A 114,890-nucleotide genomic window follows, 5' to 3' on the forward strand; every position below is an offset into this window, starting at 1 on the left:
CCCGTTCTGGTTCGGCTTCGTGGCGCTGATGGCGGGTACGGCAAGCCTGCTGAATGCAGCCATCGTGGTCCGGGTCGGCATGCGGCGCATCGTGACCTGGTCGCTTGCCGTGCAGATCCTGGCCTCTGCCGCCATGTTGTTCCTCAGCTCCAGCCCGCTGCCGGGCGGGCTTCTGTTCGGCCTGTTCATCGCCTGGCAGACCAGCGTGTTCTTCCTGGCGGGCACCACCCTTGGCAACTTGAATGCCATCGCGATGGAGCCGATGGGCCATATTGCCGGCATGGCGGCCTCGGTTATCGGCGCGATCTCCACCGTTTTGGCCGCCGCGATCGCCGCTCCTGTCGGACTGCTGTTTGACGGCTCCCTGCTGCCGCTGAGTGCAGGTCTGCTGACCATGGCTTCCCTCGCCTTTGTGCTGATGCTGCAAATGGCCAGAGCCGAGGCGCGCTTGCCTGCCGAATAACGGCCTTGCCGGTGCGCCTGCCTGATCCTAACCTCTCCAATCATTTGGGGAGGTTTTTTCATGGGCTACGATTATGATCTCGGCAGCTATTCCTGCCCGGTGACCACAACTTCACCAGAGGCGCAGCGCTGGTTCGACCGCGGCCTGGTCTGGACCTATGGCTACAATCACGAAGAAGCCATCGCCTGTTTTCAGCATGCGCTGGAGCATGATCAGAACTGCGCCATGGCCCATTGGGGTGCGGCCTATGCGGCTGGCCCGAACTACAACCTGCCCTGGGATCTTCGGGACGCCAAAAGCCGCGCCGAGGCGCTGGCAGCGGCCTTTGACGCAGCGCAGTCCGCACTGAAGTGCATCGACGGTTGCACCGAGACTGAACAACAGTTGATCCGCGCCATCCAGACCCGCTATCCGCAGCGCGAGCCGGTAGAGGACATGCACGCCTGGGACTACGATTTTGCCGGGGCCATGCGCGCAGCCTTTGCCGCCTGCCCGGATCACCTGGACCTGCGTACCGTCTATGCTGAGAGCCTGTTGAACCTGACTCCCTGGAAGATGTGGGACCTGAAGACCGGCCTGCCCGCCGAGGGCGCAGCCACGCAGGAAGCGCAAGAGGTGCTGGAATGGGTGATGGAGAATGACACGGGCGCCATGCAGCACCCCGGTCTGCTGCATCTTTATGTGCATCTGATGGAAATGTCGCCCACCCCAGAAAAGGCGCTGAAGGCTGCGGATGCCCTGCGCACGCTGGTGCCGGATGCTGGCCACCTGGTGCATATGCCGACACACATTGACGTGCTGTGCGGCGACTACCAAAACGTGGTGCATTGGAACCGGAAGGCGATCGAGGCGGACCTGAAGTTCTACGAACGCGAAGGCGCCTTTAACATCTACACCGGATACCGCCAGCACAATTACCATTTCGTTATCTACGGCGCGATGTTCCTGGGCCAGATCGAACCCGCGCTTGAGGCCAACCAGGGCATACTGGACACCACGCCGCCTGAAATGCTGCTGGTCGAAAGCCCGCCCATTGCGGACTTCTTTGAAAGCTATCTGGCGATGCATCCGCATATCCTGGTGCGCTTTGGCCGCTGGGAGGAGGCAATGGCGCTGGAACTGCCCGAAGATCAGCAGTTGTACTGCACCCTGACCGCAAACACCCACTATGCCCGGGCCATCGCTTATGCCGCGACGGGACGCGTGGCAGAGGCCGAGGCGGAAGAAAAGCTGTTCCTGGCTGCCAAGGCCCGGGTGCCGGACACGCGCCGGCTTCACAACAACAAGGTTGTGGAACTGCTTGAAATCGCAGCTGAAATGCTGCGCGGTGAGATCGAGTACCGCAAACAGAACTACGACGCGGCCTTTGCCCATCTGCGCCGCTCGGCGGAACTGGACGACAACCTGCCCTATGATGAGCCCTGGGGCTGGATGCAACCCACGCGCCACGCTTTGGGCGCGCTGCTGTTTGAGCAGGGCCATGCCGAAGAAGCCGAGGCCGTCTACCGCGCAGACCTGGGGCTGGACGACACCCTGTCGCGTGCCTCTGTGCATCCCGCCAATATCTGGAGCCTCAAAGGGCTGCACGATTGCTTGAAGGCCAGCGGTGAAACGATTGAAATCAGGCACATTGAACAGCAGCTGGACCGGGCGCTGGCACGCGCAGACCGGGCCGTGGGCGCGTCCTGTTTCTGCGCTCAAGCGGCGATGGCGCCGGATAGCTGCTGCGGCTGAGCAAATTTCTTGCGAATAAATTTGCCAAGGAAATTCGAATTTCCTTGGCGCTTATTACCCGGCCTTCGCCTTCTTCTTCTCGGCCACGACCTTCTCCGCCAGATCGCGGGCGATGGCAAAGGCGCCCTTGATCTTGTCGCTGTCCTTTTTCCAGTCGCGGCGCACGACGATCTTGTTGTCTTTCACTTTGGCCAGGCCGTTCTGACCTTGAATGAACTCCACCAGCCCCTGAGGCGAGGCGAATTTGTCGTTGTGGAACTGGATCGTGGCGCCCTTCGGCCCGCCGTCCATCTTGGCAATACCTGCACGTTTGCACATCGCCTTGATCCGAACGACCAGCATAAGCGTGTTCACTTCTTTGGGCAGCTTGCCGAAGCGGTCGATCAGTTCCGCCGCAAAGCCTTCCAGCTCCACCTTGGTCGAGAGCGACGACAAACGGCGGTAGAGGCCGAGGCGCACATCCAGATCCGGCACGTAATCCTCTGGGATCAGCACCGGAACACCCAGATTGATCTGCGGTGCCCATTGCTCATCGGCGTCCGACAGGCCTTCCATCTCGCCCGCCTTGATCTTGGCAATCGCCTCCTCCAGCATCGACTGGTAAAGCTCATAGCCCACGTCGCGCATCTGGCCGGACTGTTCCTCACCCAGAAGGTTGCCGGCGCCGCGGATATCAAGGTCTTGCGAGGCCAGGGTAAAGCCCGCACCCAGCGTATCCAGTGAACCGAGCACCCGCAGGCGTTTCTCTGCTGCGGGCGTCAGCCGCTGGCGCGGTTTGGTGGTGAGATAGGCATAAGCACGGGTCTTGGAACGGCCGACCCGGCCCCGGATCTGATAGAGCTGAGACAGGCCGAACATGTCGGCACGGTGCACAACCATCGTGTTGGCGGTCGGAATATCCAGCCCGCTTTCCACAATCGTGGTTGCCAGCAGCACGTCGTATTTGCCGTCATAAAACGCGTTCATCCGGTCGTCGAGCTCGCCCGCCGCCATCTGCCCGTGCGCCACCACGTAAGTGAGTTCCGGCAACTGCGCCTTGAGGAACTCTTCGACCTCCGGCAGATCGGTGATCCGCGGCACAACATAGAAGCTCTGACCGCCGCGATAGTGCTCGCGCAGCAGCGCCTCGCGGATGGTGACGCTGTCGAACTCGCTAACGTAGGTGCGGATCGCCAGGCGGTCCACCGGCGGCGTTCCGATGATCGACAGGTCCCGCACGCCGGTCAGGGACAGCTGCAAGGTCCGCGGGATCGGCGTGGCGGTAAGGGTCAGCACATGGATATCGCTGCGCAGCTGTTTCAGGCGTTCCTTGTGGGCGACGCCAAAGTGCTGCTCCTCGTCGATGATCAGCAGGCCGAGGTTCTGAAACTTGATGTTCTTGGCCAGAACAGCATGCGTTCCGACCACGATATCGACGGTGCCTTTTGCCAGCCCTTCGCGTGTCTGGCTTGCTTCCTTCGCACTAACAAAGCGTGACAACTGCCTGACTTGCAACGGGAAACCTCGGAAGCGTTCTGCAAAGGAAGCAGCGTGCTGTCGCGCCAGCAGCGTGGTGGGCGCCACCACCGCGACCTGCAGCCCCGACATCGCCGCCACGAAGGCTGCACGCATCGCCACCTCGGTCTTGCCAAAGCCCACGTCACCGCAAATCAGCCGGTCCATCGGCTGGCCCGAGTGCAGATCCTCCATCACGTCCTCGATGGCACGCAACTGGTCGTCGGTCTCCTGATAGGGGAAGCGGGCCGAGAATTCTTCCCAGGCGTGCGGCGGCGGGTCCATCACCGGCGCCTTGCGCAGCGCGCGTTCGGCCGCGATGCGGATCAGCTTGTCCGCCATCTCGCGGATGCGTTCCTTGAGCTTGGCCTTCTTGGCCTGCCAGGCACCGCCGCCAAGCCGGTCCAGCAGGCCTTCCTCGTGGCCGTATTTGGACAGCAGCTCGATGTTCTCGACCGGCAAGTACAGCTTGGCCTGCTCGGCGTATTCCAGCAGGATGCATTCATGCGCTGCACCCGCCACGGTCACCACTTCAAGCCCCTTGTAGCGGCCGATGCCGTGGTCCACATGCACCACCAGATCGCCGGGGGTGAGCGATTGGGTTTCGGTCAGGAAGTTTTCTGCCTTGCGGCGTTTCTTCGGCGCCCGGATCAGCCGGTCGCCCAGCACGTCCTGTTCCGAGATCACCGTCAGTCCGGGCGCTTCGAACCCGTGCTCCAGCGCCCAGACCGCCAGGTGCAGGCCGGACTTACCGATGCGGGTGCCGTCCATCACCGGGATCGCTTCGGCCAGGCCCTCGTCCTCGATTAGCCCGGACAGACGCTCCCGCGCACCCTCGGAGTAGGAGGCGACCAGAACCGGCCCCTCCTGCATCCGCGCTTTAATATGCGCAGCCAAAGAGCCGAAAAGGCTGACATTTTCCTGCTGCCGCTCAGGTGCAAAATTGCGCCCGATACGGCCGCCGGCATCCACGACGCCAGGGCCGGAGGCCTGCGGCAGCGGATGAAACTGCACCACACGCATTCCAGAAACCGCGGCCTCCCAGGCCGCATCATCCAGATACAGAAGCCCGGGCGGCGTGGGCTTGTAGACCGTATCAATCCGCCCCTTCTGCTCCATCGCGTGCTTGCGGGTCTGGTACTGGTCCTCGATGGTCTCCCAGCGCGCGAGCCGCGCCGGCGTCACTTGGTCATCCAGCGTCACAGACGCCTGCGGCAGGTAATCGAACAGGGTTTCCAGCTTCTCATGGAAAAACGGAAGCCAGTGCTCGATCCCCTGATGCTTGCGCCCTGCGCTGACCGCTTCATACAGCGGATCATCGGTCCCGGCGGCCCCGAATTCGATCCGGTAGTTCTGACGGAACCGGGTGATCGCCGCCTCATCCAGGATCACCTCAGAGACCGGCGCCAGTTCCACCACTTCCAGTTTTTCCGTAGTGCGCTGCGACACCGGGTCAAAGCGCCGCGCGCCGTCCAGAACATCGCCGAACAGGTCCAGCCGCACCGGGCCGCTTTCGCCCGGCGGGAAGATGTCGATGATGCCGCCGCGGATCGCGTAATCGCCCGGCTCCATCACCGTCGGGCTTTGGGTAAACCCCATGCGGACCAGAAAGTTGCGCAGCGCGTCTTCATCAATCCGCTGATCGACACGGGCGGTAAAGGCGGCCTCGCGCAGCACTTCGCGTGCCGGCACCCGCTGGCTGGCAGCGTTGAGCGTGGTCAGCAGCACGAACTGCTTGGGCATCTGATGCACCAGCGCCGCCAGGGCCGCCATCCGCGCGGCCGAGATATCGGCATTGGGCGACACCCGGTCGTACGGCAGGCAGTCCCAGCCCGGGAAGACAAACACCGGCATGTCCGGCGCGAAGAAGGCCAATGCCGCCCGCATCGCCTCCATCCGCTTGTCGTCGCGCGCCACATGCAGCACAGGCGCGCCGGAGGACTGCACCTCTTTCAGGATCAGCCGGGCGTCAAACCCTTCGGGCGCGCCGCCCATGGTGATTGCACGCTGTGCCATGCGTTATCCTCTTCAGAAATCCACCAGGGGTGCCAACTAGCCAGTTGCCCTGCCCGCCTGTCACAATGCTCCGATCGACAAGTTCTGATACATGCCCCAGAACGCGGTGACCAAAATCGATATCACACCAACAAACTGAACATACAGGCGGCAGAAGGCCAGCCGCTTGCGAAGGTCCTCTCCCGTGGACCCGTCCCGTGCGATCCGGCGGGCGGTGAAATAGCTGATCACCCCGACCACCGCCATCGGAAAGGCCAGCAGAAACACCGCCTGAGCGATTTCCAGCAGATAGACAAACCCCAGCATCGCCAGGCCGGTCAGCAGAAAACAGGACAGCGCCACCAGCCAGGGCCCGGACACCTCGGAGATATACATCAGCCGGTTCACGTTGACCCGGGCGATGTCTTCCAGATCCCGCTCCGCCTGGCCGCCCTTGCGCTGCGCCCGGTAGACCATGTCGTAGGGCACGCCCAGAATCCAATGGCTGGCCGAGGACCACAGCACTGCTAGCGAGATCCAGTACCACAGGTTGGAGAATGACCGCAGCTCAATCATCTCATAGATAATGTGAAGCAGATCCACGCCAGCCCCCATCTTTTGCCCGCTTGGCTCCGGGCCGGAAAGTCTTCAACCGGCCCTATATCAACCGGGAATCCCGCGCAGACAAGCCCCGCAAGGCACACAAGTTTTCCAACGCGGCGATTGTGCCTCTTGTTCCCGGGACAGCATCCATGCCACCCATGGGCCAGCCAAAACGAGAGACCGCCATGAAGCCCACAGTCGCGCCCTTCCCCGCCGCCCGCCTGCGCCGCACCCGTGCCACCCAGTCCATCCGTGTTCTGGTCCGGGAGAACACTCTGACCCCGTCCGACTTCATCTGGCCTGTGTTTGTCCGCGATGGAGAAGGCATGGAAGAGCCGGTCGCCTCCATGCCCGGCGTGATGCGCCGTTCGGTAGACAAGATCGCCGAAGCGGCGGTTGAAGCGCAGGCGCTCGGGATCCCGGCCATCTGCCTGTTTCCCTACACGGACGCTTCGCTCAAGACTGAGGACTGCGCCGAGGCCTGGAACCCGGACAACCTGACCAACCGCGCCATCCGCGCGATCAAGGATGCAGCCCCGGATATTGCGGTGATGACCGACGTGGCGCTGGACCCCTATAATATCAACGGCCACGACGGCTATGTGGTGGATGGCGAGATCGTCAACGACGCCACCGTCGAGGCGCTGGTCAAGATGACGCTCGCACAGGCCGAGGCCGGCGCCGACATCATTGGCCCGTCCGACATGATGGACGGCCGCATCGGCGCCATGCGCAGCGCGCTGGAAAAGGCGGGCCACCACAACGTGGCAATCCTCTCCTACGCGGCCAAATACGCCTCCGCCTACTACGGGCCGTTCCGCGATGCGGTCGGGGCCTCCGGGGCGCTGAAGGGCGACAAGAAGACCTATCAGATGGATCCGGCCAACAGCGACGAGGCGCTGCGGCTGATCGAGCGCGACCTGATGGAAGGCGCAGACATGGTGATGGTCAAACCCGGCATCGCTTATCTGGACATCTGCCACCGCGTGAAATCCGCCTTTGGCGTGCCGACCTTTGCCTATCAGGTCTCCGGCGAATACGCGATGATTCAGGCGGCGGCACAAAACGGCTGGATTGATGGCGAAAAGGTGATGATGGAAAGCCTGATGGCCTTCAAGCGGTCCGGCTGCAACGGCATCCTGACCTATTTCGCCCCGGCCGCGGCCAAGCTGCTGAACGGCTGACATCTGCGCCCGGCCAATTCAGCGGGAAGCCGCCAATAACCGCTTTGCAGTTGATGACAGGCAGCGGTTTTCCGCGTATACCTTAGCCCAGAGCCGGACCAAACCGGCCTTGCAGCAAATCATTACAGGCACCTGAGAAATGAGCAGTTTTTCCTCTTCCCGCATGACCCGCCGCGGCTTTGCCCTGGCCGCCCTGGCCGGTGCCGGAGTAACCGCCGCTTGCGGCAACGGCGTCGGCAACAGCAACGCCGCCACCATCGACGCCCGTGTCGACGCAACGCTGAACCAGATGTACAGCCAGTACCCTAACACCCGCACCTTGGCCGAAAAGGCAACCGGCATGCTGGTGATGCCGCTGGTGACTGAGGCCGGCTTTGTCTTTGGCGGCGCGTACGGGCGCGGCGCGCTGCGGATCAATGGCGTGACCGTCGATTACTATTCCACCGTCAAGGGCAACGCAGGGCTTCAGATCGGCGCCCAGCAATATGCCCATGTGCTGTTCTTCATGACCGAGGACGCGCTGGCCGGCTTCCGCCGCTCCTCCGGCTGGGCGGCAGGCGCCGATGTGGAATATGTGATCAAGGACGAAGGCAACTCGCTGACCGCCGACACAAATACCCTGACCTCGCCGGTGCTTGCCGCCGTTTTCGGGCAGGCCGGCCTGCGTGTGGGCGCCACCCTGGAAGGCACCAAATACACCCGCATCATCCCCTGACCGGGAACCGGCCGGAAAGGATCCGCTCCTTCATCTGGCCCCAAATATCCCCGCCGGAGGCATGGCCTTTCCACCCGGAAAGGCCATTTTCGTTTCAGCCATCCAGTTTGCGCAGCCGCTTGAACAGCGACGAGGTGTCCCAGCGCCCGCCGCCCATCTTCTGCACATCCTTGTAGAACTGATCGACCAGCGCAGTGACCGGCAGGCTGGCACCTGTTTCATCCGCGGCGTCCAGGCAGATGCCCAGATCCTTGCGCATCCAGTCCACCGCAAAGCCATGCTCGAAATGATCATCCAGCATGGTCTCATAGCGGTTGGCCATCTGCCAGCTGCCTGCCGCGCCCTGGCTGATCACCTCCACCACTGCACGCCCGTCCAGCCCGGCCTTCTCGGCGAAATGCAGCGCCTCGCTCAGACCCTGCACCAGACCGGCAATGGCAATCTGGTTGCACATCTTGGTCATCTGCCCGGCACCGCTTTCGCCAATCCGGCGGCAGATGCGGGCGTAGGCACCGATGACCGGCTCCGCCTTGGCATAGGCTTCTTCATCACCACCGCACATGACCGACAGAGCGCCGTTCTCCGCACCGGCCTGGCCGCCAGAGATCGGCGCATCCACAAAGGAGATCCCCTGCTCCTGCGCGGCCGCATAGAGTTCGCGCGTTACCTTGGCCGAAACCGTGGTGTGATCGACGAACACCGCGCCTTTGGCCATTCCGGCAAACGCGCCATCCGCGCCCAGGCAAACCGACCGCAGGTCGTCATCGTTACCGACACAGGCCATCACGAACTCCGCGCCCGAGGCTGCCGCCCGCGGGGTCGCCGCAAAATGGCCGCCATGCTCTTTAGCCCAGGCCTTGGCCTTGGCCTCAGTACGGTTATAGACGGTAACCTCATGGCCCGCGGCCTGCAGGTGCCCCGCCATCGGATAGCCCATGACGCCGAGCCCCAGAAACGCGATTTTTGCCATCTGCTTTTCCCCTGATCTGTCTTCGCATATGTTGGCGCCAACCCTAACACCACCGCCGCGGGGCGCAATCTGCCAGCCGGTGGAAATGACAAAAACCCAATGGGAAACAACCGCTGATGGGACACCTTTTCCGCTGGCTTCTGCGCATTGCTGCGGGGCTGATTCTGCTGAGCGTTCTGGCCTTTGCGCTGGTGTACTACCTCGCCTCGCAGTCATTGCCCGAATACAGCAAGGAGCTTGACCTGCCAGGCCTCTCCTCGCCCGTGGAAATTGTCCGCGACAACGCCAACGTGCCGCATATTTTCGGCAGCTACGGTGCCAGCGACGAGGATGTCTATTTCGGCCTAGGTTATGCCCATGCTCAGGACCGGCTGTGGCAGATGGCGGTGATGCGCCGCACGGCGCAAGGCCGCCTGTCGGAGATATTTGGTACCCGCACGGTGGAAACCGACACCTACCTGCGGCGCCTGGATATCTACCGCTTGGCTCAGCAATCGGTGCAAGTGCAATCGCCTGAGGCAATGGCTGCGCTCAATGCCTATGCCGCCGGCGTCAACGCCCGGCTGCTGGAGATCAACGAAGACGCGCTTGGCCGCGGCGCGCCGGAAATGTTCCTGTTCGGCATGCCGCTGCCGCCCTGGCAGCCCGCCGACAGCATCGCCATTATGAAGCTGATGGCGCTGCAGCTGTCCGGCCACATGCGGGAAGAGATCCTGCGCGCCCGCACCTCACTGGCGCTGAATGACCAAACCCGGATCAAGGATATCCTGCCGGATGCGCCGGGAACCGGCATCACCGCCCTGCCCGAATATGCCGAGCTTGTGCCCGGCGCCCGCCACTACGCCTCCGCGGAGAGCGCTGAGGAGGAAAGCCTGCTGTTTCCGGTCGCGCCGCGCGGTCTGGCCGGGGCCTCCAACGCCTGGGCCGCCGATCCCAGCCGCTCAGCCGCGGGCGGCACGCTTTTGGCCAATGACCCGCACCTGGGCCTCAGCGCCCCCGGCGTCTGGTACCTGGCGCGGCTGGAGCTGGGCACCGGCGGCGTGATCGGCGGCACCATCCCCGGCATTCCGGCGGTCATTACGGGACGGTCGGACACCCTGGGCTGGGGTGTTACCTCCTCCTACCTGGACGACCAGGATCTGTTTATCGAAAGGCTGAACCCGGAAAACCGCCAGGAATATCTGAGCGTTGACGGCTATAAGGAGTTCGTCACCCGCCCCTCGATCATCAAGATTAAGGACGAAACCCCGGTCACCCTGACGCTGCGCTGGACCGACAACGGCCCGGTTCTGCCCGGTTCCATGTTCAAACTTGCAGAGATCACCCCGCCCGGCCACGTGGTGTCGCTCAGCTGGACCGTGCTCAGTCCAAACGACACCTCGATGAGCGCAGCCATCAACCTGATGCGCAGCACCTCAGTGCAAGAGGCTATCGACGCGGGCGAGGATTTCATCGCGCCGTCTCAGAACCTGACGCTGGCGGACCGGGAATCGATCGCGCTCAAGACCGTTGGCGCCTTCCCCGCACGCGACCCCGGACACCAGAGCAAAGGCCGGATGCCCAGCCAGGGCTGGCACCCGGAAAACCGCTGGCAGGGCCGTGCCCCCTATGCGGACAACCCGGAATTTATCCGCCCTGCCGGCGGCATCCTGGGCAACACCAACAACAAAATCCTGGACCGGCCCTTCCCGCAGCATGTCTCGTTCGACTGGGGCGACACCCAGCGCATCCACCGCTGGCAGAAGCTGATGCAGAACCGCGAGGTTCACACCCGAGACAGCTTCATCGAGGCGCAGCTGGACACCGTCTCCTACACCGCCCGCACCCTGCTGCCGCTGATCGGCGCCGACCTGTGGTTCACGGGGGAAGCCGCCCCCGCAGGCACCCGCGAGCGTCAGCGCCAGATCGCCCTGACCCTGCTGTCGGAGTGGAACGGCGAAATGAACGAGCATCTGCCGGAGCCGCTGATCTATGCCGCCTGGGTGCGGGCGCTGCAGGCCCGGCTGATCACCGATGAACTGGGGCCGGTGGCCAAGTCCTTCCGCCATGTGGAGCCGTTGTTCATCGAGCGTGTCTACCGTGATGTGGACGGTGCCTCCGCGTGGTGCGACGTCCGCCAAAGCGCACCAAAGGAAAGCTGCACCGACATGGCCCGGCTGGCGCTGGACGATGCGCTGATCTGGATCGAGGAACGCTATGGCAGCGCGCTGGAATCGCTGCGCTGGGGGGACGCCCACCAGGCCACGCAGGACCATGCCGTCCTCGGCAAGGTGCCTCTTCTGCGCTATTTCGTGAACATTCGCCAGTCCACCAGCGGCAGCGACAACACCCTCCAGCGCGGCAAAAGCTCCGGCAGGGATCCGCATCCGTTCCAGAACATCCACGCCGCCGGCTACCGCGGGGTCTATGATTTTGCCGACCCGGACAGCTCGGTCTTCATTGTGTCCACCGGCCAGTCCGGCCACCCGCTATCGCGCTACTACGACGACATGGCACAGCTGTGGCGCCGCGGTGAATATATCCCGATGTCACTGGACGAGGAGCTCGCCCGCGCGGCTGCGGTTGGCATCACCCGGATCACCCCGCGGTAACCAGAACGGAGCATAAAAAACGGGCGCTGCGGCGCCCGTTTCCTTTTCTGCTTCGAGGTTCGTTTTAAAGCCTGTCGAACTTGGCCTTCTGGCGGTCCGTCCACAACACGGTGATGTCAAACCCGGTCTCGGTCTGCTCCTCCTGCTGCACCAGGTCCTCCTTGAACAGCCAGGCGCGCTGCTTGCCCTGTGCAAAGGTCAGGGTCAGGATCTCCTCGTGGCGGACGCCCTGCAGCTTTTCGGCAATGTCGGCCAAGAGGCCATCCAAACCCTCACCCGTCAGAGCCGAAATCGCATGAATGCCATCCTCACGCTCCGCACGCTGGCGGCGGGCTTCAGCTTCTTCTTCCGGCAGCTGGTCGAGCTTGTTCCAGACCTCAATCCGGGCGCGGTTTTCATCCACTCCCAGCGACGCCAGGATCGCCTCGACGTCTTCCGCCTGCTGCTTGCTGTCCTCGTGGCTGATGTCGCGCACGTGCAGGATCACATCCGCCGCCAGAACCTCTTCCAGGGTGGCGCGGAAAGCGGCAACCAGTTCCGTCGGCAGGTTCGAGATGAAGCCCACCGTGTCGGACAGGATCACCTCCGGCCCGTCCGGGATCTGCACCCGCCGCATGGTCGGGTCCAGGGTGGCAAAGAGCATGTCCTTGGCCATCACTTCAGCCCCCGTCAGGCGGTTGAACAGCGTCGACTTGCCGGCATTGGTATACCCCACCAGCGCCACAATCGGGTACGGCACCTTGGCGCGCGAGGCGCGGTGCAGTGTCCGGGTCTTCACCACCTTGTCGAGCTGCCGGCGCAGCCGCACCAGCTGGTCGTCGATGGCACGACGGTCCGCCTCGATCTGGGTTTCGCCGGGTCCGCCGACAAACCCCAGCCCGCCGCGCTGGCGTTCCAGGTGGGTCCAGGCCCTGACCAGCCGCGTCCGCTGATAGCTGAGCGCCGCCATTTCGACCTGCAGCACGCCTTCACGGGTTGCCGCGCGGTCCGAGAAGATCTCCAGGATCAGCCCGGTCCGGTCCAGAATCTTGACCTTCCAGGCCTTTTCCAGATTGCGCTGCTGCACAGGCGAAACCGGCCCGTCGATCAGGACCAGCTCAATTTCATTTGCCTTCAGGACGCCCCCCAGCTCCTCGATCTTGCCGGAGCCGAACAGCATTCCCGGATGCGCCTTGGGCAAGCGCACGACGTTGGAGCCGATCACATCTAGATCGGGCAAGGCCGCTGCCAGCGCAACGGCCTCCTCAAGCGCGGGAGCTGCGTCGCGGCGCCCGCTGTCGGATTTGATTTCCGGATGCAGCACCCAGGCGCGGGTGCGCTTCCTCTCATGCTCCATCAATTGGAGTCTTCACCCTCATAGAGACTGATCGGCTGGGCCGGCATGATGGTCGAAATCGCGTGTTTATAGACCAGCTGCGACTGTCCGTCGCGGCGCAGCAGCACGCAGAAATTGTCGAACCAGGTGATAACACCCTGCAGCTTGACCCCGTTGATCAGAAAGATTGTAACCGGAACCTTGGTTTTGCGAACGTAATTCAGGAAGGCATCCTGAAGATTCTGTCTGTCCGAAGCCATTTTTTATTATCTCGCCTTTGTTCTTGCCACGCGCTGCGGACCAGCACGCACGGTAAAAATCACTATGACCGGAGAAAATACAAGTTTCTACCCGAAAAACACGTCTCGCTTCCCAGCCGTTGTCAGCTGCGCCACAGATTTGGTGAAAGCAGCGCAATAAAGGCCAGTGTCTCCAGCCTCCCCAGCACCATCGCGATGCACAGGATCAGTTTTGCCGGTGTTGTCAGCAGGCTCAGCACAATCGGTTCGCTGGCGGCACTTTCTGTCAGCGGTCCAGTGGTCGCAAGCGAGGCAATCGCCAGCACGATCGACTGCTCGAAATCGTTGCCGACTGCGGCCAAGGCGGTGCTGATCAGGGCCAGGGACAAGGCAAACAGCATAAAAAACACCCAAGCCACAAAGGCACCATTCTTCTGCAGCCGCTTGGTGCGGTCGCCTTCCCCACTGACGGAACTGGGATGCACCAGCCGCTCCATCTCGCGCAGTCCGTTGAGATAGAGCGCATAGACCCGCAGCAGCTTGACCCCGCCCGCCGTGGTGGCGACACCGCCGCCGAACACTGCCAGCCCCAGCAGGATCATGCCGGGAGTTTCCAGCCCCGACCAGGTCCGCGCGGCTTCCCAGTGCGCGCTTTCGAACCCGGTGGTCGACAGGAACGACATCACCGTGAACAGCGTCCCCCACAGCGCGTACAGCGCTTGCGGCAGGTCTTCGCCGGCATCCACTTCATAGGCCGCCACCCAATGGCGCAGGAACAACAGCAGCGGCACGCCGAATACGATCAGAAGCCCGGTGCGGAATTCCGGGTCCTTGTCCAGACGCCCCTGGCCGGCTGTCACCGTGTCGCTGGAAAAAGTCAGCCGGGACAGGGCAAAGAACATGAACAGAAACATTACCATCTCGCCGGCAATACCGCTGTGGGCGTTCTCCACCCCGCCGGTTGCGGAAATGCCCGATGTTGCCATCACCGACATGGCGTGGCTCAACCCGGCAAGCGCCTCCTCGCCGGTGATGATCAGCAGCATCCACAGCACCAATGTCAGCCCCGCATAAACCGGTGCCAGCGTGCTGGTGACCTGCACCAGCTGACGCCGCGGATCGGCCTTTTCCATATGCAGCGGTGACGCAGTGCCGCCGCCGGGCTCGCCCTTGGTCGTGACTTCAAACCCGCCGAGCGACATCGGCGCCAGCACCGCCGAGGCCGCAATCCACATCAGCAGCCCGCCCAGCCAGCCGACAATCGCCCGCCACAGATGCACGCTGGGCGGCAGCCGCGCGGGGTCGGCCCAGATATCGGCGCCAGTGGTGGTGATCGCGCTGACCATATCGAAGTAGGCGTTCAAATAATGGGCACTGACCAGCGCATCCTGAACCGGCACCGCAAGGAACAGAGGCAGCACGGCAAAGGTTGCCAGCAGCGATAGCAGCTGCCCGGGCATGCTGTAACGCGGCACCCGGTTGCCCATCGACAGGGCAATCAGCACCACCAGGATTATCCCGGCAAGCCCGGCATAGAAAAAACTGCGCGAGGTTTGGTGATCATCCAGCACCAGCGCATGCACGGCGGGCAGCCACATCGCCAGCGAAGCGGTGCCCCAGATCAGCAGGAACAGCGGCAGGCGCAGCACGCCGATGGGAGCTTGGACCGGACGGCGCATCCTAGAAGTAGTCGATCGACACCTGCAGCAGGCGTTCGACCTCCGGCACGTCATCCGCCATGGCAAAGAGCGCGATCACGTCGCCCTCCTCGATCCGCATCTCACCGGAGGGGCGCAGCATCTCGCCATTCTTCAGCACCCCGCCAACCAGAACGCCTTCGGGGAAGTCGGTGTCCCGGATCATCTGCCCGGTAATCGGCGAGGTCGACAGCACTTCGGCCTCGATCATCTCAGCCTCGGCATCGCCCAGCGAATAGACCTGCCGCACCCGGCCATAGCGGATGTGGCGCAGGATCGAGCTTACGGTGGTGGAGCGCGGGTTGATATAGGCGTCGATCCCAAGGTGCGGCAGCAGCGGCACCAGGGTCGGGTCGTTGATCAGCGCAATCGCCAGCGGACAGCCCTCGGCCTTGGCCCGCACGGCGGCCAGCATGTTGGTCTTGTCGTCATCCGTGACCGCCAACATCGCATCCGCCTTGTCGATGCCCGCCTCGATCATCAGCGCCCGGTCCAGCCCGTCGCCGTTCAGCACGATGGTGCGCTCAAGTTCCTCCGCCGCGCGTTCCGCGGACCTGCGGTCGCGTTCGATCACCTTGGCGCGGATCCGCGCGGTGCTGCTCTCCAGCGCCTTCGCGACCTCCAGCCCGACATTGCCGCCGCCAACCACGACCACACGGTCCTGGCGTTTTTCCTGTTTGCCGAACACCTCGATCGTGCGGGGCACGTCGTCCACGTGGCAGAACACATAGCAGCTGTCGCCCACGAACAGCTGATCGCCCGGCTCCGGCGCGAACAGGGTGCCGTCGCGGCGCACCCCCACCACAATCGCCCGCAGCGTCGAAAACAGGTCTGTCAGCTGCCGCAGCGGCGTGTTCACCACCGGGCAATCGGCGTCGATCTGGATGCCCAGAAGCTGCGCCATTCCGCCCATGAAGGTCTCAGTGTCAAAAGCCGCCGGTGCCGACAGCCGCTGCATCGCCGCCGCCGCCACTTCCCGCTCAGGGCTGATCACGACGTCAATCGGCAGATGCTCACGCTGGTAAAGGTCGGAATAGATCGCGGTCAGATAGCTTTTGGCCCGCAGGCGCGCGATCTTACGCTGAACCTTGAACACCGAATGCGCCACCTGGCAGGTCACCATGTTGACCTCGTCCGAATGGGTGGCGGCAATGATCATGTCAGCATCCCGCGCTCCGGCCCGCTCCAGCACGTCCGGGTAGGAGGCAAAGCCGTGTATCCCCTGCACGTCCAGCGTATCCGTGGCCCGCCGCACCAGCTCTGCGTTGTTGTCGACAACCGTCACATCATTGTGCTCGCCGGACAGGTGCCGGGCGATCTGCCAGCCGACCTGGCCAGCGCCGCAGATAATGACCTTCATACGCGTATCCCTTGGCGGAAATTCGGGCGGAGTTTCGCCCGATGTGAATGACAGAAGCCGCTTTCCCGGTCAATTTAATTGTAACTTCCTCTGATTGCAGCCATTCTTTCCCTATGCGAGGCGATCTCAAGATCCTGGCGGGCCTTGCCCTGCTGCTGAGCACGGCAGCCTGCGGGCCGGTGCCGGTCTACTACAAGCAAGGCGCGGAGGTGTCCCGTCTGCAAACCGACGAGCTCGTCTGCCAGACCCAGGCTTTGAAGGACGCACCGGTCGCCAACGAAATCCGCCAGCGTCCGCCTGTCTTCTACCCGGGCCGTAAGGTCTGTCATGGCGGCAATTGCTATTACTACCCCGGTTATTGGGCCGAAGGCGGGATCTACACGGTGGATGTGAACAAGCCGCTGCGCCAGCGGCTGGAAAGATCCTGCATGGCCGCCAAAGGCTATCAGCAGATCGCCCTGAAACGCTGCACACAGCGCAATGCGGCGGCAGTCCCGGGGCCGCGGCTGGCACCGTTGAGCGAAGCCGCATGCGCGCAGCGCAACCGAGATGGCAGTGTGGTTATCCGGCCCTACGGCTGAGCCCGGTTCTTCGGCTTAGGCTCTGGCCGGAGGCGGCCGGCGGGTTAACTTTGATTTGCACCGCCATATCAAGTAGGCTGTTTACCGGATTGTTTGTTGACCAGTATTTCCAAAGAGAAAGGTACCCCATGCGGATACATTTCCTGTTTGCCGCGCTGCCCTTGGCCGCTGTCACAGCAGCCTGCGAGCCGACAGCACCTATTGCCCCGCCTCCAACCTCTGCAACCGCTCCTGCACCGGCGCCCGCGACGTACAGCGCGCCTACGACATACCGCGCGCCCGCACCTGTACCGGCACCCGCTCCGGCACAAGCGCCCGCCCCGGCACCTGAACCGGTCGGACCGCCCGGCGGCGGCGGTGCTGGCGCTGGAGGCGGCGGCGGCTCTGGCGGCGGAGGAGGCGGCTCTGGCGGCGGCGGGGGCTGGGGTTAACCCGGAACACCGCCATGACAGCCTTGACTATCAGACCACTTACCCCGGCAGCCGCGGTTTTGGCTTGCGCGGCGCTGCTGCGCGCCGTGCCGACACAGGCTGCCTATGAAACCAGCGAGCGGGCTTCTGCGCCCGAAACTGCCATCGTGATCGGCATTCAGGACTATGACCACGTCACTGACCTGACCAACACCCGCAACGACGCCAAGGCGATGGCAGAAATGCTCAGGTCCTTTGGTTATACAGTCTTTGAAGGCTATGATCTGGACAAGCGCGGGTTTGAGGCGCTGCTGCGCCAGGCCGCCCTCAACATCCGCGACGGCAGCCAGGTGTTCTTCTACTACGCGGGCCACGGCATCCAGCTGGGACGGCGCAATTACCTGCTGACCAGCGATGCGGAACTGTCGGGCATTCACGACCTGCCCTTCCAATCGGTCACCCTGGACCGGGTATCTGCCATTCTCGGCGGCAAGGCGGGAAGCCAGATCCTGATGCTGGATTCCTGCCGCGACAACCCGGTGCCCGACGTCAAACTGAACGCCGAGGTCGGCGCTCAGCTTTATGAGGCGCGCGAAGGATTTGACGTGTTCCGCCCGCCGCTTAACACGCTGGTCGCCTTCTCCACCTCCCCCGGCGCCACCGCACTGGATGGCGAGCCGGGCGGCAACAGCCCCTACACGGCTTCGGTCGTGCGCCACTTCCCCGACCGCCCGGAGGAAGACGCGATGACGGTGCTCGCCGCGATCCGCGGCGATGTCTACAGCGCGACCGGCAACACTCAGGTGCCCTGGGAAAGCTCGACGCTGATGCAGAAGATCTACCTGCGCCCGGCGGAACGGTCGTTGAACGTCGCTATGGCGGAGCCTGAAGCGACACCGGCCAGCCTGGACCAGCTTCCGGATCAGCTTTCAGTGAAAATCCCGCTGGGCCGCTCGCTGGAACTCGCGCCGGAGATCAGCCCCTATGTCCGGTCCGGCACTACGGTGACGATTGTGGAATCCCCCTCCTCCGGCGTTACCTCGCTGCAATCTGGCGACGGAAGCGCGCTCAGCCTCAGCTATGCGCCCAAATTGGAGGAACTGAACGCGCGGCAAGACGGCGGCCAGGTGCGCAAGGACCGTATGGTTCTGCGGCTGGCCCAAGCTGACACGGTCCGCGACGTGACTGTGAACCTGGAGATGATTGCCCGCCAATGCGACCTGGAAGCCGGGGATCTGCTGGATTTGCAAGGGGTTGGCCTGTACCGCTACCCGAATGAGATTGATCTGAAAGCGGCAGAGGCCGCCTGCCGCGAGGCGCTGCAGGCCGCACCGGAACTCGGCCGCCTGCACTACCAGCTGGGCCGCGCGCTGCAGGGCCAGGGCCGCTTGATCGAAGCCTATGAAGCCTTTGAAAAGGCAGCAGAACTGAACCATGTCCGCGCCTACAACGCGGTGGCTTATTTGCATGTCACGCCGAATGTCGACCGCGAAACCGTTCCGATCCCCTACAACCCGGACAAGGCCTTTGCCCTGTGGGACAAGGGGATCGAGGCCGGCGATCCGTTCTCGATGCACGCCCGTGGCAAGCGGCTTTTGCGGAAAAGCAGCACGCCCGAGGAAAAGCAGCGCGGCTTCGATCTTCTCAGCCGCGCGGTGGAGCTGGGCCATACCTATTCGATGAATGAGCTGGGCGTGTTCTTCCTGTGGAGCGGCGATGAGCTGGCGCAGCCGGAACGCGGGCTGTCCTATCTGGAGGCCTCCGCGGGGCGCGGCGATATCTATGGCACCGCCAACCTTGGCTATGTCTACCGCGATGGCGGTGCGGGCAAGCCGGTCGACAAGGAAAAGGCCCGGGCCCTGTTTGCCGAAGCGGCGCAACTTGGCCACCCGCATGCCCCGGCAGAGATCGGACGAATGATCATGGGCGGCGACCTGCCCGGACGGGACGCGGCGGAGGCTTTGGAATGGTATGACATGGGCTTGTCCCGCGGCGATGCCTGGGGCGGCGCCAATGGCGCCTGGGTTGCCCTGAACCGGCTCTCTGACCGGGTTCCGGCCCACGCTGCCGCCGCACGGGCAGGCAAGGCGATGGCGCTGAACGACCCGGACGCCCGCGCCGCCGCGCGAGAGCTGCTATCCGGCATGCCTCAGCGCGACGTGGACGCGGGCACCCAGTATATCCTGCGCCAGCTAGGCTCTGGCACCACGGTCGACGGGCAGTTTGGCCCGGCGTCCCGCAAGCAGCTTGAAGACCAAGCGCGGGCGGCGGGCCTGCCCGCCATCGTTCCCGAAGATCCGATCAGCCGGCTGCAACTGGCCGCGCAGATCCATTTCGCGATGAACCCGATCCGCCAGGATTTGTTCTGACCCCGCCTGCGCCCGGTATTCCCGGGCGCAACGGCCGCCAGATCAGGCCTGCTCTTCTTCGGTTTCCACATGCGCCACCCGGGCGCCTGCCTTGTTGGATGTCACCACCCCCAGCGACTTCAGCTTGCGGTGCAGCGCCGAGCGCTCCATGCCGACAAAAGACGCGGTGCGGCTGATGTTGCCGCCAAAGCGGTTGATCTGGGTCAGCAGGTATTCCCTCTCGAACGCCTCCCGCGCCTCGCGCAGCGGCAGGGTTGCCAGCGCGCCGGACAGCACCACCCGGCCTTCCTCCTCGGTCTTTTCCTCCTCGCGCGGCAGATCCTTGGCCTCGATCGGGCCGCTGCCGTCGCCCAGGATCAGCACCCGCTCCACCAGGTTCTTGAGCTGGCGCACATTGCCCGGCCAGGGCATCGTCTGCATCAGCGCCACCGCCTCCTCGGTCAGCTCCCGAAGCGGCAGGCCCTGGGCCTCGTTGAACTGGGAGATAAAATAATTGGCCAGCAGCGGAATATCCTCGCGCCGGTCCGCCAGCGACGGCACCGCAACCGGAACCACGTTCAGACGGTGATACAGCTCTTGGCGGAAGGTGCCGCCCTCGATCTCCGCATCCAGATCCTTGTTGGTGGAGGACACAACCCGCAGGTCAACGCGGATCTTGTCCGATCCGCCCACCCGCTGGAACTGCTGGTCCACCAGCACCCGCAGGATCTTGGACTGGGTGCCCAGCGGCATATCCGCCACTTCGTCAAAGAACACCACGCCGCCATGCGCCTGCTCCAGCAGGCCCGGCTCGACCCCGCGCTCAGATGAACTCGCGGCCGAACAGCACGTCTTCCATTCGGTCCGGCTCAATGCTGGCGCAGTTCACGGTGATGAACGGCGCCGACGCACGGTTGGAGTTTGCGTGGATATAACGCGCCGCAATCTCCTTGCCGCTGCCGGCAGGGCCGGTCAGCATCACACGGCCGTTGGACTTGGTCACCTTGTCCAGCTGGCCGATCAGGGTACGGAAGGACGCGGAGGTGCCGATCATATCCGCCGGGCCGGTCTCCTTGCGCTTGAGATCGGAGTTTTCCCGGCGCAGGCGCGAGGTTTCCATCGCGCGGCGGATCACCACCATCAGCTGGTCGATGTTGAAGGGCTTCTCGATGAAGTCGTAGGCGCCCTGCTTGATCGCGGCGACGGCGATTTCGATGTTGCCGTGGCCGGAGATGATCACCACCGGAATGTCCGGCGTGTCGCGTTTGACGGTTTTCAGGATGTCGATGCCATCCATCTGGCTGTCCTTCAGCCAGATATCCAGGATCATCAGAGCAGGCTTGGCTTCCTCCAGCCGGGCCATGCATTCATCAGAACTGCCGGCTTTGCGGGTGGCATAGCCCTCGTCCTCCAGAATGTCCGAGATCAGCTCACGGATATCCCGCTCATCATCTACAATCAGAATGTCACTCATGTCAGACCTGCTTTCACTGTGCTCTTGTTAGGTGCCGCCGCTCTTTTGGCTGCGGCAGGCAGGCGGATCACCGCCATTGCGCCATTATGCGCGTGTCCCTCGAACACAGGGGCATCTTCCAGCGTCAGCGTGCCCCCGTGCTCTTCGATGATTTTCTTGACGATCGGCAGCCCCAGCCCGGTGCCCGCGTCCCGCGTGGTCACATAGGGCTCAAACAGCCGCGCCCTGTCTTCGGGCAGACCGATGCCATTGTCGGCTATGCGGACTTCATAGAAGCTGCCCGCCTTCTGGGCTGTCACCCGGATTTCCGGCACCAGGCCGTCCGGCGCCCCCTTGTTCTGCAGGCTTTCGATGGCTTCGCCTGCATTCTTGATCAGATTGGTCAGCGCCTGGCCAATCATCGTTGCATCCAGATCCGACGGCATCTGCTCCTCTGGCAGCTCCGCCGCAATGCGGACGCCCGGCTGCCCCTGCTGCTGCAGGATCACCGCGTCCCGAACCAGTTTGACCAAATCCTCCTCGCGCCGCTCCGGTTCCGGCATGCGGGCGAATTTCGAGAATTCATCGACGATCCGGCGCAGATCATTGGTCTGGCGCACGATTACGTCAGTCATAGACTGCAGCTGATCGCTGTTCTCCTCACCCAGCTTGGGCGCGAACTTGCGCTTGATCCGCTCCGCGCTCAGCTGGATCGGTGTCAGCGGGTTCTTGATCTCATGCGCAATTCTGCGGGCCACATCGCCCCAGGCCGCCATCCGCTGCGCGCTGACCAGATCGGTCACATCGTCAAAGGCCACGACATAGCCTTCCAGCCCGCCCTCACCAGAGCGGCGCGGCGACATCCTGACCAGCAGGTTTTCCAGCCGTCCCTGGCGGGTCACCTTGATTTCTTCCTGCACCACCTCGGCACCTGTGTGGATCAGCTCTGAAAACAGCGGACCAAACTCTGGCACCGACACGGCCAGTGCCAGCGACTGCTGGTCCTCCTGCCAGTCCAGCAGCCGCTCCGCAGAGCGGTTCACAAATGTCACCCGTCCGTCCTCGTCCAGGCCAACAACACCCGAGGTCACCGACGACAGTACCGAGTCAAACAGGCGGCGGCGGCGTTCGATCTGCCGGGTGTTGTCCAGCAGGCGGCCGTGCTGCGCCTTCAGCTCGCGGGTCATCTGGTTGAAATACTGGCCCAGCTGCGAAATCTCGTCGCCGCCGTCATCGACCGGCACCTGCACGTCCAGATTGCCGGCGCCCACCCGCTGCGCGGCAACTGTCAGCCGCCCGACAGGGCGCGAAAGCCGTTCGGCAAACCACATGCCCAGCCACATCGCCGCCAGGATCAGGATCACCGCAAACCCGATATACAGAAGTGCAAATTCAAACAGAACCCGGCCCCGCTCGCTTTCCAGCTGCTGATACAGATGTGCGGTTTCCTGGGTGTCGTCCAGCAGGTTCAGCAGCTCTCCGTCCACATCGCGGCTGATGTACAGGAACCTGTCCACAAAGGCGTTCAGCTGCACCAGGGCGCGAAACTCGCTGTTGTCCCAATCCTCGATCAGCAGCATGCCGTCCTGGCGGGCCGCCTCCAGCTGGCGGCTGTTGGGCTGCTCGAAATCGAATTCATAAGATCGCTCGCCGCGCGCCCGGATCTGCCCGCCGCTGTCGACGATATAGGCCTCGCGCAGGCCGCGCTGGATTTGCAGCTGGCCCTGCGCCAGAACCTGCCGCAGCTCAGCGTCGTTGATAAAGAAACTGCGCGCGCGGCTGTTATCCAGATAGCGCCCCAGGGCCTGGGCATCTTCGGTCAGATCGCCCTTCTGCTGCGCCTGGTAGGCTTCGGCGGCGGCCAGCGAGCTGCCGATCACCTGACGCACGCGCTGCGAGAACCACCCTTCAAGCCCGACATTCACGGTCAGAACCGCAAAGACGGCAACAATGACGGTCGGGATCAGAGCCAGAAAGCCAAAGGCGCCGATCAGGCGAAGATGCAGGCGGGAGCCGGCCGATTTCGACCGGCGCGCTGCAAACAGGCGCACGATCTGCGCCATCACCAGCGCCGCAATTGTCAGGATATAGACCAGGTCGGCGAGCAGGATCAGCCGCAGCGACCTGGAGGACGCCCCCTGCCCCAGCGGGCCGATAATCAGGAAAGTCGCCAAGGCAAGAACCGGCCCCAGCAAGACCAGGCCGATGGTGCCGATATTTCGGGCGCGGCGGGTTCGCCGCCACCGGTCAAAAGCCGCAAGTGGCCCGTATGCCGCCCTCAGATGTGACTTATACGCCACCCACTGCCCTCATTCTGATGTGCGACTCTTTGCGAGTCACCGCCATATCTCGTGGCCCTGCCTAGGAAATTCACGGCAAAGCCACATTTCTGTGGCGATATTACATCAGTTTGCGGCGGCGTGTCACCTCAATATCCAGATCGGTGATCTTCTTACGCAAGGTATTCCGGTTGATCCCCAGCAATTCGGCGCATTTCGCCTGATTGCCGCCGGTCGCCGCCAGCGCGATTTCTATCAAAGGCGTCTCCACTTCGCGCAGCAGCCGCATGTACAGGCCGGGCGGCGGCAGCATGTCGCCATGCAGGTCGAAATAGCGCTGCAAATGACGGCCGACGGATTCCGACAGTTTCTCATTGGAAAAGCCGGCGGTCGCAGGCTCCGGCCCGGTCTGCGGCCCCAAGACCGCGGCCGCATCGGCCTGGGCGATCTCCTCGCCGCGGGCGGTCAGCGCCAGGCGGCGCACCGCGTTTTCCAGCTGGCGCACATTTCCCGGCCAGGCGAAATGGCGTAGCACCTCGCGCGCGCCCTCGCTCAGCATCCGGTGCGGCGCGCCCTCGTTTTCGGCCCGGATCAGGAAATGCTCCGACAGCAGCGGGATATCCTCCACCCTCTCACGCAAGGCAGGGACATGCAGTGCGGTGCCGCAGATCCGGTAATACAGATCCTGGCGCAGCTCACCCGCTTCCATGGCTGCCTCCAGATCCTTCTGACTGGAGGCGATGAAGCGCGGCGCATGGTCACCAGGGCTGTCCATCATCCGCACCAGCCGCGCCTGCGCCTCTTCCGGCAGGTCGGCAAGCTCATCAATCACCAGCGTACCGCCCTTGGCCTGGGCCAGCAGACGCGCCGGGCCTTCCAGCTCAATCAGGCTGGCAGCATCCGCATGCACAAACGGCAGGGTCCGGCGGTCGGAGAAGTCGTGTATAGCTTGCGCAATCAGAGACTTGCCGGTTCCGCTTTCACCAGTGATCAAAAGCGGCAGATCGGTGTTCATCACCCTTGCAATCAGCCGGTACAGTGTTTGCATCACCTCGCTGCGGCCAATCAGCGGCAGCTCTTCCGGACGCTCCTGCGTCTCGCCTTTCACCGCCGCCGGCGCCACCCGCTTGGCCGACAGCGCCTTGGCGGTGCGCTTCATCAGCTCCGGCAGGTCAAAGGGTTTGGGCAGGTAATCATAGGCATCCGCCTCTTCCGCCTTGATCGCCGTCATGATGGTGTTCTGCGCCGAGATCACAATCACCGGCAGGCCGGGGCGGTCGGACTGGATCTTGGGCAGCATCTCCAGCCCGTTCCCGTCCGGCATCATCACATCCGAGATCACGACGTCGCCCTTGCCCTCGCCCACCCAGCGCATCAGCGTGGTCAGCGAGGAGGTCGCATGCACCTTGCAGCCTGCACGGGTCAGCGCCTGTGTCAGAACGGTGCGGATGGTGCGGTCGTCGTCAGCGACCAGAACGGTGCCGTCCATAAATCAGCTCTCCTGAGGTTTTGCGTCACGCGGCACGCGCGACAGCGAAAGCCGGAACACCGTGCGCCCGGGAACCGAGCTTACCGAGATCCAGCCATTATGCTCCGAGACGATCTTGCTCACCAAAGCAAGGCCCAGCCCGGTTCCATTCTCCCGGCCCGATACAAACGGGTCGAAAATGTCATCCCTGATATTGTCCGGCAGCCCTGGCCCGTCGTCTATGATCTCGATCTGCAGGGGCAGCAGCTTGCCGGTTCCGTCACTGCGGCGCAGCCGGAAGGAATGTTCATAGAAGGTGCGGATATGGATGTGCCCGCCTTTGGGATCCGCCGCTTCCGAGGCGTTCTTCAGCAGATTGAGCACCACCTGCAGCAGCTGGTCCGCATCGCCCCAGGCCAACGGCAGCGACGGGTCATAACCTTCGGTGATGGCCATATGGGCGCCGAACCCCAGCAGGGCAGAACGGCGCGCGCGGTCCAGCACGTCATGCAAGTTCACTGGCTTGAATTCTGGCTCGGTCAGGTTACCAAACTGCTCTACCTGCTCCAAAAGTTTCACGATGCGGCGGCTCTCGCTGACGATCAGATCCGTCAGCTCCAGGTCCTCCGCCCTCAGGTTCATGCTCAAAAGCTGCGCCGCCCCGGTAATACCCGCCAGCGGATTCTTGATCTCATGCGCCAGCATCTCCGCCATGCCGATGGCAGAGGCCGCGGCGGATTTGGCCGAATGGGTCTGGGTCATCCGCCCGGCCAGCTCCCGCGGGGTGACCATCAGCAGCATTACCCCATCCTGCCCCTGCAGCGAGGCGATCTGCACCCCGCATTGCAGCGGAGCCCGGCTGCCAGACCCCACGTCGATGTCATTCACGAACAGCGGCGTGCCCTGCACGCGGGCGCGGGCAAAGGCCTCCTCGATCGGCGCATCAATCGCCAGCGTATCCCAGACCGGCTGTCCCAGCAGCGCCTTGCGGGAGGTATTGAGGAACCCCTCGCCGGCCGCATTCACGTCCGCGATTTTGTCCCAGGCGTCGATCAGGAACGCGGGCACCGGCAAGGAGGCCCAGAGGGCGGCACTGTCCATCATGCGGCGGCCTCCGCATCTTGCGCGCTCAGCGCCTCCGGCAGCAGGGCCAGCACTTCTTGCGGGTTTTTCTCTGTGAGAACAGCACGGCGCTTTGCCGGGCCCGTCCCCGCCACATCCATGTACCAGCCCAGATGCTTGCGCGCGACGCGCACGCCCAGATCATGCCCATAGAAGGCGAGCATTGCCTTGTAATGCTCTGAAACCATTTCGATAAACGCATCGCCCTCCGGCACGTCCGGTGCCGGGGTGCCCCAGATGTGGTGCGCCACCTCTGCCAGCAGCCACGGCTTGCCTTCGGCCCCGCGCCCGATCATCACGCCGTCCGCACCAGACAGCTCCAGCGCCTGCCTGGCAGAGGCGGTGTCGACGATATCGCCATTGGCCAGCAGCGGCACATTCACCGCGTCCTTCACGGACCGGATCGCCGCCCAATCGGCGGAGCCTTTGTAGAACTGGCAACGGGTGCGGCCGTGGATTGTCACCATCTGCACCCCCGCTTCCGCCGCGCGGCGCGCCACATCCGGTGCGTTCAGGCAGTTGCCATCCCAGCCCAGCCGCGTCTTCAGCGTGACGGGCACATCCACCGCGCCGACAACCGCCTCGATCATCTTCAGCGCATGGTCCGGCGTTTTCAGCAGGGCTGAACCGGAATAGCCGTTTGTCACCTTCTTGGCCGGGCACCCCATGTTGATGTCGATGATCCGCGCACCCTGCCCTGCAACCTGCTTGGCAGCTTCGGCAATCCAGTATTCCTCACGCCCGGCCAGCTGCACCGCGGTGTTTTCCACATCGGCGCTCAGCTCGGCCCGCTCGCGCACGCCGGGCTTGGCCTGCACCATCTCCTGGCTGGCCACCATTTCGCTCACCATCAGCCCCACCCCGAAGGAGCGGACCAGATCCCGGAACGGACGGTCGGTGATTCCAGCCATCGGCGCCAATGCAATCGGCGGAGACATGGAGGTGGTTCCTAGCGTGAAGGACAACTGCCTAATCCTTGTGCAACTGAAGCGTATTTAGCCCAAGTCCCTGCTATGCAGCAATGAAACCGCCCTCTGCAAGGCACCGTCAACCACATTTTGCCTATTTTTTAGGCACATTCCGCCAGGTGATTGCCTATCCCTGCGCCACCTCATAAACAAAGACCGGATTTGCAACGAGGCCTTCATGACCACAGCCGCCCTGATCGTCGCCGCCGGACGCGGCACCCGCGCAGGCGGCGGAACGCCCAAACAATGGCGCCCGCTGAAGGGCCGCCGGGTGATCGACTGGACGCTGGACGCCTTTGATAAGGCAGGCGTCGGCCTCACGGTTCTTGTTCTCTCGGCAGATGACCATCAGGCCTGGGCGGAGTTCTCCGGCAAGCCCGGCCTGATCCTGACCGAGGGCGGCAGCGAACGCGCGGCCTCGGTCCTGAACGGGCTGAAGGCGCTGGAACAGCACGGCGTGACCAAGGTGCTTATCCATGACGCCGCCCGCCCCTGTGTCAGCACCGCTCTGATTCACCGCATTATCAATGCTCTGGACGAAGGTCCTGCAGCAGCTCCGGCGCTTGCCGTGACCGACGCGCTTTGGACTGGTGCAGAGGGCAGCGTGACCGGCACCCAGGACCGCAGCGGCCTGTTTGCGGCCCAAACACCGCAGGGGTTCCGCTATCAGGACATTCTGACGGCGCACCTCGCCCATCCGGGCGGAGCAGCTGACGACGTCGAGGTCGCCCGCGCCGCAGGCCTTGACGTCCGTATCATTCCGGGCCAGCCCGATAATATCAAAATCACGCGCCCCGAGGATTTTGCCCGGGCGGAACGCATTCTGGGAGCAGACATGGATATCAGGCTAGGCAATGGCTACGACGTGCACCGCTTCGGCCCCGGCGACAGTGTGATCCTCTGCGGTGTCGAAATCCCGCATGAAAAGACCCTGCAAGGCCACTCCGACGCCGACGTCGGCATGCACGCCGTCACCGACGCCATCTATGGCGCGCTGGCGCAGGGCGACATCGGCCAGCACTTCCCGCCCTCTGACCCGCAGTGGAAAGGCGCCGCGAGCGAAATCTTCCTGCGCCACGCCGCCAGTCTGGCCCGCGAGATGGGCTTCACCCTCGCCAACGTCGACTGCACCCTGGTCTGCGAATACCCCAAGGTCGGCCCGCACGCAGCCAAGATGCGCGAAGTCATGGCCGAGATCCTTGGCATCAGCACAGACCGCGTGTCGATCAAAGCCACCACCTCCGAACGCCTCGGCTTCACCGGCCGCGGTGAAGGCATCGCTGCGATTGCAACCGCAGCCCTGGTGAAGGCATGAAGACATCGCGCCTGGCCTTCCTGATCGGCACCGTCGGCGGCATCGGCTACCTGCGCCCGGCACCCGGCACCTGGGGGTCGCTTGCGGCACTTCCAATGGCCTATGCGCTGCACCAGCTGGGCGGGTTTCTCCTTCTGGCGCTGGCGACTGTGGTCTGCATGGTCGTGGGTGTCTGGGCGGCGGAAGCGATGACCCGCAACCGCGAGAACATGGACCCGTCGGAATTCGTCCTGGACGAGGTCGCGGGCCAGTTCACCGCGCTGTGGGCCGTGTCCTATCCGGCCTGGGCGCATGATATCGAGATCACCGCCCTCTGGCCGGGCTGGATCGCCGCCTTTGTGCTGTTCCGCCTGTTCGACGTCTGGAAGCCCGGCCCGGTCGGCTGGGCCGACCGGCAGAAGGGGGCAACCGGCGTGATGATGGACGACGTGATCGCAGGCATCATGGCCGCCATCGGCGTTGTTGCGCTGGCCTTCCTGTCCCACGGTGTTCTAGGGATGTAGTCATGGACACCGCCGAGCTCATCCGCCGCGCCACCGCCGCGGGCATCACCATCGCCACCGCCGAAAGTTGCACCGGCGGCATGATCGCTGCGGCGCTGACCGACATTCCCGGCTCCTCTGCCGTGGTGGACCGGGGCTTTGTCACCTATTCCAATAATGCCAAGATGCAGATGCTGGGCGTCAAAGCGGAGACGCTGGATGCGGTGGGCGCAGTGAGCGAAGAGGTCGCCGCAGAAATGGCCGCAGGCGCGGTGCGGAACGCGGGTGTCACCCTCGCTGTCTCCGTCACCGGCATCGCCGGCCCCGGCGGTTCGGAGTTCAAGCCCGAGGGCCGCGTCTGCTTCGGCCTCGCCCGCACCGGCAAGGACACCATCACAGAAACGGTGGAATTCGGTGCCATCGGCCGGGACAAGGTCCGCGCCGCCACCCGCGACCGCGCGCTGGAGATGCTCTCACAGGCCATTTCCCAAATCGAACGCGAAACGGGCAGCTGACCCGCTGAAGCGCCCATTTTTTCGGCATTTGCAAAAAAGCCCCGATTTTGGGCGCTATCGAACCCGCTGCCGCTTTTTTCTGCGCCCGACCTGCGCTTTCTCCTGACCTCACCGGTTTTTGAGGGGAAGGAACAATCGGATGAACGGAGCGGATACCGCATGGATCATAGTGGCCACGGCCCTGGTCCTCTTCATGACACTGCCAGGCTTGGCCCTGTTCTACGGCGGGCTTGTGCGTGCCCGTAATGTGCTCAGCGTCTTCATGCATTGCTACGCCATTGCCTGTTTGATGAGCGTTCTGTGGCTGGCTTTCGGCTACACCATCGCCTTCGGAAGCGGCACCAGCGGCCTGTGGGGCGGGCTCGACAAGATGTTCCTGAACGGCGTCACTGCCGACAGCCTGTCGGGCACCCTGCCCGAGGTTCTGTTCTTTGCCTTCCAGATGACATTCGCCATCATCACGCCCGCGCTGATCGTCGGAGCCTATGTGGAGCGGGTGGGTTTTGGCTTTGTCCTGGTGTTCTCCGGGCTCTGGATGCTGCTGTGCTACGCGCCCGTGGTGCATTGGATTTGGGGCGGCGGCTTCCTGGCTGACGGCGGTATCTTCGGCGACACTGGGGTCAAAGACTTTGCCGGCGGCATCGTGGTGCATGAAACCGCAGGCCTCGCAGCCTTGATCATCGCCTTCTTCCTGGGACCGCGCAAAAACCGCACCATCCCGCCGCACAACCCCGGCTATGTGATGATCGGTGCCGCAATGCTGTGGGTCGGCTGGTTCGGCTTCAACGGCGGCTCGCAGCTGGCGGCTGACGGCGGCGCGGCGATGGCGCTGACGGTCACCCACATTTCTGCCGCCACCGCCTCCCTCTCCTGGGCGCTGTGGGAGAAGATCAAATACGGCAAGGCCTCTCTTGTGGGCCTGGTGACCGGCACCATTGCAGGCCTCGCCTCAATCACCCCGGCCTCCGGCTTTGTCGGCCCGGTGGAAGCGCTAATCATCGGTGCCGTCGCCGGCGTGCTGTGCCAGGAAATGGTCAACCTTATCCGCAACAAGATGCAGATCGACGACACGCTGGACGTCTTTGCGGTGCATGGTGTAGGCGGCATCTTCGGCACCATCATGATCGCCGTCTTCGGCGCTGGCGCCTGGGCCGCGCAGCTGGGTGCCCTGGTCATCGTCGGCATCTTCACCGTGGTGGTGACCATCGTGCTGGTGAAAGTCTCCGCCGCGATCACATCCCTGCGCGTGGATCTTGAAAGCGAGACCAATGGCCTCGACCTGTCCGTTCACGGCGAGCGCGCATACGACATGAACAGCTGATCCCTGCTGAGGCAAATGCCACCACTCACCGCAGAGGGCGCAATTTTGGCGCCAGACGGGTCCCTTCAGGGACCCGTTTTTCGTTTCAAGCCAAAAGGTTCAGGACAGAGGCTCCAGCAGCCAGGCCTGCTCCAGCGCTTGGCACCGTTCGCCGATCCGGCCACCGGCGGCGCGCTCTTCGATCAGGGTGACTGAATAGCTGCCGCGATAGAGTTCTTCCACCGTTCTGCCAGGCACCGAAAACGGCGGCCCGTCCATCAGGGACTGGTCATAGTCGAAGCCGATCAGGAGCTGCCTGGCATTGCCTGTGATCCGGTTCAGATGTGCGGCGTATGCCTTTCGGTCTTCGGGTTTTACGACAACAAGCGCAGCACGGTCATAGACCGCGTCCACCGGTCCCAGATCTGCTGAAGTCAGGGTAAAAAAGTCCCCCGCATAAAGCGTCAGCTCTCCTGCCTGGTACCGTGTGAGAGCACCTGTCTGCACCACCTCCGGCTCCAGATCCTGGCGGGCGAACACTTCTTCCACCGCGCCCTGATTGAACTCGACGCCTGTAACACGCAGACCCTTGGAAACCAGCCAGTCCAGATCCAGCGCTTTCCCGCAGAGCGGCACAAAGACGGCCCCCCCGGCCTCCAGCCCGAGCCGGGAGAAGTGTTTGGTCAGCAATGTGTTGGGCGCTGCTTCGTGAAAGCCGATACGGTTTTCGCGCCAGCGCGCCTGCCAGAAATCCTGCTCCATTTTGGGTGTTCCTTCCGCCAAAAACCAAACGCCCCGCGGGGGTACCAATTGAAGCCAGCTTTAGGTCAACAAGTTTCAGGACCGCCGGGCTTTACCGGTACAGTTCCGCCGCGCGGCGTTCAAACGCGCGCACGATGCGCTGCATCGCCTCGTTGAACACCACGCCGATGATCCCCTGCAAAACCGCATTCTTGAACTCGAAATCAACGAAGAATGAGACGTCGCAAGTTCCGTCCTCGCGCGGCGCAAAGGACCAGTTCGACTTCATGTAGCGGAACGGGCCGTCCAGATACTCGGTATCGATCTTTTTCTCGCCAGGGTAAAGAGTTACCCGGCTGCCGAAGCGCTCGCGGAAGACTTTGAACGAGATCACCAGATCCGCCTCCATCACCTCCGCCTCGCCCATCGGCGCACGGCTGCGAATGCGGGCGGCGGCGCACCAGGGCAGGAACTTGGGATATTGCGCGACATCGGCCACCAGATCGTACATCTGCTGCGCCGTGTAAGGCATCTGGCGGGTTTCCGAGTGTGTGGGCATCTGTCCGCTGATTTTCTGCTACAATTACCGGGCGTCATGTCCTATGTACGCGCGGGAAATTCAAGGGGGCAGCCATGTCACAGCGTCCATATGTCATTGATGTGATGATCTCGGCCAAGGCGATTGCAGCACGGATCGAGGAGCTTTGCGCGGAAATTCAGCGTGAATTCGAGGGCACCGACAAGCTGGTCGTGGTCGGCCTCTTGCGCGGCAGTTTCGTGTTCATCGCCGATCTGGTGCGCGAGCTGGATCTGCCGATCGAGGTCGATTTCCTGGAGGCGTCGTCCTATGGCGATGCGATGGAAAGCAGCCGGGAAGTGCGTATTCTCAAAGACTTGCGCGGCGCCATTGAAGGTCGCGACGTGCTGGTGGTGGAAGACATCGTCGACACTGGCCACACGCTGAACCACGTCACCCATCTGCTGCAAAGCCGCAATCCCGCGCGTCTGAAATCCATTGCGCTGCTGGACAAGCCGTCGCGGCGCGAGGTGGATTTCCGCTCCGACTGGGTGGGATTTGAGATCCCGGACGAATTTGTCGTGGGTTACGGAATCGATTACGCGCAGCGCAACCGGAACCTGCCGCACATCGGCAAGGTGCGGTTCACCGGCGAGGGCTGATCGAGCCCGAAACCGGGGGTGCCATGCGTGCACCCCTTGTGCACCCCCTGTACACCGCCGGTGCGCCCTGCCGCAGACGGTTTGCAGAAATGCCACAGAAACCAAGAACCTGTACCCACCCGGAAACCGGCGCCAGTCCGCCGGTTTGGCCGCGCGGCTGGCACATTCCGGCGCAGCGGATTTGCCTTTTTTGTCCAGCACGCTCATCTGGTCTCCGAACGCAGAGATCACAGGAAATCCGCAGATGCACAAAAGTCTGATGCTGGCCGCAGCTGCCGCCGCGGGCTTTGCCCTCGCCCCCGCAGCCTCCTATGCCGGGCCGCCGAAATGGGCGCCGGGCCACAATAACAGCGCCGCCCACCATGCGCCTGGCCAAGTAAAGAAACGCCATTCCCACCACCGCTACATTCGCGGTGATGATTGGTCTTACGTGAAAGACTACCAGCGCTGGGGCCTGGAGCCGCCGCGCGACGGGCACCGCTATGTCCGCCAGGACAACCAGATCTTTGAGGTCGTCAAGGACACGCTTGCGATCATCGGCGCGGTGGCCGTAGTCGACGCGCTGACGAAGTGACGGTCAGCCCAGCAGGTTTCTGACCGTGTGCAGAAAGATCCCGGCGCCGGCCGGGATCGCCGCGTCCGGGAAATCATAGTCCGGGTTGTGCAGCTGCGGCTGGTTTTCTCCGGAACCGAGCCAGAACATCGCAGTCTTGGCGGTCTTGCCGAACTGGCCGAAGTCCTCGGACCAGCGCTGGGGCTGGTTTTGCATCCGCATTGGATAGCCCGCATCCGCTGCCGCTGCCCGCAGCAGCCCAACAGCTTCGGGGTCGTTGGTGCAGGCGTCAAACACGTCGTCGAATTCGATCGCGTGCCCCAGCCCCTCTGCCGCGCAGGACCGTTCCACCAATGCAGTGGCCGCGGTGATCAGCTGTTCCATGCGCGTATCGGTGACGGTGCGCAGGGTGGCCCAAACCTCTGCTTGGCCGGGCGCGATCCCGAATGTGGCCTCGCCCAGCCGGGCGTGGGTCAGCGTGACCAGGGCGAATTCCGGCCGCAGATCACCACCGCTGCCCAGAGCCACCAGACCCGGCAGCAATTGCGCGATGGCTCCGGCAGGCGACACGCCGTCCTGCGGCGCGGCGGCGTGGGAGGTTTTGCCGGTCAGCTTGATCCGCATCCCGCGGGAGGCGCAGTTGGCGGCGCCAGAACAAAGCGCCACCTGCCCCACCGGCAGCCCCGGCAGGTTGTGCAGCGAAAAAGCGTAGTCCGGTGCGATCTGTGAAAATGCGGGATCAGCGATCACGGCCGCCGCGCCCTTGCCGGTTTCCTCGGCGGGCTGGAACAGCAGCACGGCGCGGCCCTTTGCGGGGCGCTGTGCCGACAGGTCCTCCGCCAGGGCCGCAACCATCGTCATATGGCCGTCGTGGCCGCAGAGGTGCCCGCGGCCTGTGTGGGTGGAGCGGTAGGGCTGGTCTGAGAGTTCCTCGATCGGCAAGCCGTCCAGCTCGCAGCGGATCAGGACGGTGGGGCCTTCCACCCTGCCCTCAAAAACGGCAGCGACGCCGTGGCCGCCAAGACCGGTCAGCAGCTGGTCGCGCTGATGCTGGCGCAAGTAGCCCGCCACCATCGCGGCGGTCTTTTCTTCGGCGCCGGAAACTTCGGGGATCTGATGCAGGGCGTGGCGCAGCCGGGTGAGCTGCGCCAGACGCTCCGGCGTCATGCCAGGCCCAGCTTCTTGTTCCGCGCCTCGCGCAGTTGGGCAAAGTCATCGCCTGCGTGGTAGGAGGAGCGGGTCAGCGGCGTGGCCGAGACCATGAGGAAGCCCTTGCCATAGGCGGCTTTCTCGTAGGTCTTGAACTCCTCCGGCGTCACGAAGCGGTCCACCGCGTGGTGTTTGGGCGTCGGCTGCAGATACTGGCCGATGGTCAGGAAGTCGACGTCCGCGGCGCGCATGTCGTCCATCACCTGTTTCACCGCTTGTGCGTCCTCGCCCAGGCCGACCATGATGCCAGACTTGGTGAAGACGGATGGGTCCAGTTCCTTGACCCGCTGCAACAGGCGCAGGGAGTGGAAATAGCGCGCGCCCGGGCGGACCTCAGGATAGAGGCCCGGCACGGTTTCCAGGTTATGGTTGAAGACGTCGGGCTTGGCCTCGACCACCTTTTCCAGCGCGCTGTCATCGCATTTGATGAAATCGGGCGTCAGGATTTCGATGGTGGTCTTGGGGCTGCGGTGGCGCACCGCGCGGATGGTCTGGGCGAAATGCTCGGCGCCGCCGTCCTGCAGGTCGTCGCGGTCCACCGAGGTGATCACCACGTGGTTCAGACCCAGCTTTTCGACCGCATGGGCCACCCGGCCGGGCTCAAACGCGTCCAGCGCGTCGGGGCGTCCGGTGGCGATGTTGCAGAAGGTGCAGCCGCGGGTGCAGATCTCGCCCATGATCATCATGGTGGCGTGGCCCTGGCTCCAGCATTCGCCGACGTTGGGGCAGCCCGCCTCTTCGCAGACCGTGGTCAGCTTGTTGTCGCGCATAATCTTGTGCGTTTCGGCATAGCCCTTGCCGCCCGGCGCCTTGACCCGGATCCAGCTTGGCTTCTTGGGCTGAGCGTTATCGGGACGATGCGCCTTTTCGGGGTGGCGCTGCTCCGGGATCTTTAGGTCTCTCACGTGGGTTTCCCTTCCGGCCTCTGGCTTCTGAGCGGGTGTACCATAGCTGATGTGGCTTGGCACGGGCATATCGTCAACCCTGCCTTGCGGCCAGATCATGGCTGGGGTCACCTGATACACATGCCGTTTTCCTTTGCCAAAGCGCCGCATCGCCGCACATAGTCTAGCTGTACAGGGCAAACGCACGGTTAAATGGTACAGGGAGGACGTGATGGCCAAGGAGCTGGAGAAGTTCAAGGCGGAGCACAAGAAGCTGGCTGCGGGCACCAAGAAATTCACCACCGCTGAGGGCGACAAACTGAAGAAACGGATCGGGATTTCGCTGGGCAACGCCTGGGAGGGCGAGGATTATTTCCGCGAGAGCCTGGCCAAGGCGCGGGCCGACGGGGTGACTTCCGGCAAGATGGCGGATTTTCAGAAGAACAAGCATTTCAAGGACGGCATGACCACCTGGAACAAGGCAGTGGACATTCATCAGGGCGAGGTCGACGCGATGAAGGGCTTCTGCACGGAGGCCAAGGCGCATCTGGCCAAGATGAACAAACTGGCGGCGGATATCGAAAAGGACCTCAAAAAGCGGTCCAAGACCTCGGACTCCAAGAAGGACATAGAGGCGCTGCAGGGCGCGCTGGCCAAGGAGATTGCCGGGGTCAAGAAGGCCTCGGAATACGAGGGCAAGCTGAACGCCATGCAGAAGCTGTATGCGGCGAATTTCCAGAAGAACGTGGCAAAGATCATGAAGGAAACGCCGGACAGCCATGACAAGAAGAAGGACGCGACCGAGCTGCCGCAGCTGCTGGTGGACCGGAACCTCAAGAAATACACCAACCAGGTCGGCGCGCTGGTGAAGGCGATCAACGCCCATTGCGTGGCGGCGATCGACAAGGCGGGCCAGGATCTCAAGGCGGCGGCGCCGGATCTCAAGGCGGCAGCGGCGAAGTACAAGGATCTGAAGAAGATCAATGACCAGTACCAGACCGCCAAGAAGAAGTTCCCGGGCGCCATCGAGGATTCCAAGGACAAGAAGAAGCTGCTGGCGACGCTGAAGAAATTCAATGACCTCACTGCCGCGGCCGAGCGCAAGGTGCGCGGCACCACGGTGACGATCAAGAAAGCTGCGGCCTAGCGCCGCGCCCGCCGGCTGAAAGCGTGGATTGGCGGCAGGCACATGCCGCGATCCGCGCCTTGAAAGACGCATCTGCGCTGCTTGCCGCGGCGCAGAAATTTAACCTGCATCCTGGATTCATGGACGTGTTGATACCGGCTTAGAATCATTTTAAGTCTGCGCGCCGAACGAGCATGAACCTTCAGGAGATTCAGAGATGAAAGCTGGCGTTAAGCTGCCCGACGTGACCTTCCGCACCCGTGTCCGTGACGAGTCGATCGAGGGCCCGAACCCGTTCCGCTGGGAAGACAAGACCACCGCGGATTACTTTGCAGGCAAGCGCGTTGTGCTGTTCTCGCTGCCGGGCGCCTTCACCCCCACCTGCTCCACCTACCAGCTGCCGGGCTTTGAAAAAGGCTTTGCCGACTTCCAGGCCGAGGGCATCGACGCGATCTACTGCATGTCCGTGAACGACAGCTTTGTGATGAACGCATGGGCACGTGCCCAGGAGCTGGAAAACGTGGAAGTGATCCCCGACGGCTCCGGCGAGTTCACCCGCAAGATGGGCATGCTGGTCGCCAAGGACAACTTGGGCTTCGGCAACCGCTCCTGGCGCTATGCCGCCATCGTCAACAACGGCGTGGTTGAAGCATGGTTCGAAGAGCCGGGCCTGTCCGACAACCACGGCGAAGACCCCTATGGCGTCTCCTCCCCGGAGACCGTGCTGAAGCACCTGAAAGAAGCCAAGGCAGAAGTCGCCGCCTAAGGCTTAGCCACTTCAGGCAGTATTGCGGGTCCGCCAAGTGCGGGCCCGTTTTCATTTAGCGGGCAAAGGCCTGTCAGCCGATCAGCTCCGCTGCCTGAGCGCTGGTTTCGCCGTAGTAATCCGCCAGATGCTGCAGCGCGATACGCAGCACCACCTTGCCGGAGCGGGCCGGCCAGCCGAGGCTGCGCTCGGCGGTTTCCAGGCCTTCCAGGTGGCAGCAGCAGCGCAGGGCAATGTCGCCAAGGCCAGCCCCCAGTTTCTGCAACGCCTCCGTCATCCGCTGCTGCGCGGCGGCGCCGGCCTCGTGACTGTTGCTGCGCAGGGCCTGGCTGCCGGGCGTGAAATAAAGCTTCTCCTGCGTCAGGTGGCTGCTGATCTGCGCCAGCTCGAAATCTTCGCGCAGCCTCTTGCCCGCGCTCACCATCCCCGGAGAAAGAAACGGCTTGCCGTCCTTGTCCGACAGCCGCGCCAGCATCTCCAGCGGGGTTTCCGACGTGCCATAACGCGGTTTGCGGCCATAGCCGGACTTGCCGGCGCCGCCGGGGGCCTGGAACGGGGCCTGGGCCTCGGCAAACCCGCCCTCAAGCCGCGCCCGCGCCCGGTTTTCCTGATCGGCAATGATCCCTTTCAGGGCGTTTCGGCCGGCAGGCGTTATGGCATAGCGGCTGATCCGTCCCCTGCGGGAGCAGGAAATCCAGCCGGTGAGCGCCAGTGCCCCGGCCAGCGGCCTCGAAACGGCAACCTTCTGGCCATCGCTATGCTCGCCCTCGCGCACGACAACTGCCATTTCCATACCTTCCGCCGCTGCCAGAACCGCGCCGCCGCGGCTGAGCAGGGTCAGAACGCTGGCGGCTTCGCGCTCAAACCCGGCTGTCAGGCCGCGCGGCGCGGGCCTGTCCGCAGCCGCGCCGGGCTTGGCGGCGGCCTGAAAGCGCCCGGCAAGATAATTCAGAACCTCGTCAATCAGCGGGTCATCCCGCAGGGTTTCCACCCGGCGCACCTGCCGCAGAATGGTGGAAGGATGGCATCCCGCCTTGCGGGCCAGCTGCCGGATCGGGCGGCCCGCCTCCGTATGCTGAAGATAACGGCATGTCTCAAGCGGCACCCAGCCAGGAAAGGGTGCGTGCGGTACGTTTTGCATTTTCAGACCCCCGGTCGTCAATCGGGCCCGCCCGCCGGGCGCGCGCACTGCGCCCGGAGGCTCCTCCACGGTCACCCGACTGGTTTTGAAAAGAAATTCAGATCAGGCGCTATTGTTTCCAGAAAATGAATAATCATCACAAAACGGACCGTTCGCCGGTAGCACCCTCTCCGCAACACCACGATAGGTTGTGTTATAGCAGGTCCGGCACAGAGATTGGAAAGGAGAGGACACATGCAGGATGTATTCAGCCGGGTCACAATGCTCCGCCGCCCGCGGATCTTGTCACGGGCGGCCCGTCTGGGGGCCGGCAGCTATTGCCGCCAGCGCGACCTGCGGCGGGTTCTGGGCTATGGGAACCTGCCCAAGCCAGCCGCGGCGGTGATGCGGCTTCTGGAAATGGAAAGCGCCCTGAACGCGGCGCGCAAGGCCGGCGAAGCGGGGTATTCGATGATCCGCCATGTGGATGTTCTGATCGCGCTGGCGGGCGAAGCGGGCTATCTGCGCGCATCAGGGCGCTCGGGCGATGCAAAAACGGCGGCCCATACGGACCGCCGTTCCATTGCGGCAGAGAGCGCAGCCCCCTGCCCCTGAGACTGGCACCGGGCGTTTACATGAACGCGTCGGGCATCGAGGCTTTCTTCTCGGCGACGTATTCGTCCAGAGCCATTTTGATGGACGGATCCAGAGCCGGCTGCTCATAGGTGGCCAGCAGTTTCTCGACCCGGTTGGTTGCCAGCGCATAGGTGTCGCGGCTGCCTTCCTCTTCCCACTGCTCGAACGGCTTGTAGTCCAGCAGGTCGGACTTCCAGAAGGCCGATTTGAAGTTGGCCTGGGTGTGGGCACAGCCGAGGTAGTGGCCGCCGGGGCCGACTTCGCGGATGGCTTCCATCGCCTGGCCGTTTTCGTCAACCGAGATGCCCTTGGCAAGGCCGTGCAGCGTGCCCAACTGGTCGGCGTCCATCACGAACTTCTCAAAGTCCGCGACCAGACCGCCTTCGAGCCAGCCGCAGGAGTGCAGCATGAAGTTCACGCCGGACAGCAGGCCCATGTTGAGCGAGTTGGCGGTTTCATAGGCGGCCTGCGCATCCGGCAGCTTGGAGCCGCAGAAGGAGCCGGCCGAACGGAACGGCAGGTTCAGGCGGCGGGCCAGCTGGCCTGCGCCATAGGTGACCAGCGACGCCTCGGGGGTGCCGAAGGTCGGTGCGCCGGAGTTCATGTCGATCGAGGACACGAAGGCGCCGAAGATCGCAGGCGCGCCGGGGCGGACCAGCTGGCTGTAGGCAACGCCGGTCAGCACTTCGGCCAGAACCTGGGTCAGGGTGCCGGCCACCGACACCGGCGCCATGGCGCCGCCGACGATGAACGGCGAGATGATGCAGGCCTGCATGTTTTGCGCGTAGACTTCCAGCGAGCCCATCATCACGTCGTCGAAGGTCATCGGCGAGTTGATGTTGGTCAGCGAGGTCATCACGGTGTTGTTCTGCACGAACTCCTTGCCGAACAGGATGCCGGCCATGTCGACCGAGTCCTGGGCGCGGCTGGGTTCGGTGACGGAGCCCATGAACGGCTTGTCGCTGAGGGTCATGTGCGCCATCAGCATGTCCAGGTGGCGCTTGTTCACCGGGATGTCGGTGGGCTCGCAGACGGTGCCGCCGGAGTGGTGCAGCCACTTGGACATATAGGCCAGCTTCACGAACTTGTTGAAGTCGGCCATGGTCGCATAGCGGCGGCCGCCGTTGGCGTCGCGCACGAACGGCGGACCGTAGACCGGCGCCAGCACCAGGTTCTTGCCGCCGATGACCACCGATTTCTCGGGGTTGCGGGCATGCTGGGTGAATTCCGACGGAGCGGTTTCACACAGCTTGCGGGCCAGGCCGCGGGGGATGCGCACGCGCTCGCCCTGCACATCCGCGCCCGCCTCGCGCCAGCGCTCCAGCGCCGCCGGGTTGTCAACGAAATTGACGCCGACCTCTTCGAGGATGGTTTCCGCGTTGTACTCGATGATCTCCAGCGCTTCGTCGTTCAGGATTTCGAAGTTCGGGATATTGCGTTCGATGTACTTGGCCGTCTCGATTTTGACGCTGGTGCGTTCTGCGCGGCGGGCGGCGCCGCCGCCACCCCGGGCGCGCCGGCGCGGTGCTGCTTCTGTCATGGTTTATCCTCACCACAGGCATTTCATTGCGGAGGGTATTATAGCCACCGCGCGGCGCCGCGCCGCAGGATTACGGCCATTCAAGTTGAAAAGCGACATTGACGGGGCATTTTCCCCCGCAAGCGGTGGACTTTGGCATACCTTCTGCGGGCTCAGGGCGGCGGCACCGTGAAAAACCGGGCTGCGCGCGGGCCAAGCGCCAAACCCCCTTGCGGAAAATGCGTTCCTGCCCTATGGCGCGTGCATGACAGAGACATCCCATGACCGCCTTCTCATCATCGACTTTGGCAGCCAGGTCACGCAGCTGATTGCGCGCCGCCTGCGCGAGCTGAACGTCTATTGCGAAATCCACCCTTATCAGAATGTCACCATGGACTTCGTGCGCGAGCTGGCGCCGAAGGCGGTGATCTTCTCGGGCGGGCCGGACAGCGTGACCCGTGAGGGCTCCCCGCGTGTGCCGCAGGAGATCTTCGACTATGGCGTGCCGATCCTGGGCATCTGCTATGGCCAGCAGGTGATGATGCACCAGCTGGGCGGCCAGGTGGTCAGCGGCCACGGCACCGCCGAATTCGGCCGCGCCTATGTGACCCCGAGCCAGGAGCGCATCCCGCTGCTCAACGGCTGGTTCCTGGAAGAGCGCGAGCAGGTCTGGATGAGCCACGGCGACCATGTCTCTAAGATTGCGCCGGGCTTTGAGGTATATGGCACCTCCCCCAACGCGCCTTTTGCGATCACCGCGGACCTGGAGCGCAACTTCTTCGCCGTGCAGTTCCACCCCGAGGTGCACCACACCCCGAACGGCAAGACGCTGTATGAGAACTTTGTGAAGCTTGCAGGCTTCACCGGCGACTGGACCATGGGCGCCTACAAGGACGAGGCGATCCGCCAGATCCGCGAGCAGGTGGGCGACAAGAAGGTTATCTGCGGCCTGTCCGGCGGCGTGGACTCCTCGGTTGCGGCGGTGCTGATCCACGAGGCGATCGGCGACCAGCTGACCTGCGTCTTTGTCGACCACGGCCTGCTGCGCAAGAACGAAGCGGAAGAAGTCGTCAAGATGTTCCGCGACAACTACAACATCCAGCTGATCCATGCGGATGAGAGCGAGCTGTTCCTGGGCGAGCTGGAAGGCCAGTCGGACCCGGAAACCAAGCGCAAGATCATCGGCAAGCTGTTCATCGACGTGTTCCAGAAACACGCCGACACCATCGACGGCGCCGAGTTCCTGGCGCAGGGCACGCTCTACCCGGATGTGATTAAATCGGTCTCCTTCTCGGGCGGCCCTTCCGTCACCATCAAGTCGCACCACAACGTGGGCGGCCTGCCGGAAAAGATGGGCCTGAAACTGGTGGAGCCGCTGCGCGAGCTGTTCAAGGACGAGGTGCGCGCGCTCGGCCACGAGCTGGGCCTGCCCGCCAGCTTCATCGGCCGCCACCCCTTCCCGGGGCCGGGCCTTGCGATCCGCTGCCCGGGCGAGATCACCCGCGAGAAGCTGGACATCCTGCGCGAGGCGGATGCGGTCTATATCGACCAGATCCGCAAGCACGGCCTCTATGACGAGATCTGGCAGGCGTTTGTCGCGATCCTGCCGGTGCGCACCGTCGGCGTGATGGGCGACGGCCGCACCTATGATTACGCCTGCGCCCTGCGCGCAGTTACCTCGGTTGATGGCATGACTGCGGACTACTACCCGTTCACTCATGAGTTCCTGGGCGAAACCGCCACCCGGATCATCAATGAGGTGAAGGGCATCAACCGCTGCACCTATGACATCACCTCCAAGCCTCCGGGCACCATCGAGTGGGAATGACCTGCATTCAATAACCCCGGCCAAGCGGCCGGGGTTATTGTTTTTGTGCAGCCCGGCGAAAAAATAGGATAAAAAGTCGAAGCGGTTTTTCAACGCATTAACCAAACCGACAGGTGTTCATTGGATAATTTCCCTAACGCCCGCTGGTTTGGAGAATCCAATGATCATTTGCCACCCGCTGAAACTTATCTTCATCAAGACCAAGAAGGTTGGCGGCACGTCTTTTGAAATCGCCCTGTCCAGTTTCTGCAACGAAACCAGTGTCATCACACCGATTTCCCCCGACGACGAAGCGACCCGTGCAGAGTTGGGCTATCCGGGCGCGCAGAATCACAAGCAGCAGGTCTGGCCGGACGGCACGGAGACCGCCGCGAAATTCTACAACCACATCCCGGCGGCCGAAGCGAAAGCCATCATCCCGCAGGAGATCTGGGACAGCTACACCAAGGTCACCATCTGGCGGGATCCTTATGATGCCATCATCTCCCGCTATTACTGGGAAAAGGCTGACGCATCCGGCATTCCCTTCGGAAAGTTCGTGCGCGAATTCAAAGGCATGCTGACCGAGAACTGCCGTATCGCTCCGCTGGACGGGCCGGATGCGATGGACGTCTATCTGCGCTACGAGCACCTGGAGCAAGATATCGCCGCGCTTGGCGTCGATGGGCTGTGGGAGCGGTTCTCCAGCCTGCGTGCCAAGGGCGCCATCCGCCCGCGCAGCGGCACCGACCCGGAAACGCTTTATACGCGGCACCCGGGCGCGGCAGATATCGTCGCGGAACAATGCGCCGCCGAAATCCGCAAGTTCGGCTACAAACGCCCTGGCATGGTGCCGGCCGCGGCTGCGCGGGAAGCGGGCAATAAAAATGATTTCATCTTCACTCTGTCCGCCGGGCGGACCGGAACCGCATGGCTGGCGCAATTCCTGGGTGAAAACCTGCAGGTGCGCTCTGTCCATGAACCCTTGGGGGTCGAGGATTTCGGCTCGGCGATGCCGGAGATCCGGCATATGCGCCGGTTCAACACCTTCGGCATGGACGGTGTGACGCGGGACTTCTGGCGCAACAAGCTGGCCTCGCTCCAGGCGCCATATGCCGAATCCAATCACACCCTGGGCAAATGCGGTCTGATCGAGGCGCTGGCAGACAGCAGCATCTGCAACCGCACCACCGTGATCATCCTGCGCCGCGACCTGGCCAAGCAATGCGCCAGCTATGTCGGGCGCAATGATTTCCAGAACATCACCATTCCCTGGCAATGGTATCTCGACATGAACTATCGCAACGTGATGGTGAACCCGTCGAACCTCAGAAAGCTGGGGCAGATCGGCTGGGCCATCTGGTACGCGCTGGAGATGGAAGCGCGCTATGCCTATTACCAGCTCAAGTACGGCGACCGGATCAATTTCGTCGAGGCCCGGCTGGAAGAGGCGACCAAGCCGGACGGCGCCGCCAGGCTGCTGGCGGCTTTGGGCCACGACGGCGTGCCGGTCCTGCCGGAAAAGAAAAACGCCACCCTCAACCAGTCCGGGGTCAACGACGCGCTGACCGCCGAAATCCGCACCTTGCTGGGGCGGCTGAAGTTCGACGCCAAAGCTATCGCCACCGCCTATATCGATGCAGGCCGCACCCTGGACTCCTCCGCCCTGCACAGCGCCGCGGCCTGATTTCCGGGGCGCAGACAGCGCCCGTCCTGCCAGACTGACGGCCCGGCCCGGCTGCGCTTCTGCTGCGGCCGGGCTGTTGTTGTGCTTGACCGCCGGCCGGTATCCCTGTCTGTTCCCGCCAGAGCAAACAGAGAGGCGCCGGCATGGCAGAAGGTGAAGCACGGGCAGGACTGGCGGCCCTTTGGATGGTGGGTGCCATTGTCTCCTTTTCCGCCATGGCGATTGCCGGGCGCGAAGCCGGGCTGACGCTCGACACCTTCGAGATCATGACCTACCGCAGCATGGTGGGTCTGCTGATCGTGGCGGCAGTGCTGACGGCCACCGGGCGCTGGCATCAGGTGCAGCGGGACCGGCTGGGTGTGCATCTGCTGCGCAATGTCTTCCACTTCACCGGCCAGAACCTGTGGTTTCTGGCGGTGACGCTGGTGCCGCTGGCGCAGGTCTTTGCGCTGGAGTTCACCTCGCCCCTGTGGGTCATCATTCTGTCGCCGCTGCTGCTGGGTGAGGTGTTGAACCGGCGGCGGATGCTGGCGGTTGGCCTGGGCTTTGCCGGCATCCTGATCGTCGCCCGCCCCAGTCCGGACACGCTGAACCTCGGCTTGGGTGCAGCGGCCAGTTGCGCGATTTTCTTCGCGCTGACCGCGATTCTGACCAAACGGCTGACAAGGCATGAAAAAACCGCCTCGATACTGTTCTGGCTGACCGCGATGCAGCTGGCCATGGGGCTGCTGGCAGCGGGCTGGGACGGTGATATGGCGCTGCCGGATGCCTCTACCCTGCCCTGGCTGGTGCTGATCGGCATTGCCGGCCTCACGGCGCATTTCTGCCTGACCACGGCGCTGTCACTGGCGCCTGCCAGCGTGGTGGTGCCCGTCGATTTTGCCCGCCTGCCCGCCATCGCGATCCTGGGCATGGTGATTTACGGCGAAGCGCTGGATGCCTGGGTCCTGAGCGGCGCAGCGATCATCTGCATTGCCAATTATCTCAATATTGTTGCAGGAAACCCCGTCAGGTCCGCCCGGAATTGACGTTTCCGGCAAGTTGCCGCTTGGTTACGGTTGATCTGCGGATTTCAGCCCGCTTACCTTCCCGTAAAGCGGCCCGCACCGGCCGCAATTCAGGGAGGAACAATGAAACGCTATCTTGCAACCTCGGCGGCTTTGGCGCTGGTATCGGGCTCTGCCATGGCCAGCGGTCTGGACCGGACCGGGCAGCCGATCGGCCTTATTTTCGAAGAAGGCACCTACGCAGAATTCTCGTTCGCGACCACTTCAGTGGACCTGTCGGGCAATGACCGGACGACTTTGAATCCGCTCGGCTCTGCCACTGGCGACGTTGGCGAACGCTTCAACATGTTCGGCGCAGGGTACAAGCGGGACCTCAGCGAACAGCTGTCGTTTGCCGTGATCTTCGATCAGCCTTGGGGTGTGGACGTGAACTATCCCGTGGGCGGTTCTGTGCTGCTTGGCGGCACAACTGCACAGGCGGATTCCAACGCGATCACCGCCCTTTTGCGCTACAAGTTCAACGAGCGCTTCAGCGTTCACGGCGGCCTCCGCTATCAGGAAATCGACGGCCAGATCAACCTGGCAGGCGCCGCATACGGGGCCATCCCCGGCGGCACCTACAATGTGCGGGTGAATAAGGACGGCGCCTTTGGCTGGGTGGCCGGTGTTGCCTATGAGATCCCCGAGATCGCCCTGCGCGCGTCGCTGACCTACAGCTCAGAGATCGAGCATGATTTCGACGTGGACGAAACCTTTGCCGGTTTCCCGGCAGCAAACGCTTCGACCTCGACAACGACCAAGACACCGCAATCGGTGAACCTGGATTTCCAGACCGGTGTCGCCAAGGACACGCTGCTGTTCGGCGGCATCCGCTGGGCAGAACACAGTGTGACTGACCTCGCCCCCACGACGCTTGGCCGTGACCTGATCGACCTGGATGACTCCTTCACCTACACGCTGGGTGTTGGCCGCCGCTTCAACGAGCAATGGTCCGGTTCGCTGGCGCTGATTTACGCCGATGTGGACGGGGATGACCTGGTGTCGCCGCTGGCGCCGACCCACGGCTATGAAGCGATCCGCCTTGGCGTGCAGTACAAGCAGGATCAGATGACGATCTCTGCCGGCATCCGCTACACCCAGCTGGGCGATGCGGTCGCCTCTCCGGGCGGCAATCCGGTCACCAACTTCCGGGACAACGACGCTGTGAGCTTTGGCCTGAAGGTCGGCTACAACTTCTGATCCTCTGGAAGGCAGCCGAAACTGCAGGCAAGACATCGATCCCGCCCCTTTCCGGGCGGGGTTTTCTTTTGCCGCAAGAAACGGGTCGCCAGGCGCCCGCCTGCGCGTTAGCTGAGCTCTATGAGCCCGCAAAAGACCATATCCTCCCGTGCCTGGGCCGAGCTGATCCTGCTCGGCGTGATCTGGGGCGGATCGTTTTTGTCGATCCGCATCGCCCTGGATGAAATCCCCGTTGTCACCCTGGTTCTGCACCGCTGCGGCTGGGCGGCGCTGTTCCTGTGGGCCGTCGTGCTGCTGATGCGGCTGCCGGTGCCCAAGGACCCGCGGGTCTGGGGCGCCTTTCTGGTAATGGGGCTGCTCAATAACGTGATTCCCTTCGGGCTGATGGCCTGGGGGCAGCTGCACATCGAAACCGGCCTCACCTCGATCCTGAACGCGGCGACGGCGATTTTCGGGGTGATCGTGGCTGCCCTGGTCTTTGCCGATGAGCGGCTGACGGCGCGCAAGGCGCTGGGAGTGGGGCTTGGGTTCCTGGGTGTGGCCACGGCCATCGGGCTGGAGCAATTTGCCAGTTTCGACATCCGCAGCACCGCGCAGCTGGCGGTTCTGGCGGGCACGGTGTCCTATGCCTTTGCCAGCGCCTGGGCGCGGCTGCATCTGTCCGGCCTTCCGCCGCAAGTGGCCGCGGCGGGGATGCTGACCGGCTCCACCCTATGCCTGATTCCGGCCGCGCTGCTGATTGACGGTGCGCCTGTGCTGGCGCTGGAAACCGGCACTTGGATCTCCATCGCCTATTTCTCGCTGATCGCCACCGCCGGGGCCTATCTGCTCTACTACCGGGTGCTGGGGCTAGCAGGCAGCGGCAACCTGATGCTGGTCACGCTGATCATCCCGCCCGTCGCCATCGTGCTGGGCGCCTGGGTGCTGGGCGAGGCGCTGAAGCCGCAGGCCTATGCAGGCTTTGCGCTGCTGGCGGCCGGGCTTGTCATCCTGAACGGCAAGCCCCGGTTGCGGCGCAAGCGCGCACGGAATTGACCCAGCCCGCGCAGAGGATTAGCAAGGCCTGAAACCTTCAGGGACCGAATACCTAATGCTCTACTCTTCCGCACAGGACTGGCGCGATGCGCCGAACAAACGGGTGCTGTTCTTTGGCATGTCCGGGCTTGGCAAAACCTATGTCAGCAACGTTCTGCGCGGCGCGGGCAGCTGGTTCCACTACTCGGTCGATTACCGCATCGGCACCCGGTATATGGGCGAATACATCGCTGACAACGCCAAGGCCGAGGCGATGAAAGTGCCGTTCCTGCGCGAGCTGCTGCTGTCGGATTCGATCTTTATCGGCTCCAACATCACCTTTGAAAACCTGACGCCGGTCGCCGCCTATCTGGGCAAGCCCGGGGATGTGGCCAAGGGCGGGCTGCCCATCGCGGAATACAAGCGGCGGCAGGAGCAGTTCCGGGTTGCCGAGATCCGCGCGCTGCTGGACACCGAGTATTTCGAAGGCCGCGCGCAGCAGCTTTACGGCTATCCGCATTTTATCTGCGATACCGGCGGGTCGATTTGCGAATGGGCCGACGCAAACGACCCGAACGACCAGATCCTGTCCGAGCTTAGCAAGCACACGCTGATGGTCTGGATCAAGGGCGACGACGCCCATACCGAGGAGCTGGTGCGCCGGTTCGACCGCGCACCCAAGCCGATGTCCTATCAGCCGGAGTTCCTGGACCGGGTCTGGCAAGAATATCTCAAGGAAAATGGCATAGCTGAAGGGGATGTGGACCCCGACGCCTTTATCCGCTGGACCTATGCCCAGGCGCTGGCGCACCGCCAGCCGCGCTATCAGGCGATGGCGGATAATTGGGGCATTACCGTCACCGCCGACCAGATCTCAGCCGTAAAGGATGAGGCCGGTTTCGTGGATTTGATCGCCTCGGCTCTTGAGGCCCGCGGCTAAGCCGCTTATCTCTCAGCTTCCGCTATATCGCACAACCTTCCGCAAATCAGGACAGTGACATGCCCATCAAGATCCCCGCAGACCTCCCCGCCTATGACGTTCTGACGAACGAAGGCGTGATGGTCATGTCGCCGGATCAGGCGGCGCGCCAGGATATCCGGGCGCTGCGCATCGGGCTGTTGAACCTGATGCCCAAGAAAATCCAGACCGAGAACCAGTTCGCCCGGCTGATCGGCGCCACGCCGTTGCAGATCGAGCTGAGCCTGATCCGGATGACGGAGCATCAGACCAAGAACACCGCGGCTGAGCACATGGAGGAGTTCTACCACTCCTTTAAGGAGATCAAGCACGAGAAGTTCGACGGGCTGATCATCACCGGCGCACCGATCGAGCATCTAGAGTTTCCGGAGGTCACCTATTGGGACGAGATGCGCGAGGTGTTCGAATGGACCCAGACCAACGTGCATTCGACCTTTGGCGTCTGCTGGGGCGGCATGGCGATGATCAACCATTTCCATGGCGTCAAGAAGCACATGCTGGACCACAAGGCGTTCGGCTGCTTCCGGCATCAGAATCTGGCGCCGGCCTCACCGTACCTGCGCGGGTTCTCGGATGATTTCGTGATCCCTGTCAGCCGCTGGACAGAGATGAAGCAGGCAGAGATCGACGCGGCCCCGGGGCTGCGGACCCTGTTGGGCAGCGATCAGGTTGGCCCCTGCCTGGTTGAGGACAAGGCGCACCGCGCGCTCTATATCTTTAATCACTTCGAATATGACAGCGATACGCTGAAGCAGGAGTACGACCGCGACGTGGCCAATGGCACCCCGATCAACGTGCCGGACAACTATTATCCGAACGATGATCCGAGCCAGCAGCCGCAAAACCGCTGGCGCAGCCACGCGCATCTGCTGTACGGCAACTGGATCAATGAGATCTACCAGACCACGCCATATGAGCTGGATCAGATCGGCCGCTAGGATGCTGGTTTACCTGAGCCTTGCTGCCGCAACCGGCGCCGCGCTGACCGTGTGGCAGGCCGGGCGGCGCGAGGCGGCCGCTGAGGCCAGCCATCCGCCTCAGGGCCAGGTGCTGGTGGTCGGCCGCCACCGGGTGCATGTGGTGGAGATGGGCCAGCCCAAGGGCAGCGCGCCGGACCTGGTGCTGATCCACGGCTCCAGCGGCAATACCCGGGACATGACCTTCCGGCTGGCGCCGGCGCTGGCCCGGGATTTCCGTATCCTGGTCTTTGACCGGCCGGGCCTGGGCTATTCCGACCGCCTGAACGGCAGCGGCGCAACGATCCGCCAGCAGGCTGATGTTTTACGCCAGGCCGCGGCGCAGTTGGGCGCGCAAAAACCCGTTGTGCTGGGGCAAAGCTATGGCGGCGCGGTGGCGCTTGCCTGGGCCGTCGACCACCCAGAGGCGCTGGCGGCGCTGGTGTCTGTTGCCGGGGTTTCGCATCCTTGGGACACGCCGCTGGACACCTTTTACAAGGTGACGTCCTCCCGGATCGGCAGTGCGCTCGCCGTTCCGGCCCTCACCGCCTTTGTGTCCCGTGCCACCGTGATGGAGACACTGGACGCCGTCTTTGCGCCGCAGGCGGTGCCGGAAGGGTATGCCCAGCATTTCGGCATCGGCCTGACCTTGCGGCGCAAGTCCCTGCGAGCCAATGCCCGGCAGCGCGCCAACCTGCTGGCGGAAGTGAAAGCGTTGGCGCCGCAGTACAGCCGCATCGGGGTGCCGGTCGAAATCATCCATGGCACCGCGGATGACACTGTCAGCCCCAACATCCACGCGCGGCAGCTGGTGCGGGACGTCCCGAGTGCTGCCCTGACCCTGCTGGAGGGGATCGGCCACATGCCGCACCACGTGGCAACCGATGAGGTTGCCGCCGCGGTGCACCGCGCTGCCGACCGGGCACGTTTGCGTTAATGCGATTCACATTCCATACTCTCTCCCCATATAAGGGATTGAGGACAGAAGGGTTTTGCACATGACGCTGCCATTTGACGGGGCCATCAGCCGCTATTACCAGACCGGCGCGCCGGAGGAGGTCCGCAAGGCGATCCAGGATGCGGACAAGGACGATATCCTTAACCCCAGCTACCCCCACAAGGAGCGCATGGGGCGTAAAACCTATGAGAAGGAGCTGGAGGCGCTGCAGATCGAACTGGTCAAACTGCAGGCCTGGGTCAAAGCCAGCGGCGCCCGCATTGCCATCGTGCTGGAAGGGCGCGATGCGGCCGGCAAGGGCGGCACCATCAAGCGCTTCCGCGAAAACCTGAACCCGCGCGGCGCCCGGGTTGTGGCGCTGTCCAAACCCACCGCCGAAGAACAAAGCCAGTGGTATTTCCAGCGCTATATCGAACACCTGCCCTCGGGCGGCGAAATCGTGTTCTTTGACCGCAGCTGGTACAACCGCGGCGTGGTGGAAAAGGTGTTCGGCTTTTGCACCGATGATCAGCGCGAGCGGTTCTTTCACCAAGTGAAAGGGTTTGAGCAGGCGCTGGTGGACGACGGCGTGCTGCTGTTCAAGTTCTGGCTCAATGTCGGCCGGGCTGAGCAGCTGCGGCGGTTTCTGAAGCGGGAATCCGATCCGCTGAAGCAATGGAAGCTGAGCGCGATCGACGTCAAAGGGCTGGAGAAATGGGACGAATACACCGCCGCAATCTCCGAGACCCTGGAACGCAGCCATTGCCCTGAGGCCCCCTGGACCATCGTGCGCTCTGACGGCAAACGGCGGGCGCGGCTGGCGGCGATCCGAGCGGTGCTGACCGCCATCGACTATGACAACAAGGACGCCAAGGCCATCGGCGCCCTGGACACGGAAATTTGCGGAGGCCCGGACATCTGGGATGCCTAAACGCGGTTATCATCACGGCAACCTGCGCCAGGCGCTGGTCGAAGCCGCCCTGCAGCTGATCGAGGCCAAGGGCCCGACCGGCTTTACCCTGTCGGAAGCGGCCAAGACAGCAGGCGTCACACCGGCGGCGGTATACCGCCATTTCGAAGGGCGCGAAGACCTGATCGCCGAGGCCTCGCGCCAGGGCTACATCATGTTCGCCGATCTGATGCAGCATGCCTATGACAAGTATCAGCCGTCGGCGCTGGCGGCGTTCGAAGCCACTGGCCGCGCCTATCTGGCCTTTGCCCGGAAACACCCGGGCCACTACATCGCCATGTTCGAAAGCGGCATTTCCGTGAACCGCACGCCGGAGCTGGCCGACGCCGCCGCCCGTGCCCGGGCGATCCTGGAACGCGCCGCCGCGGACCTGAGCCAGCATATCCCGGCAGAGAAACGGCCGCCGGCCTCGATGTTCTCGGCGCATGTGCTGGCGATGAGCCACGGTGTGGTGGAGCTATATGCGCGCAATTCTCCCGGCGCCACCTCCCCCTTCCCGCCCGAGGATCTGCTGGAAAGCGGGATCGGCATCTATCTGCGCGGGCTGGGGCTGATTGAACCGGACAGCTAGAAGCGGCCGGCGGGCTGCGGTGCGCTCAGCTCGTCGCCGACATTGACCAGTTTCACTTCGCCGATGCCCTTGATGTCTTCGGGGCCGATGTCGGTCACGTGGAATTCCTCGGACAAGGCATCCTTCATTTCCTCCGGCGCGACGATTTTCATCGGATTGGCAAAGACTTGCAGGCGGGAGGCCAGGTTCACTGCCGGGCCGAACACGTCATAGACGTACTTTTGGATCCCCACCACAGAGCCGACGGCAGAGCCGGTGCCCAGCCCGATCCGCGCCTGCCACTTGTGCTGGTGGCTTTGGTTGCGCCGCTCCAGGTAGCGCAGGAAGCGGGTGGCGCAATGGGCCACGGCGGTGGCGTGTTCGGGCATCGGTTCCGGCATTCCGGCCACCGCCAGGTATGCGTCGCCAATGGTCTTGATCCGCTCGCAGCCATATTGCTCGACGATGCGGTCAAAGGCGGTGAATATGTCGTTCAGCTCCCCCAGCGTGACCGTCGGATCGGTGCGGGAGGCGAAATCGGTGAAGTTGACAAAATCCAGCATCACCACCGATACCTGCGGGTAAAGCTGCGGGGTGACGACGCCGAAGGTCTTGAACTCCTCGTAGACCTGGCGCGGCATCAGGTTCAGCAGGAGCCGCTCCACCCGCTCCTTCTCGCGCTCCAGCTCGCGGGTGTTACGCTCGACCATGGCGGAATAGCTGTCGATCATGCTTTCCAGCTCGCGGATGCGGGTGATGTTCTGGCATTCCACTACCAAAAGCGGCTCGTCCAAATGGCTGGCTTGCGAGATGTTGATGGCGAACACCAGGGTGCGGCGCTTGCGCTTGATCTTCAGCTCCGCCGAATAGCGCAGCCCCTCCTCGCACAGCGGCCCCAGATCCTCCCGGTTCAGCCCCTCAATCGCGTCAGTCAGCGACGCTTCCGGTCCCGGGGTGCTGAACCATTCCGCAAAGGGCTGATTATGAAAGACAAACCCAAGGTCCGAGGACCGCACGACCGCCACCCCCACACCGATTGCACGCAACAGTTGCTCGTTGATGGCGGCAATGCTCATGCCGCGTTCCGGGTGACGATGATGTTGCGCTTGGCCTCAATCGCGGCAAGCGTCGTGCGCACATCCGGCTCAGCGAGGCCATGCTGCTCCAGCGCCTCCTTGAGCAGGGCCGCCATTTCGTCGAAGTCCTCGTGGGTGATGCCGAGGGCCCTGTGCACCGCCTCCAGCCGCTCGTCGCTGAAGGAGGCCGGGCCGCCCAGGAGCGAGGAGATGAACTTGGTCTGGTGATCAATCAGCCGCGCCATATCGACGTCGGCGAAGTAATCGCCGATCTGATCGGAGTTGAGCGCCATCTCGTAGAATGTCATCACGACGCGGCTGATGGCACTGAACCCGCCGTATTTCTCGTAAATGGTTTGCGGCATGGCAGCTTTCCCCCATCAGGAAGCAGTGCCGCCGATGTTACGACAGTTTTGCGAAAAAGTTAACGCCCCTGGAACCTGACCGGGTCCCGGACCGGAAATCACCGCAGTTTGCCTTGGGCGCAGACCCTGCCCCGCCTCAGGCCGCGCTTTCGCCTGCGCCCTGGTCGGTGAAGGTCACCAGATCGGAAACGATGCCCTGCAGACCTTCGATCAGCTCAACCGTTGGCTGGGCTGTCAGCAACGGCGCCATTTCCTGGATCAGCGGCAGCGGCAAGTCCCACCAGCGCAGTTCCTGCAGCTTGCCGCAGACCGCGTCGTCGAACCGTTTGCGCACCAGCTGCGCAGGGTTGCCCGCCCAAACCTCGTAAGGGCCCACATCACTGGCGACAGTCGCGTTCGGGCTGATCACAGCCCCGTTGCCGATGGTCACGCCGGCGAGCACAGTGGTATTGGCGCCAATCCAGACGTCATTGCCGATGACAACATCGCCGGCCCCGTGCCGCGGGACGTGAACCCCGGCGCCGCCCAGTTCTTCGGTGAAAACCTCACCAAAGGGAAAAGCAGTGATCCGGTCCAGCATCGGCGAGGCATCCAGCAGGATCCGCACCCCCCTGCCAATGGAGCAATACGAGCCGATCGACACATCGGCCCCGCCGCCCTGCTCCTGGATGTCCAGATCCTCATAGCCGTGGGTGAAACGGCCGATTTCCAGCTGCCCATTGCCGATTGGGGCAGTCTTGAAGTTTCCCGGTGTTGCCATGCTCTGTCCTGCCTTCGCTATATGGTCACTCGAATTCGAGAACAAAGTAGAAAAACTTTCTAAAAAAAACCTGAAAGCGTCCCGTAAAAGAGGAGCGGTGCAGAGGAAGGGCTGCTCAGCCGCGCGCCCTTCCGTACCCATTCCGATGATGAATCAGCGCTTCAGTGCGACAACTTCCATACACATCCTGTATCTTTCGCTGATGCCGAAGCGGACTGGTTCCATTCCGACCTCCCTCAGCAAGGAATACAGACGGTGGCGTGAAAAGTTATGGAAATGCTCCATCTCACTCCAATACGGGTTTTGCTTTATGCCCGTCGCGTAATCCCAGCAGAAACTCTCGGAATTCGGCATCGAAATCAGCAGCGGCCCGCCCGGCTCCAGAAGATCCACCGCCGCCTTCAGGAACGGTTTTGGGAACGGCACATGCTCCAGCACGTCCATCATGCTGACGACAGAGCATTGCCTGCCGAGATCCAGCTGTTGAATGTCCTCGCAATACGCCTCGATCCCGATCTGCAAAAGCGCGTCAACATTTGGCTTGCGGAGGTCGACTCCAATGGGTTCAAAGCCGAATTCGCGGGCAGTGAACAGCAGCGAAGCATTGCCAAAGCCGATGTCCAGCCAAGGGCCGCTGGAGGCATAGGGCAGAACCTTCTCCACCATCTTAGCCGACACATGGCGGTTCTTTTCCATTTCATGGCCTACGGTCTTGTTTGGAGTCGTCTGTGCAAACAGGACGTCAAACGCCTCATCCGTGAAATAGCCGTTTGTGAAAACATGGGAGCAAGGCGCGCATTTGTTCCAAATGATTTCGGGCTTGAAAACAGGGTTGTATTTGGCCTCTCTGGAGCAATCGCCGCGGTAAATTTCCGAAAACTCAGTCGCTTCGCACAAGGGGCAGCTTGTAAAATCGTGCCGTTCCTTCAATCCCATAACTCCTGTCAAATTTATCAGGCGCCGCGCCAGCGGCACATGCGTGGAAATTGACGGGCAGAACTTAAGATTCGCCTAAAATCGAGCGGGAATACTGCATAGAAAAAGGGGCCGCCAAAAGGCAGCCCCTTCCAAAAAAGCGTGAAGCGAAAATCAGCGCTTGGAGAACTGGAACGAACGGCGGGCTTTGGCCTTACCGTATTTCTTACGTTCCACAACGCGGCTGTCGCGGGTCAGGAAGCCAGCAGCTTTCAGAGCGCCGCGCAGCGCGGGATCATAGAGCTGCAGCGCTTTGGAGATGCCGTGCTTGACCGCACCGGCCTGACCGGACAGGCCGCCGCCCTTGACGGTGGCGTAGACGTCGAACTCGCCTTCCACGCCGGCAACCTGGAACGGCTGGCGCAGGATCATCTGCAGCACCGGACGGGCGAAGTACTTGTTGATTTCCTTGCCGTTCACTTCGACCTTGCCGGAGCCCGGCTTGATCCAGACACGGGCAACAGCGTCTTTACGCTTGCCGGTGGCATAGGAGCGGCCCAGTTCGTCACGAACCGGCTCACGCGCGATGGTTTCCTCAGCCGCTGCTTCCACACCGGTTGCAGCTGCGAGCTCTTCGAGAGTGTTGATCTGATCAGCCATCGATATCAGCTCCGGGTGTTTTTCTTGTTCATGGATTTGACATCCAGAACTTCGGGGGCCTGGGCTTCATGCGGGTGCTCGGCACCGGCATAGATACGCAGGTTGGTCATCTGCTGGCGCGCCAGGCGGTTGCCCGGCAGCATGCGCTTGACGGCCTGGAACACGACGCGCTCCGGGTGTGCACCTTCCAGGATTTCCTGTTTGGTGCGCGACTTGATGCCGCCCGGGTGGCCGGTGTGCCAGTAGAATTTTTCGTCACGCTTTTTGCCGGTCATCTGCACCTTGTCGGCGTTGATGATGATGACGTTGTCGCCCATGTCCATATGCGGAGTGAACGAGGCTTTGTGCTTGCCACGCAGGCGCATGGCAACGATCGAGGCAAGACGGCCCAGAACAACGCCCTCGGCGTCGATCAGGATCCACTTCTTCTCGATATCTGCCGGAGTAGCAGAGAAGGTTTTCATGGCAGGTCAATCCTGTTTGTCGTGAAGGCAGAATCCCGGAACGGGTCCGCCTGAATGCGATGGACGGGGTTTACGGGGATCAGACTGCCGCGTCAACAGGGGCAAACAAGAATAAATCGTTGCAATACAACATCTTACAAAATAGGTACTATTTTACCCCACGATTTCAGACGCTGATCTGCTCCGGCGGGTTGTCCAGCAGGGCGCGCAGCCGCAGCATTGCCTCCTCGAACTGCTTCAGCGGCACATGGGCATTGATGGCAATGCGCACCGCATGCGGGGCGCGGCCGTCGCGCAGAGCAAATTCATCGGCGGACCGGATCTGCACTCCGTTTGCCTCTGCCGCGCGGGTAAAGGCCGCCGCCCGCCAGCCCGACGGCAGACGCAGCCACAGGAACGGCACATCCGGGTTCCAGGTGAGGTCAAAGCCGCCAAGCGCGTTGACCGCGACCCGCACATAGCGGGCCATCTCGGCGCGCACATTCTCCACCAGCCCCGGCAGCCGCGGGTCCGTCAGCAGGATGCGGACCAGATCGGCCAGCGGCTGCGACAGCCCGAAATAGCCGTATTCCGCCACCCGCCGCAGATCCGCCGCCCGCCCCTCCGGCGCCAGCGCAAAGCCGACGCGCAACGCGGGCGTCAGGATCTTGGAGATCGAGGACACATGCCAAGCGAGTTCCGGCGCCAGCGCCCGGTAGCTGGGCGCGCGGGACTCGCCCAGGCGGTAGCAGTCGTCCTCGACAATCTGCACCCCGTGGCGGCGGGCAATCCGGATGATGTCCTTGCGCCGCTCCAAGGGCGTGTAAAGCCCGGTGGGATTATGCACCTCAGGGCTGGTGCACAGAACCGTGGCGCCGGTTTTGCGGATGGCCAGTTCCATCGAATCCGGGCGGATGCCGTGTTCGTCCATGGCGACTTCGACCACCTGCGCCCGCAGCAGCTCCGCCGCGCGGCGGAACCCCGCATAGGTCAGGTCCTCGACCATGATCACCGGCTGCGGACCCTGAAGGATCGCCTGCAGCACCACCATCAGACCGTTCTGGCCGCCGTGTGTTAGTACAATGTCATTTTCGGTCACGGTTCCGACCGGCGATTGCCCCACCCAGGCGGCAGCGGCCTGGCGCACCGGCAGATAGGCGTCGCGGGTCGGATAATTCAGGAATTTGCGCGCGTCGCCTTCGGCCACCTTGTACAACGCCTCGCGCACCGCGGCCACCTGCCCCATATCGGCAATCCGCGGGCTGAACAGGCTGACATGGCCGGGATCGCGCGCCTCAGCCAAATGCAGCTGCCGCGACCATACGTCATCCGGCACCGGTTTCTTTTTTTCGGCTACAAAGGTGCCGCGCCCGACCTCTGCCTCCAGCACGCCCTCATCTGTCAGGATGCTGTAAGCCCGGGCAACGGTGCCGGGCGTGATGCTCAACTGGTACGCGAGATCGCGCACCGGCGGTAGCTTTGTACCGATTTTCAAACTGCCGGCGTCAATGGCGGACCGAATTGTGTCTGCCACCTTTTTGTACTTCGGACCCTTGGCCTCTCCCAGGCTCTGCGGCCAAATTGTACCCATTACAATCCATCCTTGGACAATACGCCTGCCCCTTTGTATCAGAACACCACGACAAATCAACAGGATTGTATCAACACAATACGAAGGAAGCCTCCCATGGCACAGCACACGCAAATGGCACAATCGAATATGTCCTTTCTGAACAGCCGCCCGGCCCTGCCGGTTCTGGCGCAGTGGGCCGTCCTGTTTGCCGTGCTGGTCACCAAGTGGAGCCTGCGCCACCGAACCCGGTGCCAGCTGAAACACCTGAGCGACGCGCAGCTGAAGGACATCGGGCTGAGCCGCGCCGACGCCCATTATGAAGCGACTCTTCCGTTCTGGCGCCCATGATCCCCTGGGCAATAGAACAACCTGACGGCCGGGGTTCGCCCCGGCCTTTTTTTTGCGCCCGTTTTCTTTCACCTGCCGCCGCCAGGCGGCCCCCCCCGCCCATGCGTTACCAGCCATGCGGAAATTAAAGGTTGAACGAATCTTTCATGGGTCCTACATGCCCCCTCACTTTCGGCACCGATCCCAACCCCGGACCCTTATCCGGGGGGGCGCTAAGGGCCGTCTGGATTGTCATCTGCTGGAACGAAGGGGAGCGCCATGAAAGACGCCAACCTCTTCCAACTGGGGATCGGTCTGGAGACAGGCGCCCATGAGGAAGATACCGCCCGCGGTGTAACTGCCGCGAATCTTGATGCTGTTGTGGATTCCGACCGCGAAGACCATTTCATCCGCAAGGATGGCAAGGTGTTTGCCGGCACGCATCTGATCATCGAAGTGATGAAGGGCACCGGCCTGGACTGCGAAGAGCGCATCCAGAACGCCTTCCGCAAATGTGTTGAGGTCTGCGGCGCCACCCTGCTGCACATCCACACCCACAAGTTCTCGCCCCAAGGCGTGTCCGGTGTTGCGGTGCTGGCGGAAAGCCACATCTCTGTCCACACCTGGCCGGAAATCGGCTACGGCGCCTTTGACGTGTTCATGTGCGGCGACGCCGAGCCGTGGAAAGCCGTCGGCGTGCTGAAAGAAGCGTTCAACACCGACATGGTGGAAGTGCGCGAACTGCTGCGCGGGGAGGAGCTGATCGCCAAAGAGGTGGCGGCATGAGCGATGCCGTCAAGAAGGAGTGGGTCACCGAGAGCCTGCACGCGCATTACGCCCAGCGTCTGCGTGTGGACGAGATGCTCTATGACAGCAACACCGAGCACCAGCGCCTGAAAGTGTTCCAGAACGGCCAGTTCGGCCGCATTCTGACGCTGGACGACGTGGTGCAGACCACCGAAGGCGACAACTTCATCTACCATGAGATGCTGACCCATGTGCCGATCCTGGCGCATGGCAACGCAAAGCGCGTGCTGATCATCGGCGGCGGCGACGGCGGCATGGCCCGCGAGGCGCTGCGCCACACCTCGGTAGAGCATGTCACCATGGTAGAGATCGACGGCGGCGTCGTGGATTTCTCGAAAGAGTATCTGCCGATGCTGAGCGACGGCGCCTTTGACGACCCGCGCCTCAATCTGGTGATCAACGACGGTGCGCTCTTCATGAAAGAGAACACCGAAAAGTTCGACGTGATCATCGTCGATTCGACCGACCCGATCGGCCCTGGTGAAGTGCTGTTCACCGACACCTTCTATGGCCACGCGGCGCGGTCGCTGACCGAGGACGGCATCATCGTCACCCAGAACGGCGTGCCGTTCATGCAGGGCGATGAGCTGACCGGCACCCTGCGGGCATTCCAGGCGCTGTTCGCTGACGCGTCCTGCTATCTGGCGACCGTGCCGACCTATGCCGGCGGGCCGATGGCGTTCGGCTGGGGCAGCCACTCGGACAAGGCCCGCAATGTAAGCCTGGAAGATCTGCAGGCACGCTTTGCCGCCGCCGGGATCGACACCGGGTACTACAATCCGGAGGTTCACAAGGCCGCATTTGCCTTGCCGAACTACGTGAAGAAGCTGTTCCCGTAAGCGGGAGGCATGAGGGGGCTCCGGCCCCCTTTTTCATGTCAGCGGCTGAGTTGGGTGATCGCGTTCAGCATCCTTGACGCAAGCATGAATGAAACCTGAACTAAGCCCGTTCCATTCAATTCGCCTGTCGCGCCAGCGGCAGGCACGCGTCCGCCCGCCCCACGGCGGGCGCGTTCCGCGCCCACCCAGGCGAACGCTTAATTTATTGATCCGGCCGAGGGGACGGCCCCGGCCCTAACGTTGCGCGCCGATCCCCCTTGGCCTGACTGCCAGTCTTTGCTAGGCGCGGCGGGAGCTTAATCACACGTGGCAGGCCAAATGCAGCGCGACCCCATCCTTGTTGTTGACCGCGAGACCGGCGAGACCTTTGAAGAGGTTGTGCTGGGCGAGAAATGGATCCGCTGGGCCTATCAGAACGCCAGCGCCAGACCGGTGGAGAAACTGCTGTTCCGCTCCACCCTTATCAGCCGGCTGATGGGCGCCTGGTTCGATTCTCGGATATCCAAGGGCAAGATCGCCAAGGTGATCGAGGATCTGTCAATCGACATGTCGGAGGCCACAGCAGCTGCGGACAGCTACAGCTGTTTCAACGACTTTTTCGTGCGCCACCTGAAGCCCGAAGCCCGCCCCTTCAGCGATGATCCGAAGGACATCGTTTCCCCCGCCGACGGCCGGGTGCTGGTGTTCCCTGAACTGGCTGAGGATGTCTTTGTTCCGGTCAAAGGCTACCCGATGTCGGTCCGCACCATGCTGCCCGGTATTGCAGAGCGCTTCATCGGCGGCGCGCTAGCCATCGTGCGGCTGTGCCCGGCGGACTATCACCGCTATCACTTCCCCGCCGCTGGCCGGATCACCGGCGCCCGGGACATACCCGGCGCGCTGCATTCGGTGAACCCGATTGCGCTGGGGGCCGGGCCGGACGTGTTCGGCGAGAACAAACGGACTTGGACGCTGATTGAGACCGAAACCCTGGGCACCTATTGCTTTGTCGAGGTGGGCGCCTTTGGCGTCGGCTCCATCGTCAACACCCGCACCGAAGGCACGGTGCGGAAGATGGACGAGAAGGGCTATTTCAAGTTCGGCGGCTCCACCGTGGTGGTGGTGTTCGAGCCGGGCAAAGTCCGGTTTGCGGATGACTTGGCAGCCAACAGCGCCAAAGGCCGGGAGACGCTGGTCAAGGTCGGCCAGCCGCTGGCCACCGCGCTTTAACGCTTGGGCGGGATCGAATAGGTCATGGAGGCGCGGGCGACCGGCTCCTCCATGCCTTCGGAGTACATCAGCACATCCGCCACCGCCAGAACCCGGCCCAGCTTCAGCAGCCGCGCCTCGGCAATCACATCCGCCCTGGCGACCGGCTTGCGCATGAAATCCAGCGAGCAATTGGTGGTCACCGCCAGCGCCTCGCGCCCCAGACGCGACAGGATCAGCGCGTAGATCGCGCAGTCGGCCAGCGCAAACATCGACGGGCCCGACACGGTGCCGCCGGGCCGCAGGTGCCGCTCCGCCGTCAGCAGCCGCATCCGCAGACCGTGTTCATCCATCGCGTCGATGGCAAAGTCGTCTTTCACCTGCGGAAAGATCTCATGCAGGTAGTCCGTCAGACCTGCGACATCAAATGCCAGTGCCATGCTTTTCCTTTCCCTTCGCGCTGACTAGAGTTGCCGCAAGCTTTGGGAGGAGAGCAAGATGGCAATTCTGGAACGTTGCGACACAGGGAATATTGCCCGGCTGACGATGAACACGCCGGAGAAGCTGAACGCCCTGTCGGACGAGATGCTGGCGGCGCTGCAGGAACAGATAGATGCCTTGCGCGAAGACAGCAGCATCAAGGTGGTGATCCTGTCCGGCGCGGGCAAAGGTTTTTGCGCAGGCCATGATATCAAGCAGATGACCGCAGGGCGCGCAGGCGAAGATGGCGGCAAGGCCTATTTCCAGGATCTGTTTGCCCGCTGCACCAGCGTGATGACGGGGCTGCAGTCCCTGCCCCAGCCGGTAATCGCCCAGGTCCATGGCATCGCCACGGCGGCGGGCTGCCAGCTGGTCGCGTCCTGCGATCTGGCGGTGGCGGCGGAGGGCACCAGATTTGGCGTCAACGGGGTGAACATCGGCCTCTTCTGCTCCACCCCGATGGTAGCGCTGTCGCGCAACATCCCGCGCAAGCAGGCGTTTGAGCTGCTGACTACAGGCGAGTTCATCGGCGCCGCCCGCGCGGTGGAGCTGGGGCTGGCCAACCGCACCGTGCCGCTGGAGGCGCTGGAGGCGGAAACCGCCAAGCTGGCCGAAACCATCGCTGCGAAACTGGGCGCGGCGGTGAAGATCGGCAAACAGGCGTTTTATGAGCAGCTGCAAATGCCGCTCGACCAGGCCTATGCCTATACCAGCGGGGTGATCGTCGAGAACCTGATGTACCGCGACACCATCGAAGGCATGGCCGCCTTTATCGAAAAACGCGCGCCTGACTGGCAGGAATAAGTTTTTCGGAAAATTTTCGGAGAGCTTTAAGCTTTGTTTACCAATCGAAACCTATTGTTTCCTCAAGACGCCAGCCAACTGCCTTTCAATTCGGGCGGAAAGATGGCAAAGATTGGGCAAGGCCGACGCACTGTCACTGGCCTGCACAATTTGGGCTGCTGCTGCGGAAGGGTCCCTCCAACCGGTTCTCTCTCACCGGTCAATCATTCCCGCGGCGGCGGCCCCAAATTACCCTGCCCCTGACGAACTGACACCCGGACGTCGCGCGTGCGCGGTTTCCGGCAGCTCTGCCGCAGCCCCACGCGCCCAAGCCGGTTGCACAGGCCCTCACCCTGCCCTATGTGGCGGGCATGACAGATCATTCGGCACAAACACTGCATATCGTGGGCGGCGGCATGGCCGGCTCGGAAGCGGCCTGGCAGGCGGCGAACATGGGCGTATCCGTGGTCATCCACGAAATGCGCCCCAAGGTGGAGACGTTTGCCCACCAGACCGGCAACCTGGGCGAGATGGTGTGTTCCAACTCCTTCCGTTCCGACGATGATGAGCAGAACGCGGTCGGCCTGCTGCACTGGGAAATGCGCCAGGCAAACGGGTTGATCATGACCACCGCCGATCAGCACCGCCTGCCCGCCGGCGGCGCCCTGGCCGTGGACCGCGAGCCCTTTGCCGAAACCGTGACCGCCAGGCTGAAGGCGCATCCGAATGTGTCGGTCTCTTACGAGGAGATCACCGAACTGCCCGCCGGCGGCCACTGGATCTTTGCCACCGGCCCGCTGACCTCGCCGGAGCTGGGCAAGGCGATTCAGGCTGAAACCGGCGCTGAGGCGCTGGCCTTCTTCGATGCCATCGCGCCGATCGTCTATGCCGAGTCGATCGACATGTCGAAGGCCTGGATGCAGTCGCGCTATGACAAGGGCGAAACCGAGGAGGAGCGCACCGCCTACCTCAACTGCCCGATGGACAAAGACCAGTACGAAGCCTTCATCGACGCGCTGCTGGCCGCCGACAAGACCGAATTCCACGAGGGCGAGACCGCTGGCTACTTCGACGGCTGCCTGCCGATCGAGGTGATGGCCGAACGCGGCCGCGAAACCCTGCGCCACGGGCCGATGAAGCCGGTGGGACTGACCAACCCGCATCAGCCGGACGTCAAAGCCCATGCCGTGGTGCAGCTGCGCCGCGACAACGCGCTGGGGACGCTGTTCAACATCGTCGGTTTCCAGACCAAGATGAAATACGGCGCCCAGACCGAAGTGTTCAAAATGATCCCGGGACTGGAGAACGCCAGTTTTGCCCGCCTCGGCGGCATCCACCGCAATACCTTCATCAATTCGCCCACCCTGCTGGACGCACAGATGCGGCTGAAGTCCAAGCCTAACATCCGATTTGCCGGCCAGATCACCGGCGTTGAGGGCTATGTCGAAAGCGCCGCCATGGGCCTGCTGGCCGGCCGCCTGGCCGCGGCAGAAATCCTCGGCCGGGACTTGCCCGAAGTGCCGCAGGACAGCGCTATGGGCGCGCTGATCCACCACATCACCGGCGGCGCCGAGGCCAAGACCTTCCAGCCGATGAACGTGAACTTTGGCTTGTTCCGCCCGGTGGACGGCCTGAAAGGCGGCCGCCGCGGCCGCAAGGACCGCTACAAGGCCTATACCGACCGCGCCAAGACCGTCTGGCAGGAGTGGCTCAGCAACTTTTCCTAGACGGAATACGGCCGCGGGGCCTAAACTTGCGGCATGAGCGAAAAGTTTCTGAACAAGGCCTATGACCTTGAAACACCGGAAGCGACCCTCAAGCACTACGACCAGTGGGCCGCTTCCTATGACGCAGAGATTGCCGAAAACGGGTATGCGACACCGGGGCGGATCGCCCAGGCATTGGCGAAATTCCAGAAAGACCTGAGCGAGCCTGTTCTGGATTTCGGCTGCGGCACCGGCCTGTCGGGCATGGCGCTGCGGCTGCAAGGCTTTGAAACCGTCGACGGAATGGAGCCTTCCGAGGAAATGCTCGCCCAGGCCCGCAGCAAAGGCGTTTACCGGAAGCTGACGCAGATTGATGTTTCCAACAAGAAGCCGATCCCGGAAGGCGCCTACCGCCTGATCACCGGCTGCGGTGTGCTGGGTACCGGCGCGGCTCCGCCCGTGGTGTTCGACATGATCATGCGCGCCTTGCCGCGCGGCGGGCTGTTTGCTTTCTCCTACAACGACCACGCGCTGGAGGACCCCGCCTATACCGGCAAGCTCAACGAATGGCTGGACTGTTCGGCGGCACGGCTGCTATTCCGGGAACATGGGGATCACCTCCCCGGAATAAACCTGAAGTCAACCGTTTATGTGATTGAGAAGGCGTGACATTCACCACCAGATTTGCGCCGTCGCCGACCGGACCGCTGCACTTGGGTCACGCCTATTCCGCGTTGCTGGCGTATGGCATGGCAACGGCTGAAGACGGCCGCTTCCTGCTGCGCATTGAGGATATCGACCAATCCCGCGCCCGGCCCGCCTGGGAGGCGCAGATCTATGACGACCTGCACTGGCTGGGCCTCATTTGGCCGCAGCCGGTGATGCGCCAATCAAAGCGGCTGCCCCGCTACCGCGCCGCACTGGACCGGCTGACCGCACTGGGGCTCACCTACCCCTGCTGCTGCAACCGCGCCGATATCGAGGCCGCGGCCGGAGCACCGCAGGAAGGCGTCCCGCAATTCGGCCCCGACGGGCGCATCTATCCCGGCACCTGCCGCCCCCGCCTGCCTGGCGAGGCCACGGAGCGCGACGTGATCCGTTTGAACATGGAAAAGGCCATCCAGACCGCAGAGCTGCGCAGCTTCACCGAGACCGGACCAGAATTTGCCGGAACGCACCAGCTCGACCCAGAACAACTGGTCTCAAGCGTTGGCGATATCATCCTGGTGCGCCGCAGCATGGGCAGCTCCTACCACCTGTCGGTGGTGATAGATGACGCGGATCAGGGTATCACCCATGCGGTGCGCGGCGCCGACCTGTTCGAAGCAACCCAGATCCATGTGCTGCTGCAATCGCTGCTGGGCCTGCCCACGCCTGTTTTTCACCACCACCGCCTGATCCGCGACGAACATGGCAAACGGCTCGCCAAACGCGACGACGCCCGCGCCATCTCCAAGTACCGCGCCGAGGGCGCCACCCCGCAGGACATCCGCGGCATGGTAGGCCTGCCGCCTTCCTCTTGCTGAAAATACCCCCGCCGCAGGCACGGCCCATCAGGGGCGTCTCCTTTGGTTGCGGTTCACTCCATCGGTTTCATCAGCTCGACCTCGCCCCCCTCCCGCAGCGCGGTATAGAAACAGGTCCGCCGGTTGGTGTGGCAAGCCGCCCCGGTCTGGCGCACCAGCGCAAGCAGGCAGTCGCGGTCGCAATCGACCCGCAGATCCACCAGTTCCTGCACATGGCCCGAGGTCTCCCCCTTGATCCAGAACGCCTGGCGCGAGCGCGACCAGTAGGTGACCCGGCGGGTTTCCAGCGTGCGCGCCACCGCGTCTGCATTCATCCAGGCCATCATCAGCACCTCGCCTGACGCCTCATCCTGCGCGATGCAGGGGATCAGGCCGGCATTATTGTAGGACAGGCTGGCGGGATCAAAGGACGCGGCAATAGACATGGATAAAAACCTTTTGCATCTGCTGTTCGGCTCCCTATGTATGGGGAACCACCAAGCAGGGAAAGCCCGGGAAAGCGATGTCTGGCGAATCCGATCTGATCAAGCTGTATTCTTCGCGCATTCTGGCGCTGGCGGCGGATATTCCGCATCTTGAGCGTCTGGAAACCCCGAACGCCACGGTCAAGAAACGCTCGCCGCTGTGCGGCTCCACCGTCACCGTAGACGTCACTGTAGACGACGGACAGATCGCGGATTTCGGCCAGGACGTAAAGGCTTGCGCGCTGGGACAGGCCGCCGCGGCTGTTGTCGGCGCCAATGTGATCGGCCGCTCGCTGGCCGAGGTCGAGACCGCCCGCGACCAGCTGAAGGCCATGCTGACCCAGGACGGCCCGGTGCCCGATGCCCCCTTCGACGGGCTGGAAGTGCTGCAGCCCGCGCGCGAGTTCAAGAACCGCCATGCCTCCATCATGCTGGCGCTGGAGGCCACCCTGGAAGCGATGCAGACCGCCGCCAAGGAGCAATGCGCCTGACGGCGGCTCTTTGCTTCACTGAGTGTCTTAGACAGCAGCCCCCGTAACAAGCCTTGCAGTATTGCAGGGGAGCGATTTTTTTGCCTTCGCCCTTCCAACAAAAAACCGCCGCGCATCCGGGCAGGATGGCGGCGGCAGTCATGCTCTGCGGTGCGGGACCCGGGCGGGCCAGGCTGGATCTTGAGGCAATCCATTGGGGGATCGGGACAGGCGGTTGATCCCTTGGGCAGTCCGGGACAGGAAAGGGCCGGCCCGGCACAGCAGAGGCATTCAGGAACGGGAACAGAGGGTCAGAACAGGCCCGGCAAATGCAGCGCCGCCACCAGCATTACCATCAGCGAGGCCGCGCCGATGGCGTCCTGCAGCAGGGTGGAATGGGCATTCTGAATCGTGGTTTTGATCTGTGCAATCATGGCTCGGGCCTCCTCCAGTCTGTCTTTTCGCTCTTTGGCAAATTTGTTGCCCCTTTGTTCTCATTTTTACCAGCACCTGTAAAGAACTTTTTGAGAACATTTGCGAACAGATTGGAACATCAGTCGAGAATACGCGCCTAAACGCGGGTTAACCCACTGTAATCAAACGGATCGCCTGATCTTGCTTCATCAGCCACAGAAGCACCCGCGCCGCCTTGCCGCGGGCGCTCTCCAGCTTGGGGTCTGTCGCCAGCAGCGCCCGCGCATCGCTTTGCGCCACCGCCATCAGCCCGGCCTGGCGCTCCAGGTCGGCAATCCGGAACCGCGGCAGCCCGGATTGCGCGGTGCCGATCATGTCGCCCGCGCCGCGCATCTGCAGGTCGGTTTCCGAGATCCGGAAGCCGTCCTCGGTCTCACGCAAAACCTCCAACCGCTTGCGCCCGCCTTCGGTCAGCGGCGGCTGGTACATCAGCAGGCAGGTCGACTCGGCGCTGCCGCGCCCAACCCGGCCGCGCAGCTGGTGCAGCTGCGCCAGGCCAAAGATCTCCGCCCGTTCAATCACCATGATAGAAGCATTGGGCACGTTTACCCCGACCTCGATCACCGTGGTGGCCACCAGAACCTTGGTCTTGCCCTCCTGGAACGCCGCCATCGCGGCATCCTTTTCCGCGGGCGGCATCTGGCCGTGGACCAGACCCGCGATCCCCTCACCCAAGACAGCGCGAAGATGCTTGAAACGCTCCTCCGCCGCGGTCAGGTCGCTCAGCTCCAACTCATCGACCAGCGGGCAGACCCAATAGCACTGCCGCCCCTCCGCGATGGCCTTGCGCAGGTGGTCGACCACCTCCTGCATCCGTTCGGTGCTGATGACCGCAGTCTTGACCGGTTTGCGCCCCGGCGGTTTCTCATCCAGCACCGAGACATCCATGTCGCCGTATTGCGCCAGCGCCAGCGAGCGCGGGATCGGTGTTGCAGTCATCACCAGCACATCGGCGCCCTTGCCCTTTTCTGCCAGCTCCATCCGCTGCCGCACCCCGAAGCGGTGCTGTTCATCGACAATCGCGAGCCGCAGGTCTCGGAATTCAACATCCTGCTGGAACACCGCATGGGTGCCGACCAGAACATGAATATCACCGCGCTTGAGCGCAGCCAGCTTGGCCTTTCGCTCAGCCCCCTTGTCGCGGCCTGTCAGGATCTCGATCACCACCCCCGCATCTTCCGCAAGCGGTCCGAGCCCCTCCATGTGCTGCTGTGCAAGAATGCCGGTCGGGGCCATCATCACCCCCTGCCCGCCCGCTTCAACTGCGACCAGCAAGGCCATGAAAGCAACCAGGGTTTTCCCTGCGCCCACATCGCCTTGCAGCAGCCGGTTCATGCGCTTGGGCGAGGCCATATCGGCGGAGATTTCCTCGATCGCCCGGGCCTGGGCGTTAGTGGGCTTATACGGCAGCGTCTTCAAAACACGCGACTGCAGGCGGCCGGTCGCATGGCTTTCGATGCCCCGGGCCTTGCGCTCAGTTTGCCGCGCCAGCGCCAGGGTCAGCTGATGCGAAAACAACTCATCATAGGCCAGACGCGCCCGGGCCGGCGCCTGCGGGCTCAGGTCATCCAGGCCTTGCGGCACGTGCGAGGATTGCAGCGCCTCGTGCCAGGCAGGCCAGTTCTCCTTCAGCATCTGCGCCGGGTCGATCCACTCATCCAGCTCAGGCATCCGCGACAGCGCGCTTTGCGCCGCCTTGTACATGGTTTTCTGCGTGACCCCGTGGGTGAGGCTGTAGACCGGCTCGTACTCCGGTATCTCATGCGCCTCTTCCACCGGCAGCATGTGATCGGGGTGGACCATCTGCGCGAGGCCGTCAAACAGCTCCAGCTTGCCCGAGACCACGCGGCGCGATCCCTCCGGCAGCTGCGCCTCCAGATAGCGGCTGCGGCCATGGAAAAAGACCAGCTGGAACTCGGTCTCCGCGTCCTCCACGTGGATACGATAGGCGCCGCCCTTGTTGCGCGCGGGCCGGTGGCGGCCAACGGTCACCTCAACCGTCACCGTTGCGGGCAAGTCCACACCGCGAATAGTCTCGCGCCGCCGGCGGTCGACCACAGAATAAGGCAGGGAAAACAACAGGTCGCGCGGTGTTTCTATATCAATCTGGAGAAGGTTCTGCGCGGTTTTCGGGCCGACACCCTGCAAGGTCTCGGCGCCCGCAAACAGCGGAAACAGGATCTCCGGACGCCCGCTCATGCCCCTGCGATCAGCTCCAGCCAGCCGTCTTCGTCCAGCGTCTGAATGCCCAGCTCTGCCGCCTTTTTGGCTTTGGAACCCGCGCCGGGGCCAGCCACCAGAATGTCAGTCTTCTTGGAAACGGAGCCGGAGACCTTGGCCCCCAGCGACTCGGCCCGTGCCTTGGCCTCGGCGCGTGTCATCTTCTCCAGCGTGCCGGTGAAGACGACGGTCTTGCCCGCAACCGGGCTGTCCGCGGCCGGCGCATCAGGCGGCACGATGGTCAGTTTCGCCACCAGCCGGTCGATGGCCGCGCGCTCCTCCGGGTTGGCAAAGGCATCGGACAGGGACAGGCCCAGCACCGCGCCGATCCCGTCGACGCCGATCAGGTCGGCCCAGGCAGCTGAAGCCTCGGCCGGGACTTCGCAGGCTGCAATGGCAGCGGCCCGGGTTTCCGAGATCCGGGGCCGACGGCCCTCATCAGAGGCAGCCTGGCGTTCAGACTCCTCGGCTTCATCGGCGGCCCGGTGCGCCAACGCAGCCGGGCGGGCCGCGTCGAGCGCAGCCGCCATACCCTGCCAGTCCCGGTAGTGCAGCGCTAGATCGCGGCCGGCTACCTCACCTGCATGGCGGATGCCGAGGGCAAAGATCAGCTTGGCCAGCGGGATCGTGCGCTTTTCCTCAATCGCGGTAAAGAGGTTGTCGGCGGATTTCTCCCCCCAGCCCTCGCGGTTCTTCAGCTGCTGCAGGCCAGAGCCGTAATTTTCTTGCAGATCAAAGATATCCGCGGGCTCCTTGATCCAGCCGTCGCTGTGGAACTGCTCCACTTGCTTGGCACCCAGCCCTTCGATGTCAAAGGCCGCGCGGGAGACGAAATGCTTGAGCTTTTCCACCGCTTGCGCGGGGCAGATCAGCCCCCCGGAACAGCGGCGCACAGCATCGCCTTCTTCCCGTTCCGCCGGGCTGCCGCATTCCGGGCAGGAGTGCGGGAACAGATAGGGTTCGGCCCCCTCGGGCCGCTTGGACAGATCCACATCCGCCACTTTTGGAATCACGTCGCCCGCGCGGTAGATCTGCACCCAGTCGCCGATGCGGATGTCTTTGCCGCCGCGGATCTCCTCCCCCTTGGAATCCCGGCCCTGGATGTAATCCTCGTTGTGCAGCGTGGCATTGGACACCACCACGCCGCCGACCGTCACCGGAGTGAGCCGCGCCACCGGGCTGAGCGCGCCAGTGCGCCCCACCTGGATGTCGATGGTCTCCAGCCGGGTCCAAGCGAGTTCGGCCGGGAATTTATGCGCAATTGCCCAGCGGGGCGTGGTGGAGCGGAACCCCAACCGCCCCTGCAGCGCCAGATCGTTGACCTTGTAGACCACCCCGTCGATGTCATAACCCAGCGTGGCGCGCTGTTCCTCAATGCTGCGGTAGTGGTCGATCATCTCCGCAACGCTGGTGCAGAGACGGGTCAGCGGGTTGGTCTGGAACCCAAGCGACTGCAGCCGCGCGATCGCGTCCATCTGCGTCTCCGCCAAAGGCGCGCTCAGCTCACCCCAGCTATAGGCAAAGAAACGCAAAGGCCGGGCGCGGGTGATTTCGGCGTCCAGCTGCCGCAACGAACCGGCGGCGGCATTGCGCGGGTTGGCAAAGATCTTGCCGCCGCGCTCCGCATGGCGGGCGTTCAGTGCTTCGAAATCTGCGTGGCTCATATAGACTTCGCCCCGCACCTCCAGCACCTCCGGCGCGCCGTCCAGCTGCTGCGGAATATCGGCGATGGTCAGTGCATTGGCGGTCACGTTTTCGCCCACACTGCCATCGCCGCGGGTGGCGGCCTGAACCAGTTTGCCATGCTCGTACCGCAGAGACAGCGACAGACCGTCGATCTTGGGTTCGGCTGTGTAGCCTAGCGCGGCCTCCCCGCCCAGGCCCAGGTATTTGCGGATGCTTCGGTCGAAATCGGTGACGTCCTCATCCTCGAAAGCATTGCCCAGCGACAGCATCCGCACCGCATGGGTGATCTTGCCAAATCCGGACGCCGCCGGCGCGCCGACCGCCTCCAGCAGGGAGGCTTCTTCGGCCAGTTCAGGAAAGGCCTCCGCCAGCGCGTTGTAGCGCCGTTTCAGCGAATTGTATTCGGCGTCGCTTATCTCCGGCGCATCGGCCTGATGATACGCCAAATCCGCCGCCCGCAGCTGTTCCTCCAGCGCAAGAAACTCTGCCCGGGCGTCTTCCGCCGTCAGGCCGGCCACGTCTTTTTCCGAATTCTCTGCCACGCGCGGTCCCTCTTCGTTCTCACCACTGGTGATAGGACGCCGCGCGCGCCGCGTCCAGCGCCTCTGTCAGGGAGCGATCACGCCGCTGGAAAAAATGAAAAGACCCGCCGCTTGGCAGGTCTTTGCAACCGGCGGCACGAGGTCAAGCGCCGCCCGGATCGTCACCCTTTCAGGCGCCGACCGCCATCCGCTGGCCGCCGGACATGTGATCTTCCTGCGGATCACGCAGCACATAGCCGCGGCCCCAGACGGTTTCGATGTAATTCTCGCCGCCCGTCGCATTGCTGAGTTTCTTGCGCAACTTGCAGATGAAAACGTCGATGATCTTCAGTTCCGGTTCATCCATACCGCCGTAAAGGTGGTTCAGGAACATTTCCTTGGTCAGCGTGGTGCCCTTGCGAAGGGACAGCAGTTCCAGCATCTGGTATTCCTTCCCGGTCAGATGCACCGCCTTGCCATCGGCCTCAACCGTCTTGGCATCCAGGTTGACCGAGATCTTGCCGGTCTTGATAATCGACTGCGAATGGCCTTTCGAGCGGCGGATGATCGCATGGATCCGTGCCACCAGTTCCTCACGGTGGAAGGGTTTGGTCAGATAGTCATCCGCACCAAAGCCGAACCCCTTGATTTTGTTGTCGGTGTCATCTGCCCCGGACAGGATCAGAATGGGTGTTTCGATGCGGGACATGCGCAGCTGGCGCAGCACCTCATGGCCGTTCATATCCGGCAGCCCCAGATCCAGCAGGATCAGGTCATAGTCGTAAAGCTTGGCCAGATCGATCCCTTCCTCGCCCAGATCCGTCGAATAGACGTTCAGGTTGGCGTGGGTCAGCATCAGCTCGATGCTTTTCGCTGTGGTCGGATCATCCTCAACCAAAAGAATGCGCATATTTTATTCTCCGCCTGTACACTGTTTCCCTCAGGTCCCGTTAACCTTGGTGGAAAAAAGTTAATGCCCCGTTACCATGATGGTTAATTTACGAATGCAACTCAAGGGCGGCTCATACTATTTTGCATCCGGGTTACGGAATTTCTTCAGCCTTGTGGTTTTCAGCGCTTCTTCACCATGGTCGGCCACGGCGGCGACCCAGCTGCGGAACTCCTCTTCGCTAAGGCCGTAACGGCGCATTGCTTCGGTCTGCGGCAGCAGCCCGTAGAGCACGCCGCGCACAACCGCAGCCTTGCGCGAGGCCACCCAGCGCTTGGTGGTTTCCGGCGGCAAATCCGCCCGGGTCATAATGGTTCCGTCCGGCAGGGTAACGGCCCGCGGGCCGTCGACTTTCTTCAAAAACATCCGTCTTCCCTTTGAAGATCGTTTTCGTTGGGGTCCGGCAGAAGAATTTCCGAACAGGCTTAACGGCGCGTGAACCACACCCCTTGAGAGTTGTTAGGATTTTCCTATATTCTGCGGCGCCTGCCCCCTTGCCTTCAGGAGCTGCCCCATGGCGCTGGACCACAACACCACCTTAAACTCGCTTGGCTTTGCCAAACCTCCCTCGGAAACCCGGGTGGTGGTGGCCATGTCCGGTGGCGTCGATAGCTCTGTTGTCGCTGCATACCTGGCCGATCAGGGCTATGACGTGGTCGGCGTGACGCTGCAGCTCTATGATCACGGCGCGGCTCTGGCCAAGAAAGGCGCGTGCTGCGCGGGAATTGATATTCATGACGCCCGCCGTGTGGCAGAGGAGCGCGGCTTCCCGCATTACGTCCTGGATTATGAGAACATTTTTAAAGATGCGGTGATTGACGAGTTCGCCGACAGCTATCTGGCGGGCGCAACGCCGGTGCCCTGCATCCGCTGCAACGAGCGGGTGAAGTTCAAGGACCTGCTGGAGACCGCCAAGGATCTGGAGGCCGACTGCATGGCCACCGGCCACTATATCCAGCGCAAGATGGGCGCAAACGGGCCGGAGCTGCACAGTGCCGAGGATGCCAATCGCGATCAGAGCTATTTCCTGTTCTCCACCACGCCGGAGCAGCTGGACTACCTGCGCTTCCCGCTGGGCCACTTGCCGTCCAAGGACGCAACACGCGAAATGGCGGCCCAGTACGGGCTGGCGGTGGCGGACAAGCCCGACAGCCAGGACATCTGTTTTGTGCCCGATGGCAACTATGCCTCGGTGATCGAGAAGCTGCGCCCGGGTGCAGCAGAGCCGGGCGAGATCGTGCATTCCGACGGCCGGGTTCTGGGCAGCCACGAAGGCGTGATTCACTACACCATCGGCCAGCGCCGCGGCCTTGGCATCGGCGGGCTGTCAGAGCCGCTGTATGTGGTGAAGCTGGATGTGGACAAGAAGCAGGTCGTCGTTGGCCCCAAGGAGCTGCTGGCGACCCGCACCATCCCGGTGCGCGAGATCAACTGGCTGGGTGATGAGCCCTTCACCAGCCGGGACGAATGGCATCTGAAGGTAAAGGTCCGCTCTACCCGCCCCCCGCGCGAGGCGATCATCAGGCCGCTCAGCGACACCACCGCGGAAGTGGAGCTGCTGACCCCGGAAGAGGGTGTCTCCCCCGGCCAGGCCTGCGTGTTCTACGCCAACGAGGGCAGCCGAATCTTCGGCGGCGGCTGGATCTGGCGCGGCTACTGAGGCGCGGCGCTCTGTCAAGGAAGGCACAGCCTCCGCGCGGCACGCGCGGCTTGTCCTTGACGCGCCACCTTCAAACCAAAATCGGATTGGCGCCTGAGGGCAGACCTGCCTTTAGGCGCTTCTCATAAAAATACTTTCCAAAACAGCGTCTTGCGCCCACCATTGGCGTTCGGCGGCACACGTGCGGCAAGGTCCGCGCGGGTGCGGCAGCGCCCGCGCCACCAGAAGCCGCGCGCCGGAGGCTCCAGCCTCCGGCGCGCTTGAGCCTTAACGCCCGGGCATACGGTCCAGAACCGCACGCGCTGCGCGCAGCCCGGGTTCTTCGCCGCTTTGGCCAAGGCGCTCCATGGTCAGTTCCATCGCGTCCAGCTGTGCGCTTGGGTTCACTGCCAGCGCGTTCAGCCGGGCGGCAATAGCCTCTGGCGTGCACTCCGGCCCCAGGCATTCCGGCACCACGCGGGTCTCGCTCACCAGGTTGACCAGCGTCACCGTGTCGATCAGCGCCATGCGCTTCATGATCTGCCAGGTCAGCCACTGAAACTTGTAGGCGATCACCATCGGGGTGCGGGCGGCCGCCAGCTCCAGCGACACGGTGCCTGAGGCGGCCAGCGCCAGATCCGCCGCGGCAAAGGCTGCGCGTTTGTGCGCCTTGGCGGTGGCTGCCTCAAACCGGTTCGGATCAATCAGCACCGTGCCCGCGGGCCAGTCTTTCAGCGCGTCCTGCACCAGTCCGGCCACCGGCGCGGCGGCTGGCACGACGATCCGGAACTCCGGATGCGCCGCGGTGAAGCGCTGCAGCGCGCCGCCGAAATCCGGCGCCAGCCGCGCAACTTCGGACCGCCGCGAGCCAGGCAACACCAGCACAAACGGCGACTCGCCCAGATCGAATTCTTCCCGGAATGCAGCGATCTCCGCACCGGTGGCCTGCGGTTCGGCAACCACCGGGTGGCCGACAAAATCGCAGTCCATGCCTGCGGCCTCCATATAAGGCGGCTCAAACGGCAACAGCGCCAGCACATGGTCGATCACTTCCGCCATCTTCCCGGCCCGCTTGGGCCGCCAGGCCCAGACCGAAGGCGCCACGTAATGCACGGTGCGGATGCGGCTTCGTTCCTTGACCAGCCGCGCCACGCGCAAACTGAAGTCCGGGCTGTCGATGGTGATCAGCACGTCCGGGCGGGTATCCAGCACGGCCTCCGCGGTTTCCCGGATCCGGCGCTTCAGGTGGCGGTACTTGGGCAGCACCTCCGCCAGCCCCATCACCGACAGCTCGTCCATTGGAAAGCGGGAGGACAACCCCTGCTCTGCCATCAGCGCGCCGCCGATGCCGTCGAAGCTCACCCCAGGTGCCAGCTGTTTCAGCCCCGCCATCAGCGCCCCGCCCAGCCGGTCGCCCGAAGGCTCGCCGGCCAGGATGAACACCCGCAGGCTCACGGCCGTCGCAGCCACAGAAACAGGCCCAGACGGTCGCAGGCCGCGATCACCGCGTCCTGGTCCAGAACGATCACGCCGCCCGCCTCCAGTACGATACCGGACAGCCCGGCCCTGGCCGCGGCTTCCACGGTTTCCACACCGATTGTGGGCAGGTCGGCCCGGCGGTCCTGCGCAGGCTTCGGTGCCTTGAACAGCAAACCGCCCTGCCCGTCCGGGCGCTGTGCCAGTGCTGCCAGCATCCAGTCGGTGCCAAAGACGTTTTCCACTGCTATCGCCTGCCGCTTGCGCACCGCGCAGGATTGGCCGATGTCGGCGGCCGACATGGCAGCGACGATCTGCGCGCCGCGCTCCGCATCCGCCTTGTCCAGCTCGCCGGGCTGCACCTTGGTCGGCACCCCTTCGGCCATCAGCAGATCCGGCGCGACCTCATGCGCGGCCCGCACGGCAAAGCCAGCCTGCTCGAAGATCCCGATGATCGCCCGCAAGGCGCCGTCATCGCCCGCGGCCAGCGCGCCTTGCAGCACCGGCACCAGCGGCAGGGTTGCCGCATCAATCGCCGAGGGGTCGATATTCGGCCGCTGCACCGCGCCTGCCATGCAGATCTCGGTCACCTCCGCGGCCTTCAACCGTTCGAGAAAGGACCCCAGCTGTTCGAACCGGAAGGTGATTTCGGGGTCGACCACATCCGGTTCCGACCCGGCCATCGCGCAGATCAGCGGGCGGCCCGGAGCACGGGCAGCCACTTCGGCCGGCAAGCCGCCGGTGCCTGCAATCAAAGCCAGCATGGCATCAGCCTCCCGGGGTCAGGAAGGATCGGTCGCTTTCACCGGTGATGAAGGCGACGATCTCCTGCACGTATTCGCTGTCGGTTTCATCCCCCAGCCGCTTGGCGCGCTCCTGGAAGGTGCCTTCGCCCTGGGCCAGCATCTGAAAGGCCGCGCGCAAGGCGGTGATGTCGCTGCGCGCCACGCCGCGGCGCTTGAGGCCAACCAGGTTGAGGCCGTCCAGCTCGCCGCGCTGCGCCTGCACCAGGCCATAGGGGATCACATCGTTGGTCACCATGGTGACCGCGCCGATGATGGCGCCCTTGCCGATCCGCACCCACTGGTGGATGCCCGACAAGCCTCCGATGATCACATCGTCTTCCAGCACGCAATGGCCCGCCACCGCGGCAGAGTTCACCACGATCACCCGGTCGCCAACCTGGGCGTCATGGGCGATATGGCAGCCCGCCATAAAGAGGCCGTCGTCGCCGATCTTGGTCAGCCCGCCGCCGCCCTCGGTGCCGGCATTCACCGTCACATGCTCGCGGATGCGGTTGCGCTTGCCGATCACGGTCCGGCACTTCTCGCCCTTGAACTTCAGATCCTGCGGGATCTCGCCCAGCACGGCAAAGGGGAAGACAACCGTCTCGTCCCCGATTTCGGTATCACCAGTGACGACAACGTGGGATTTCAGAACAACCCGGTCCCCCAGAACCGCCTCAGAGCCAACCACGCAGAACGGGCCAATCTCGCAGTCCTTTCCAAGTTTGGCGCCCTTTTCGATCACGGCACTGGAGTGAATCCGGCTCATGTTCATCCGTCCTTCTGCACGTCGACCATGGCCGAGAATTCGGCCTCTGCCGCCACTTCGCCATCGACGGTGGCACGGCCGGTGAATTTGAAGATCTTGCCGCCGGGTTTGCCGCGCAGGGTCTCCACATGCATTTCCAGAACATCGCCCGGCACCACCTTGCGGCGGAATTTGCACTTGTCGATGTTCATGAAGTAGATCAGCAGATTGGTGTCGACCATATCCATACCGACCCCCAGCATCACGCCTGCGGTCTGCGCCATCGCCTCGACGATGGTCACGCCCGGCATGATCGGGGTGCCCGGGAAATGGCCCTGGAAGTGCGGCTCGTTCATGGTGACATTCTTGATGCCGCGCGCCGATTTGTAGCTGTCGATATCGACCACCTTGTCGACCAGCAGGAACGGGTAGCGGTGCGGCAGGATCCGCTGGATCAGGTGAATGTCAGCGCTTTGCAGCTCGGTGGTCATGCTTGGTTTCCCATTTCTTCAAATGTGCTGCGCCGTCCCTAGCAAGCAGGCGGCGTTTGGGCAAGTTCGCCGGCTCAGCGATCGCCATCCTCTTGCGCGGCGCCGTCCCCCAGCACCGCGTCAACCCGGGCGATGGCCAGGCTGGTGATGTCGGCGGCATCCGCGCTCAGAAAGACCGAGGAATGATCAAGGATCGCGCCCGCGCCGGTTTCCCGCAGGATCTGCTGCAGCACCGGCAGCGAGGCGTTGATGAATTCGCGCCGGGCCTCTTCACCCATCTGGTTGATTTCGCGCAGCTTTTGCTCCTGACGGCGGCGGGTGTCCTGCACCTTCTGGTCAAAGGCATCGGCCAGAGCGCGGAACGCTTCCGGCTCCATCCCGCTGCGGCGCTCCGTCAGTTCCAGCTCTTCGCTGCGCAGTTCGGCCTCGATGCGGCGGTTTTCCGCGGTCAGCACCGCGCCCTCCGCCTCCATTTCCCGCTCAACCCGCTTGCCAAAGGCGCTTTCGGAGAACAGCCGCTCCGGCTGGATGGTGAGGATGCCGCTTTGCGGCAGCCCCAGCTGGTATCCGCGCCCCGAACCCGGCGCCGGCTGCACCGTGTCCTGCGCCAGAACGGAAGCAGGCCCGAAACAGGCCAGCGCCACGGCAAGACCGCGCGCCGCCCAACAGCCGGGAGCCTGCTGCCGCACCAGATCAGAACCTCGCCTGCAGGGTCAGGTCGAAGTTTTGTTCCTCGTCGAAGTCCTCTTTCTTGAGAGCTTTGGAGAAGTTGAACCGCAGCGGACCAAAGCCGGTGGTCCACAAGAGCGAGAACCCGACTACGTGACGGAAGGATTGTTCGTTCCCGACAATCCGGTCGGTCGCAAGGGTGTTCACATCCTGCAATCCCCACAGGCCGCCGACATCATAGAACAAAGCGCCGCGCAGCCCCAGTTCTTCCGGCAGGCCCAGGGGGAACTCCGCATCAAAGCGCGCAACCGCATAATAGTTGCCGCCAAGGAAGTCATTGTAGTTGCCGCCGTTCGGGTTGCCAGACCCCTGGTCCCGCGGTCCGATACCGCCGGGTTCAAAGCCCCGGATAACAGAGGGGGTCAGGACAAAACGGTCAATGGTGCGGCTGTTGCCGCCGCCTTCCCATTGGAACGCCCCTGCTTCCAGGGTCGCGCGCAGGGTGACCTCCTCATTCCAGATGCGGCGCTGCGCAACAAGCTTGGTGGTTGCCTTAATGTATTCGGAATCGCCGCCGAGCCCGGCGTAGTCGGCGCCGATTTCCACCAGGAAGCCGGCATTAGGATCAAGGCCGGTCAAACGGCTGTCATACCGGTAAGTGACCCCGACAGCACTGGCAGTCCGTTCACCCTGCGCAATTTCGCTTCGGATGACCGGACCCGCCAGATTCTGATTGGTGTCATCATCATCAAACTGCATCTCGTCCGCGTCCCAGGTGTAGCGGACCTGCAGCGACGAATCCTCGCCCGTGTTGAAGGTCAGTGCCGGGCGGAAGAAGACGCGTTTGGTTTTATACTCCGAGAAGCTGGAGTTGGTTTCGTTCAGACCAAGGTCCAGATCGAACTTCAGCTCCCGTCCCAGCAGGAACGGTTCGGTGAAGCCAAGGACATAGGAATCCAACTCCGTCGCCGTGGCGATATTGAACGACAGCCGCTGGCCGCGGCCCAGGAAGTTGTTTTCGCTCAGCCCAACACTGACACCGAAACCATCGGTGACCGAGTATGCCCCGCCGAGGTTCAATGAACCGGTCGGCTGCTCCTCGACGTCCACGTCGACAATGACCTGATCCGAAGAGCTGCCCTCGCGGGTTTCCACATCAGCGTTGGCGAAGAAGCCCAAGGCCCGGATCCGTTCGGCGCTGTTGCGGATCGAACGCGGGTTGAACGGGTCGCCTTCGACAGAGCGGAACTGCTGGCGGATCACCCGGTCCAGAGTGGTGGTGTTGCCCTCGATGTCGATCCGCTCGACAAACACCCGCGGACCGCGCGTCAGCACGAATTCGATATCCAGTGTCAGGTCCCGGTCGTTGCGGGTGACACGCGGCTCGACCCGCAGAAAGTCGATTTCGTTGCGGACGGCCAGCCCCTCCATCCGGTCAATCGCGTTCTCGACCAGCGTCGGGGAGTAGACCACTCCGGGGCGGATCTTCAGTGTGGAACTGAACAGGTCGGCGTCAGCTTCCGGCATTTCACTGGTCACAGAAATGTTGCCGAACCGGAACTGCTGGCCCTCGGTCACATCCACAACCAGGAAAACGGCGTCACGTTCCTGGGTGACTTCGGCATTGGCGCTGTTGACCCGGAAATCCACATAGCCGCGCGACAGGTAGAAGTCCCTCAGCACCTGCTTGTCGAATTCCAAGCGGTCTTCGATCAGGGTGTCCGAGCGGATGAAAGTGCGCAGCAGACCGGCCTGCTTGGTTTCCAGAACCCGCCGCAGGCGGCGGTCGGAATAGACCCGGTTGCCGGTGAATGACACGCGCTCAACTTCGATGGTGTCGCCTTCGGAAATCTCGAAGACCAGATCGACGCGATTGTTGGTGCGGCGGATGATACGCGGGGTCACACGGGAGGCCAGACGGCCCTGAACGCTGTAGGCTTCTGCAATCAGCCCAGCGTCGCGCTCAGCCTGCGTGGGGCTGAAGACCCGGCGCGGTGCGGACTCGATGATGTCGCTCAGCGCGTCGTCCTTGAGGCGGCGGTTGCCCTCGAAACTGATTTGATTGATGGTCGGGAACTCGGTGACCTTGATCACCAGGGTGTTGCCGCGCGGCACGATTTCGACTGTTTCAAATACGCCACTGTCAAGAATACGCTGATAGGCGTCGTTCAGCTCGCCCGCGCTGACCGTCTGGCCGCGTTCGATGCCGGTATAGGCGACGACAGTGGACGTCTGAATCCGCTGGTTGCCCTCAACCTGAACCGAGGTGAAGCGGTAGCTTTGCGCCTCCGCCGGCAGCGGCGACAACGCGTAACCCAGCGCAACTGCCAGAGAAATGGCAGAAACTTTACGGTACAATATATTGATGCCCGACTTGCGCTCACTACAGGACTTGCCTGTAACTTTCCCCCAAACCATTTTTTCTGAACCCGATTATTATAGCAGCTTTGGCAAGTGCGTACCGGGTTTGAAAGCGGTTGTCAAAACCATCAAAGCGCATTCTGGCAGCATCCGGCGCGACGGGCTTGCGCGCCGGTTGCGGGAATCACAAAGTAGCGAGCCAGGCACCTGCGGTCAGGGCGCCGAGAATGGCAAATCCGGTCAGCGCCCGGTCCCAGTTCAGCCGCATCAGCAGCCCGAGGCCGCGATAAGAGTGCGAGAGTGTCTGCATCGGTCATCCCCCTGTCCAAGTCCACCTGCCCGCGGTGCAGCGCTTTGGCAGCCGCCGCGGGTTGATGAAACGTTAACGGGGGAATGTGGCAGCAGTTGGGCGGCACCGTGGCCGCCCCTTGGCACTCCTGCCAGCCGGATCAGCAGAACAGGTCGTTGCCGATCGCGAACACCATCAGCGACAGCACGATGGCAATGCCGAGCGACATCAGCACCCGCACCGCCCGGTCGCTTGGCGGACGGCCCGCCACAGCCTCATAGGCGTAGAACATCAGGTGGCCGCCATCCAGCGCAGGCACCGGGAACAGGTTCAACAGCCCGACTGCAGTCGACAGCACAGCGATAAAGCGGATAAAGCTTTCCGCGCCCTGGCTGGCCATCGCGCCGGAGGTTTCGGCGATGCCGATCGGCCCCGACAGGTTGCAGGTGCTGATGGCGCCTGTGATCATGTGCTTCAGGCCTGACAGGGAAGTCTCGACCACTGCCCAGACCTGGTAGGCGCCCGCAGCCAGCGACTCGCCAAAACCGGCCGAGTCGGTCGCAGGCTCAAACGCCAGCCCGCCGATGATGCCGATCCGCCAGCGGGTGGTAAAGCCGCCGTCCGGCAGCGGCTCATCCGTGCGGCGGGGCGCCAGGGCCATTTCGACACTTTCGCCGCCGCGCAGCACATCCAGCACCAGAACCTTGCCGTCTGCGGCTTCGACGTGCTCCTTCAGCTGGTCGAAGGACACCAGCGGTTTGCCGTCTACCGCGACGATCAGGTCTTCCGGCTGCAGCCCGGCGTCCGATGCCGCGCTGCGCGGCACCACGCCGCGGACATAGGGCGGATACAGATACGGACCGCTAACTCTGAGCTCAGACCCGCCGCGGCGCACTTGGTACTCCAGCTGCTGCTGCTGCGGCAGTTCCTTGCGGAAATCTTCCCAGGCATCGGCATCCAGGTAGCTTGGCACCGCCAAGCCGCCTGCTGCAATTAGCTCATCCCCCTCTTGCAGCCCGCTTTCGACACCTGGCAGCGGCGCCATGTCCCCAACGGTCAGCGGATCACGCATCACCCCCTGCGACATGGCAACGGCGGCAAAGATGATTGCCGACATCACGAAGTTGAAGACGGGGCCGGCCGCGACGGTTGCCGAGCGGGCCCAAAGGGGCGCGCCATGCATGGTCCGGCGCAGGTGCTCCGGATCCTCCGCAGCCGCCTGCATAGCCTGCGCATCCTTGCCCGAGGCCGCATCGGCATCGCCAAGGAACTTCACGTAGCCGCCAAAGGGAAGCGCCGCGATCTGCCAGCGGGTGCCATGCTTGTCCACCCGGCTCCACAGCACCGGGCCGAAACCGATCGAGAACACTTCTGCGTGAATGCCCGACCAGCGGCCGACGATGTAGTGGCCGTATTCATGAACGGCCACAATCACCGACAGCGCGATGACAAAGCTGGCGATCGTATAAAGAAAACCGCCAAACTGCGGGACAAAAGCAAGAATGTCCAAAGATCTACCCTATGTGTTTTTCTGCGGCCCTGGCGGCCTCTTGACGTGCGAGATGGTCAACCCGGGTCACGTTATCAAGTGTCATTGCGGCATCGATGAGGCCGCGCTCCGCCGCAAACCGCTCCAGCACGGCCTCCGTCACCGCGGCCATTTCGGTAAAGCGGATGCGGCCGGCAATGAACTCATCCAGCGCCTGCTCCTTGGCCGCGTTGAACGCCGCGCCCATCATACCGCCCCGCTCCATCACCTCATAGGCCAGCCGCAGCGCCGGATAGCGGGCGGGGTCAGGAGCGCGGAAATTCAGCTGGCCGATCCGGGCCAGGTCCAGCCGCTCCACCGGGAGATGCTGGCGGTCCGGCCAATGCAGTGCATAGCCGATGGCGTGCCGCATGTCCGCCGCCCCCAGATGCGCCATCAGCGCCCCGTCATTGAAACCGACCAGAGCGTGAACCAGGGATTCGGGATGCACCAGCACCTCGATCTGATCCGGGCGCACACCGAAGTATTCCCGGGTTTCAATGACTTCCAGCGCCTTATTGAACATCGACGCGCTGTCGATGGTGATCCGCTGCCCCATGTCCCAGTTGGGGTGCGAGGACGCCTGCGCCAGGGTCGCTTTAGGCAGATCCTCCAGCGGCCAGTCGCGGAACGCCCCGCCTGAGGCGGTGATGACAATCCGCTCGACCGCTTCGATGTCCTCGCCGACCAGTCCCTGGAACACCGCCGAATGCTCGCTGTCCACCGGCAGCAGCCGGGCGCCATGCTTTTCCGCTGTCTCCAGCAGCAGCCGGCCTGCGCAGACCAGCAACTCCTTGTTGGCCAGCGCCAGGGTTGTGCCGTGCTTCAGCGCCTCCAGTCCCGGAGCCAGACCAGCCGCGCCGACGATGGCCGACATGATCCAGTCTGCCGGGCGCGCTGCGGCCTCGACCAAGGCCGCCTGCCCTGCGGCTGCCTCTACGCCGGACCCTTCCAGCGCCGCGCGCAAATCGGGCAGACGGTCTTCATAAGCGGTGACAGCCACCTCAGCCCGCAGCGCGATGGCGTCCTCCGCCAGCTGCGCGATATTGGCGCCGCCGGTCAGGGCCACGACGTCATAGGCTTCAGGCGCGCGCCGGATCAGGTCGATGGTGTTCTGCCCGATCGACCCGGTAGCGCCGAAAATCGAAACTTTCCGCATAGCTTTTCCTGCCTGGTTATCCCCAGATGGCGGTCACGGCCAGGAACATGGCCGCGGCGCCCAGCATCCCGTCGAAACGGTCGAACAGCCCGCCGTGCCCGGGGATCAGCGCGCTGGAATCCTTGACGCCCATCTTCCGCTTCAGCGCGCTTTCCGCAACATCGCCGGCCTGGCTGGCCATCGCCAGCAGCACTGACAGCACCACGATACCAAAGCCCAGTCCCATCTGCGCCGCAAACAGTGTGCCCACGAGGGCGGCGGCCAGCCAGCCGGCAGCTGTGCCGCTCCAGGTTTTCTTGGGGCTGACGCGCGGCCAGAACTTGGGCCCGCCAATAATCTTGCCCGCAAAATATCCGGCCACATCGGTCGCAACCACAATGCCGATCAGCCACAGCATCCACTCGACCCCCATCTGGCCGCGCAGCCAGATGAAGCCGAAGCCCGCAAACAGGACCCAGATCGCGCAGCCGGAGAAATAGTGGCGGTTGCGTTCGAACTGGCTGAAGCCGGCCGCAACCGGCGCAGCCAGCAATGGAACCACCCAGATCACCGGCAGCAGCGCCGCCAGCAGCACCGCAACGGCAGAGACTGCGCCCAGCTGCAGCGCAAGGCCGCCGCGTTCCGGCGCCAGCATCCGCACCAGTTCCCAGATCATGCCGCCGCAGCAGAGCGCGATCATTCCGTCAAAGACCAGCCCGCCGGCCCAAACGGCATAGCCGCCCGCAAGGACCATCACTATAGCCGACAGCACCCGCGGCAGCAGGTCGGCCCAGCGGCCCTTGGCAGCGCTCATGTCTTGACGGCCCCGAAGCGGCGGTCGCGGCGTCCATAGCTGCCGCACAGCCGCGCCAGTTCCTCAGCCGTGAAATCCGGCCACAGGGTGTCGATGAACTCGTACTCCGCATAGGCCGACTGCCACAGCAGGAAGTTCGAAATCCGCGCCTCGCCGCTGGTCCGGATCACCAGATCCGGGTCCGGCAGCACATGGGTGTCCAGATACCGCGGCAGGGTTTCCTCATCGACGTTTTCCGGGTCCAGGCGGCCCTCGGCCACGTCCCGCGCCAGCCGCTTGGTGGCCCGGGCCACCTCATCACGGCCGCCATAGTTCAGAGCGATGGTGAGCTGAGTGCCGCCGTTGCCTTCGGTCTTGCGCTCAAGCTTGTCCATCAGGTCAATCAGCTTGGCATCCAGCCGCACCCGGTCGCCAATAAAGCGCACCCGGACATTCTTTTCTGCCAAGGCATTCATTTCCTTGGAGATATAGCGGCGGAACAGGCTCATCAGACCGGCCACTTCGGTCTGTGTGCGTTTCCAGTTTTCGGTCGAGAAGGCAAAAATGGTCAGATATTCCACGCCCAGACTTGGGCAGCACTCGACAACTTCACGAACCCGGCGCGCGCCTGCATGGTGGCCAAACAGCCTCGGCCGCCCGCGGGCCTGCGCCCAGCGGCCATTGCCGTCCATGATGATGGCTACGTGGAGCGGGCCAGAGCGGACCGCCGGAGCTTCTCCGGCGGGGCTCATCTGCGGATTTGCATCTCCCGGCATAATGCGCCGTCAGACCTGCATAATCTCGGCTTGCTTGGTCTCAAGCGCCTCGTCCACATGTTTGATCATCTTGTCGGTCAGCTCTTGCACCTCAGCTTCCCAGAACTTCTGATCATCTTCCGACATGCCGTCGGCCTTGGCCTTCTTGATCTGGTCCATACCGTCGCGGCGGACGTTGCGGATCGACACGCGGGCGTGCTCGGCGTACTGGCCGGCAACCTTGCCCAGCTCGCGGCGGCGTTCCTCGTTCAGCTCCGGGATCGGCAGCATGATAATGGTGCCGTTCAGCTGCGGATTAATGCCCAGGCCGGATTCGCGGATCGCTTTTTCCACTTTGCCGACCAGGCCCTTGTCCCAAACATTGATGGTGACCATGCGCGGCTCAGGCACGTTGACGGTGCCGACCTGGTTGATCGGTGTCGGCGAGCCGTAGGCATCCACCATCACCGGCTCCAGCATCGAGGCCGAGGCGCGGCCGGTGCGCAGCGATGCAAATTCAGTGCGCAGGTTGGCCATGGCGCCGTCCATGCGGCGTTTCAGATCATCGGTATCCAGTTCAAAATCATCAGACATGCTGCTCTCTCCCCTTATCTGAGGCGGTCTTCCCTTGGCTCATAAGCCATTGGAAGGCTGATGTATAGCGATCATGCGGGGGAATTGCCGCCCCTCTTGAGCGATACGGTGCTCCGGCGCGCGCTCCCGCATCCTTGCAAATAGCCCGTCCGCAACGCTTTTCCTGCTATTGCTGCGGCCGGGCGGGACCAGATTGCGGGCTGCGGACGCCGGGCCCGGCCGGTCCCTGCCTGCGGCAGAAAGAACGCGGGCCGAAATTAAAGCCCGCGCTCGGATTCCCACAGTGTAAGAGGCGGTTAGCCCTGGACCTTCGTGTAGGTTCCCTGACCCGACAGGATACCGCGGAATCCGCCCGGCTCATCCAGCGGGAAGACGATCAGCGGCAGGTTGTTGTCGCGTGCCAGAGCAATGGCAGAGGCATCCATCACCTTCAGCCGCTTGGCGAAGACATCGTCATAGCTGATCTCGTCGTAGCGGACCGCGTCCGGGTGTTCCTTGGGGTCCTTGTCATAAACGCCGTCGACGCCGTTCTTGCCCATAAAGATCGCCTCGCACGCCATTTCATTGGCACGCAGCGTCGCAGCGGTGTCGGTAGTGAAGTAAGGGTTGCCGGTGCCGGCCGCAAAGATGCAGACCCGCTTCTTCTCCAGGTGGCGCACGGCACGGCGGCGGATGTAGGGTTCCGCCACCTCATCCATCCGGATAGCCGAGATCACCCGGGTAAAGACACCCATGCCTTCCAGTGCCGACTGCATCGCCAGCGCGTTCATCACCGTGGCCAGCATGCCCATGTAGTCGGCAGTGGTGCGCTCCATCCCCTGGGCCGAGCCGGACAGTCCGCGGAAGATGTTGCCGCCGCCGATCACCATGCAGATCTCGACGCCCATGTCGCGCACCGACTTCACCTCGCGGGCGATGCGCTGCACGGTCGGCGGATGAAGGCCGAACCCCTGGTCGCCCATCAATGCCTCGCCGGAAATTTTCAGCATGACGCGTTTATAGGCGGCGGCCGGATCCAGCTCCGGCTTGTCTTGCGGTTGAGGCATGTTGCGCTCCAGAAGATGTGAGGGTTAATTTGCGCGCAAAATGGAGTAAATCGCTGCGGGTTTCAATGCGCGCAGCGCGGTTTCCGCCGAGTTTTGCGGAACCGGCATCAAAGACGGATCGCAACCGCATGAACCTGCCCGACATCGACCCGGATCTGCCTGTGCTGATCGCAGGCCCCACCGCCTCCGGGAAGTCCGCCCTGGCGCTGGAGATTGCCACCCGTCAGGGCGGCATCATCGTTAACGCCGATGCCAGCCAGGTCTATGACTGCTGGCGGGTGATCACCGCCCGCCCCTCGCCAAAGGAGGAAGCCCAGGCGCCGCATGCGCTGTACGGCCATGTGGCGTATGACGCGGACTATTCGGCCGGCCACTGGCTGCGCGAGGTGCTGCCGCTGCTGGACGGCCCGGAGCGGCTGATTATCGTCGGCGGCACTGGCCTGTATTTCACGGCGCTGACCGAAGGCATGGCCGAGATCCCGCCCACACCGTCAGCGGTGCGGGCGTCGGGCGATGCCATGCCGCTGGAAGCGCTGAAGGCAAAGCTCGACCCCGAAACCGCCAGCCGCATTGATCTGCAAAACCGCGCCCGTGTTCAGCGCGCGTGGGAGGTGCTCAAGGCCACCGGACGCCCGCTGGCCAGCTGGCAGGACGACACCCCTGCCCCGGCGCTGCCGCTGTCCCGCTGCACCGCAATGGTGCTGAATTCGGACAAGGCGTGGCTTGAGGGCCGCATCCGCAAGCGGTTCGGCCTGATGCTGGATCACGGCGCGATGGCAGAGATTGAGGCGATGCAGGACCGATACGACCCCGCCCTGCCCTCCTGCAAGGCGATCGGGGTGCCGGAGCTGATGGGCTATGCCCGGGGGCAGCTCACCCTGGCGGAGGCCGAAGAGCGCGCCGCCATCGCCACCCGGCAGTTTGCCAAGCGCCAGCGCAGCTGGTTCCGCGCCCGGATGAAGGATTGGCGGCAGGTGGCGCTGCCGTAAACGGAGGGCGCCCAGCAGGCGGGTCAGTAAAATACCACTCAGTTTCCGCTTTTTCCGGCGGAAACTTGCCAGAATCAGCGTTTTCTGGCCTGTTGCGGCAATCTTTTTTACTGCCCAAGGCAACAGATGCCATTTGATCCAGATTTTTCCGGGGACATTCATACCGCCCCGCTTCTCAGCCTAAGCCCTGACGGCGCCTGGCAGACCTCGCTGTCGCACAGCCGCCGCGAACACCTGCTGATCTGGATCACCCGCGGACAGGGCCGCATGTGTCTCAATGGCGGGCAGCGCGGATTCGGGCCGCACAGCGCCATCTTCATCCCGGCGGGCACACTGTGGTCTGCAGAATTCTCCCGCCAGTGCCTGGGCCACGTTCTGACGATGACCGGTCCGCTGCTGCCGCCCTTTCCCGAAACGCCCTGCCACAGACGCTTCACCAGCCTCCAGGAGCAGACCCGGCTGACCACCCTGTTCGAGGCCATCAGCCGCGAGCAGGCCGCACAGGCACCGTTCTGGCGCCGCGCGGTGCAGGCGCAGTGCGAACTGGCCGCCATCACCCTGCGGCGCCAGCCGGACCCCGGCGCGCACTCCGCGCGCCAGACTGCGGCGCAGCGCCTTTGCCGGGCCTATTGCCAGCGCGTGGCCGGGCTGCAGGACCGGCAGGCCGCAATGGCGGATCATGCCGCAGCGCTGCAGGTGACGCCGACCCACCTGACGCGGGTCTGCAAGGCCGAAACCGGCAGGACCGCCGCCGCCCTGCTGACCGAACGCCAGCTTCATTCCGCACGCACTCTGCTGATCGCCTCCGACCTGGCCATTCGCGACATCGCCTCCCAGCTGGGCTTCGGCAGCGCCGCATATTTCACCAAATTCATCACGCAGCACACCGGCCAGTCCCCAAGCGCCCTGCGTAAACAAGCACGCGCGAAATCCCAATAGGTTGATCCGCTTGCAAATTCTCGCATGTTTGCCAGCTGGCGCCTGGTTTGGCCCCTATTACTGGGCAGTTTTGAACAGTATGCGGCCGTATGCCCTTTCCGTTTACAAAAACGACGCCGCAAATGTCGTATTTCTACCGTGAAACGACGAAACTGTGCATTGACGAAAGGGCATATCTCTGCCCGAATGCAGCTATGGGGAAACTTTAATCCGAAACGTGCTTCACAAACGCTCAGCCAGCCGCTGAGCCGATAGCCGTTTCGTAAGATAATACAAACAAACGCTACAACAGGGAGACCTAAATGACCAAAGACACCATCAACGGAGCCCCGGTGCACTGGGCAGCAAAAATGCATGCCAAGGAAGTTCTGGAGGGCAAGCTCGGCCGCCGCGAATTTCTGACCCGCACCACCGCCCTGGGTGTAACCGCAACTGCAGCCTATGGCATGATTGGCCTGGCCGCGCCGGCCAAGGCCGCTGAGGGCATGCAGGAAGGCGGCACCTTGCGCGTGCAGATGGAAGTCCGGCCGCTCAAGGACCCGCGCACCTACGACTGGTCGCAGATGGGCAACCTGACCCGCGGCACCCAGGAATACCTGGTGGAATACAACAATGACGGCTCCATCAGCCCGATGCTGCTGGAAAGCTGGGAAATCAACGAAGACGCCACCGTCTACACGCTGAATGTCCGCCAGGGCGTCAAGTGGAACAACGGCGACGACTTCACCGCAGAGGACGTGGCCCGCAACATCGCCGGCTGGTGCGACAAGTCGGTCGAAGGCAACTCCATGGCCGGCCGTTTCGGCACCCTGATCGACGCCGACAGCGGCCAGGCCGTCGAAGGCGGCATCGAGGTGGTGGACAGCCACACCGTGAAGCTGAACCTGCCGTCCTCGGACATTTCGCTGATCGCCGGCATGGCCGACTATCCGGCAGCCATTGTGCATTCCTCCTTCCAGACAAACGACTTCCTGAGCAACGTCGGCACCGGCCCTTACGTGCTGACCGAACTGGAAGTGGGTGTGAAGGCGGCACTGGAGCGTAATGCAGACCACACCTGGTGGGGCGAAGCCGAATTTGGCAAGCCTGCGCTGGACCGCATCGAGTACATCGACTTCGGCACCGACCCGTCGTCCTGGCTTGCGGCGCTGGAATCCGATGAAGTGGACATGCTCTATGAATCGGTTGGCGAATTCATCGATGTGATGGACGGCCTCGGCTACAAGAAGTCTGAAGTCGTGACCATGTCCTCGATCGTGATCCGTCCCAACCAGCTGGCGGAAATCGACGGCAAGAAGCCTTACGCAGACAAGCGCGTCCGCAAGGCGATCCAGATGGCGGTCGACAACTCGGTCTGCCTGGAACTGGGCTATGGCGGCCGCGGCGAGCCTGCGGAAAACCACCATGTCGGCCCGATCCACCCGGAATACGCCGAACTGCCGCCGCAGAAAGTGGACCCGGAAGGCGCCCGCGCGCTGATGGAAGAAGCCGGCATGCTGGACTTCGAGCATGAGCTGCTTTCGATCGACGACGACTGGCGCCGGAACACCACCGACGCGGTTGCCGCGCAGCTGCGCGACGCTGGCATCAAGGTGAAGCGGACCGTGCTGCCGGGCTCGACCTTCTGGAACGACTGGGCGAAATACCCGTTCTCCTCCACCAACTGGAACCACCGCCCCCTGGGCGTGCAGATCTGGGCGCTGGCCTACAAGTCCGGCGAAGCCTGGAATGAGTTCGGCTGGGCGAACGAGGAGTTCGACGCCCTGCTGGCCGAAGCCCTGTCGATTGCCGACGCGGACAAGCGCCGCGAGATCGCCAAGAAGGGTGAGATGCTGATCCAGGAGGAAGGCGTGACCATCCAGCCGTACTGGCGCTCGCTGTACCGCCACATGCGCGAAGGTGTCATGGGCGCGGACATGCACGTGTCCTTCGAGCATCACCACTACAAGTGGGGCTGGGCCGCTTAAGCCGGCTCCCGGCTCCGCTCCGGCCTCCTGCACCGCCCCGCCCGGGGCGGTGCAATCCAGCAAAGACGATAAGAGACCCGCACCTGCGCACGGGTCCGATCCGCCAGACTGACAGGGGACCCCATGGGACTTTTCATTCTCCGACGCTCGGGCGTGATGCTGCTGACGGCCTTGTGCCTGACGTTCATCGTGTTTTTCCTGACGAACCTCTACCCTAACCTTGAGAAACTCGCCAAAACCCAAGGCAACTTCCGTATGTCGGATGAGGCTGTGGCCAGCTGGCTGGATGCCAACGGCTATGGCGGCACGATGGTCTCCAAGTACGGCCAGTGGCTCGGTGTGCTGCCGGGCTGGACCCGCGAGACCGAGACAGGCATCACCGGCCGCTGCATCACTGGCGCTGTCAGTGCAGAGCAAGCCGCCGAAGCCCCCACCTTCTGCGGCATTCTGCAAGGCGACTGGGGATATTCGACCCGGTTCAAGGATGAAGTCTCGTCGATCATCACCGAAAGGCTCGGCAACACCGGCCGCCTGATGTTCTGGGTGCTGGTGCTGATGGTGCCATCGGCACTGATCATCGGCGTTCTGGCGGGCATGCGCGAAGGTTCGGCCACCGACCGGACCCTGTCCACCGCGTCGATCCTGACCACGGCAACGCCCGAATACGTCTCGGGCGTGATCTTCATCGCCGTGTTCACGTCGTCCACGGTCGGTCTGAAGTGGTTCAAGGGCACCGCAACCTCAGCGATGGATAATCCGACATTTGAGAATTTCTTCCTGCCGGTGCTGACCATTGCGCTTTACGGCATGGGATACATCGCCCGGATGACCCGCGCCTCGATGACCGAGGTGATGACTGCGCAATACATCCGCACCGCGCGCCTCAAGGGCGTGAGCTTCCACAACATCGTTCTGAAGCACGCGCTCAGGAACGCGCTGATTGCCCCCTTCACCGTCATCATGCTGCAGTTCCCCTGGCTGCTGAATGGCGTGGTGATCGTCGAAACCCTGTTCAACTACAAGGGCTTCGGCTGGGTGCTGGTGGAAGCGGCGGGCAACAATGACATCGAACTGCTGCTGGCCGTCTCCGTGGTCTCAGTCGTCGTGGTGCTGGTCACCCAGCTGATCTCCGATATCGGCTATGTGTACCTGAACCCGCGTATCCGGATCTCTTAAGGAAGGCAGCTGAGCATGGAACCTCTTGGTTTTTTTGAAATCACCCTGCGGATCATCTACCAGCTGTCGCCGGTCTGGATTTCACTGGTGATCCTGTTTGCACTCTCGATCGGCTTCAAACGGCGGCTGGGTCTTTACGGCAAACTGTTTGACAGCCCCATCGGCATGATCGGATTCGGGCTGGTGATGTTCTGGGTGTTCACCGGCATCTACGGTGCCATGGACATGATCGTCACCCATGACCCGCTGACCCAGGTCTCGGGCATGAAGAACAAGCTGCCCGGCACCCCGGTGCGCGGTGCAGGCGAAGAAGAGTACCAGTATTACCTGCTGGGCGGCGACAACCTGGCCCGCGACGTGTTCAGCCGCCTGGTGAAAGGCGCCTGGGAAGTCATCAAGATTGCCCCGATGGCCGCGGTCTTTGCCTTTATGGTGGGGATCACCCTGGGCCTGCCTGCGGGCTATTACGGCGGCAAGCTGGACACGGTCCTGTCCTTTGCGGCGAACCTGATCCTGGCCTTCCCGGTGATCCTGCTGTTCTACCTGCTGGTCACACCCGAGATCGTCGCCACCGGCGTGCCGAACTATATGGCGATCATTCTGTTCATCTTCCCGATCATCTTTGTCGGGGTGCTGCTGAACTCGCGCTATTACACCCGCCCCAAGCTGCGCAACTGGCTGCTGCCGGTGGTGCTCGGGACCATCATCTGGTTCTACCTGCAGCTGGTGTCCAACGGCGGCTACCTGATCAACACGCCGGAATACGCGATCTGGGGCCTGCCCCGGGCGATGGACCTCTTTGATATCCCTGGCGGTATCCTGGTGGTGTTCGTGTCTGTTGTCTTCGTCAACTCGCCCACGGTGTTCCGCATCGTGCGCGGCCTGACGCTGGACATCAAAACCCGCGACTATGTGGCGGCCGCCCAGACCCGCGGCGAAGGCCCCTGGTACATCATGCTGTGGGAGATCCTGCCCAACGCCCGCGGACCGCTGATCGTCGATTTTTGCCTGCGCATCGGCTACACGACTATCCTGCTGGGCACCTTGGGCTTCTTTGGCCTTGGCCTGCCGCCGGAAAGCCCGGACTGGGGATCGACCATCAATGACGGGCGCAAGCTGCTGTCGATCTACCTGCACCCGGCGCTGCCGCCTGCTTTCGCGCTGCTGACACTGGTGCTTGGTCTGAACCTGCTGGCCGACGGCCTGCGCGAAGAGAGCCTGAAAGACTGATCCGAACCGGCGGGACCGGGGGCCAGCCCCCGGACCCCCGGGATATTTGAGGCCAGATGAAAGGGATCCGGTTCCTTCCAGCCTCAACAGGGAGACAAGAACATGATCAAAATGGCAGACTACAACGGCCCGATCCTGGAGATTGACAAGCTGTCGATCTCCTTCTTCACCCGTCTGCGCGAAATCCCCGCGGTGATGGATTTCTCCGTGGCGGTGCAGCCGGGCGAGGCCGTGGGCCTGGTCGGCGAAAGCGGCTGCGGCAAATCCACCGTGGCGCTGGGGGTGATGCAGGACCTGGGCAAGAACGGCCGCATTGTCGGCGGGACCATCAAGTTCAAGGGGCGCGACCTGAGCGAGATGAGCGCGGAAGAGCTGCGCGACATCCGCGGCAATGAGATCGCGATGATCTATCAGGAGCCGATGGCCTCGCTCAATCCGGCGATGAAGATCGGCAAGCAGCTGATGGAAGTGCCGATGATCCACGAAGGCGTCAGCGAGAAGGAAGCCTATCAGCGCGCCCTGGAAGTGGTCACCGACGTGCGCCTGCCCGACCCGGAGCGGATGCTGAATTCCTTCCCGCACCAGCTGTCGGGCGGCCAGCAGCAGCGTATCGTGATCGCGATGGCCCTGATGTCGAAACCCTCGCTGCTGATCCTTGATGAGCCCACCACCGCGCTCGACGTGACGGTGGAGGCCGCGGTGGTTGAGCTGGTCAAGGATCTGGGCAAGAAATACGGCACCTCGATGCTGTTCATCTCCCATAACCTAGGACTGGTTCTGGAGACCTGCGACCGCTTGTGTGTGATGTATTCCGGAGAGGCCGTGGAACGCGGCTCGATCCACGACGTCTTCGACGAGATGCAGCATCCCTATACCCAGGCGCTGTTCCGCTCGATCCCGCTGCCCGGCGCTGACAAAAACGCCCGGCCGCTGGTCGCGATCCCTGGCAACTTCCCCCTGCCCCACGAACGGCCGCCTGGCTGCAACTTCGGCCCCCGCTGCGACTATTTCGAAGAAGGCCGCTGCGATGCCGACCAGGTGATCCCGATGCGGCCGGTAAAGGGCAATGACCGGCACGAGACCCGCTGCCTGCGGTTCGAGGAGATCGACTGGAACGCGCCGCTGACGCTGGGCGAGCAGAAGGAAAAGACCGCGCCCGGCAACGTCGTGCTGAAGATGGACAACCTCAAGAAATACTATGAGGTTGCCGCCAATGCGCTGTTCGGCGGCGGTGAGAAGAAGGTTGTGAAGGCCAACGAGACGCTGAGCTTTGAGGCGCGCGAGTCTGAAACCCTCGCCATCGTCGGCAAATCCGGCTGCGGCAAATCCACCTTTGCCAAGGTGCTGATGGGTCTGGAAACCGCAACCGAGGGCCAGATCCTGCTGGATAACCGCAATATCGAGCAGATCCCGATCGAGGAGCGCGACACCAAGACCGTCTCTGACGTGCAGATGGTGTTCCAGAACCCGTTCGACACGCTAAATCCGTCGATGACTGTGGGCCGCCAGATCATGCGGGCGCTGGAAATCTTCGGGGTGGGCGGTTCCGAGGCCGAACGCCGCAAGAAGATGCTGGAACTGCTCGACCTGGTGAAACTGCCGCGGGCCTTTGCCGACCGGATGCCGCGGCAGCTCTCGGGCGGTCAGAAGCAGCGTGTGGGCATCGCCCGCGCCTTTGCCGGCGGCGCCCGCATTGTCGTGGCGGATGAGCCGGTCTCGGCGCTGGACGTGTCGGTTCAGGCCGCCGTCACCGATCTCCTGATGGAGATCCAGCGCAAGGAAAAGACCACACTGCTGTTCATTTCGCACGACCTGTCGATCGTGCGCTACCTGTCGGACCGGGTGATGGTGATGTATTTGGGCCATGTGGTGGAGCTCGGCACCACCGACCAAGTGTTCGCACCGCCCTACCACCCCTATACCGAAGCCCTGCTGTCGGCTGTGCCGATTGCGGATACCTCGGTCGAAAAGGAGCATATCGTTCTGGAAGGCGACATCCCGTCGGCGATGAACCCTCCCCCGGGCTGCCCGTTCCAGACCCGCTGCCGCTGGAAGTCAGAAGTGCCGGGCGGATTGTGCGAGCGCGAGGTGCCGCCGGTGCGTCAGCTGGGTGATGGCCATCAGGTCAAATGCCACCTGAGCGACGAGGTGCTGGAGCGGATGACACCGGTGATCAAGGTCGCCGCTGAGTAAAGCCGCGCAATCTCAAGTCTAGACATCAGGCAGGGGCCCGCCCCTGCCTTTTTCACTCAAGCACCGGCGGCCTGCCGGTCCCAGGCCTGCCATGAGCCGATCCATTCGGATCCGCCAAGCGCACCGGCCAGAGGCTCAAGCTCTTCCTGGTAACGCCGCCACTTGCCAAGTGCGCCTGTGTTGATTTTCTCCCGGACCTGGAGGAGCGACGCCGTGTTCACCGCGGCTTCGTTTTCCTCAGGACGCAAACAGGCCTCGTGCCAGTCCAGGCCGGCATGCGCAAGCAGCGCCCGGATCTGCTCCTCGGGGTGTGAAACAAGCGCTTCATAGGATTGGATCCGCAATTGGCTGCCCAGTTTGCTCTGGTAGTCCTGAACCGACGACAGAACGCTGCGGGTGATGTGGCCGATCCACTCAAGCCGGGCAGAGAATCCATTGCCCGCGAAAAAATTGGTTTTGAAGTTTGACAGGCCGGTATCCAGCGGATGCCGTGACATGAACACGAACCTGGCATCGGGCAGCAGAACATGCGCAAGCCCTAGCTCAAAGCAGTTCAGCGGCATCTTGTCGAGCACGACACGCCCCTCCGGACGCTCGTTCTGAAAGGCGCATTGGTAGAAATACGCCCGGAACTGGCGGATTGCCTCCTCGTCGAGCTGACCGAACCAATCCCACCAGCCGGTGCCGCCGCCGCGGGCCGCAACATATTGCCGGACGGCACCGGCAGTCTTGTCCAGTGCGCTGCTTTCTCCGATGCTGCAAACCTCTGGATGCCGGCTGAGAGAGCTTTCCACCAGCGTGGTTCCAGAACGCGGCATCCCGGTGATAAACAGCATGCGGGAGACGTCAGCATCTGCCTGTGCGTCAGCGGCGCGGCAAGCCTCAAAAACCCTGGCCTGATCCTTCACACGCGTACCGACACTCTCAGCATCGTAATCCGCATCCTTAAGTTCATTTGCCGATTTGTAATGGGCAAATGCCAGTTTGAAGTTCCCCTGCTTTTCCTCGATCCTGGCAAGGGTTGTATGCGCCAGAACCTGCTCCGCGACAGAGACCGTGGCGGATGCCGCCAGCGCCTTGAGGCGCGAAACATGGGGGCTGTCGACCGGAAGCGGCTGCACCAGGTTCAATCCGGCGATGAAACTGACATTCTCCGGCGACAGCTCCAGGGCCTTGCGATAGGCAGCGGCAGCACCGGTCCTGTCGCCGGCAGATGCCTTCATGGCCGCGAACTTTCCCCAGGCCGCCGCGTTGGCGGGCAAGGCGTCCAGAAGGAGCTCCATCAGTTTCAAGGCCGTCTGGCAATCGCCTACCCGGAAATAGCAGACCGCGGCCCGGTCCAGCACTGTTGCGTCGCCAAAGTCCGACCTCAGCACCGGGATGAGCAGCTGCAGCGCCTGCGCGAACCTGCCCCCGGCCATCAGCTGGTCCACGGCCGCTAGACCGCTGCGGGGGGATGTTGCCAAAGCACTTTTGTCCAGCGTCCGGGTCATGGGGCCTCCTTGCTCCGCCGTTTGGGAACAAGGTTAAGGCCACATGGTTTACAAGCAGTGAAGAGGACACGCGGAGCCCAGCTGCGGCCGGCCGAGACCTGCTGGAGCGCCGGACACAGCCAGTCGCGGGTCTGACAGGTGTCAGCTCAGCAGCAGCACCGCGATCATCAGCAGGTTCATTGACGCAAACTGCAGCAGCTTCGGCGCAAGGCTGCCCCTGACAGCCGCAAAAAGCGCTGCGGCCACAGAACCCGCCAGCCCCGCCAGGGCAAGGCTGCCGCCAATAGCGCCGGCCAGCCCGGTGCCAGGTCCCCATGAGGAACCAGGCAGCATCATGCCCTTCAGGCCGACACCGATCAGGATACCCGTCACAGCCCCCGCCAGGCTTGCCACCGCACTGCGCGGCTGCCGCGGCAGCCGCCCGGCCAAGACGCTGTCAATCATCTGCCGGGTCGGAACTGGGCTCGGCTGCCAGTTGATCCTGCCGATCCGCTCGTCGAAGCTATTGATATACAACACTTACCCTCCAATTCCCGCCGCCAATTTCACGAAAAATTAAGGCAAATGCGTGACGCTGGAACGGAGTTAACGGGGCATTAAGGGGTGTTACTGCGGTATTAACCAAGCCGGGAACAGCCGTCTCAGCTGCCCCAGATCTTCCTCACATAATTACGGGTTTCCTTGTAGGGCGGGACTCCGCCGTGTTTCACCACTGCCTCCGGCCCCGCGTTATACGCCGCCAAAGCCAGCCGCCAGGAGCCGAATTTGCGGAACTGCCGCGCCAGGTAGCGGGCGCCGCCTTCAAGATTCTGCTTTGGTACCGACGGATTGACCCCAAGCGCCCGCGCAGTGGCAGGCATCAGCTGCGCAAGCCCCAGCGCTCCTTTGTGCGACTTGGCATTCGGGTTCCAGTTGCTCTCCTGCTGCACCAGCCGCAGGAACAGGTCCTCTGGCACTCCATGCTGGCGGGCTGCTGCGCGCGCCATCTCCAGATACTGCCCCCTGTACTTGCCATTATATGGCAGAGTGCCCGCGGCGGAGGGAATCCCGTAGGTCTGCGGCTGCAGCCTGGCAGAATTCTTGTACTGCGCAGCGGCGCGGCCATCCAGAACCCTGGTGTGGGCGGCAAACAAGTCGCGCCTGCTCTTTGTGCTCAATACATCGGCCGCAACTGGCTGCCCTGCTGCCATGACCGCGATCACCAACCCCGCAACGGCTTTGCGCATTTCCGCTGTCCTGATACTGTCCCACTGCGGGCAATATACCCAATGCGAAACAAAATTAAAGCAACACAGGCGTGAACCACCGCAAATCCCGCGCCGGCGGCGTCCAAAGCATCCACAGATGCCTGCTTTTCACGCTGGTCATGGGGCTATACTGTCGCCGGAACGCGGCGGGGCCGGATTCGAGCCCGGCCGTTGCTGTACACGACGAACAGAAACTAAAGGACGGAACCCTATGGCCGGCTCACTCAACAAAGTCATGCTCATCGGCAACCTGGGCCGCGACCCCGAGGTGCGCAGCTTCCAGAACGGCGGCAAGGTCTGCAACCTGCGCATCGCCACCTCGGAAACCTGGAAGGACCGCAACACCGGCGAGCGCCGCGAAAAGACCGAATGGCACTCCGTCGCGATTTTCAACGAGGGCCTGGTGCGCGTCGCGGAACAATATCTGCGCAAGGGCTCCAAGGTCTACGTCGAAGGCCAGCTGCAGACCCGCAAGTGGCAGGACCAAAGCGGCCAGGACCGGTATTCGACCGAGGTGGTGCTGCAGGGCTTCGGTTCGACCCTGACCATGCTTGACGGCCGTGGCGAAGGCGGCGGCGGCGGCGGTTACGGCGGCGGCCAGGGCGGTGGCGGCTACGGCGGCGGCAGTCAGGGCGGCGGCTACGGCGGCGGCTATGACAGCGGTTCGCAAGGCGGCGGCAGCAGCAGTGGCGGCGGATACGGCGGCGGCGCCTCCCACAACATCGACGACGACGAAATTCCGTTCTAAGGCCAGCCGCCTCGGCAAGCCTGCCATTTCCGAACACAGAGGAGCTCCCAGGCGGTCAGCCTTGGGAGCTTTTAAAATTGTCGCGGTGCTTTCCGGTGTTTTAACGGTTTGCACGGCAGCCTCCTGCCCCGGCGGCGGCGCCGCCCCCTTCGGAAAAAACAGGGCCGGCAGGCGGATGCTCCTTCGCACTCTTCGCATTTTCCCAGAAGTTTCAAAGGTATGCCGAACTGACCACCACACCGCCGGTTGACTTCGAGCCGGTTGGCCCGGGCGTTCCGGACGTGCGCCGCCCCGTTCTCCCAAGTAGCCGAATATTAAGAGACCGGATGCATGCTGAATGCAATTATGGCGATAAATGTGTGACAAAGGTTCTGGTTATGAGTATGCGCTTTTTGCGGCACCTCTCCATAAGGGTGAAGATCACAATGCTGCTGGCAGCGCCGCTGCTCCTCAGCCTCTGGTTTATGGGTAACAAGCTGGTCGAACTGTACCAGCGCGCACAGGTGAACACTGTGCTGGCCGGGGAGCTGCTGGACAGCACCAGCAGCCTTGTGCACACGCTGCAGGTCGAACGCGGGATGAGCGCAGGCTACCTTGGCGGAGCCTCTGCGGCGATGCCGGAAGCGCTGCTTGGTATCCGCAAGAAGAATGACGCCGCTATGGCCGGATTTCTCTCCCGCCTCAAAGGTATCGAACGCGGCCAGCTGAGCGGCGAGGCCCTTCAGTCCATCGGCGTTGCACAAACGGAACTGGACCGGATAGAGGGTATCCGCCAGCAGATCGCCGCCCGGTCCTTACCTGTGCGCGCCGCGGTCGGATATTACACCGCTTTGAACACCGCGCTGATCCAGACCGGGCTGTCCATAGCCCAAACAATCGACGACCCCGGCATCTTCAACGAGGCTGTTGCCCTGTCGCTCTATTTGCGGGCCAAGGATGCGGCCGGGCTTGAACGCGCTGCCGGCGCTGTCGGGTTTGCCAATGGCTGGACGCCCGCTGATTTTCAGGCTTTTGCCGTCAGCCACGAGCGCTTCAAAGAACGTCTGGCACGTTTTCTCGACTTTGCCACCGCCGAAGAACGCGCCGCGGTGAACAGCCTGAAAAGCACCCCTGAGGTGAAGGGGTTTGAGGAATTTCAGCAGGCAATTTTGACCGGCGGCGACCTCTCGGGCATGAACGGGGACGCGTGGTTCGCAGCCGCGACAGACATGCTGAAGGTCCTGCGCGGCAGAGAAACCGCCCTAATTCAGAACCTCAAAGACGGCATGGCGGCGTACGACGCGCAGAACAATCAGCAGCTGACCGAAATGGCCGTCCTTGCTGCGGTACTGCTTGCGGCCGTTCTCGCCCTCAGCCTGGTCGTCGCCCGCGATATGACCAAGGGGCTGTCCGTGCTGAACAGCGCCTTGAGGAAACTTGCCAAAGGTGACGCCAGCACCGAGGTTCCCGGCGCGGGCCGCCGGGACGAGATCGGCGCAGTCGCCCGCAATGTCGTCGAACTGCGCACGGTGACCCAGCAGAAACAGGCAGAGGAAACCCGGATCGAACGGACACGCCGCGAAGAAGTTCTGCTGGTGGCCCGCCGTATCGGCGCAGCGTTGACGGATCTGCAGAACAAGCGGCTGGACCACCCGATCAAAGAGGTCTTCCCAGAGCAGTTCAAATCGATCCGCACGGACTTCAACAACTCCCTGCACGCGCTGAGTGAAGCACTCTCCGCCATCGGCGAACTGAGCACGAGCGTCGACGAAAGCACCCGGTCGATCGCAGAAGCCTCAACAGATCTGGCACACCGCACCGAGGCCGAGTTGGCGACGCTGGAGAAGACCACGCAAGCCATGCGCGACTTGACCGCCAGCGTGCAGGATTCGGCAAGAAACGCGGATCGTGCCGAACACCTGGCGGACAGTGCCCGGAACCAAGTCAAATCCTGCGACCAAGTGGTGAGAAAAACCGTTGCCGCCATGGACAAGCTGCAGGAATCCTCTCAGGAAATCTCGCAGATCACCAAGGTGATCCAGGATATCGCCCTTCAGACCAACCTGCTGGCGCTGAATGCCGGGGTCGAGGCGGCCAGGGCCGGGGACGCCGGCCGCGGCTTTGCGGTGGTCGCCAGCGAGGTCCGGATGCTTGCGCAGCGCTGTGCGGATGCGGTGCAGCAGATCGACGAGCTTACCGCCCGCAGCTCCGAACAGGTCAAGAACGGCGCCTCGCTGGTCGATCAGGCAGGCCAGGCGATGTCCAGCGTGAACGAACAGGTCGGGGAAATTTCCAGCCTGGCCGTAGAAATCGCCGCCAACATCAAGGAACAGTCGGTGCAGATGGGCGATGTCAATACTGCCGTCGGCGAGCTGGAAGTGATGGCACAGCAGAATGCCGCCATGGCCGAGCAGACCACCGCCGCCACCACCTCCCTTTCGGAGCAGGCGCAGGATCTGCGGGTACTCGTCACCCAGTTCACCGTTCCCCGGGCGTCTGGCCCGCTGCCCGTGCTGACCCGCCCGTCCGGCAGAGCGGAGCCGCACATGACCATCGGCTTTGACGCCGGTCAGCCCGGATTTGCCTCCGGCAGCGCCGCGGCCTGAGCCGGGCCGCCGCCGGCACTGAATACAAACAGGGCAGCCACTGCGGCTGCCCTCTTGGTTTCCTGTCTAATCCCGCCCGTCAGGCGCCGGCGCTGCGCAGCACCGACAGGACCTGCTCCGGCGGCACGTCTCCGGTCACAAAGGCCTCGCCAATGCCGCGCGCCAGGATGAACCGCAGCTGGCCCGCGACAACCTTCTTGTCCTGCCCCATCAGCTCCAGCAGCGCCTCGGCGCCGGGCAGCTCGCCGGGGATATCCGCCAGATCGGTCTTCATTCCCATCGCCTTCAGATGCGCCCGCACCCGGCTGGGGTCTTCCTGGGAACACAGCCCCAGTTTCGCCGACAGCTCAAACGCCAGCGCGCAGCCGATCGCCACGCCCTCGCCATGCAGCAGCCGGTCCGAATAGCCGGTCGCGGCCTCCAGCGCATGGCAGAAAGTATGCCCCAGATTGAGCAGCGCCCGGTCGCCCTGCTCCGTCTCATCGCGCACGACGATGTCCGCCTTCATCTGCACCGAGCGCGCCACCGCCTCGACCCGTGCGGCGACATCGCCAGCCGCCAGGGCCGGGCCGTTTTCCTCGAGCCAGGCAAAGAACGCCGCATCGCCCAGCAGCCCGTATTTCACCACTTCGCCATAGCCGGACAGGAAGTCGCGCGGCTTCAGCGTTTCAAGAACCGAGGTATCGGCCAGCACCAGCGACGGCTGGTGGAAGGCGCCGATCAGGTTCTTGCCCTGCGGCGCGTTGATGCCGGTCTTGCCGCCCACGGAACTGTCGACCTGCGCCAAAAGCGAGGTCGGGATCTGCACAAACCGCACTCCGCGGCGCAGAACAGCAGCGGCAAAACCGGCCAGGTCACCGATCACCCCGCCGCCAAAGGCGACAACCACGTCGCCCCGCTCCACCTTCTGTTCCAAGAGCCACTCCACCGACCGCGTGAATTGCGGCCAGCCCTTGGTCGCCTCGCCCGGCGGCAGCGCCAGCGCCGTCATCTCCACGCCCGCAGCCGCCAGCCCGGCGCGCAAAGCGTCCAGGTGCTTCTCCGCCACGGTCTCGTCGGTCAGCACCGCCACCTGCGGCCGTTTCAGCAGCGGCCTGATACGCTCGCCCGCCTGCGCCAGCAGCCCGGGCCCGATCACGACGTCATAGGCGCGGTCGCCCAGAGGCACGTGAACCGTACGTTCCATCATTTCCACTCCAGTACATCGGGGCGTGCCTTCAAGGCGTCCAGCACGCGGTCAACCATGGTTTCGATTGCGGCCTGGCCGTCAGAGGCAACCGTCAGATCGGCCTTGGCATAAAGCGGCACCCGCTGCTCGTACAGGCCCCGAAGCGTCGCATAGGGATCGGCGGTGCGCAGCAGCGGCCGGGTGTCGCGGTGGCGGACACGGTTCCACAGCACATCCAAACCTGCGTCCAGCCAGACAGAAACCCCTTTGGCGGTGATCACCTCACGGTTCTCCTGCGCCAGGAACGCGCCGCCGCCGGTCGACAGCACTCCGCGCTCCTCTTCCAGCAGGCGGGCAATCACCTGCCGCTCCTTCTGGCGGAAAAACGGCTCGCCGTCGCGGGCGAAAATCTCCGGGATGGTCATGTTGGCAGCGGCCTCGATCTCATGGTCGCTGTCCAGAAAGGGCACATCCAGCCGGGCCGCCAGCGCCCGCCCCACAGCGGTCTTGCCGGCCCCCATCATCCCCACCATCACGATGGTTTTCTTCAGTTGCCCAGGCACCGGGCCCGCCGCCTTCTGGCCGCTGATTTGCTCTTTTTCGCTCATTCTTCAGTGAATGACGTGATCTTGCGCAAAAGGGAATATATAACTTGGTCAAAAGAGCAGGAAACAGGCATTGGACACGATATGGGGCGTTTGATTAAGTATCTGGTCTATTTGGTAGTTCTGGCCGGTATCGGGCTGGTTGGCTACGCCTATGTGGGGCCGTGGTTCGGCGCCGATTTCCGCGCGCCCAGCACCGAAGTGCGCAAGCCGGTGGTGCTGAATGCGGATTAAGGCGGCTGCCGCAGGGGTCATGCTGGCAGGCAATGCCTTCGCCAACGAGCCTCTGGCAGCGATTGACTGGCTGAACCAGCCGCAGCCGCGCAGCGGCCTGCCCGGCACCGTTCTGCTGGAACCGCCGGTCACCGGCACCGCGACGGTGCCGCCGGTGTCCGTCACCCCGCTGGAGGCGCTGCTGCCGCCTGTCGGGCTGGTTCCGGCTGCCGCAACGGGGCTTCCGCCCGACATGTGGCGCGGCAGCAGTGCTGATGAGGTCGCCCGCCTGATCGAAACCGTGCCGGTGCGCGGCAGCCCGGCGATGCAGGCGCTGCTGTTCACCCTTCTGCTGTCGGAAAGCCGCCCGCCTGCAGCCTCCAAGGACAAGATCCTGCTGGCCCGGCTCGACCGGCTGCTGGCGCTCGGGGCTGCGGACCCGTCGCAGGCGCTGGCGGAACATGCTGGCCCGGCCAAAAACAAGGAGCGGTTCGCCCGCTGGTTCGATGCCACTCTGCTGACCGGCAGCGAGGATGCCTCCTGCAAGGCACTGGCCGCCGAGCCGCATTTGACGGACAGCTATGACGACAGGATCTTTTGTGCGGCGCGGCGCGGCGACTGGCCGACTGCGGCGCTGATGCTGGAAACCGCCCATGCGCTGGAACTGCTGCCCAAGGAGCGGATGGACCTGCTGGACCGTTTCCTCAATCCCGACCTGTTTGAGGGGGCGCCGCCGCTGCCCCATCCGGCGGAACCGGATCCGCTGACCTTCCGCCTGTTCGAAACGATTGGCGAGCCGATGCCCACGTCGCCGCTGCCGCCGGCCTTTGCCGCGGCGGATCTGCGCGACATTGCCGGCTGGAAAGCGCAGCTGGAAGCGGCGGAGCGGCTGGCCCGCGGCGGCGCGCTCAACCCCAATCAGTATCTCGGCCTGTTCAGCGACCGCAAACCGGCCGCATCGGGCGGCATCTGGGACCGGGTTGCAGCGGTGCAGCAGTTGGAGCACGACCTGAATTCCGGCCGTGCCGAAGCAGTTGCCGCTTCCCTGCCCCGCGCATGGGAGGCGATGCAGCAGGCGGGCACCGAGACCGTTTTTGCCGACCTCTTTGCCGAGCCGCTGGCGCGCGCCGGGCTGGACGGCCCCGTCAAAGCGCTGGCCTGGCGTATCCGCCTGTTGTCTCCGCTCTATGAACTGGCCGCGCATGACGCCCCCGCGGAAGGAACCCGGGAGCAGTTCTTGGCAAGCCTCGCCCGCGGACGCCCCGGCGAGGTCCCGGCCCCGTCGCCGCTGGCGGAAGCCATTGCGCTGGGATTCGCCGCAGAACCGCCCGTCCCGGCCGTGATCCGGCAGCTGCTGGACAATGGCCAGCTGGGCGAAGCGATCCTGCGCAGCATGGTGCTGTTTGCGCAAGGTTCCGACGGCAACCTGGGCGACCTGACCGCCGCGCTGGCCGCTTTCCGTGCGGTTGGGCTGGAGGACACCGCCCGGCGCGCCTCATTGCAGCTGATGCTGCTGGAGCGTCAGTGACATGGCAGCTCCTTCCGCGAACTTCCAATGGATCTCTACCTTCCTCGATGCCCAGGCAGCAGAGACCGGCGCCTCGCAGAACACGCTCCTGGCCTATGGCCGCGACCTCAAGGACCTGACCGCCTGGCTGGAGCACCGCTCCCTGGATTTCCTCACCGCCTCCCAGGACGATATCGAGGCCTATCTGATCAATTGCGACGCCCAAGGGCTGGCGCGCTCCACCCGGGCCCGGCGGCTGTCGGCGGTCAAGCAGATCTACCGCTTCGCCTTTGAGGAAGGCTGGCGCGAAGACAATCCAGCGATCCAGATCCGGGGACCGGGCCGCGAGAAACGGCTGCCAAAGACGCTCGAGGTGATCGAGGTCGACCGCCTGCTGGAGGCCGCCCGCCAGACCGGCCGGAGCAAGGCCGACCGGCTGCGCAACACCTGCCTGATGGAGCTGCTCTATGCCACCGGCATGCGGGTGACCGAGCTGGTGTCGCTGCCGGTCTCCGCTGCCCGCGGCGACCCGCGGATGCTGCTGATCATGGGTAAGGGCGGCAAGGAGCGCATGGTGCCGCTGTCGCCGCCCGCGCGCGAGGCGCTGGCAGTCTGGCTGCAAGTCCGTGACGAGGCAGAGGCCGCGCGCGAAGCGAAGGGCAACCCGGCCTCCCGCTTCCTGTTCCCATCGCGCGGCAAATCCGGCCACCTGACCCGGCACCGCTTCTACCTGCTGATCAAGGAACTGGCAGTGACCGGCGGCGTCTCACCGGACAAGGTCACCCCCCACACGCTGCGCCATGCGTTCGCCACCCACCTGCTGGCCAATGGCGCCGACCTGCGCGCGATACAGGCGCTTCTGGGGCACGCCGACATTGCCACCACCGAGATTTACACACACGTATTGGACGCCCGGCTGCAAGAACTGGTGCTGGAGCATCACCCGCTGGCACAGGATCAGGCCTGACGCTTGAAGCGGCGCGGGCCAGACCCCATAACTGTGCAGACATTCTCAACAACGGACTCCAAATGGACCCCGCCACTACTGTTTTTGACAGCGATTTCTGGATCACCGCCGGCTCGATTGCACTGTTGCTTGTGTGCTCCGGCTTCTTTTCCGGCTCCGAGACCGCGCTGACCGCCGCCTCCCGCGGCAAGCTGCGCAGCCAGGCCGACAAGGGTTCGGCGGGAGCCAGACGCGCGCTTTTGATTACCGAAGATAACGAACGGCTTATCGGTTCGGTCCTGCTGGGCAACAACGTGGTCAACATCCTGGCGGCTTCGCTGGCCACTGCGCTTTTCACCCGCCTCTTTGGTGAAAGCGGCGTTGCGATGGCGACGCTGGTAATGACCCTCCTGGTGCTGGTCTTTGCCGAGGTGCTGCCCAAGACCTACGCCATTTCCAACGCTGAAAAGGCCGCCTCGGCGGTCTCGGCACCGATCGCTATTATCGTCAAGGTGCTGTCGCCGGTGGTGGGCGCGGTGCGCCTCTTCGTGCGCGGTGTGCTGCGCGTGTTTGGCGTGCAGATCGACCCGGACAGCCACATCATGGCTGTGCGCGAGGAGATTGCCGGCGCCCTGCACCTGGGCCATTCCGAAGGCGTGGTCGAGAAAGAGGACCGCGACCGCATCCTGGGCGCGCTCGACCTCTCCGACCGCTTTGTCGAGGAGATCATGCTGCACCGCTCCAACATCGAGATGATCGACGCGGACGCGGAGCCTGAGACCATCCTGGAGCAATGCCTGCAAAGCCAGCACACCCGCCTGCCGGTGTTCCGCGGCGAACAGGAGAACATTATCGGCGTGGTTCACGCCAAGGATCTGTTCCGCACGATGTACACCGAGGCCGGCGGTGCCGAGGGCGATAGCGAACGGCTCAAATCCTTCGACATCACCAAGGTCGCCAAGGCCCCCTATTTCGTGCCCGAAACCACCACCCTGGACGAACAAATGCGCCAGTTCCTGCGGATGCGTTCGCATTTTGCCCTGGTGGTGGACGAATACGGCGCCCTGCAAGGGCTGATCACGCTGGAGGATATCCTGGAAGAGATCGTTGGCGAAATCACCGACGAATTCGACCCGGACGAGGAAAGCATCGTCAAGAAAACGACCGAAGGCTCCTATCTGGTCGACGGTGCCGCCACCATCCGCGACGTGAACCGGGCCACCGAATGGAACCTGCCGGACGACGAAGCCAACACCATCGCGGGCTTGGTGATCCACGAGGCGCAGATGATCCCCACCAAGGGCCAGGTGTTCTCCTTCCACGGCTTCCGCTTTGAGGTGACCGAACGGGAAGGCAACCGGGTCACGGGGCTCAAGATCCGGCCCCTGTTGTGAGCCCAGCTATGCGGCTTGTGATGAGGCAGGTGCAGGCATGACGCGCGCGGCGGTGCTGGCCTGGAACGGGTTCGACCGGGTCGTTCTGGAGCTGTTCCGGCAGCTCCGCTGGTCCTTCCTGCCGCCGCTCCTGATCTATTTCGCCTATGGCGCGCAGGGCATTACCACCGTCGCCGCCTCGTTTTTTGTCAAAGAATACCTGGACTTGTCGGCTGCCTTTCTGGCCGGACTGGCATTCTGGGTCGGCCTGCCCTGGGCACTGAAGATGCCGCTGGGCCATCTGGTCGATCTGATCTGGCGCTGGAAATACCTGCTGATCCTTGCAGGCGCGGGGCTGATGGCCGGCAGCTATGGTATCCTGGCCGCCATCGTTCTGGAGCCGGCGATGATGAGCGCGGTGATGCCGCTCAATGCCTGGTATGTCACTGCCGCTCTGCTCGCACCTTGCGGGTTCGTGCTGCAAGACGTGGTGGCTGATGCCATGTCGGTGGAGGCCGTGCCGCACACCGACGCGCAGGGCAATCCCTTGCCCGAATCTGAAACCAAGTCCCTGCACACCACCATGCAAACCTTCGGCCGCATCGCGCTGATTGGCGGCTCCAGCGCCGCCGCGGCCCTTAATGTCGCGCTGTTCGACGGCGCGGATGCACTGCCGCAGGCGGAGAAAGGCGCGCTTTACGGCTTTGTCTTCACCCTTGCGCTGCTGATCCCGGTGATCTCGCTGTCCGGCGTAGCGCTGGCGATCTGGCAAAAATGGCGCAAGGCTGCCCAGCTGCGCCGGGCTGGTGTCGCGGAGAACGAGATCCGCAGCCGCATCGAAATCCCGCGCGAGCCGGTCGCCCCGAACCATTGGTATTTCATCGGCGGCGGCGCCTTCGTGGCGCTCTCCCTCGCCGTGGGTCTGGGCGACGTGCCCTATTCGCAGGAAATCGTCTTTGCCGGCTCCATGGCCATCGTCCTGTTCCTGATGCGCCAGCTGGTCGCCGTGCTGCCCACGGATCAGGCCCGCGCCCTGATCGGCACCGCCATCATCATCTTTGTCTACCGCGCCACCCCTCTGCGCGGCCCCGGCGCGACCTGGTTCGAGATTGACGTCCTGGGGTTTGACCAGCAGTTCCTGTCCGTCCTGTCCCTCATCACCTCACTGCTGACGCTGGCGGGTATGCTGATCTTCCGCCCGATGATGGCCAGCCGCCCGATTGCCTGGATCGTCGCCTTCCTCGCCATCACCGAGGCGGTCCTCAGCCTGCCCAACATCGCGCTTTACTACGGCGCGCACCACTGGACCTCCGCCATGACCGGCGGCGTGGTCGACGCCCGCTTCATCGCCATCGTCGACACCGCTGTGGAATCCCCGCTGGGCCAGGTCGCGATGATCCCGATGCTCGCCTGGATCGCCCGCAACGCGCCTTCGGGGCTCAAGGCGACCTTCTTTGCGGTAATGGCCTCCTTCACCAATCTGGCGCTCTCGGCCTCCAGCCTGGGCACCAAATACCTGAACGAGATCTTTGTGGTCACGCGCGAAGTCACAAATTCGGCAGGCAACATCACCACCCCGGCGGATTACTCCCAGCTTGGCATGTTGCTGATCACGGTTGGCGTCATTCTCCTGGCAGCCCCGCTTACGGCGATTTTCATCATCCAGAACAGCCGCTTCCGCACCTCTGAATAACCCTAGACAGCGCAGACGGCCTGGAAGCGGCACGCCATGCCGTTTTTCTTCTGGACTACTGTTCACTTCTGTACAGAATGCGGGAAACACCTATTCAGGGAGGCCCACATGAAAACCACCACCCGCGTGGCAGTGATCGGCGGCGGCGTCGTCGGCTGCTCTGTCCTCTACCACCTGACCAAGCTCGGCTGGTCCGACGTCATGCTGATCGAACGCTCGGAGCTGACCTCCGGCTCCACCTGGCACGCGGCGGGCGGCTTCCATACGCTGAACGGCGACACCAACATGGCGGCGCTGCAGGGCTACACCATCAAGCTGTATAAAGAGCTGGAAGAGATCACCGGAATGTCCTGCGGCCTCCACCACGTCGGCGGCGTCACCCTGGCCGAGACCCAGGAGCGCTTTGACATGCTGAAGGCCGAACGCGCCAAGCACCGCTTCATGGGGCTGGAGACCGAAATCGTCTCCCCCGAGGAAATCAAGAAAATCGCCCCGGTCACCAATGTCGACGGCATCATCGGCGGGTTGTATGACCCCCTCGACGGCCACCTCGACCCCTCCGGCACCACCCACGCCTACGCCAAGGCCGCGCGCATGGGCGGCGCCACGATCGAAACCCACTGCAAGGTGATCGAGACCAACCAGCGCCCTGACGGCACCTGGGATGTGGTGACGAACAAGGGCACTATCCACGCCGAACACGTCGTCAACGCAGGCGGCCTCTGGGCGCGTGAGGTCGGCGCCATGGCCGGCGTCTACTTCCCGCTGCACCCGATGGAGCACCAGTACATCGTCACCGACGAGGTGCCGATGATCGCCGAGATTATCGACGGCGGCGGCGAGCATCCGCATGTGATGGACCCGGCCGGGGAAAGCTACCTCAGGCAAGAGGGCCGCGGCCTCTGCATCGGATTCTACGAACAGCCCTGCAAACCCTGGGCGGTCGACGGCACGCCCTGGGACTTCGGCCACGAGCTGCTGCCCGATGACTTCGACAAGATCGAGGATTCCATCGCCTTCGCCTACAAACGCTTCCCGGCGCTGGAGGCCGCAGGCGTCAAATCCGTAATCCACGGCCCCTTCACCTTTGCCCCCGACGGCAACCCGCTGGTCGGCCCGGTGCCCGGCATGCGCAACTACTGGTCCGCCTGCGCCGTCATGGCCGGTTTCTCCCAGGGCGGCGGTGTCGGCCTGATGCTGGCCCAGTGGATGGTCGAGGGCGAATGCGAGCGCGACACCTTCGCGATGGACTGCGCCCGCTTCGGCGACTGGATCACCCCGGGCTACACTCGCCCGAAAGTCATTGAAAACTATCAGAAACGCTTCTCCATCGCCTACCCGAACGAGGAGCTGCCCGCGGCCCGCCCGTTCCGCACCACGCCAATGTACGATATCTTCGATGGCATGGGCGCGGTCTGGGGCGCGCAATACGGCATGGAGGTCCCGAACTACTTCGCCGAGGGTGACGAGCCGCGCTATGAAACCCCGTCCTTCCGCCGTTCCAACGCCTTTGACGCCACCGCGCGCGAGGTCAAAGCCGTGCGCGAAAACGTCGGCATCAACGAGGTCCACAACTTCGGCAAGTACCTGGTCAAAGGCACCGGCGCCCGCGCTTGGCTCGACCGCATCATGGCCGGCCGGGTGCCGCAGCCGGGCCGCCTGTCGCTGACCCCGATGCTGTCGCCCAAGGGCCGGCTGATCGGCGATTTCACCATCTCCTGCCTCTCGGAAGAAGAATTCCAGCTCACCGCTTCCTATGGCTCGCAGGCCTATCACATGCGCTGGTTCCTGCAGAACCTGGACGAAGGTGTGTCCCTCGAAAACATCTCCGACACCCGCAACGGCTTCCAGATCGCAGGCCCCAAAGCGCGCGAGGTGCTGCAGGCCTGCACCCGTCAGGACATCTCGGACATGCGCTTCATGGATGTGCGCCGCCTGACCGTGGGCATGGCCGACTGCATCGTGCAGCGCGTCAGCTACACCGGCGATCTGGGGTATGAGATCTACTGCGACCTGCCCAGCCAGCGCGCCCTGTGGGGTGCGCTGTGGACCGCAGGCCAGCCGCTCGGCATGAAACCCTTCGGCATGCGGGCGATGATGTCGCTGCGCCTGGACAAATTCTTCGGCTCCTGGCTGCGGGAGTTCTCGCCTGACTACACCGCCGCAGAGACCGGGCTGGACCGCTTCATCTCCTTCAAGAAGGAGGCGGATTTCATCGGCCGCGCCGCAGCTGAGGCCGAACGTGAGGCAGGCCCCGCCCGGCAGCTCTGCGCCTTTGAAGTCGATGCAGACGATGCTGATGTGGTCGCCTATGAGCCGATATGGCTGGACGGTACGGTGGTGGGCTTCTGCACCTCAGGCGGCTATTCGCACCACGCGCAGAAATCCATTGCGCTGGGGTTTGTCCCCACGGGGACAGCCAGAGAAAACCTGGAAGTGGAAATCGAAATCCTCGGCAAGATGTACAAGGCCCGCCTCATCACCCAGCCGCTGTTTGACGCCGACGGCGCCCGGATGCGCGGCTGAGTCTGAAAAACACGGGGTTCAGGTCAGTGTACCTGACCTGAACCCGCCCCGTTGCCACGGGAGAGAACGCTGACGCCGCGGCACTTGCGCAACACAAACGTCAGCACCGTTACCCGAATGTTTCGCGCGCGAAACATTCAGTCATCTCTTATGACCTTTCCCGGACCGCATCTTTTCTGGCCCCCGCTCTTCATCTTTGCAAAAATACTCCCGCCGGAGGCATCCGCCATTGCGGCCAGGAACCAAGGACCGGAATTGCATGACCGCCATCGCCATTCTCCTGCTCGCCGCCGGTGCATCCTCGCGGATGCAGGGCCGTGACAAGCTGATGGAGGACGTGGACGGCCAGCCTCTCCTGTCCCAGGTCTGCCGCCGCGCCGCACTGACCGGACTGCCGGTCTTTGTGACAGTGCCGGGCACGGCGCATCCCCGCGCAGCTGCCATTGGCACAGCAACACCCGTTCCAGTTCCGGACGCGGACGAAGGCATGGCCGCCTCGATCCGCCGCGGGGTCGCGGCGCTGCCCGAGGGGTGCGGCGGCGTGATGATCCTGCCCGCCGACATGCCGGAGGTGGAGACCCAGGACATGCTGCATCTTGCGGCGCATTTCCACGGAGCTGAAAGCCCCATTCTTCGCGCCTCAGCCGAGGACGGAACCCCGGGCCATCCGGTGCTGTTTCCCAGCCGCTGCTTCGCGGCCTTGCAGGCCCTCAGCGGCGATCAGGGGGCCCGCAGCCTGCTGAAACAGGAAACCGTGCAAATGGTTGCCCTGCCCGGCCGCCACGCGCTTACCGACCTGGACACGCCTGAAGACTGGGCCGCCTGGCGCCGCCGCCGCTGACCCGCGCCGCTGAATCAGAGAAGGCAGGGCACAAGGCCCTGCCTTCCTGCGCTTCGCTCTTATCTGCCATTCCCCCAAACGGCAGCCGCATCTCTCAATGCACAAGCAAATGCGCCTCGTGTTTGCGCAGTGACCGGCGCGCCGCGGTATAGGCCGCGCGGCCTTGTTCCGATTTCAATTCCGGAAACAGCTCAAACAGCTCGTTGCGCTGGGCATTGTCCAAACCGCGCAGGGAGTGGTCGCCGGGCTGGAAGCTTTCGGTCCAGGCACCGTCCGACAGCACAACCTCATGCTGGTCGAACATGAAGTGAATGTAGGTGACCTTGGACACCTCCACCCGGTCGACACCGGCCAGCCCGGTCAGATGCTTGGCAGCCACCAGGACCTCGCGGTCCTCGAAGTACAGCGCGGTCTTGTCGTTGGCGACCAGCACCCGGTGGTTGGGGCTGACCATCATGTCGCGCTCCGGCAGGCCGTTGCCCAAGGCGCCTTTGCGGATCAGCACCGGCTGCAGATGCGAAGCGGAGGCCAGATCGGCTCCCTCCAGCGTGCGCGCCGCGATCCAGCGGATTTCCTGGATGCCATTGTCGCGGGTGATCACCCGGTCGCCGGCTTGCAGGTCCTCGACCCGGCGCTCCCCCTGCGGGGTGGCGATCAGCGTGCCCGGCGTGAAGCAGGGAATGATCTGCTCGATCTCGCCAAATGTCATCGAGCCGGTCACGGCCCCGTCGCCGTCCAGGAAGTTGACGGTGCCGGAGATGCTGTTGCCATCCGCATCCTCGGTGACGCCGGTCAGCTCAAACGGGCCGGAGCCGGTCAGGTCCAGCGTGTCGAAGTCATCGCCGCCCGAGCCGCCATCCACAACGTCGCCGGCGGTGCCGCCCAGGAAGGTGTCGCGGCCATCACCGCCCGACAGGGTGTCCGCCCCGTGGCCGCCGGTGATCAGATCATTGCCGGCACCGCCATCGACGAGGTCGTCGTCAATGCCTGCGTCGATCGTATCGTCTCCGGTGCCGCCATGGATTTCGTCATCGTCATCCTGGCCATAGATCAGGTCATTGCCGGAACCGCCGTAGATGGTGTCCATACCGTTGGTGGGGTCCGGATCCGCCGGGCGGCCGTCGCTGCCGTCATTGGTGATGTTCAGCCCGTCCGGGAATGCCGGGTTCAGGCCGCCGAAGATGGTGTCATCGCCGCTGCCGCCGAGGATAAAGTCCGAACCCTCGCTGCCGGTGATCACATCCGCATCCGCGCCGCCGTCGATGGTGTCGTCGTCGATGCCGCCGTCGATCACATCCATGCCGGTGCCGCCGTCGATCAGATCGGCATCGTCGCCCGTCGAGATGGTGTCATTGCCGGCCCCGCCCAGCACCGTATCCATGTCGTCGGACGGGTCCGCATCCGCCGGAATGAAAGGGATATCCGGGTCGGTGCCCGTGTAGCCCGGAAAACCGCGGTCCGGCAGCGGCACACCGCTGTCCTTGGAGGTGTCGATCACATCGTCACCGCTGCCGCCGTCCACCGAGTCCGCACCGTCGCCGCCGTCGATTGTGTCGTTGCCGCCGCCGCCCAGGATGGTGTCGTCACCCTCGCCGCCAGTCAGCGAGTCATCTCCCGGAACCACCGGATCCTGCGGATCCGAGGAATAGTCGTAATGGGTATTGTCAAAGGTGGTGCCCGAGGTGCCCAGATCGACAGTCAGCGTGATGTCGTCGAAATCCCGGTCGCCAAGGCCGGGCAGATCTTCAAAGCCGATCTGCACGGACCCGTCCGGATTCTGGCCAAAGCCCTGGGTATGGACCAGCCCATCGGGGTTCAACCCGGCATTGCTGCCGTAACCCGAGGAATAGTATGTGCCTTTGGCGTTGGAGATGCCAACACCGACAATGGCGCCTTCGGGCGCGTCGTAGGTGAAGCTGCGGCCGATGTTGCCATTGGCGTTATCTGTCAGGAGCACCACATTGCTGATCTCGCCGGTGTCCGGGTCGATGGTGTAGGCGAACAGCTGATTCACGATCCCCGCGGTGGAGCCGTCGATCGTGATGGTGACCGAGTCCGGGACGCCGGACACACCGTCGCCGAGGATCAGATCGTCACCGCTGCCGCCGTCGACTGTGTCGTCGCCTGCGCCTGCATAGATGCTGTCATTACCGGCGCCGCCGAGAATGACATCATCATCCGGGCCTGCCGCCGGGTCGATGGCATCGGCGTTGTCGACCATGTCGCCTTCCGGATCGCCGGTATAGGCGGCGTCAATCCGGTCGTCGCCGGACGTGCCCTCTACGATCCCGTCCAGTGCCGGATTCGGCTGTTCGTCACTCATTGTCATTACCCTTTCCTCACCGGTCAGGCGAAAAACCCCATCTGCCGGGTCCGCCGGACAGCCGCACAGCCATGCGGCCTGCCGCAGTCAAAACACCAGCCCACGCGGATTGGGAGCCAGAGCGCAAACGCCCTGGTTTGCGCGCCTGAACAGCGCGCAATCGGTAAGCATCAGCTTTCTGATCAGTGGCGTGCCCGTAAAAAACGGCACCGGGACTTGTTTAAATCTTTAGCAGTCCACCACAGTCCAGCAGCTCGCAGAACTCGCCCCCCCAAATGGGCTAATCCATGCATACTTTAGGCACCCCTGCCCTCAAAGCCAAAAAATCGCCTAAAATTCCTCACATTATGGATATCCGCTGGGCAGCAGCGGCCGGAACATGGCCTGCCCGAGCCCGCATTGTTTCCATTTCTACGAAGAAAACGCGCTGCAACTTGTCGAAATATGCCAAATTTAGCATTCAACTGCCGGATTAGCCCAGATTTGTTTCCACATTCGAAACACCCGCGAATGATCAGGTCACGCCTTTGTTCCGCCGTGTTTGTCCGGCGCGGCTGCGGCAAAGGGGCTGGATTTGGTTTCAATTCCCGGAAAATTCCGAGTTTGTTTCCACAGGGCGGCAGCCCGGCCCGTCCGCGCATTCGAATCAAAGCCCGGGCCGGGCAGCCAAAAGCGGCCCATCCCGAAAGCAAAAACCGCTGAAGACTTTAAACAAACCCACGACACCTGGGTGCCGCAGGCCCGGAGCCCGCCCCGGCTGCTCCAGCCAATACGCGGCCCGGCCTGAAATCAATCAGCCCGCTCCATGGAAAACGGGCTATACTCAGCCTCATCAACAGACAGGAGATCACAATGCTGTACCCCCTCGCCTCGCTTGAAACTGAGAAGCTCAACGCGATCCGGGCTCTGGAAAAGGATATCGGAAGCCCTGTTGTGGCGCTGGCCGAGGTTGAGGCGGATAGCGCTTCGCTGCCGGAAGACCAGCTGAAGAAACTGCAGGAACTGGAAGAGGAACTGGGTGTCGTTCTTGTGGCCGTGCGGCCGAACTGATCCTGCCCGCAAACGGGTCACGCCGGCTGTCCAACCGGACGACTGGCACCGGCA

Annotated in this window: 102 protein-coding genes and 1 pseudogene (1 of these 103 running past the window's edge); 52 read left to right on the plus strand and 51 right to left on the minus strand. The window is 63.4% G+C overall.

All coding sequences use genetic code 11. The features are described from left to right. Window positions 1-463, plus strand: the final stretch of a protein-coding gene (locus ACXAED_RS18695; protein ID WP_475052266.1) for a multidrug effflux MFS transporter. The gene continues 761 nt to the left of window position 1, outside the view; only the last 463 of its 1,224 coding nucleotides appear in the window; the start codon falls outside the window, past its left edge; the stop codon is at window positions 461-463. 60 nt (window positions 464-523) lie between these two features. After that, the gene (locus ACXAED_RS18700; protein WP_475052269.1) at window positions 524-2,197 is read left to right on the plus strand and encodes a tetratricopeptide repeat protein; all 1,674 of its coding nucleotides are present in this window, start codon (window positions 524-526) and stop codon (window positions 2,195-2,197) included. Window positions 2,198-2,251: 54 nt separating this feature from the next. Here the strand turns inward: ACXAED_RS18700 and mfd are convergent, their stop codons facing one another. Both mfd and ACXAED_RS18710 read right to left on the minus strand, forming a co-directional pair. Next, on the minus strand, window positions 2,252-5,707 hold the full coding sequence (gene mfd, locus ACXAED_RS18705) for a transcription-repair coupling factor (RefSeq protein ID WP_475052271.1): 3,456 nt from the start codon (window positions 5,705-5,707) through the stop codon (window positions 2,252-2,254). A gap of 60 nt (window positions 5,708-5,767) precedes the next feature. Continuing rightward, a complete protein-coding gene (locus tag ACXAED_RS18710; protein ID WP_475052274.1) occupies window positions 5,768-6,289 on the minus strand; it encodes a component of SufBCD complex in 522 nt (173 codons plus the stop codon). Between the two features lie 185 nt (window positions 6,290-6,474). On the opposite strand from ACXAED_RS18710, the gene hemB reads away from it, so the two are divergent. Both hemB and ACXAED_RS18720 read left to right on the plus strand, forming a co-directional pair. Then, on the plus strand, window positions 6,475-7,473 hold the full coding sequence (gene hemB / locus ACXAED_RS18715) for a porphobilinogen synthase (protein ID WP_475052277.1): 999 nt from the start codon (window positions 6,475-6,477) through the stop codon (window positions 7,471-7,473). A 139-nt stretch (window positions 7,474-7,612) separates the two neighbouring features. Continuing rightward, window positions 7,613-8,188 carry a lipid-binding SYLF domain-containing protein gene (locus tag ACXAED_RS18720; protein WP_475052279.1) on the plus strand — a complete coding sequence of 192 codons (576 nt, stop codon included), beginning with the start codon at window positions 7,613-7,615 and terminating at the stop codon, window positions 8,186-8,188. Between the two features lie 94 nt (window positions 8,189-8,282). Here the strand turns inward: ACXAED_RS18720 and ACXAED_RS18725 are convergent, their stop codons facing one another. After that, window positions 8,283-9,374: an NAD(P)-dependent oxidoreductase gene (locus ACXAED_RS18725; protein ID WP_475052280.1), complete on the minus strand. Its 1,092-nt coding sequence runs from the start codon at window positions 9,372-9,374 to the stop codon at window positions 8,283-8,285. Between ACXAED_RS18725 and ACXAED_RS18730 the strand changes: the two genes are divergently transcribed. Next, window positions 9,275-11,749: a penicillin acylase family protein gene (locus ACXAED_RS18730; RefSeq protein WP_475052281.1), complete on the plus strand. Its 2,475-nt coding sequence runs from the start codon at window positions 9,275-9,277 to the stop codon at window positions 11,747-11,749. The genes ACXAED_RS18725 and ACXAED_RS18730 overlap by 100 nt on opposite strands. Before the next feature lie 64 nt (window positions 11,750-11,813). Here ACXAED_RS18730 and hflX read toward each other — a convergent pair whose 3' ends face one another. From hflX to trkA, 4 genes are all read right to left on the minus strand, one after another. Beyond that, a complete protein-coding gene (gene hflX / locus ACXAED_RS18735; RefSeq protein ID WP_475052283.1) occupies window positions 11,814-13,085 on the minus strand; it encodes a GTPase HflX in 1,272 nt (423 codons plus the stop codon). Continuing rightward, window positions 13,085-13,324, minus strand: a complete 240-nt coding sequence (gene hfq / locus ACXAED_RS18740) for an RNA chaperone Hfq (protein ID WP_475052285.1) — start codon at window positions 13,322-13,324, stop codon at window positions 13,085-13,087. Before hfq ends, hflX begins: the two co-directional genes overlap by 1 nt. A 122-nt stretch (window positions 13,325-13,446) precedes the next feature. Beyond that, window positions 13,447-14,982, minus strand: a complete 1,536-nt coding sequence (locus tag ACXAED_RS18745) for a TrkH family potassium uptake protein (RefSeq protein WP_475052286.1) — start codon at window positions 14,980-14,982, stop codon at window positions 13,447-13,449. Between the two features lies 1 nt (window position 14,983). Further along, the gene (gene trkA, locus ACXAED_RS18750) at window positions 14,984-16,360 is read right to left on the minus strand and encodes a Trk system potassium transporter TrkA (RefSeq protein WP_475052289.1); all 1,377 of its coding nucleotides are present in this window, start codon (window positions 16,358-16,360) and stop codon (window positions 14,984-14,986) included. A gap of 113 nt (window positions 16,361-16,473) precedes the next feature. On the opposite strand from trkA, the gene ACXAED_RS18755 reads away from it, so the two are divergent. Together ACXAED_RS18755 and ACXAED_RS18760 are read left to right on the plus strand one after the other, a co-directional pair. Beyond that, window positions 16,474-16,941, plus strand: a complete 468-nt coding sequence (locus ACXAED_RS18755; RefSeq protein WP_475052290.1) for a hypothetical protein — start codon at window positions 16,474-16,476, stop codon at window positions 16,939-16,941. Window positions 16,942-17,386: 445 nt separating this feature from the next. Continuing rightward, window positions 17,387-19,720: a caspase family protein gene (locus ACXAED_RS18760; protein WP_475052293.1), complete on the plus strand. Its 2,334-nt coding sequence runs from the start codon at window positions 17,387-17,389 to the stop codon at window positions 19,718-19,720. Window positions 19,721-19,762: 42 nt separating this feature from the next. On the opposite strand, the pseudogene ntrX reads toward ACXAED_RS18760, so the two are convergent. From ntrX to dusB, 5 genes and pseudogenes are all read right to left on the minus strand, one after another. After that, window positions 19,763-21,173, minus strand: a pseudogene (ntrX, locus tag ACXAED_RS18765) (nitrogen assimilation response regulator NtrX). Next, entirely contained in the window at window positions 21,170-23,452 is a 2,283-nt protein-coding gene (locus tag ACXAED_RS18770; protein ID WP_475052295.1) for a sensor histidine kinase NtrY-like, read from the minus strand. The pseudogene ntrX and the gene ACXAED_RS18770 overlap by 4 nt, the downstream one beginning before the upstream one ends. A 100-nt stretch (window positions 23,453-23,552) precedes the next feature. Beyond that, window positions 23,553-24,920 (minus strand): response regulator, encoded by a 1,368-nt coding sequence (locus ACXAED_RS18775; RefSeq protein WP_475052296.1) that lies wholly within the window; start codon window positions 24,918-24,920, stop codon window positions 23,553-23,555. A gap of 3 nt (window positions 24,921-24,923) precedes the next feature. Continuing rightward, window positions 24,924-26,003, minus strand: a complete 1,080-nt coding sequence (locus ACXAED_RS18780; RefSeq protein ID WP_475052297.1) for a two-component system sensor histidine kinase NtrB — start codon at window positions 26,001-26,003, stop codon at window positions 24,924-24,926. Further along, window positions 26,000-26,986, minus strand: coding sequence for a tRNA dihydrouridine synthase DusB (gene dusB / locus ACXAED_RS18785; RefSeq protein ID WP_475052299.1), 987 nt, complete (start codon window positions 26,984-26,986; stop codon window positions 26,000-26,002). Before dusB ends, ACXAED_RS18780 begins: the two co-directional genes overlap by 4 nt. 181 nt (window positions 26,987-27,167) lie before the next feature. Between dusB and ACXAED_RS18790 the strand changes: the two genes are divergently transcribed. The 4 genes from ACXAED_RS18790 to ACXAED_RS18805 all read left to right on the plus strand — a co-directional run bounded on the left by ACXAED_RS18790 (window position 27,168) and on the right by ACXAED_RS18805 (window position 30,622). Beyond that, a complete protein-coding gene (locus ACXAED_RS18790; protein WP_475052301.1) occupies window positions 27,168-28,304 on the plus strand; it encodes a bifunctional 2-C-methyl-D-erythritol 4-phosphate cytidylyltransferase/2-C-methyl-D-erythritol 2,4-cyclodiphosphate synthase in 1,137 nt (378 codons plus the stop codon). Further along, a complete protein-coding gene (locus ACXAED_RS18795; protein WP_475052303.1) occupies window positions 28,301-28,807 on the plus strand; it encodes a phosphatidylglycerophosphatase A family protein in 507 nt (168 codons plus the stop codon). Before ACXAED_RS18790 ends, ACXAED_RS18795 begins: the two co-directional genes overlap by 4 nt. Before the next feature lie 2 nt (window positions 28,808-28,809). After that, on the plus strand, window positions 28,810-29,301 hold the full coding sequence (locus tag ACXAED_RS18800) for a CinA family protein (RefSeq protein ID WP_475052304.1): 492 nt from the start codon (window positions 28,810-28,812) through the stop codon (window positions 29,299-29,301). Window positions 29,302-29,440: 139 nt separating this feature from the next. After that, complete coding sequence (locus ACXAED_RS18805) at window positions 29,441-30,622, plus strand: ammonium transporter (protein ID WP_475052306.1); 1,182 nt, start codon at window positions 29,441-29,443, stop codon at window positions 30,620-30,622. Window positions 30,623-30,721: 99 nt separating this feature from the next. Here ACXAED_RS18805 and tmpT read toward each other — a convergent pair whose 3' ends face one another. Both tmpT and ACXAED_RS18815 read right to left on the minus strand, forming a co-directional pair. Continuing rightward, a complete protein-coding gene (tmpT, locus tag ACXAED_RS18810; RefSeq protein ID WP_475052308.1) occupies window positions 30,722-31,363 on the minus strand; it encodes a thiopurine S-methyltransferase in 642 nt (213 codons plus the stop codon). Between the two features lie 91 nt (window positions 31,364-31,454). Then, the gene (locus ACXAED_RS18815; RefSeq protein WP_475052310.1) at window positions 31,455-31,901 is read right to left on the minus strand and encodes a type II toxin-antitoxin system RatA family toxin; all 447 of its coding nucleotides are present in this window, start codon (window positions 31,899-31,901) and stop codon (window positions 31,455-31,457) included. A gap of 74 nt (window positions 31,902-31,975) precedes the next feature. On the opposite strand from ACXAED_RS18815, the gene hpt reads away from it, so the two are divergent. Beyond that, on the plus strand, window positions 31,976-32,521 hold the full coding sequence (gene hpt, locus ACXAED_RS18820; RefSeq protein WP_475052312.1) for a hypoxanthine phosphoribosyltransferase: 546 nt from the start codon (window positions 31,976-31,978) through the stop codon (window positions 32,519-32,521). A 244-nt stretch (window positions 32,522-32,765) separates the two neighbouring features. Beyond that, the gene (locus ACXAED_RS18825; RefSeq protein ID WP_475052313.1) at window positions 32,766-33,095 is read left to right on the plus strand and encodes a hypothetical protein; all 330 of its coding nucleotides are present in this window, start codon (window positions 32,766-32,768) and stop codon (window positions 33,093-33,095) included. 3 nt (window positions 33,096-33,098) lie between these two features. Here the strand turns inward: ACXAED_RS18825 and ACXAED_RS18830 are convergent, their stop codons facing one another. Beyond that, the gene (locus ACXAED_RS18830; RefSeq protein ID WP_475052314.1) at window positions 33,099-34,241 is read right to left on the minus strand and encodes an amidohydrolase; all 1,143 of its coding nucleotides are present in this window, start codon (window positions 34,239-34,241) and stop codon (window positions 33,099-33,101) included. Then, window positions 34,238-35,188 (minus strand): lipoyl synthase, encoded by a 951-nt coding sequence (gene lipA, locus ACXAED_RS18835; RefSeq protein WP_475052315.1) that lies wholly within the window; start codon window positions 35,186-35,188, stop codon window positions 34,238-34,240. Before lipA ends, ACXAED_RS18830 begins: the two co-directional genes overlap by 4 nt. A 211-nt stretch (window positions 35,189-35,399) precedes the next feature. On the opposite strand from lipA, the gene ACXAED_RS18840 reads away from it, so the two are divergent. After that, window positions 35,400-36,314 (plus strand): hypothetical protein, encoded by a 915-nt coding sequence (locus tag ACXAED_RS18840; RefSeq protein WP_475052317.1) that lies wholly within the window; start codon window positions 35,400-35,402, stop codon window positions 36,312-36,314. A 196-nt stretch (window positions 36,315-36,510) separates the two neighbouring features. Next, a complete protein-coding gene (locus ACXAED_RS18845) occupies window positions 36,511-37,059 on the plus strand; it encodes a peroxiredoxin (protein ID WP_174147073.1) in 549 nt (182 codons plus the stop codon). Between the two features lie 73 nt (window positions 37,060-37,132). Here ACXAED_RS18845 and ACXAED_RS18850 read toward each other — a convergent pair whose 3' ends face one another. Continuing rightward, the gene (locus ACXAED_RS18850) at window positions 37,133-38,200 is read right to left on the minus strand and encodes a DUF6456 domain-containing protein (protein WP_475052318.1); all 1,068 of its coding nucleotides are present in this window, start codon (window positions 38,198-38,200) and stop codon (window positions 37,133-37,135) included. A gap of 234 nt (window positions 38,201-38,434) precedes the next feature. Here ACXAED_RS18850 and ACXAED_RS18855 point away from each other — a divergent pair, with 234 nt between their 5' ends. Continuing rightward, on the plus strand, window positions 38,435-38,794 hold the full coding sequence (locus ACXAED_RS18855) for a DUF6477 family protein (RefSeq protein ID WP_475052320.1): 360 nt from the start codon (window positions 38,435-38,437) through the stop codon (window positions 38,792-38,794). A 16-nt stretch (window positions 38,795-38,810) separates the two neighbouring features. On the opposite strand, the gene ACXAED_RS18860 is transcribed toward ACXAED_RS18855, so the two are convergent. Next, window positions 38,811-40,355 (minus strand): trimethylamine methyltransferase family protein, encoded by a 1,545-nt coding sequence (locus tag ACXAED_RS18860; RefSeq protein ID WP_475052322.1) that lies wholly within the window; start codon window positions 40,353-40,355, stop codon window positions 38,811-38,813. A 244-nt stretch (window positions 40,356-40,599) separates the two neighbouring features. Between ACXAED_RS18860 and guaA the strand changes: the two genes are divergently transcribed. From guaA to ACXAED_RS18910, 10 genes are all read left to right on the plus strand, one after another. Continuing rightward, window positions 40,600-42,162 (plus strand): glutamine-hydrolyzing GMP synthase, encoded by a 1,563-nt coding sequence (guaA, locus tag ACXAED_RS18865; protein ID WP_475052323.1) that lies wholly within the window; start codon window positions 40,600-40,602, stop codon window positions 42,160-42,162. Between the two features lie 160 nt (window positions 42,163-42,322). Then, on the plus strand, window positions 42,323-43,828 hold the full coding sequence (locus ACXAED_RS18870; RefSeq protein WP_475052325.1) for a hypothetical protein: 1,506 nt from the start codon (window positions 42,323-42,325) through the stop codon (window positions 43,826-43,828). Between the two features lie 143 nt (window positions 43,829-43,971). After that, on the plus strand, window positions 43,972-44,856 hold the full coding sequence (locus tag ACXAED_RS18875) for a DMT family transporter (RefSeq protein ID WP_475052326.1): 885 nt from the start codon (window positions 43,972-43,974) through the stop codon (window positions 44,854-44,856). Window positions 44,857-44,958: 102 nt separating this feature from the next. After that, a complete protein-coding gene (locus ACXAED_RS18880; RefSeq protein ID WP_475052328.1) occupies window positions 44,959-46,074 on the plus strand; it encodes an OmpP1/FadL family transporter in 1,116 nt (371 codons plus the stop codon). A 120-nt stretch (window positions 46,075-46,194) separates the two neighbouring features. Beyond that, window positions 46,195-47,109 (plus strand): DMT family transporter, encoded by a 915-nt coding sequence (locus ACXAED_RS18885; protein ID WP_475052329.1) that lies wholly within the window; start codon window positions 46,195-46,197, stop codon window positions 47,107-47,109. 55 nt (window positions 47,110-47,164) lie between these two features. After that, entirely contained in the window at window positions 47,165-48,028 is an 864-nt protein-coding gene (locus ACXAED_RS18890) for an ATPase (RefSeq protein ID WP_475052331.1), read from the plus strand. Between the two features lie 59 nt (window positions 48,029-48,087). Beyond that, complete coding sequence (metA, locus tag ACXAED_RS18895; RefSeq protein WP_475052332.1) at window positions 48,088-49,005, plus strand: homoserine O-acetyltransferase MetA; 918 nt, start codon at window positions 48,088-48,090, stop codon at window positions 49,003-49,005. 1 nt (window position 49,006) lies between these two features. Further along, a complete protein-coding gene (locus ACXAED_RS18900) occupies window positions 49,007-49,960 on the plus strand; it encodes an alpha/beta fold hydrolase (protein WP_475053143.1) in 954 nt (317 codons plus the stop codon). A gap of 61 nt (window positions 49,961-50,021) precedes the next feature. Continuing rightward, entirely contained in the window at window positions 50,022-50,891 is an 870-nt protein-coding gene (ppk2, locus tag ACXAED_RS18905; protein WP_475052335.1) for a polyphosphate kinase 2, read from the plus strand. Continuing rightward, entirely contained in the window at window positions 50,884-51,501 is a 618-nt protein-coding gene (locus ACXAED_RS18910; protein WP_475052337.1) for a TetR/AcrR family transcriptional regulator, read from the plus strand. The genes ppk2 and ACXAED_RS18910 overlap by 8 nt, the downstream gene beginning before the upstream one ends. Here ACXAED_RS18910 and ACXAED_RS18915 read toward each other — a convergent pair. The 7 genes from ACXAED_RS18915 to ACXAED_RS18945 form a co-directional block, all read right to left on the minus strand. Further along, a complete protein-coding gene (locus tag ACXAED_RS18915; protein WP_475052339.1) occupies window positions 51,498-52,556 on the minus strand; it encodes an adenylate/guanylate cyclase domain-containing protein in 1,059 nt (352 codons plus the stop codon). The two genes, ACXAED_RS18910 and ACXAED_RS18915, sit on opposite strands and share 4 nt — an antisense overlap. Continuing rightward, window positions 52,553-52,921, minus strand: coding sequence for a group I truncated hemoglobin (locus ACXAED_RS18920; RefSeq protein ID WP_475052342.1), 369 nt, complete (start codon window positions 52,919-52,921; stop codon window positions 52,553-52,555). The genes ACXAED_RS18915 and ACXAED_RS18920 overlap by 4 nt, the downstream gene beginning before the upstream one ends. 136 nt (window positions 52,922-53,057) lie before the next feature. Next, entirely contained in the window at window positions 53,058-53,681 is a 624-nt protein-coding gene (locus ACXAED_RS18925) for a CatB-related O-acetyltransferase (RefSeq protein ID WP_475052344.1), read from the minus strand. 153 nt (window positions 53,682-53,834) lie between these two features. After that, a complete protein-coding gene (locus ACXAED_RS18930; protein ID WP_475052346.1) occupies window positions 53,835-54,377 on the minus strand; it encodes a class I SAM-dependent methyltransferase in 543 nt (180 codons plus the stop codon). Between the two features lie 393 nt (window positions 54,378-54,770). Beyond that, window positions 54,771-55,256 carry a 30S ribosomal protein S9 gene (gene rpsI, locus ACXAED_RS18935; protein ID WP_475043458.1) on the minus strand — a complete coding sequence of 162 codons (486 nt, stop codon included), beginning with the start codon at window positions 55,254-55,256 and terminating at the stop codon, window positions 54,771-54,773. 5 nt (window positions 55,257-55,261) lie between these two features. Continuing rightward, complete coding sequence (gene rplM / locus ACXAED_RS18940) at window positions 55,262-55,720, minus strand: 50S ribosomal protein L13 (RefSeq protein WP_008554374.1); 459 nt, start codon at window positions 55,718-55,720, stop codon at window positions 55,262-55,264. 166 nt (window positions 55,721-55,886) lie between these two features. Further along, entirely contained in the window at window positions 55,887-57,290 is a 1,404-nt protein-coding gene (locus ACXAED_RS18945; protein ID WP_475052347.1) for an aminotransferase-like domain-containing protein, read from the minus strand. A 96-nt stretch (window positions 57,291-57,386) separates the two neighbouring features. Here ACXAED_RS18945 and ACXAED_RS18950 point away from each other — a divergent pair, with 96 nt between their 5' ends. From ACXAED_RS18950 to asd, 4 genes are all read left to right on the plus strand, one after another. Continuing rightward, a complete protein-coding gene (locus ACXAED_RS18950; RefSeq protein WP_259969605.1) occupies window positions 57,387-57,620 on the plus strand; it encodes a DUF1127 domain-containing protein in 234 nt (77 codons plus the stop codon). 258 nt (window positions 57,621-57,878) lie between these two features. Then, window positions 57,879-58,385: an adenosylmethionine decarboxylase gene (gene speD / locus ACXAED_RS18955; protein WP_259937596.1), complete on the plus strand. Its 507-nt coding sequence runs from the start codon at window positions 57,879-57,881 to the stop codon at window positions 58,383-58,385. Beyond that, window positions 58,382-59,245 carry a polyamine aminopropyltransferase gene (gene speE, locus ACXAED_RS18960; protein WP_475052348.1) on the plus strand — a complete coding sequence of 288 codons (864 nt, stop codon included), beginning with the start codon at window positions 58,382-58,384 and terminating at the stop codon, window positions 59,243-59,245. The genes speD and speE overlap by 4 nt, the downstream gene beginning before the upstream one ends. Before the next feature lie 318 nt (window positions 59,246-59,563). Then, on the plus strand, window positions 59,564-60,454 hold the full coding sequence (gene asd, locus ACXAED_RS18965) for an archaetidylserine decarboxylase (RefSeq protein ID WP_475052350.1): 891 nt from the start codon (window positions 59,564-59,566) through the stop codon (window positions 60,452-60,454). Here the strand turns inward: asd and ACXAED_RS18970 are convergent. Beyond that, entirely contained in the window at window positions 60,451-60,873 is a 423-nt protein-coding gene (locus tag ACXAED_RS18970) for a PaaI family thioesterase (RefSeq protein ID WP_475052353.1), read from the minus strand. The two genes, asd and ACXAED_RS18970, sit on opposite strands and share 4 nt — an antisense overlap. Window positions 60,874-60,931: 58 nt before the next feature. Here ACXAED_RS18970 and ACXAED_RS18975 point away from each other — a divergent pair, with 58 nt between their 5' ends. The 4 genes from ACXAED_RS18975 (at window position 60,932) to gluQRS (ending at window position 64,928) form a co-directional block, all read left to right on the plus strand. Continuing rightward, the gene (locus ACXAED_RS18975; RefSeq protein ID WP_475052355.1) at window positions 60,932-61,717 is read left to right on the plus strand and encodes an enoyl-CoA hydratase; all 786 of its coding nucleotides are present in this window, start codon (window positions 60,932-60,934) and stop codon (window positions 61,715-61,717) included. Window positions 61,718-62,067: 350 nt separating this feature from the next. Then, window positions 62,068-63,423 (plus strand): methylenetetrahydrofolate--tRNA-(uracil(54)-C(5))-methyltransferase (FADH(2)-oxidizing) TrmFO, encoded by a 1,356-nt coding sequence (trmFO, locus tag ACXAED_RS18980; RefSeq protein WP_475052357.1) that lies wholly within the window; start codon window positions 62,068-62,070, stop codon window positions 63,421-63,423. Between the two features lie 33 nt (window positions 63,424-63,456). Continuing rightward, window positions 63,457-64,071: a class I SAM-dependent DNA methyltransferase gene (locus tag ACXAED_RS18985; protein ID WP_475052359.1), complete on the plus strand. Its 615-nt coding sequence runs from the start codon at window positions 63,457-63,459 to the stop codon at window positions 64,069-64,071. Continuing rightward, entirely contained in the window at window positions 64,068-64,928 is an 861-nt protein-coding gene (gene gluQRS, locus ACXAED_RS18990) for a tRNA glutamyl-Q(34) synthetase GluQRS (protein ID WP_475052360.1), read from the plus strand. Before ACXAED_RS18985 ends, gluQRS begins: the two co-directional genes overlap by 4 nt. 53 nt (window positions 64,929-64,981) lie before the next feature. On the opposite strand, the gene hisI is transcribed toward gluQRS, so the two are convergent. Then, on the minus strand, window positions 64,982-65,353 hold the full coding sequence (gene hisI / locus ACXAED_RS18995) for a phosphoribosyl-AMP cyclohydrolase (RefSeq protein WP_475052361.1): 372 nt from the start codon (window positions 65,351-65,353) through the stop codon (window positions 64,982-64,984). Between the two features lie 77 nt (window positions 65,354-65,430). On the opposite strand from hisI, the gene ACXAED_RS19000 reads away from it, so the two are divergent. Next, the gene (locus ACXAED_RS19000; RefSeq protein WP_475052363.1) at window positions 65,431-65,883 is read left to right on the plus strand and encodes an iron-sulfur cluster assembly scaffold protein; all 453 of its coding nucleotides are present in this window, start codon (window positions 65,431-65,433) and stop codon (window positions 65,881-65,883) included. A gap of 290 nt (window positions 65,884-66,173) precedes the next feature. Here ACXAED_RS19000 and ACXAED_RS19005 read toward each other — a convergent pair whose 3' ends face one another. The 5 genes from ACXAED_RS19005 to sciP all read right to left on the minus strand — a co-directional run bounded on the left by ACXAED_RS19005 (window position 66,174) and on the right by sciP (window position 72,078). Continuing rightward, on the minus strand, window positions 66,174-66,296 hold the full coding sequence (locus ACXAED_RS19005; RefSeq protein WP_019296173.1) for a hypothetical protein: 123 nt from the start codon (window positions 66,294-66,296) through the stop codon (window positions 66,174-66,176). A 148-nt stretch (window positions 66,297-66,444) separates the two neighbouring features. Then, window positions 66,445-68,535: an ATP-dependent DNA helicase RecG gene (gene recG, locus ACXAED_RS19010; RefSeq protein ID WP_475052364.1), complete on the minus strand. Its 2,091-nt coding sequence runs from the start codon at window positions 68,533-68,535 to the stop codon at window positions 66,445-66,447. Then, the gene (gene ligA / locus ACXAED_RS19015; RefSeq protein WP_475053144.1) at window positions 68,532-70,751 is read right to left on the minus strand and encodes an NAD-dependent DNA ligase LigA; all 2,220 of its coding nucleotides are present in this window, start codon (window positions 70,749-70,751) and stop codon (window positions 68,532-68,534) included. The genes recG and ligA overlap by 4 nt, the downstream gene beginning before the upstream one ends. A gap of 202 nt (window positions 70,752-70,953) precedes the next feature. After that, window positions 70,954-71,673 carry a response regulator transcription factor CtrA gene (ctrA, locus tag ACXAED_RS19020; protein ID WP_008556381.1) on the minus strand — a complete coding sequence of 240 codons (720 nt, stop codon included), beginning with the start codon at window positions 71,671-71,673 and terminating at the stop codon, window positions 70,954-70,956. A gap of 117 nt (window positions 71,674-71,790) precedes the next feature. After that, window positions 71,791-72,078 (minus strand): CtrA inhibitor SciP, encoded by a 288-nt coding sequence (gene sciP, locus ACXAED_RS19025; protein ID WP_008557698.1) that lies wholly within the window; start codon window positions 72,076-72,078, stop codon window positions 71,791-71,793. 148 nt (window positions 72,079-72,226) lie between these two features. Here sciP and mnmA point away from each other — a divergent pair, with 148 nt between their 5' ends. Next, window positions 72,227-73,372 carry a tRNA 2-thiouridine(34) synthase MnmA gene (gene mnmA / locus ACXAED_RS19030; protein ID WP_475052366.1) on the plus strand — a complete coding sequence of 382 codons (1,146 nt, stop codon included), beginning with the start codon at window positions 72,227-72,229 and terminating at the stop codon, window positions 73,370-73,372. 267 nt (window positions 73,373-73,639) lie between these two features. On the opposite strand, the gene lpxB is transcribed toward mnmA, so the two are convergent. The 13 genes from lpxB to pyrH form a co-directional block, all read right to left on the minus strand. After that, complete coding sequence (gene lpxB / locus ACXAED_RS19035) at window positions 73,640-74,806, minus strand: lipid-A-disaccharide synthase (RefSeq protein WP_475053146.1); 1,167 nt, start codon at window positions 74,804-74,806, stop codon at window positions 73,640-73,642. Then, entirely contained in the window at window positions 74,803-75,591 is a 789-nt protein-coding gene (locus tag ACXAED_RS19040; protein WP_475052369.1) for an LpxI family protein, read from the minus strand. The genes lpxB and ACXAED_RS19040 overlap by 4 nt, the downstream gene beginning before the upstream one ends. A gap of 4 nt (window positions 75,592-75,595) precedes the next feature. Further along, window positions 75,596-76,381, minus strand: coding sequence for an acyl-ACP--UDP-N-acetylglucosamine O-acyltransferase (lpxA, locus tag ACXAED_RS19045; protein ID WP_475052371.1), 786 nt, complete (start codon window positions 76,379-76,381; stop codon window positions 75,596-75,598). Between the two features lie 2 nt (window positions 76,382-76,383). Beyond that, window positions 76,384-76,851 carry a 3-hydroxyacyl-ACP dehydratase FabZ gene (gene fabZ / locus ACXAED_RS19050; protein ID WP_475052372.1) on the minus strand — a complete coding sequence of 156 codons (468 nt, stop codon included), beginning with the start codon at window positions 76,849-76,851 and terminating at the stop codon, window positions 76,384-76,386. A 74-nt stretch (window positions 76,852-76,925) separates the two neighbouring features. Continuing rightward, window positions 76,926-77,495 carry an OmpH/Skp family outer membrane protein gene (locus ACXAED_RS19055; RefSeq protein WP_475053149.1) on the minus strand — a complete coding sequence of 190 codons (570 nt, stop codon included), beginning with the start codon at window positions 77,493-77,495 and terminating at the stop codon, window positions 76,926-76,928. 49 nt (window positions 77,496-77,544) lie between these two features. After that, window positions 77,545-79,938 (minus strand): outer membrane protein assembly factor BamA, encoded by a 2,394-nt coding sequence (gene bamA / locus ACXAED_RS19060; RefSeq protein WP_475052374.1) that lies wholly within the window; start codon window positions 79,936-79,938, stop codon window positions 77,545-77,547. A gap of 127 nt (window positions 79,939-80,065) precedes the next feature. Beyond that, the gene (locus tag ACXAED_RS19065; RefSeq protein WP_475052376.1) at window positions 80,066-80,191 is read right to left on the minus strand and encodes a hypothetical protein; all 126 of its coding nucleotides are present in this window, start codon (window positions 80,189-80,191) and stop codon (window positions 80,066-80,068) included. Window positions 80,192-80,330: 139 nt separating this feature from the next. Next, entirely contained in the window at window positions 80,331-81,680 is a 1,350-nt protein-coding gene (gene rseP, locus ACXAED_RS19070; protein ID WP_475052377.1) for an RIP metalloprotease RseP, read from the minus strand. A 4-nt stretch (window positions 81,681-81,684) separates the two neighbouring features. Continuing rightward, window positions 81,685-82,857, minus strand: a complete 1,173-nt coding sequence (dxr, locus tag ACXAED_RS19075) for a 1-deoxy-D-xylulose-5-phosphate reductoisomerase (RefSeq protein ID WP_475052379.1) — start codon at window positions 82,855-82,857, stop codon at window positions 81,685-81,687. A gap of 16 nt (window positions 82,858-82,873) precedes the next feature. Next, window positions 82,874-83,650, minus strand: a complete 777-nt coding sequence (locus ACXAED_RS19080; RefSeq protein WP_475052380.1) for a phosphatidate cytidylyltransferase — start codon at window positions 83,648-83,650, stop codon at window positions 82,874-82,876. Next, window positions 83,647-84,405 (minus strand): isoprenyl transferase, encoded by a 759-nt coding sequence (locus tag ACXAED_RS19085; RefSeq protein WP_475052383.1) that lies wholly within the window; start codon window positions 84,403-84,405, stop codon window positions 83,647-83,649. Before ACXAED_RS19085 ends, ACXAED_RS19080 begins: the two co-directional genes overlap by 4 nt. Window positions 84,406-84,414: 9 nt before the next feature. Next, window positions 84,415-84,978: a ribosome recycling factor gene (gene frr / locus ACXAED_RS19090; protein ID WP_019296156.1), complete on the minus strand. Its 564-nt coding sequence runs from the start codon at window positions 84,976-84,978 to the stop codon at window positions 84,415-84,417. A gap of 296 nt (window positions 84,979-85,274) precedes the next feature. Continuing rightward, window positions 85,275-86,024 carry a UMP kinase gene (gene pyrH, locus ACXAED_RS19095; protein ID WP_475052385.1) on the minus strand — a complete coding sequence of 250 codons (750 nt, stop codon included), beginning with the start codon at window positions 86,022-86,024 and terminating at the stop codon, window positions 85,275-85,277. 128 nt (window positions 86,025-86,152) lie between these two features. On the opposite strand from pyrH, the gene miaA reads away from it, so the two are divergent. From miaA to ACXAED_RS19125, 6 genes are all read left to right on the plus strand, one after another. Beyond that, window positions 86,153-87,013, plus strand: a complete 861-nt coding sequence (gene miaA / locus ACXAED_RS19100) for a tRNA (adenosine(37)-N6)-dimethylallyltransferase MiaA (protein ID WP_475052388.1) — start codon at window positions 86,153-86,155, stop codon at window positions 87,011-87,013. A 126-nt stretch (window positions 87,014-87,139) separates the two neighbouring features. Beyond that, window positions 87,140-87,952 carry a helix-turn-helix transcriptional regulator gene (locus ACXAED_RS19105; protein ID WP_475052390.1) on the plus strand — a complete coding sequence of 271 codons (813 nt, stop codon included), beginning with the start codon at window positions 87,140-87,142 and terminating at the stop codon, window positions 87,950-87,952. A gap of 302 nt (window positions 87,953-88,254) precedes the next feature. Next, window positions 88,255-89,919 carry an ABC transporter substrate-binding protein gene (locus tag ACXAED_RS19110; protein ID WP_475052392.1) on the plus strand — a complete coding sequence of 555 codons (1,665 nt, stop codon included), beginning with the start codon at window positions 88,255-88,257 and terminating at the stop codon, window positions 89,917-89,919. 123 nt (window positions 89,920-90,042) lie between these two features. Beyond that, complete coding sequence (locus ACXAED_RS19115) at window positions 90,043-91,095, plus strand: ABC transporter permease (protein ID WP_475052395.1); 1,053 nt, start codon at window positions 90,043-90,045, stop codon at window positions 91,093-91,095. A 15-nt stretch (window positions 91,096-91,110) separates the two neighbouring features. Then, window positions 91,111-92,325 carry an ABC transporter permease gene (locus tag ACXAED_RS19120; RefSeq protein ID WP_475052397.1) on the plus strand — a complete coding sequence of 405 codons (1,215 nt, stop codon included), beginning with the start codon at window positions 91,111-91,113 and terminating at the stop codon, window positions 92,323-92,325. Between the two features lie 102 nt (window positions 92,326-92,427). Beyond that, window positions 92,428-94,518: a dipeptide ABC transporter ATP-binding protein gene (locus ACXAED_RS19125; RefSeq protein ID WP_475052400.1), complete on the plus strand. Its 2,091-nt coding sequence runs from the start codon at window positions 92,428-92,430 to the stop codon at window positions 94,516-94,518. 56 nt (window positions 94,519-94,574) lie between these two features. On the opposite strand, the gene ACXAED_RS19130 is transcribed toward ACXAED_RS19125, so the two are convergent. The 3 genes from ACXAED_RS19130 to ACXAED_RS19140 all read right to left on the minus strand — a co-directional run bounded on the left by ACXAED_RS19130 (window position 94,575) and on the right by ACXAED_RS19140 (window position 97,237). Further along, window positions 94,575-96,011 (minus strand): tetratricopeptide repeat-containing sulfotransferase family protein, encoded by a 1,437-nt coding sequence (locus ACXAED_RS19130; protein ID WP_475052402.1) that lies wholly within the window; start codon window positions 96,009-96,011, stop codon window positions 94,575-94,577. 141 nt (window positions 96,012-96,152) lie between these two features. Next, window positions 96,153-96,527 (minus strand): hypothetical protein, encoded by a 375-nt coding sequence (locus tag ACXAED_RS19135; protein ID WP_475052405.1) that lies wholly within the window; start codon window positions 96,525-96,527, stop codon window positions 96,153-96,155. Between the two features lie 125 nt (window positions 96,528-96,652). Next, on the minus strand, window positions 96,653-97,237 hold the full coding sequence (locus tag ACXAED_RS19140) for a lytic transglycosylase domain-containing protein (RefSeq protein WP_475052407.1): 585 nt from the start codon (window positions 97,235-97,237) through the stop codon (window positions 96,653-96,655). A gap of 232 nt (window positions 97,238-97,469) precedes the next feature. Here ACXAED_RS19140 and ssb point away from each other — a divergent pair, with 232 nt between their 5' ends. Together ssb and ACXAED_RS19150 are read left to right on the plus strand one after the other, a co-directional pair. Beyond that, on the plus strand, window positions 97,470-98,006 hold the full coding sequence (gene ssb / locus ACXAED_RS19145; protein ID WP_475052410.1) for a single-stranded DNA-binding protein: 537 nt from the start codon (window positions 97,470-97,472) through the stop codon (window positions 98,004-98,006). A 425-nt stretch (window positions 98,007-98,431) separates the two neighbouring features. Then, window positions 98,432-100,591 carry a methyl-accepting chemotaxis protein gene (locus ACXAED_RS19150; RefSeq protein ID WP_475052413.1) on the plus strand — a complete coding sequence of 720 codons (2,160 nt, stop codon included), beginning with the start codon at window positions 98,432-98,434 and terminating at the stop codon, window positions 100,589-100,591. Window positions 100,592-100,670: 79 nt separating this feature from the next. Here ACXAED_RS19150 and aroB read toward each other — a convergent pair whose 3' ends face one another. After that, complete coding sequence (gene aroB / locus ACXAED_RS19155; RefSeq protein WP_475052416.1) at window positions 100,671-101,777, minus strand: 3-dehydroquinate synthase; 1,107 nt, start codon at window positions 101,775-101,777, stop codon at window positions 100,671-100,673. Further along, window positions 101,777-102,367, minus strand: a complete 591-nt coding sequence (locus tag ACXAED_RS19160) for a shikimate kinase (RefSeq protein WP_475052418.1) — start codon at window positions 102,365-102,367, stop codon at window positions 101,777-101,779. Before ACXAED_RS19160 ends, aroB begins: the two co-directional genes overlap by 1 nt. Window positions 102,368-102,448: 81 nt before the next feature. Between ACXAED_RS19160 and ACXAED_RS19165 the strand changes: the two genes are divergently transcribed. The 7 genes from ACXAED_RS19165 (at window position 102,449) to ACXAED_RS19195 (ending at window position 111,463) form a co-directional block, all read left to right on the plus strand. Continuing rightward, the gene (locus tag ACXAED_RS19165; RefSeq protein WP_167332331.1) at window positions 102,449-102,598 is read left to right on the plus strand and encodes a hypothetical protein; all 150 of its coding nucleotides are present in this window, start codon (window positions 102,449-102,451) and stop codon (window positions 102,596-102,598) included. Continuing rightward, window positions 102,588-104,105 (plus strand): hypothetical protein, encoded by a 1,518-nt coding sequence (locus tag ACXAED_RS19170; protein ID WP_475052421.1) that lies wholly within the window; start codon window positions 102,588-102,590, stop codon window positions 104,103-104,105. Before ACXAED_RS19165 ends, ACXAED_RS19170 begins: the two co-directional genes overlap by 11 nt. A 1-nt stretch (window position 104,106) precedes the next feature. Next, complete coding sequence (locus ACXAED_RS19175) at window positions 104,107-105,051, plus strand: site-specific tyrosine recombinase XerD (protein ID WP_475052424.1); 945 nt, start codon at window positions 104,107-104,109, stop codon at window positions 105,049-105,051. A gap of 62 nt (window positions 105,052-105,113) precedes the next feature. After that, the gene (locus tag ACXAED_RS19180; protein ID WP_475052427.1) at window positions 105,114-106,424 is read left to right on the plus strand and encodes an HlyC/CorC family transporter; all 1,311 of its coding nucleotides are present in this window, start codon (window positions 105,114-105,116) and stop codon (window positions 106,422-106,424) included. A gap of 37 nt (window positions 106,425-106,461) precedes the next feature. Continuing rightward, window positions 106,462-108,096, plus strand: a complete 1,635-nt coding sequence (locus ACXAED_RS19185) for an MFS transporter (RefSeq protein ID WP_475052430.1) — start codon at window positions 106,462-106,464, stop codon at window positions 108,094-108,096. A gap of 108 nt (window positions 108,097-108,204) precedes the next feature. Next, entirely contained in the window at window positions 108,205-110,622 is a 2,418-nt protein-coding gene (locus tag ACXAED_RS19190; protein WP_475052432.1) for a GcvT family protein, read from the plus strand. A 259-nt stretch (window positions 110,623-110,881) separates the two neighbouring features. Continuing rightward, complete coding sequence (locus tag ACXAED_RS19195) at window positions 110,882-111,463, plus strand: nucleotidyltransferase family protein (RefSeq protein ID WP_475052434.1); 582 nt, start codon at window positions 110,882-110,884, stop codon at window positions 111,461-111,463. 94 nt (window positions 111,464-111,557) lie between these two features. Here the strand turns inward: ACXAED_RS19195 and ACXAED_RS19200 are convergent, their stop codons facing one another. Beyond that, window positions 111,558-113,786, minus strand: coding sequence for a Hint domain-containing protein (locus tag ACXAED_RS19200; protein ID WP_475053150.1), 2,229 nt, complete (start codon window positions 113,784-113,786; stop codon window positions 111,558-111,560). A gap of 852 nt (window positions 113,787-114,638) precedes the next feature. Here ACXAED_RS19200 and ACXAED_RS19205 point away from each other — a divergent pair. Beyond that, window positions 114,639-114,836, plus strand: coding sequence for a hypothetical protein (locus ACXAED_RS19205; RefSeq protein WP_475052437.1), 198 nt, complete (start codon window positions 114,639-114,641; stop codon window positions 114,834-114,836). Window positions 114,837-114,890: the final 54 nt, after the last annotated feature.

It is taken from the genome of Leisingera sp. ABM4_103 (assembly GCF_056158685.1).

Coding starts and splice junctions, on each gene's coding strand:
- ACXAED_RS18800 (WP_475052304.1), top strand. CDS start 28,810: ATGGACACCGCCGAGCTCATCCGCCGCGCCACCGCCGCGGGCATCACC.
- ACXAED_RS18700 (WP_475052269.1), top strand. CDS start 524: ATGGGCTACGATTATGATCTCGGCAGCTATTCCTGCCCGGTGACCACA.
- metA (WP_475052332.1), top strand. CDS start 48,088: ATGCCCATCAAGATCCCCGCAGACCTCCCCGCCTATGACGTTCTGACG.
- ACXAED_RS18880 (WP_475052328.1), top strand. CDS start 44,959: ATGAAACGCTATCTTGCAACCTCGGCGGCTTTGGCGCTGGTATCGGGC.
- ACXAED_RS18730 (WP_475052281.1), top strand. CDS start 9,275: ATGGGACACCTTTTCCGCTGGCTTCTGCGCATTGCTGCGGGGCTGATT.
- bamA (WP_475052374.1), bottom strand. CDS start 79,938: ATGGTTTGGGGGAAAGTTACAGGCAAGTCCTGTAGTGAGCGCAAGTCG.
- ACXAED_RS18950 (WP_259969605.1), top strand. CDS start 57,387: ATGGCACAGCACACGCAAATGGCACAATCGAATATGTCCTTTCTGAAC.
- ACXAED_RS18925 (WP_475052344.1), bottom strand. CDS start 53,681: ATGGCAACACCGGGAAACTTCAAGACTGCCCCAATCGGCAATGGGCAG.
- recG (WP_475052364.1), bottom strand. CDS start 68,535: ATGAGCGGGCGTCCGGAGATCCTGTTTCCGCTGTTTGCGGGCGCCGAG.
- hflX (WP_475052283.1), bottom strand. CDS start 13,085: ATGGAGCATGAGAGGAAGCGCACCCGCGCCTGGGTGCTGCATCCGGAA.
- ACXAED_RS19150 (WP_475052413.1), top strand. CDS start 98,432: ATGCTGCTGGCAGCGCCGCTGCTCCTCAGCCTCTGGTTTATGGGTAAC.
- trmFO (WP_475052357.1), top strand. CDS start 62,068: ATGACAGATCATTCGGCACAAACACTGCATATCGTGGGCGGCGGCATG.
- tmpT (WP_475052308.1), bottom strand. CDS start 31,363: ATGGAGCAGGATTTCTGGCAGGCGCGCTGGCGCGAAAACCGTATCGGC.
- ctrA (WP_008556381.1), bottom strand. CDS start 71,673: ATGCGCATTCTTTTGGTTGAGGATGATCCGACCACAGCGAAAAGCATC.
- hfq (WP_475052285.1), bottom strand. CDS start 13,324: ATGGCTTCGGACAGACAGAATCTTCAGGATGCCTTCCTGAATTACGTT.
- ACXAED_RS18720 (WP_475052279.1), top strand. CDS start 7,613: ATGAGCAGTTTTTCCTCTTCCCGCATGACCCGCCGCGGCTTTGCCCTG.
- ACXAED_RS18755 (WP_475052290.1), top strand. CDS start 16,474: ATGCGAGGCGATCTCAAGATCCTGGCGGGCCTTGCCCTGCTGCTGAGC.
- ACXAED_RS19140 (WP_475052407.1), bottom strand. CDS start 97,237: ATGCGCAAAGCCGTTGCGGGGTTGGTGATCGCGGTCATGGCAGCAGGG.
- ACXAED_RS19120 (WP_475052397.1), top strand. CDS start 91,111: ATGGAACCTCTTGGTTTTTTTGAAATCACCCTGCGGATCATCTACCAG.
- ACXAED_RS18725 (WP_475052280.1), bottom strand. CDS start 9,374: ATGACTGCGAGGCGAGGTAGTACACCAGCGCAAAGGCCAGAACGCTCA.
- miaA (WP_475052388.1), top strand. CDS start 86,153: ATGAACCTGCCCGACATCGACCCGGATCTGCCTGTGCTGATCGCAGGC.
- ACXAED_RS19200 (WP_475053150.1), bottom strand. CDS start 113,786: ATGAGTGACGAACAGCCGAATCCGGCACTGGACGGGATCGTAGAGGGC.
- ACXAED_RS18780 (WP_475052297.1), bottom strand. CDS start 26,003: ATGATGGACAGTGCCGCCCTCTGGGCCTCCTTGCCGGTGCCCGCGTTC.
- asd (WP_475052350.1), top strand. CDS start 59,564: ATGCAGCGCGACCCCATCCTTGTTGTTGACCGCGAGACCGGCGAGACC.
- ACXAED_RS19165 (WP_167332331.1), top strand. CDS start 102,449: ATGGGGCGTTTGATTAAGTATCTGGTCTATTTGGTAGTTCTGGCCGGT.
- aroB (WP_475052416.1), bottom strand. CDS start 101,777: ATGGAACGTACGGTTCACGTGCCTCTGGGCGACCGCGCCTATGACGTC.
- ACXAED_RS18985 (WP_475052359.1), top strand. CDS start 63,457: ATGAGCGAAAAGTTTCTGAACAAGGCCTATGACCTTGAAACACCGGAA.
- ACXAED_RS18775 (WP_475052296.1), bottom strand. CDS start 24,920: ATGGACGGCACCGTTCTGGTCGCTGACGACGACCGCACCATCCGCACC.
- fabZ (WP_475052372.1), bottom strand. CDS start 76,851: ATGACCACCGAGCTGCAAAGCGCTGACATTCACCTGATCCAGCGGATC.
- mfd (WP_475052271.1), bottom strand. CDS start 5,707: ATGGCACAGCGTGCAATCACCATGGGCGGCGCGCCCGAAGGGTTTGAC.
- ACXAED_RS19110 (WP_475052392.1), top strand. CDS start 88,255: ATGACCAAAGACACCATCAACGGAGCCCCGGTGCACTGGGCAGCAAAA.
- ACXAED_RS19065 (WP_475052376.1), bottom strand. CDS start 80,191: ATGCAGACACTCTCGCACTCTTATCGCGGCCTCGGGCTGCTGATGCGG.
- ACXAED_RS19185 (WP_475052430.1), top strand. CDS start 106,462: ATGACGCGCGCGGCGGTGCTGGCCTGGAACGGGTTCGACCGGGTCGTT.
- ACXAED_RS19125 (WP_475052400.1), top strand. CDS start 92,428: ATGATCAAAATGGCAGACTACAACGGCCCGATCCTGGAGATTGACAAG.
- ACXAED_RS19175 (WP_475052424.1), top strand. CDS start 104,107: ATGGCAGCTCCTTCCGCGAACTTCCAATGGATCTCTACCTTCCTCGAT.
- trkA (WP_475052289.1), bottom strand. CDS start 16,360: ATGAAGGTCATTATCTGCGGCGCTGGCCAGGTCGGCTGGCAGATCGCC.
- ACXAED_RS18745 (WP_475052286.1), bottom strand. CDS start 14,982: ATGCGCCGTCCGGTCCAAGCTCCCATCGGCGTGCTGCGCCTGCCGCTG.
- lpxA (WP_475052371.1), bottom strand. CDS start 76,381: ATGAGCCGGATTCACTCCAGTGCCGTGATCGAAAAGGGCGCCAAACTT.
- ACXAED_RS19160 (WP_475052418.1), bottom strand. CDS start 102,367: ATGAGCGAAAAAGAGCAAATCAGCGGCCAGAAGGCGGCGGGCCCGGTG.
- ACXAED_RS18915 (WP_475052339.1), bottom strand. CDS start 52,556: ATGAGCATTGCCGCCATCAACGAGCAACTGTTGCGTGCAATCGGTGTG.
- frr (WP_019296156.1), bottom strand. CDS start 84,978: ATGTCTGATGATTTTGAACTGGATACCGATGATCTGAAACGCCGCATG.
- ACXAED_RS19085 (WP_475052383.1), bottom strand. CDS start 84,405: ATGCCGGGAGATGCAAATCCGCAGATGAGCCCCGCCGGAGAAGCTCCG.
- sciP (WP_008557698.1), bottom strand. CDS start 72,078: ATGTTTTTGAAGAAAGTCGACGGCCCGCGGGCCGTTACCCTGCCGGAC.
- ACXAED_RS18825 (WP_475052313.1), top strand. CDS start 32,766: ATGCACAAAAGTCTGATGCTGGCCGCAGCTGCCGCCGCGGGCTTTGCC.
- ACXAED_RS18910 (WP_475052337.1), top strand. CDS start 50,884: ATGCCTAAACGCGGTTATCATCACGGCAACCTGCGCCAGGCGCTGGTC.
- ACXAED_RS18945 (WP_475052347.1), bottom strand. CDS start 57,290: ATGGGTACAATTTGGCCGCAGAGCCTGGGAGAGGCCAAGGGTCCGAAG.
- ACXAED_RS18795 (WP_475052303.1), top strand. CDS start 28,301: ATGAAGACATCGCGCCTGGCCTTCCTGATCGGCACCGTCGGCGGCATC.
- ACXAED_RS18920 (WP_475052342.1), bottom strand. CDS start 52,921: ATGCCGCAAACCATTTACGAGAAATACGGCGGGTTCAGTGCCATCAGC.
- ACXAED_RS18790 (WP_475052301.1), top strand. CDS start 27,168: ATGACCACAGCCGCCCTGATCGTCGCCGCCGGACGCGGCACCCGCGCA.
- ssb (WP_475052410.1), top strand. CDS start 97,470: ATGGCCGGCTCACTCAACAAAGTCATGCTCATCGGCAACCTGGGCCGC.
- ACXAED_RS19195 (WP_475052434.1), top strand. CDS start 110,882: ATGACCGCCATCGCCATTCTCCTGCTCGCCGCCGGTGCATCCTCGCGG.
- rpsI (WP_475043458.1), bottom strand. CDS start 55,256: ATGGCTGATCAGATCAACACTCTCGAAGAGCTCGCAGCTGCAACCGGT.
- hpt (WP_475052312.1), top strand. CDS start 31,976: ATGTCACAGCGTCCATATGTCATTGATGTGATGATCTCGGCCAAGGCG.
- ACXAED_RS19080 (WP_475052380.1), bottom strand. CDS start 83,650: ATGAGCGCTGCCAAGGGCCGCTGGGCCGACCTGCTGCCGCGGGTGCTG.
- guaA (WP_475052323.1), top strand. CDS start 40,600: ATGACAGAGACATCCCATGACCGCCTTCTCATCATCGACTTTGGCAGC.
- mnmA (WP_475052366.1), top strand. CDS start 72,227: ATGGCGCTGGACCACAACACCACCTTAAACTCGCTTGGCTTTGCCAAA.
- ACXAED_RS19000 (WP_475052363.1), top strand. CDS start 65,431: ATGTCTGGCGAATCCGATCTGATCAAGCTGTATTCTTCGCGCATTCTG.
- ACXAED_RS19105 (WP_475052390.1), top strand. CDS start 87,140: ATGCCATTTGATCCAGATTTTTCCGGGGACATTCATACCGCCCCGCTT.
- ACXAED_RS18840 (WP_475052317.1), top strand. CDS start 35,400: ATGGCCAAGGAGCTGGAGAAGTTCAAGGCGGAGCACAAGAAGCTGGCT.
- ACXAED_RS19190 (WP_475052432.1), top strand. CDS start 108,205: ATGAAAACCACCACCCGCGTGGCAGTGATCGGCGGCGGCGTCGTCGGC.
- ACXAED_RS18760 (WP_475052293.1), top strand. CDS start 17,387: ATGACAGCCTTGACTATCAGACCACTTACCCCGGCAGCCGCGGTTTTG.
- ACXAED_RS18975 (WP_475052355.1), top strand. CDS start 60,932: ATGGCAATTCTGGAACGTTGCGACACAGGGAATATTGCCCGGCTGACG.
- hemB (WP_475052277.1), top strand. CDS start 6,475: ATGAAGCCCACAGTCGCGCCCTTCCCCGCCGCCCGCCTGCGCCGCACC.
- ACXAED_RS18970 (WP_475052353.1), bottom strand. CDS start 60,873: ATGGCACTGGCATTTGATGTCGCAGGTCTGACGGACTACCTGCATGAG.
- ACXAED_RS18855 (WP_475052320.1), top strand. CDS start 38,435: ATGCAGGATGTATTCAGCCGGGTCACAATGCTCCGCCGCCCGCGGATC.
- ACXAED_RS19170 (WP_475052421.1), top strand. CDS start 102,588: ATGCGGATTAAGGCGGCTGCCGCAGGGGTCATGCTGGCAGGCAATGCC.
- dxr (WP_475052379.1), bottom strand. CDS start 82,857: ATGCGGAAAGTTTCGATTTTCGGCGCTACCGGGTCGATCGGGCAGAAC.
- ACXAED_RS18815 (WP_475052310.1), bottom strand. CDS start 31,901: ATGCCCACACACTCGGAAACCCGCCAGATGCCTTACACGGCGCAGCAG.
- ACXAED_RS18930 (WP_475052346.1), bottom strand. CDS start 54,377: ATGGAAAAGAACCGCCATGTGTCGGCTAAGATGGTGGAGAAGGTTCTG.
- ACXAED_RS18890 (WP_475052331.1), top strand. CDS start 47,165: ATGCTCTACTCTTCCGCACAGGACTGGCGCGATGCGCCGAACAAACGG.
- ACXAED_RS18885 (WP_475052329.1), top strand. CDS start 46,195: ATGAGCCCGCAAAAGACCATATCCTCCCGTGCCTGGGCCGAGCTGATC.
- ACXAED_RS19005 (WP_019296173.1), bottom strand. CDS start 66,296: ATGATTGCACAGATCAAAACCACGATTCAGAATGCCCATTCCACCCTG.
- ACXAED_RS19180 (WP_475052427.1), top strand. CDS start 105,114: ATGGACCCCGCCACTACTGTTTTTGACAGCGATTTCTGGATCACCGCC.
- ACXAED_RS19115 (WP_475052395.1), top strand. CDS start 90,043: ATGGGACTTTTCATTCTCCGACGCTCGGGCGTGATGCTGCTGACGGCC.
- ACXAED_RS19040 (WP_475052369.1), bottom strand. CDS start 75,591: ATGCTGGCTTTGATTGCAGGCACCGGCGGCTTGCCGGCCGAAGTGGCT.
- ACXAED_RS19205 (WP_475052437.1), top strand. CDS start 114,639: ATGCTGTACCCCCTCGCCTCGCTTGAAACTGAGAAGCTCAACGCGATC.
- ACXAED_RS18900 (WP_475053143.1), top strand. CDS start 49,007: ATGCTGGTTTACCTGAGCCTTGCTGCCGCAACCGGCGCCGCGCTGACC.
- rplM (WP_008554374.1), bottom strand. CDS start 55,720: ATGAAAACCTTCTCTGCTACTCCGGCAGATATCGAGAAGAAGTGGATC.
- hisI (WP_475052361.1), bottom strand. CDS start 65,353: ATGTCTATTGCCGCGTCCTTTGATCCCGCCAGCCTGTCCTACAATAAT.
- ACXAED_RS18875 (WP_475052326.1), top strand. CDS start 43,972: ATGGCAGAAGGTGAAGCACGGGCAGGACTGGCGGCCCTTTGGATGGTG.
- ACXAED_RS19130 (WP_475052402.1), bottom strand. CDS start 96,011: ATGACCCGGACGCTGGACAAAAGTGCTTTGGCAACATCCCCCCGCAGC.
- ACXAED_RS18845 (WP_174147073.1), top strand. CDS start 36,511: ATGAAAGCTGGCGTTAAGCTGCCCGACGTGACCTTCCGCACCCGTGTC.
- ppk2 (WP_475052335.1), top strand. CDS start 50,022: ATGACGCTGCCATTTGACGGGGCCATCAGCCGCTATTACCAGACCGGC.
- ACXAED_RS18850 (WP_475052318.1), bottom strand. CDS start 38,200: ATGCAAAACGTACCGCACGCACCCTTTCCTGGCTGGGTGCCGCTTGAG.
- speD (WP_259937596.1), top strand. CDS start 57,879: ATGAAAGACGCCAACCTCTTCCAACTGGGGATCGGTCTGGAGACAGGC.
- ACXAED_RS18860 (WP_475052322.1), bottom strand. CDS start 40,355: ATGACAGAAGCAGCACCGCGCCGGCGCGCCCGGGGTGGCGGCGGCGCC.
- pyrH (WP_475052385.1), bottom strand. CDS start 86,024: ATGCCTCAACCGCAAGACAAGCCGGAGCTGGATCCGGCCGCCGCCTAT.
- ACXAED_RS18870 (WP_475052325.1), top strand. CDS start 42,323: ATGATCATTTGCCACCCGCTGAAACTTATCTTCATCAAGACCAAGAAG.
- ACXAED_RS18830 (WP_475052314.1), bottom strand. CDS start 34,241: ATGACGCCGGAGCGTCTGGCGCAGCTCACCCGGCTGCGCCACGCCCTG.
- ACXAED_RS18805 (WP_475052306.1), top strand. CDS start 29,441: ATGAACGGAGCGGATACCGCATGGATCATAGTGGCCACGGCCCTGGTC.
- speE (WP_475052348.1), top strand. CDS start 58,382: ATGAGCGATGCCGTCAAGAAGGAGTGGGTCACCGAGAGCCTGCACGCG.